This window comes from Laceyella tengchongensis, from assembly GCF_900182735.1.
GTDB classification, from domain to species: domain Bacteria; phylum Bacillota; class Bacilli; order Thermoactinomycetales; family Thermoactinomycetaceae; genus Laceyella; species Laceyella tengchongensis.
This window is the reverse complement of sequence record NZ_FXTU01000002.1, coordinates 287,504-400,249: the sequence shown is the minus strand read 5'-3', so window position 1 is coordinate 400,249 and position 112,746 is coordinate 287,504. Positions and strand designations below refer to the sequence as shown.

At 50.4% G+C, this 112,746-nt stretch carries 118 protein-coding genes, 6 tRNA genes, 1 other RNA gene, 1 pseudogene and 1 riboswitch (1 of these 127 running past the window's edge); of the genes and pseudogenes, 108 read left to right on the top strand and 18 right to left on the bottom strand.

What is annotated here, in order from left to right:
- The first annotated feature begins 65 nt into the window (after positions 1 to 65).
- Positions 66 to 638: a hypothetical protein gene (locus QQZ12_RS05540; RefSeq protein ID WP_102992993.1), complete on the top strand. Its 573-nt coding sequence runs from the start codon at positions 66 to 68 to the stop codon at positions 636 to 638.
- Positions 639 to 816: 178 nt separating this feature from the next.
- On the opposite strand, the gene QQZ12_RS05535 is transcribed toward QQZ12_RS05540, so the two are convergent.
- Positions 817 to 1,125: a hypothetical protein gene (locus QQZ12_RS05535; RefSeq protein WP_102992992.1), complete on the bottom strand. Its 309-nt coding sequence runs from the start codon at positions 1,123 to 1,125 to the stop codon at positions 817 to 819.
- A 435-nt stretch (positions 1,126 to 1,560) separates the two neighbouring features.
- Here QQZ12_RS05535 and QQZ12_RS05530 point away from each other — a divergent pair, with 435 nt between their 5' ends.
- The 16 genes and pseudogenes from QQZ12_RS05530 to deoC all read left to right on the top strand — a co-directional run bounded on the left by QQZ12_RS05530 (position 1,561) and on the right by deoC (position 19,464).
- Entirely contained in the window at positions 1,561 to 3,336 is a 1,776-nt protein-coding gene (locus QQZ12_RS05530) for a recombinase family protein (RefSeq protein WP_102992991.1), read from the top strand.
- Positions 3,305 to 3,697, top strand: a pseudogene (locus QQZ12_RS05525) (GPR endopeptidase); the annotation flags it as partial. The gene QQZ12_RS05530 and the pseudogene QQZ12_RS05525, both read left to right, overlap by 32 nt.
- A 181-nt stretch (positions 3,698 to 3,878) precedes the next feature.
- Entirely contained in the window at positions 3,879 to 5,012 is a 1,134-nt protein-coding gene (spoIIP, locus tag QQZ12_RS05520; protein WP_102992989.1) for a stage II sporulation protein P, read from the top strand.
- Positions 5,013 to 5,022: 10 nt separating this feature from the next.
- A complete protein-coding gene (locus tag QQZ12_RS05515; protein WP_102992988.1) occupies positions 5,023 to 5,364 on the top strand; it encodes a DUF3679 domain-containing protein in 342 nt (113 codons plus the stop codon).
- 130 nt (positions 5,365 to 5,494) lie between these two features.
- Positions 5,495 to 7,312, top strand: coding sequence for a translation elongation factor 4 (gene lepA / locus QQZ12_RS05510; RefSeq protein ID WP_102992987.1), 1,818 nt, complete (start codon positions 5,495 to 5,497; stop codon positions 7,310 to 7,312).
- A gap of 75 nt (positions 7,313 to 7,387) precedes the next feature.
- A complete protein-coding gene (gene hemW / locus QQZ12_RS05505; RefSeq protein ID WP_284724079.1) occupies positions 7,388 to 8,539 on the top strand; it encodes a radical SAM family heme chaperone HemW in 1,152 nt (383 codons plus the stop codon).
- A 93-nt stretch (positions 8,540 to 8,632) separates the two neighbouring features.
- On the top strand, positions 8,633 to 9,664 hold the full coding sequence (gene hrcA, locus QQZ12_RS05500; RefSeq protein WP_102992985.1) for a heat-inducible transcriptional repressor HrcA: 1,032 nt from the start codon (positions 8,633 to 8,635) through the stop codon (positions 9,662 to 9,664).
- An 87-nt stretch (positions 9,665 to 9,751) separates the two neighbouring features.
- Positions 9,752 to 11,290, top strand: coding sequence for a TCP-1/cpn60 chaperonin family protein (locus tag QQZ12_RS05495; protein ID WP_284724078.1), 1,539 nt, complete (start codon positions 9,752 to 9,754; stop codon positions 11,288 to 11,290).
- 15 nt (positions 11,291 to 11,305) lie between these two features.
- On the top strand, positions 11,306 to 11,905 hold the full coding sequence (grpE, locus tag QQZ12_RS05490; protein WP_022736666.1) for a nucleotide exchange factor GrpE: 600 nt from the start codon (positions 11,306 to 11,308) through the stop codon (positions 11,903 to 11,905).
- A gap of 43 nt (positions 11,906 to 11,948) precedes the next feature.
- Positions 11,949 to 13,784: a molecular chaperone DnaK gene (gene dnaK, locus QQZ12_RS05485; RefSeq protein ID WP_102992983.1), complete on the top strand. Its 1,836-nt coding sequence runs from the start codon at positions 11,949 to 11,951 to the stop codon at positions 13,782 to 13,784.
- Between the two features lie 124 nt (positions 13,785 to 13,908).
- A complete protein-coding gene (dnaJ, locus tag QQZ12_RS05480; protein ID WP_102992982.1) occupies positions 13,909 to 15,036 on the top strand; it encodes a molecular chaperone DnaJ in 1,128 nt (375 codons plus the stop codon).
- A 54-nt stretch (positions 15,037 to 15,090) separates the two neighbouring features.
- Positions 15,091 to 16,035 (top strand): 50S ribosomal protein L11 methyltransferase, encoded by a 945-nt coding sequence (gene prmA, locus QQZ12_RS05475; RefSeq protein ID WP_102992981.1) that lies wholly within the window; start codon positions 15,091 to 15,093, stop codon positions 16,033 to 16,035.
- 17 nt (positions 16,036 to 16,052) lie between these two features.
- On the top strand, positions 16,053 to 16,790 hold the full coding sequence (locus QQZ12_RS05470) for a 16S rRNA (uracil(1498)-N(3))-methyltransferase (protein WP_102992980.1): 738 nt from the start codon (positions 16,053 to 16,055) through the stop codon (positions 16,788 to 16,790).
- 1 nt (position 16,791) lies between these two features.
- A complete protein-coding gene (mtaB, locus tag QQZ12_RS05465; protein ID WP_154987947.1) occupies positions 16,792 to 18,141 on the top strand; it encodes a tRNA (N(6)-L-threonylcarbamoyladenosine(37)-C(2))-methylthiotransferase MtaB in 1,350 nt (449 codons plus the stop codon).
- A gap of 212 nt (positions 18,142 to 18,353) precedes the next feature.
- Entirely contained in the window at positions 18,354 to 18,803 is a 450-nt protein-coding gene (locus tag QQZ12_RS05460) for an NUDIX hydrolase (protein WP_154987948.1), read from the top strand.
- Positions 18,793 to 19,464, top strand: a complete 672-nt coding sequence (deoC, locus tag QQZ12_RS05455; RefSeq protein WP_102992977.1) for a deoxyribose-phosphate aldolase — start codon at positions 18,793 to 18,795, stop codon at positions 19,462 to 19,464. Before QQZ12_RS05460 ends, deoC begins: the two co-directional genes overlap by 11 nt.
- On the opposite strand, the gene QQZ12_RS05450 is transcribed toward deoC, so the two are convergent.
- Complete coding sequence (locus QQZ12_RS05450) at positions 19,458 to 20,438, bottom strand: Na/Pi cotransporter family protein (RefSeq protein ID WP_284724077.1); 981 nt, start codon at positions 20,436 to 20,438, stop codon at positions 19,458 to 19,460. The genes deoC and QQZ12_RS05450 overlap by 7 nt on opposite strands.
- A gap of 339 nt (positions 20,439 to 20,777) precedes the next feature.
- Positions 20,778 to 21,122, bottom strand: coding sequence for a hypothetical protein (locus tag QQZ12_RS05445; RefSeq protein ID WP_284724076.1), 345 nt, complete (start codon positions 21,120 to 21,122; stop codon positions 20,778 to 20,780).
- 97 nt (positions 21,123 to 21,219) lie between these two features.
- Here QQZ12_RS05445 and QQZ12_RS05440 point away from each other — a divergent pair, with 97 nt between their 5' ends.
- The 21 genes from QQZ12_RS05440 (at position 21,220) to QQZ12_RS05340 (ending at position 37,785) form a co-directional block, all read left to right on the top strand.
- Positions 21,220 to 21,564 (top strand): histidine triad nucleotide-binding protein, encoded by a 345-nt coding sequence (locus tag QQZ12_RS05440; RefSeq protein WP_022736656.1) that lies wholly within the window; start codon positions 21,220 to 21,222, stop codon positions 21,562 to 21,564.
- 240 nt (positions 21,565 to 21,804) lie between these two features.
- Complete coding sequence (gene rpsU, locus QQZ12_RS05435; protein ID WP_102992974.1) at positions 21,805 to 21,990, top strand: 30S ribosomal protein S21; 186 nt, start codon at positions 21,805 to 21,807, stop codon at positions 21,988 to 21,990.
- A 14-nt stretch (positions 21,991 to 22,004) separates the two neighbouring features.
- Positions 22,005 to 22,451 carry a GatB/YqeY domain-containing protein gene (locus tag QQZ12_RS05430; RefSeq protein WP_022736654.1) on the top strand — a complete coding sequence of 149 codons (447 nt, stop codon included), beginning with the start codon at positions 22,005 to 22,007 and terminating at the stop codon, positions 22,449 to 22,451.
- 56 nt (positions 22,452 to 22,507) lie between these two features.
- Complete coding sequence (locus QQZ12_RS05425; protein WP_284724075.1) at positions 22,508 to 23,149, top strand: NfeD family protein; 642 nt, start codon at positions 22,508 to 22,510, stop codon at positions 23,147 to 23,149.
- 59 nt (positions 23,150 to 23,208) lie between these two features.
- Positions 23,209 to 24,192 (top strand): flotillin-like protein FloA, encoded by a 984-nt coding sequence (gene floA, locus QQZ12_RS05420; RefSeq protein WP_284724074.1) that lies wholly within the window; start codon positions 23,209 to 23,211, stop codon positions 24,190 to 24,192.
- On the top strand, positions 24,189 to 24,368 hold the full coding sequence (locus QQZ12_RS05415; RefSeq protein WP_284724073.1) for a hypothetical protein: 180 nt from the start codon (positions 24,189 to 24,191) through the stop codon (positions 24,366 to 24,368). The genes floA and QQZ12_RS05415 overlap by 4 nt, the downstream gene beginning before the upstream one ends.
- Before the next feature lie 78 nt (positions 24,369 to 24,446).
- Positions 24,447 to 24,638 (top strand): alpha/beta-type small acid-soluble spore protein, encoded by a 192-nt coding sequence (locus QQZ12_RS05410; RefSeq protein WP_102992970.1) that lies wholly within the window; start codon positions 24,447 to 24,449, stop codon positions 24,636 to 24,638.
- 107 nt (positions 24,639 to 24,745) lie between these two features.
- Positions 24,746 to 25,003 (top strand): sporulation protein YqfC, encoded by a 258-nt coding sequence (yqfC, locus tag QQZ12_RS05405; protein ID WP_035951802.1) that lies wholly within the window; start codon positions 24,746 to 24,748, stop codon positions 25,001 to 25,003.
- A gap of 13 nt (positions 25,004 to 25,016) precedes the next feature.
- Positions 25,017 to 26,210, top strand: a complete 1,194-nt coding sequence (yqfD, locus tag QQZ12_RS05400; RefSeq protein ID WP_284724072.1) for a sporulation protein YqfD — start codon at positions 25,017 to 25,019, stop codon at positions 26,208 to 26,210.
- 4 nt (positions 26,211 to 26,214) lie between these two features.
- Complete coding sequence (locus tag QQZ12_RS05395) at positions 26,215 to 27,183, top strand: PhoH family protein (protein WP_284724071.1); 969 nt, start codon at positions 26,215 to 26,217, stop codon at positions 27,181 to 27,183.
- A 22-nt stretch (positions 27,184 to 27,205) separates the two neighbouring features.
- On the top strand, positions 27,206 to 29,362 hold the full coding sequence (locus QQZ12_RS05390; protein WP_284724070.1) for an HD family phosphohydrolase: 2,157 nt from the start codon (positions 27,206 to 27,208) through the stop codon (positions 29,360 to 29,362).
- Positions 29,359 to 29,829: an rRNA maturation RNase YbeY gene (gene ybeY, locus QQZ12_RS05385; RefSeq protein ID WP_102992966.1), complete on the top strand. Its 471-nt coding sequence runs from the start codon at positions 29,359 to 29,361 to the stop codon at positions 29,827 to 29,829. The genes QQZ12_RS05390 and ybeY overlap by 4 nt, the downstream gene beginning before the upstream one ends.
- Before the next feature lie 11 nt (positions 29,830 to 29,840).
- Entirely contained in the window at positions 29,841 to 30,536 is a 696-nt protein-coding gene (locus QQZ12_RS05380) for a diacylglycerol kinase (protein WP_102992965.1), read from the top strand.
- A gap of 69 nt (positions 30,537 to 30,605) precedes the next feature.
- Positions 30,606 to 31,013 carry a cytidine deaminase gene (locus tag QQZ12_RS05375; protein ID WP_102992964.1) on the top strand — a complete coding sequence of 136 codons (408 nt, stop codon included), beginning with the start codon at positions 30,606 to 30,608 and terminating at the stop codon, positions 31,011 to 31,013.
- Positions 31,003 to 31,905 carry a GTPase Era gene (era, locus tag QQZ12_RS05370; RefSeq protein ID WP_029071853.1) on the top strand — a complete coding sequence of 301 codons (903 nt, stop codon included), beginning with the start codon at positions 31,003 to 31,005 and terminating at the stop codon, positions 31,903 to 31,905. Before QQZ12_RS05375 ends, era begins: the two co-directional genes overlap by 11 nt.
- Before the next feature lie 82 nt (positions 31,906 to 31,987).
- Positions 31,988 to 32,119: a YqzL family protein gene (locus QQZ12_RS05365; RefSeq protein ID WP_022736641.1), complete on the top strand. Its 132-nt coding sequence runs from the start codon at positions 31,988 to 31,990 to the stop codon at positions 32,117 to 32,119.
- Positions 32,120 to 32,136: 17 nt separating this feature from the next.
- Positions 32,137 to 32,889, top strand: coding sequence for a DNA repair protein RecO (gene recO / locus QQZ12_RS05360; protein ID WP_284724069.1), 753 nt, complete (start codon positions 32,137 to 32,139; stop codon positions 32,887 to 32,889).
- 342 nt (positions 32,890 to 33,231) lie between these two features.
- Positions 33,232 to 34,119 carry a glycine--tRNA ligase subunit alpha gene (glyQ, locus tag QQZ12_RS05355; RefSeq protein WP_029071852.1) on the top strand — a complete coding sequence of 296 codons (888 nt, stop codon included), beginning with the start codon at positions 33,232 to 33,234 and terminating at the stop codon, positions 34,117 to 34,119.
- Positions 34,116 to 36,197, top strand: a complete 2,082-nt coding sequence (gene glyS / locus QQZ12_RS05350; protein WP_284724068.1) for a glycine--tRNA ligase subunit beta — start codon at positions 34,116 to 34,118, stop codon at positions 36,195 to 36,197. The genes glyQ and glyS overlap by 4 nt, the downstream gene beginning before the upstream one ends.
- Positions 36,198 to 36,285: 88 nt before the next feature.
- Positions 36,286 to 36,864 (top strand): GNAT family N-acetyltransferase, encoded by a 579-nt coding sequence (locus QQZ12_RS05345; protein WP_284724067.1) that lies wholly within the window; start codon positions 36,286 to 36,288, stop codon positions 36,862 to 36,864.
- Between the two features lie 186 nt (positions 36,865 to 37,050).
- A complete protein-coding gene (locus tag QQZ12_RS05340; protein ID WP_284724066.1) occupies positions 37,051 to 37,785 on the top strand; it encodes an Imm26 family immunity protein in 735 nt (244 codons plus the stop codon).
- A 62-nt stretch (positions 37,786 to 37,847) separates the two neighbouring features.
- On the opposite strand, the gene QQZ12_RS05335 is transcribed toward QQZ12_RS05340, so the two are convergent.
- On the bottom strand, positions 37,848 to 38,762 hold the full coding sequence (locus tag QQZ12_RS05335) for an apurinic/apyrimidinic endonuclease family protein (protein WP_284724065.1): 915 nt from the start codon (positions 38,760 to 38,762) through the stop codon (positions 37,848 to 37,850).
- Positions 38,763 to 38,972: 210 nt separating this feature from the next.
- On the opposite strand from QQZ12_RS05335, the gene ccpN reads away from it, so the two are divergent.
- From ccpN to QQZ12_RS05270, 13 genes are all read left to right on the top strand, one after another.
- Entirely contained in the window at positions 38,973 to 39,596 is a 624-nt protein-coding gene (gene ccpN / locus QQZ12_RS05330; protein ID WP_029071851.1) for a transcriptional regulator CcpN, read from the top strand.
- Between the two features lie 27 nt (positions 39,597 to 39,623).
- Positions 39,624 to 40,445: a pyruvate, water dikinase regulatory protein gene (locus tag QQZ12_RS05325; RefSeq protein ID WP_022736633.1), complete on the top strand. Its 822-nt coding sequence runs from the start codon at positions 39,624 to 39,626 to the stop codon at positions 40,443 to 40,445.
- Positions 40,442 to 43,093 carry a pyruvate, phosphate dikinase gene (gene ppdK / locus QQZ12_RS05320; RefSeq protein ID WP_284724064.1) on the top strand — a complete coding sequence of 884 codons (2,652 nt, stop codon included), beginning with the start codon at positions 40,442 to 40,444 and terminating at the stop codon, positions 43,091 to 43,093. Before QQZ12_RS05325 ends, ppdK begins: the two co-directional genes overlap by 4 nt.
- A 404-nt stretch (positions 43,094 to 43,497) precedes the next feature.
- Positions 43,498 to 45,336, top strand: a complete 1,839-nt coding sequence (gene dnaG, locus QQZ12_RS05315) for a DNA primase (protein ID WP_284724063.1) — start codon at positions 43,498 to 43,500, stop codon at positions 45,334 to 45,336.
- Between the two features lie 58 nt (positions 45,337 to 45,394).
- Entirely contained in the window at positions 45,395 to 46,489 is a 1,095-nt protein-coding gene (rpoD, locus tag QQZ12_RS05310; RefSeq protein WP_375163204.1) for an RNA polymerase sigma factor RpoD, read from the top strand.
- 229 nt (positions 46,490 to 46,718) lie between these two features.
- The gene (locus QQZ12_RS05305; protein WP_154986975.1) at positions 46,719 to 47,861 is read left to right on the top strand and encodes an acyl-CoA dehydrogenase; all 1,143 of its coding nucleotides are present in this window, start codon (positions 46,719 to 46,721) and stop codon (positions 47,859 to 47,861) included.
- A gap of 171 nt (positions 47,862 to 48,032) precedes the next feature.
- Positions 48,033 to 48,638, top strand: a complete 606-nt coding sequence (locus QQZ12_RS05300) for a GNAT family N-acetyltransferase (RefSeq protein WP_102993884.1) — start codon at positions 48,033 to 48,035, stop codon at positions 48,636 to 48,638.
- A 70-nt stretch (positions 48,639 to 48,708) separates the two neighbouring features.
- A complete protein-coding gene (hppD, locus tag QQZ12_RS05295) occupies positions 48,709 to 49,824 on the top strand; it encodes a 4-hydroxyphenylpyruvate dioxygenase (RefSeq protein ID WP_284724062.1) in 1,116 nt (371 codons plus the stop codon).
- A gap of 114 nt (positions 49,825 to 49,938) precedes the next feature.
- Positions 49,939 to 51,408 carry a M1 family metallopeptidase gene (locus QQZ12_RS05290; protein WP_284724061.1) on the top strand — a complete coding sequence of 490 codons (1,470 nt, stop codon included), beginning with the start codon at positions 49,939 to 49,941 and terminating at the stop codon, positions 51,406 to 51,408.
- Positions 51,409 to 51,507: 99 nt separating this feature from the next.
- Positions 51,508 to 52,251 carry a tRNA (adenine(22)-N(1))-methyltransferase gene (locus tag QQZ12_RS05285; protein WP_102992951.1) on the top strand — a complete coding sequence of 248 codons (744 nt, stop codon included), beginning with the start codon at positions 51,508 to 51,510 and terminating at the stop codon, positions 52,249 to 52,251.
- The gene (locus QQZ12_RS05280; protein WP_284724060.1) at positions 52,227 to 53,333 is read left to right on the top strand and encodes a Nif3-like dinuclear metal center hexameric protein; all 1,107 of its coding nucleotides are present in this window, start codon (positions 52,227 to 52,229) and stop codon (positions 53,331 to 53,333) included. The genes QQZ12_RS05285 and QQZ12_RS05280 overlap by 25 nt, the downstream gene beginning before the upstream one ends.
- A 67-nt stretch (positions 53,334 to 53,400) precedes the next feature.
- Positions 53,401 to 53,822: RNase P RNA component class A (gene rnpB, locus QQZ12_RS05275), an RNA gene on the top strand.
- Positions 53,823 to 54,031: 209 nt separating this feature from the next.
- A complete protein-coding gene (locus QQZ12_RS05270) occupies positions 54,032 to 54,310 on the top strand; it encodes a hypothetical protein (protein WP_102992949.1) in 279 nt (92 codons plus the stop codon).
- Positions 54,311 to 54,352: 42 nt separating this feature from the next.
- On the opposite strand, the gene QQZ12_RS05265 is transcribed toward QQZ12_RS05270, so the two are convergent.
- Positions 54,353 to 56,014 carry a hypothetical protein gene (locus QQZ12_RS05265; protein ID WP_284724059.1) on the bottom strand — a complete coding sequence of 554 codons (1,662 nt, stop codon included), beginning with the start codon at positions 56,012 to 56,014 and terminating at the stop codon, positions 54,353 to 54,355.
- 156 nt (positions 56,015 to 56,170) lie between these two features.
- Here QQZ12_RS05265 and QQZ12_RS05260 point away from each other — a divergent pair, with 156 nt between their 5' ends.
- The 9 genes from QQZ12_RS05260 to QQZ12_RS05220 all read left to right on the top strand — a co-directional run bounded on the left by QQZ12_RS05260 (position 56,171) and on the right by QQZ12_RS05220 (position 62,460).
- Positions 56,171 to 57,235, top strand: coding sequence for a M42 family metallopeptidase (locus tag QQZ12_RS05260; RefSeq protein WP_284724058.1), 1,065 nt, complete (start codon positions 56,171 to 56,173; stop codon positions 57,233 to 57,235).
- A gap of 75 nt (positions 57,236 to 57,310) precedes the next feature.
- Positions 57,311 to 58,042 (top strand): isochorismatase family protein, encoded by a 732-nt coding sequence (locus QQZ12_RS05255; RefSeq protein ID WP_284724057.1) that lies wholly within the window; start codon positions 57,311 to 57,313, stop codon positions 58,040 to 58,042.
- 86 nt (positions 58,043 to 58,128) lie between these two features.
- Entirely contained in the window at positions 58,129 to 58,746 is a 618-nt protein-coding gene (locus QQZ12_RS05250; protein ID WP_284724056.1) for a DedA family protein, read from the top strand.
- 63 nt (positions 58,747 to 58,809) lie between these two features.
- On the top strand, positions 58,810 to 59,094 hold the full coding sequence (locus QQZ12_RS05245) for a 2Fe-2S iron-sulfur cluster-binding protein (protein WP_284724055.1): 285 nt from the start codon (positions 58,810 to 58,812) through the stop codon (positions 59,092 to 59,094).
- 14 nt (positions 59,095 to 59,108) lie between these two features.
- Positions 59,109 to 59,552, top strand: a complete 444-nt coding sequence (locus QQZ12_RS05240) for a GNAT family N-acetyltransferase (protein WP_284724054.1) — start codon at positions 59,109 to 59,111, stop codon at positions 59,550 to 59,552.
- A gap of 41 nt (positions 59,553 to 59,593) precedes the next feature.
- A riboswitch (TPP riboswitch) is annotated at positions 59,594 to 59,704 on the top strand.
- 60 nt (positions 59,705 to 59,764) lie between these two features.
- Positions 59,765 to 60,367: a thiamine phosphate synthase gene (locus QQZ12_RS05235; RefSeq protein ID WP_284724160.1), complete on the top strand. Its 603-nt coding sequence runs from the start codon at positions 59,765 to 59,767 to the stop codon at positions 60,365 to 60,367.
- Positions 60,354 to 61,484 carry a glycine oxidase ThiO gene (thiO, locus tag QQZ12_RS05230; protein ID WP_102992942.1) on the top strand — a complete coding sequence of 377 codons (1,131 nt, stop codon included), beginning with the start codon at positions 60,354 to 60,356 and terminating at the stop codon, positions 61,482 to 61,484. The genes QQZ12_RS05235 and thiO overlap by 14 nt, the downstream gene beginning before the upstream one ends.
- A gap of 2 nt (positions 61,485 to 61,486) precedes the next feature.
- Entirely contained in the window at positions 61,487 to 61,690 is a 204-nt protein-coding gene (thiS, locus tag QQZ12_RS05225) for a sulfur carrier protein ThiS (RefSeq protein ID WP_223247958.1), read from the top strand.
- A 5-nt stretch (positions 61,691 to 61,695) separates the two neighbouring features.
- On the top strand, positions 61,696 to 62,460 hold the full coding sequence (locus QQZ12_RS05220; RefSeq protein WP_102992941.1) for a thiazole synthase: 765 nt from the start codon (positions 61,696 to 61,698) through the stop codon (positions 62,458 to 62,460).
- Positions 62,461 to 62,508: 48 nt separating this feature from the next.
- Here the strand turns inward: QQZ12_RS05220 and ftsW are convergent, their stop codons facing one another.
- Positions 62,509 to 63,645 carry a putative lipid II flippase FtsW gene (gene ftsW / locus QQZ12_RS05215; RefSeq protein WP_102992940.1) on the bottom strand — a complete coding sequence of 379 codons (1,137 nt, stop codon included), beginning with the start codon at positions 63,643 to 63,645 and terminating at the stop codon, positions 62,509 to 62,511.
- Positions 63,646 to 63,936: 291 nt separating this feature from the next.
- Here ftsW and rodA point away from each other — a divergent pair, with 291 nt between their 5' ends.
- The 9 genes from rodA (at position 63,937) to QQZ12_RS05170 (ending at position 71,086) form a co-directional block, all read left to right on the top strand.
- Positions 63,937 to 65,094, top strand: coding sequence for a rod shape-determining protein RodA (rodA, locus tag QQZ12_RS05210; protein WP_284724053.1), 1,158 nt, complete (start codon positions 63,937 to 63,939; stop codon positions 65,092 to 65,094).
- Positions 65,095 to 65,265: 171 nt separating this feature from the next.
- The gene (locus QQZ12_RS05205; RefSeq protein WP_102992938.1) at positions 65,266 to 65,958 is read left to right on the top strand and encodes a zinc metallopeptidase; all 693 of its coding nucleotides are present in this window, start codon (positions 65,266 to 65,268) and stop codon (positions 65,956 to 65,958) included.
- A 148-nt stretch (positions 65,959 to 66,106) separates the two neighbouring features.
- Positions 66,107 to 66,664: a YhcN/YlaJ family sporulation lipoprotein gene (locus QQZ12_RS05200; RefSeq protein ID WP_102992937.1), complete on the top strand. Its 558-nt coding sequence runs from the start codon at positions 66,107 to 66,109 to the stop codon at positions 66,662 to 66,664.
- A 399-nt stretch (positions 66,665 to 67,063) separates the two neighbouring features.
- Entirely contained in the window at positions 67,064 to 67,360 is a 297-nt protein-coding gene (locus tag QQZ12_RS05195) for a DivIVA domain-containing protein (protein WP_189318860.1), read from the top strand.
- 15 nt (positions 67,361 to 67,375) lie between these two features.
- Positions 67,376 to 67,759 carry a hypothetical protein gene (locus QQZ12_RS05190; RefSeq protein ID WP_284724052.1) on the top strand — a complete coding sequence of 128 codons (384 nt, stop codon included), beginning with the start codon at positions 67,376 to 67,378 and terminating at the stop codon, positions 67,757 to 67,759.
- Positions 67,760 to 67,898: 139 nt separating this feature from the next.
- A complete protein-coding gene (locus QQZ12_RS05185; RefSeq protein WP_106341438.1) occupies positions 67,899 to 69,515 on the top strand; it encodes a peptide ABC transporter substrate-binding protein in 1,617 nt (538 codons plus the stop codon).
- Positions 69,516 to 69,817: 302 nt separating this feature from the next.
- Positions 69,818 to 70,183 (top strand): hypothetical protein, encoded by a 366-nt coding sequence (locus QQZ12_RS05180; RefSeq protein ID WP_102992933.1) that lies wholly within the window; start codon positions 69,818 to 69,820, stop codon positions 70,181 to 70,183.
- A gap of 95 nt (positions 70,184 to 70,278) precedes the next feature.
- Positions 70,279 to 70,352 (top strand) — tRNA-Gly (locus QQZ12_RS05175).
- A 101-nt stretch (positions 70,353 to 70,453) separates the two neighbouring features.
- Positions 70,454 to 71,086, top strand: coding sequence for an O-methyltransferase (locus QQZ12_RS05170; protein ID WP_284724051.1), 633 nt, complete (start codon positions 70,454 to 70,456; stop codon positions 71,084 to 71,086).
- Positions 71,087 to 71,285: 199 nt separating this feature from the next.
- On the opposite strand, the gene QQZ12_RS05165 is transcribed toward QQZ12_RS05170, so the two are convergent.
- On the bottom strand, positions 71,286 to 71,579 hold the full coding sequence (locus tag QQZ12_RS05165) for a PGPGW domain-containing protein (RefSeq protein ID WP_154987892.1): 294 nt from the start codon (positions 71,577 to 71,579) through the stop codon (positions 71,286 to 71,288).
- Between the two features lie 100 nt (positions 71,580 to 71,679).
- Here QQZ12_RS05165 and QQZ12_RS05160 point away from each other — a divergent pair, with 100 nt between their 5' ends.
- The 7 genes from QQZ12_RS05160 to QQZ12_RS05130 all read left to right on the top strand — a co-directional run bounded on the left by QQZ12_RS05160 (position 71,680) and on the right by QQZ12_RS05130 (position 77,918).
- On the top strand, positions 71,680 to 72,240 hold the full coding sequence (locus QQZ12_RS05160) for a beta-class carbonic anhydrase (protein WP_102992931.1): 561 nt from the start codon (positions 71,680 to 71,682) through the stop codon (positions 72,238 to 72,240).
- A 15-nt stretch (positions 72,241 to 72,255) separates the two neighbouring features.
- Positions 72,256 to 72,726: a peptide-methionine (S)-S-oxide reductase MsrA gene (msrA, locus tag QQZ12_RS05155; protein WP_154987893.1), complete on the top strand. Its 471-nt coding sequence runs from the start codon at positions 72,256 to 72,258 to the stop codon at positions 72,724 to 72,726.
- 125 nt (positions 72,727 to 72,851) lie between these two features.
- Entirely contained in the window at positions 72,852 to 73,199 is a 348-nt protein-coding gene (locus QQZ12_RS05150; protein WP_431606297.1) for a CHY zinc finger protein, read from the top strand.
- A gap of 107 nt (positions 73,200 to 73,306) precedes the next feature.
- Positions 73,307 to 74,347 carry a LacI family DNA-binding transcriptional regulator gene (locus tag QQZ12_RS05145; RefSeq protein WP_284724050.1) on the top strand — a complete coding sequence of 347 codons (1,041 nt, stop codon included), beginning with the start codon at positions 73,307 to 73,309 and terminating at the stop codon, positions 74,345 to 74,347.
- 276 nt (positions 74,348 to 74,623) lie between these two features.
- Positions 74,624 to 75,787: a cysteine desulfurase family protein gene (locus QQZ12_RS05140; protein ID WP_102992928.1), complete on the top strand. Its 1,164-nt coding sequence runs from the start codon at positions 74,624 to 74,626 to the stop codon at positions 75,785 to 75,787.
- Positions 75,784 to 76,983, top strand: coding sequence for a tRNA uracil 4-sulfurtransferase ThiI (thiI, locus tag QQZ12_RS05135; RefSeq protein ID WP_106341435.1), 1,200 nt, complete (start codon positions 75,784 to 75,786; stop codon positions 76,981 to 76,983). Before QQZ12_RS05140 ends, thiI begins: the two co-directional genes overlap by 4 nt.
- Positions 76,984 to 77,225: 242 nt before the next feature.
- Complete coding sequence (locus tag QQZ12_RS05130; protein ID WP_223247957.1) at positions 77,226 to 77,918, top strand: TerC family protein; 693 nt, start codon at positions 77,226 to 77,228, stop codon at positions 77,916 to 77,918.
- Positions 77,919 to 78,013: 95 nt separating this feature from the next.
- Here the strand turns inward: QQZ12_RS05130 and QQZ12_RS05125 are convergent.
- Positions 78,014 to 78,088, bottom strand: a tRNA-Gln gene (locus QQZ12_RS05125).
- A 191-nt stretch (positions 78,089 to 78,279) separates the two neighbouring features.
- On the opposite strand from QQZ12_RS05125, the gene QQZ12_RS05120 reads away from it, so the two are divergent.
- The 12 genes from QQZ12_RS05120 to QQZ12_RS05065 all read left to right on the top strand — a co-directional run bounded on the left by QQZ12_RS05120 (position 78,280) and on the right by QQZ12_RS05065 (position 85,756).
- Positions 78,280 to 79,392, top strand: coding sequence for a GspE/PulE family protein (locus QQZ12_RS05120; RefSeq protein WP_181352753.1), 1,113 nt, complete (start codon positions 78,280 to 78,282; stop codon positions 79,390 to 79,392).
- Positions 79,364 to 80,407 (top strand): type II secretion system F family protein, encoded by a 1,044-nt coding sequence (locus QQZ12_RS05115; protein ID WP_123827464.1) that lies wholly within the window; start codon positions 79,364 to 79,366, stop codon positions 80,405 to 80,407. The genes QQZ12_RS05120 and QQZ12_RS05115 overlap by 29 nt, the downstream gene beginning before the upstream one ends.
- 13 nt (positions 80,408 to 80,420) lie before the next feature.
- On the top strand, positions 80,421 to 80,756 hold the full coding sequence (locus QQZ12_RS05110; protein WP_102992924.1) for a competence type IV pilus major pilin ComGC: 336 nt from the start codon (positions 80,421 to 80,423) through the stop codon (positions 80,754 to 80,756).
- Complete coding sequence (locus tag QQZ12_RS05105; protein WP_123827463.1) at positions 80,744 to 81,190, top strand: hypothetical protein; 447 nt, start codon at positions 80,744 to 80,746, stop codon at positions 81,188 to 81,190. Before QQZ12_RS05110 ends, QQZ12_RS05105 begins: the two co-directional genes overlap by 13 nt.
- Complete coding sequence (locus tag QQZ12_RS05100; protein ID WP_284724049.1) at positions 81,187 to 81,564, top strand: type II secretion system protein; 378 nt, start codon at positions 81,187 to 81,189, stop codon at positions 81,562 to 81,564. Before QQZ12_RS05105 ends, QQZ12_RS05100 begins: the two co-directional genes overlap by 4 nt.
- A complete protein-coding gene (locus tag QQZ12_RS05095) occupies positions 81,506 to 82,036 on the top strand; it encodes a hypothetical protein (protein ID WP_181352751.1) in 531 nt (176 codons plus the stop codon). Before QQZ12_RS05100 ends, QQZ12_RS05095 begins: the two co-directional genes overlap by 59 nt.
- Positions 82,020 to 82,397: a hypothetical protein gene (locus QQZ12_RS05090; RefSeq protein ID WP_106341431.1), complete on the top strand. Its 378-nt coding sequence runs from the start codon at positions 82,020 to 82,022 to the stop codon at positions 82,395 to 82,397. The genes QQZ12_RS05095 and QQZ12_RS05090 overlap by 17 nt, the downstream gene beginning before the upstream one ends.
- A gap of 27 nt (positions 82,398 to 82,424) precedes the next feature.
- Positions 82,425 to 82,946, top strand: coding sequence for a shikimate kinase (locus QQZ12_RS05085; RefSeq protein WP_106341430.1), 522 nt, complete (start codon positions 82,425 to 82,427; stop codon positions 82,944 to 82,946).
- Positions 82,947 to 82,988: 42 nt separating this feature from the next.
- Entirely contained in the window at positions 82,989 to 83,210 is a 222-nt protein-coding gene (locus QQZ12_RS05080) for a YqzE family protein (RefSeq protein WP_181352750.1), read from the top strand.
- A gap of 166 nt (positions 83,211 to 83,376) precedes the next feature.
- Positions 83,377 to 84,483, top strand: a complete 1,107-nt coding sequence (ispG, locus tag QQZ12_RS05075) for a flavodoxin-dependent (E)-4-hydroxy-3-methylbut-2-enyl-diphosphate synthase (RefSeq protein WP_154987810.1) — start codon at positions 83,377 to 83,379, stop codon at positions 84,481 to 84,483.
- Positions 84,484 to 84,617: 134 nt separating this feature from the next.
- Positions 84,618 to 84,830 carry a DUF378 domain-containing protein gene (locus QQZ12_RS05070; protein ID WP_102992916.1) on the top strand — a complete coding sequence of 71 codons (213 nt, stop codon included), beginning with the start codon at positions 84,618 to 84,620 and terminating at the stop codon, positions 84,828 to 84,830.
- A gap of 218 nt (positions 84,831 to 85,048) precedes the next feature.
- Complete coding sequence (locus QQZ12_RS05065) at positions 85,049 to 85,756, top strand: gamma-glutamyl-gamma-aminobutyrate hydrolase family protein (protein WP_102992915.1); 708 nt, start codon at positions 85,049 to 85,051, stop codon at positions 85,754 to 85,756.
- Between the two features lie 54 nt (positions 85,757 to 85,810).
- On the opposite strand, the gene QQZ12_RS05060 is transcribed toward QQZ12_RS05065, so the two are convergent.
- Positions 85,811 to 86,824, bottom strand: a complete 1,014-nt coding sequence (locus tag QQZ12_RS05060) for a cytochrome d ubiquinol oxidase subunit II (RefSeq protein ID WP_102992914.1) — start codon at positions 86,822 to 86,824, stop codon at positions 85,811 to 85,813.
- A gap of 14 nt (positions 86,825 to 86,838) precedes the next feature.
- Positions 86,839 to 88,173, bottom strand: coding sequence for a cytochrome ubiquinol oxidase subunit I (locus QQZ12_RS05055; protein ID WP_102992913.1), 1,335 nt, complete (start codon positions 88,171 to 88,173; stop codon positions 86,839 to 86,841).
- A gap of 271 nt (positions 88,174 to 88,444) precedes the next feature.
- On the opposite strand from QQZ12_RS05055, the gene QQZ12_RS05050 reads away from it, so the two are divergent.
- From QQZ12_RS05050 to QQZ12_RS05035, 4 genes are all read left to right on the top strand, one after another.
- Positions 88,445 to 89,419 carry a VanW family protein gene (locus QQZ12_RS05050; protein WP_102992912.1) on the top strand — a complete coding sequence of 325 codons (975 nt, stop codon included), beginning with the start codon at positions 88,445 to 88,447 and terminating at the stop codon, positions 89,417 to 89,419.
- 154 nt (positions 89,420 to 89,573) lie between these two features.
- The gene (locus QQZ12_RS05045) at positions 89,574 to 90,551 is read left to right on the top strand and encodes a 3D domain-containing protein (RefSeq protein ID WP_284724048.1); all 978 of its coding nucleotides are present in this window, start codon (positions 89,574 to 89,576) and stop codon (positions 90,549 to 90,551) included.
- 405 nt (positions 90,552 to 90,956) lie between these two features.
- The gene (locus QQZ12_RS05040) at positions 90,957 to 92,393 is read left to right on the top strand and encodes a YecA family protein (RefSeq protein WP_284724047.1); all 1,437 of its coding nucleotides are present in this window, start codon (positions 90,957 to 90,959) and stop codon (positions 92,391 to 92,393) included.
- Positions 92,394 to 92,497: 104 nt separating this feature from the next.
- On the top strand, positions 92,498 to 92,812 hold the full coding sequence (locus tag QQZ12_RS05035) for a hypothetical protein (protein ID WP_102992910.1): 315 nt from the start codon (positions 92,498 to 92,500) through the stop codon (positions 92,810 to 92,812).
- A gap of 56 nt (positions 92,813 to 92,868) precedes the next feature.
- Here the strand turns inward: QQZ12_RS05035 and QQZ12_RS05030 are convergent, their stop codons facing one another.
- Positions 92,869 to 93,198 carry a hypothetical protein gene (locus QQZ12_RS05030; protein WP_284724046.1) on the bottom strand — a complete coding sequence of 110 codons (330 nt, stop codon included), beginning with the start codon at positions 93,196 to 93,198 and terminating at the stop codon, positions 92,869 to 92,871.
- A 170-nt stretch (positions 93,199 to 93,368) separates the two neighbouring features.
- Here QQZ12_RS05030 and QQZ12_RS05025 point away from each other — a divergent pair, with 170 nt between their 5' ends.
- A complete protein-coding gene (locus QQZ12_RS05025; RefSeq protein WP_102992908.1) occupies positions 93,369 to 94,190 on the top strand; it encodes a PHP domain-containing protein in 822 nt (273 codons plus the stop codon).
- On the opposite strand, the gene QQZ12_RS05020 is transcribed toward QQZ12_RS05025, so the two are convergent.
- The gene (locus QQZ12_RS05020; protein WP_102992907.1) at positions 94,187 to 94,621 is read right to left on the bottom strand and encodes a GNAT family N-acetyltransferase; all 435 of its coding nucleotides are present in this window, start codon (positions 94,619 to 94,621) and stop codon (positions 94,187 to 94,189) included. The two genes, QQZ12_RS05025 and QQZ12_RS05020, sit on opposite strands and share 4 nt — an antisense overlap.
- 24 nt (positions 94,622 to 94,645) lie before the next feature.
- Positions 94,646 to 95,155: a 2'-5' RNA ligase family protein gene (locus QQZ12_RS05015; protein ID WP_102992906.1), complete on the bottom strand. Its 510-nt coding sequence runs from the start codon at positions 95,153 to 95,155 to the stop codon at positions 94,646 to 94,648.
- A 120-nt stretch (positions 95,156 to 95,275) separates the two neighbouring features.
- Here QQZ12_RS05015 and QQZ12_RS05010 point away from each other — a divergent pair, with 120 nt between their 5' ends.
- The 6 genes from QQZ12_RS05010 to QQZ12_RS04985 all read left to right on the top strand — a co-directional run bounded on the left by QQZ12_RS05010 (position 95,276) and on the right by QQZ12_RS04985 (position 96,649).
- A complete protein-coding gene (locus QQZ12_RS05010; RefSeq protein ID WP_102992905.1) occupies positions 95,276 to 95,803 on the top strand; it encodes a phosphatidylglycerophosphatase A family protein in 528 nt (175 codons plus the stop codon).
- 242 nt (positions 95,804 to 96,045) lie between these two features.
- Positions 96,046 to 96,225, top strand: a complete 180-nt coding sequence (locus QQZ12_RS05005) for a hypothetical protein (protein ID WP_132222414.1) — start codon at positions 96,046 to 96,048, stop codon at positions 96,223 to 96,225.
- 74 nt (positions 96,226 to 96,299) lie between these two features.
- Positions 96,300 to 96,376, top strand: a tRNA-Met gene (locus tag QQZ12_RS05000).
- 4 nt (positions 96,377 to 96,380) lie between these two features.
- Positions 96,381 to 96,457, top strand: a tRNA-Asp gene (locus QQZ12_RS04995).
- Positions 96,458 to 96,469: 12 nt separating this feature from the next.
- Positions 96,470 to 96,545: transfer RNA gene (locus QQZ12_RS04990), tRNA-Ile, on the top strand.
- A 29-nt stretch (positions 96,546 to 96,574) separates the two neighbouring features.
- Positions 96,575 to 96,649: transfer RNA gene (locus QQZ12_RS04985), tRNA-Val, on the top strand.
- Between the two features lie 936 nt (positions 96,650 to 97,585).
- Here the strand turns inward: QQZ12_RS04985 and QQZ12_RS04980 are convergent.
- The gene (locus QQZ12_RS04980) at positions 97,586 to 98,704 is read right to left on the bottom strand and encodes an aminotransferase class V-fold PLP-dependent enzyme (protein ID WP_189318857.1); all 1,119 of its coding nucleotides are present in this window, start codon (positions 98,702 to 98,704) and stop codon (positions 97,586 to 97,588) included.
- A gap of 485 nt (positions 98,705 to 99,189) precedes the next feature.
- Between QQZ12_RS04980 and QQZ12_RS04975 the strand changes: the two genes are divergently transcribed.
- Together QQZ12_RS04975 and QQZ12_RS04970 are read left to right on the top strand one after the other, a co-directional pair.
- On the top strand, positions 99,190 to 99,339 hold the full coding sequence (locus tag QQZ12_RS04975; protein ID WP_154987440.1) for a hypothetical protein: 150 nt from the start codon (positions 99,190 to 99,192) through the stop codon (positions 99,337 to 99,339).
- Between the two features lie 476 nt (positions 99,340 to 99,815).
- Positions 99,816 to 101,027, top strand: a complete 1,212-nt coding sequence (locus tag QQZ12_RS04970; protein WP_284724045.1) for an ATP-grasp domain-containing protein — start codon at positions 99,816 to 99,818, stop codon at positions 101,025 to 101,027.
- A gap of 112 nt (positions 101,028 to 101,139) precedes the next feature.
- Here QQZ12_RS04970 and QQZ12_RS04965 read toward each other — a convergent pair whose 3' ends face one another.
- A complete protein-coding gene (locus QQZ12_RS04965) occupies positions 101,140 to 102,462 on the bottom strand; it encodes a DNA recombination protein RmuC (protein WP_102992902.1) in 1,323 nt (440 codons plus the stop codon).
- A gap of 185 nt (positions 102,463 to 102,647) precedes the next feature.
- Here QQZ12_RS04965 and QQZ12_RS04960 point away from each other — a divergent pair, with 185 nt between their 5' ends.
- The 3 genes from QQZ12_RS04960 (at position 102,648) to QQZ12_RS04950 (ending at position 108,471) form a co-directional block, all read left to right on the top strand.
- A complete protein-coding gene (locus QQZ12_RS04960) occupies positions 102,648 to 106,280 on the top strand; it encodes a dynamin family protein (RefSeq protein ID WP_284724044.1) in 3,633 nt (1,210 codons plus the stop codon).
- A gap of 346 nt (positions 106,281 to 106,626) precedes the next feature.
- Positions 106,627 to 107,811 carry a M23 family metallopeptidase gene (locus QQZ12_RS04955; protein WP_181352748.1) on the top strand — a complete coding sequence of 395 codons (1,185 nt, stop codon included), beginning with the start codon at positions 106,627 to 106,629 and terminating at the stop codon, positions 107,809 to 107,811.
- Positions 107,812 to 107,937: 126 nt separating this feature from the next.
- The gene (locus QQZ12_RS04950; RefSeq protein WP_102992899.1) at positions 107,938 to 108,471 is read left to right on the top strand and encodes a phosphatase PAP2 family protein; all 534 of its coding nucleotides are present in this window, start codon (positions 107,938 to 107,940) and stop codon (positions 108,469 to 108,471) included.
- Positions 108,472 to 108,622: 151 nt separating this feature from the next.
- Here the strand turns inward: QQZ12_RS04950 and QQZ12_RS04945 are convergent, their stop codons facing one another.
- Entirely contained in the window at positions 108,623 to 108,790 is a 168-nt protein-coding gene (locus QQZ12_RS04945) for a hypothetical protein (RefSeq protein WP_154987435.1), read from the bottom strand.
- A gap of 331 nt (positions 108,791 to 109,121) precedes the next feature.
- On the opposite strand from QQZ12_RS04945, the gene QQZ12_RS04940 reads away from it, so the two are divergent.
- On the top strand, positions 109,122 to 110,444 hold the full coding sequence (locus QQZ12_RS04940; RefSeq protein WP_106341396.1) for a helix-turn-helix domain-containing protein: 1,323 nt from the start codon (positions 109,122 to 109,124) through the stop codon (positions 110,442 to 110,444).
- 79 nt (positions 110,445 to 110,523) lie between these two features.
- On the opposite strand, the gene QQZ12_RS04935 is transcribed toward QQZ12_RS04940, so the two are convergent.
- On the bottom strand, positions 110,524 to 110,940 hold the full coding sequence (locus tag QQZ12_RS04935) for a DUF1885 family protein (RefSeq protein ID WP_102992896.1): 417 nt from the start codon (positions 110,938 to 110,940) through the stop codon (positions 110,524 to 110,526).
- Between the two features lie 313 nt (positions 110,941 to 111,253).
- Between QQZ12_RS04935 and QQZ12_RS04930 the strand changes: the two genes are divergently transcribed.
- The 3 genes from QQZ12_RS04930 (at position 111,254) to QQZ12_RS04920 (ending at position 112,437) form a co-directional block, all read left to right on the top strand.
- The gene (locus tag QQZ12_RS04930; protein WP_102992895.1) at positions 111,254 to 111,694 is read left to right on the top strand and encodes a GAF domain-containing protein; all 441 of its coding nucleotides are present in this window, start codon (positions 111,254 to 111,256) and stop codon (positions 111,692 to 111,694) included.
- A gap of 140 nt (positions 111,695 to 111,834) precedes the next feature.
- Complete coding sequence (locus QQZ12_RS04925; RefSeq protein WP_022736556.1) at positions 111,835 to 112,137, top strand: DUF3055 domain-containing protein; 303 nt, start codon at positions 111,835 to 111,837, stop codon at positions 112,135 to 112,137.
- Positions 112,138 to 112,305: 168 nt separating this feature from the next.
- Positions 112,306 to 112,437 carry a GapA-binding peptide SR1P gene (locus QQZ12_RS04920; protein WP_022736555.1) on the top strand — a complete coding sequence of 44 codons (132 nt, stop codon included), beginning with the start codon at positions 112,306 to 112,308 and terminating at the stop codon, positions 112,435 to 112,437.
- Positions 112,438 to 112,597: 160 nt separating this feature from the next.
- Here QQZ12_RS04920 and QQZ12_RS04915 read toward each other — a convergent pair whose 3' ends face one another.
- Positions 112,598 to 112,746, bottom strand: partial view of an aminotransferase class I/II-fold pyridoxal phosphate-dependent enzyme gene (locus QQZ12_RS04915; protein ID WP_102992894.1) — the 3' end only. Its footprint extends 1,309 nt past the window's final position; only the last 149 of its 1,458 coding nucleotides appear in the window; its start codon lies beyond the right edge, outside the window; the stop codon is at positions 112,598 to 112,600.

Sequence of the window (112,746 nt, the reverse complement as noted above, 5' to 3'; positions counted from 1 at the left end):
ATTAGAGCGTGTCTGCCCAATAAGTTGGCGGATAGAAGTGGCGGCCGATCAAGGGGATGAGACAAATGGGAGAAAGCCGTATACTTGAAGCTTTAAAGCGTTCGCTTTATAAAGGGATGATTGTTTCTGTTTATTCCGACCGGAATCAGCCGGGAAATTTCTCTGCTGGATTTATAGATGCGATCTCCGATGAGCAGTTTGTTATGAAACATGTAACTCCTGAGGGCACAAATGATGGTTATATCATGAGAAGAATCGAAGATGTCTTCAGAGTAGATGTTCATGGAGAGTATGAACAAAGGCTGAGACTACTGTACACGCTTCAAAAGCAGAGGCATGAGGATTTCTTAAACGGTGCCGTAACGGAACAATCTAATCTATTTGTAGAATCTCTCACCATTGCTCAAGCAAGAAATTTAATCGTAACCATTTGCATTGATGAAACTGAGAGCCAAGATGACATCACTGGATTTGTTAAAGAGATCAATACGGAAGAGGTTACGATTGCTCGCATTTCGTCAAATGGATCAAATGATGGAGAGTCCATTTTTTTAATTGAAGATATAACCAAAATGAATTGTGATACTACAGCGGAAAGATTGATTAAGCAATTGTACAATCATCAACATAAGTGCTGAAAATCAGTCAGGCTTAATGAACCCCTTACAAATCTTATAATGTGGATGTCATGTACAAAAGGGCACAATCAGATGGATTGTGCCCTTTGAAATAGAGTGGATATGGTGGATTATATTTTTGACAAAACATTTAGGGAATTAATCGGCTTTGGGAAGCCGTCTATTTCTCTTCAATGATCTATTTGTAAGGGTGATATTCGATTTTATATGTGTTTGCTAGTTCTTCGCTTAATTTTTTGGCTAATTTTTCCCCATCTGCATTTACCGATTCCGCAAAAGATGGTGTTATCCCATTGTAATGATGGGAGGCTAGATGGTTACCAAACGTGGTATTCCATTCATGTAATTCTGCTTTTAGCTCTTCTGATATGGGTAGTTCATCAAGATCTAAGTTTGCTTTACATGTGTTACACCAAATCGGATCAGCAGACACTTCCGCTTCAACAAGAATGTAAAAGGTTTCATCGCAGAAACATACATTTTTCATTTTAATTGCCTCCAGTGAGTAGATACTTAATTATCCATTAGATTTTACTAGAGCGTTGATGAATAGGCCAGTAGCTTCAAAATCGTTTTTCTTTTTGCTTCACATGTCTATCGGCCCTATGGAATGGCTACCGTCTATATAGGAAATAATGTTGATCAGAAGTGGAAAGGGCTGACATGACCATGACTGATTACAACATTAGAATAGTCCATGCAAAGAACAAGTTGTCATCTGCTGAGATTGAGCGCAGGGTGGATGATTTCCAAAAAATTTTTATCCAGGTCGCTTCCAGGTATTACAGCCAGAAGGCGAAAAATCAGCTGGGAAGGGGAGAGGATTAAATCTCTCCTTTTTTCTTTGTTTGCTTCCGTGTTCTCAATCGATGTATAATACCAGCAATAATATGACAGTAGGATAGAAAAGGAGATAGACAGAATGGGGGAAAAGCTACGAGTTGCTTTGTTCATGAGGGCGAGTACGAACAAGCAAACAAGCCAGGGGAAAAAGAAAGCAGCTTCCAGGACAGGGAAAATGTCCGCCAGACCCATTTCAGATGAGAATGATCTGCCCCTGCAAAAAGAGAAATGCATGGAATATATCGCGAATAAGCCGGATTGGATATTTACAGGGCTGGAGTATGTGGAGGCGGGCGTGTCCGGGTTCCACACGCATGTCAGCAAGAGAACGGGTTTGAATCGGGCGTTTGAGGATGCCAAAAAGGGCTTGTTTGACATTTTGTTGGTGTACAAGCTGGACCGAATCGGCAGACGATCTACCGAAAGTTTGAACCATGCCATCCGGTTTCTGCGGCATTGCCGCATATGGGTCGTGGACAAGGACAGGGAGTTTACCAATAACGGAGATGCGGATGAGATCTTAAACTTCATTGAGTTTTGGTCAGCCAAGAAAGCGTCCATGGACACCAAAGTGCGTGTCACTGACATGATGAAATTGATTCATAAGGAAGGGTTTTGGACTGGGGGCAACCCACCCTATGGATATATCAATCATCCTGAAATGTCCAATATGTTGCAGATTGAGCCCAAAGAGGCGGAAGTGGTGAAAGAAATATACCGGCTTTACACCTCTGAGGGGTATGGCATGTTAAAAATCGCAGGCATTTTAAACGAAAAAGGGTTAAAAACGAGAACCGGTAGAGAGTGGAAAGCAGAAGGGATTCGTAAAATTCTCCGCAACACCATTTACAAGGGGTATTTATCCTATGGAAAAACCAAAAAAGTAGAAGGAGAGTTTGGTTCCTATCAAAAGTACACCAAAGAAGGAGAGGAGCTTGTGTCCGAGCGGTACTGGGCTGAGTATGAGATTGTTCCTGCCGAGGTGTGGGAGAGAGCTCAGAAAATGAAAAAAGCCAGAGTAGATGTCGCGTCACATTTTGGTGGCAACACCCCCGTCAGAAAAGGAACGGGCAAAGGCCTGCTCGTGGGTGTGCTAACTTGTGAATGTGGGAGCAGCATGACTTATGGTAGCCGGAGGGATTGGCTTGACCATAAGAGAACCAAAAGAGGCGAATTGTATGGCATTTACAGGTGCCTGAAAAGGCTTAAAGCAGGGGTTCAGGCATGCGGAGCAAAGAAAGGTTCACACAGGGCGGAGAAGATCGAGTCTGCGGTGATTGAGAAAGTAAAAGAATATCTGAAGGAAATGGTAAACTCCAATGTGTTGGTGGAGATTCAAAAACAGACCTTAAACGCCTCCAAGGAGATTGAAGAGAAGCTAGCACAGGCGAAGCAAGACATGGAGCAATGGCAAAGGGCAAAAGAAAACGCCAATAACCATCTGTTGAAGATTTTGATGGGTGAGGAGTCCCCTTTTTCTGAAGCCCAGCTTAAGGAGTTGTATGAGAAAGCAGTAAAAGAGTTGGAAAACGCGCAAAGGCTGTATGAAGAGATGAAGGCGCTGAAAGATGCCAATGGGCTTTCAGAGATTGATGTGCTCAAGTTGCAAGATCTGTTGTTGGATTGGGGAGCGCTGTTTGACCAAGCCACCACGGAGGAAAAAAGACAAATGTTGGGAAGCATTGTGGATCATGTTACGGTCCGCGAGGAGACGATTGAGGTAGCGATTCACTTTGATGTGGTCAAGTTTTTTGAGGCGGTGAGTTGCGCGCGAGAAACGGTTGCGGCCTTTGATCATGCCGGCACAGATTCATACCGGCAAAATAATAACAGTAGGAGTTCCTACAGTAGTTGATGCAGTGACCATCGCCCATGACACGATCGATTATGTGTTGTCCCATCTGGGACGGGAAATGCACGGGGTGCGCGGCAATCCGCTGGATCCGCATAACCGGCCGAGTGTGCGGGACTTGCAAAATTACCAAGTGCCGCCGGAAACGCAGACGCGCATGATGGGGATGTTTGGGTCGCTCGATCCCGAAGAGAAGCGGCAACTGATCCACGAAGTGTTGTCGCCGCTCGGGCAAAATCTGATCGTCACCCCCAAAGAAGTGGATTCTTTCATTGGTAACATGGCCAAGCTGTTGGCTAACGGATTGAACTGCGCCTTGCACGGGGCGGTGACCATGGATAACGTGGCTTCGCATGTGGGTTGAGCGGGGCATTGTGGAAGATGGGTCATGAACGGCTGTTTTGCGCCGGCAGGGCCCTTTTTCTTTTGCCGAAGGATAAGGTGCTCTCTTTTCTATCAGCCTTTGAAATGAAGCGTGCTAGGTTCTACTTCGATTTCGTCTCTCATAAGTTGTGGAAGAGATGAATTGATAGAAGGTGGACCTGGTGAAAAAACGGTATCACAGCTTTATCACCGTCAACATGTCGCAACCTAGGACGAGACAGACGTTCGTCCTGCTCTGTTTTGCTGTCGCCTTCACTTTCGCTTTGGCGGGGGCGCTCGCCATGGGACAAGCCAAAAGCCGATTGGCTTCTGCAGAATTTAGCCGCATCACCTCCCATATCTCGTCCAAAACGCTGTTGATGGCGATGAGTGAAAATATCCCGTATCTGCAAGAAAAGATGCAGGAAGCCGGAATGGAAGAGATCGCGTCTCGAATGGCTCTGGAATTAGCCACTAGCATTGATCTGAGAGACCCGCGGACGTATTTAGGAAAGGAACTTCCCATGTATGACTTGTTTGACAGTGAAATCGATGTGGCGAGTAGCGATTTTGATTACACATCGATTCCGATTGAATCCCCGCCGCCTCCGGAATTGGAGCAAGAGATCATCAAAGCGATGGAAGACCCCGATGAAGATGTAAATGAACGTCCCACCGGTTCGATCAAAAATAAACAAGTGTTGATTTATAATACGCATTTTTGGGAGTCTTATCTGCCGGAGTTAGGAAAGAAAGACCCCCGCTTGGCTTCCGACGTACGCAAAAATATTACCACTATATCCAAGCATATGGCCAACCAACTGGAGAAGATGGGCGTAGGGGCGGTGACTGTCAAACGAAAATACACATGGAATTCCGGTTCGTATGTCCAATCGCGAAAAATGGTGAAGGCTGCCATGGCGCAACATGAGGATGTCACCTATTTGATTGACTTACATCGTGACGCCCAACGGCGACCCAAGACGACCAAAGTGGTTAATGGTAAAACTTATGCCCGGCTCGCTTTTGTGGTGGGCAGGGAAAGCAAGCATTATGAGGAGAATCTGCGGCTGGCGCGTGAGTTGTACAAACGGCTGAACGAGGTGGTTCCCGGAATTTGCAGCACAGTGATTATTAAAAAGCGCGAAAAAGGGAACAACGGAGAGTATAACCAATCGTTGTCACCCAACAGCCTGCTCGTTGAGGTTGGGGGGGTGGATAATACGTTTGAAGAAGCGAACCGTTCGGTAGAGGTGTTGGCCCGCGTCATCGCGGAACGAATCGGCAAGGCCAAACCTGTCTCGAACGGGCGGTGAGGTGAGTGAAGTGCGCGTCATACTGCAATGTTGTTGTCTCATCATCATGCTCATGGTTGGCATCGGCATCGGCATTAGCCATGCGGAAAAAAATATGCAGGCGATGCAAGGGACGGAGGGAGCGCCGCGTGCGATACAGATCACCCCGACAGCGCAGGGACGGATAGAAATCGCTGTCCTGGGGCAAACGGTAGAGACCGAACACCCCGCATCGGTGGCCAATCAGGAGAAAATGGTTGCGCAAGTGCGGCAGGGCACCAATCTCATGGCCGCCATGGGCAATGAAGTAGGCGCGGGGATTAGGCAATTCACACGCGAATTGGCTGCGTGGATGTTTCGTTGGGCTGATTGACAGCCTTATTTTTTTTGCCCGTTTATGGTTAACTGGTAGGTGAACAGGAAATGCATTGAAGAGCGGGGGGCAGATTGTTATAATTAAGCAATGCAGTCTTGCTATGCACGCAGGAGGGAAATGAACGGGAATGGATAAGAGAGAACGACAAGCAATCATCCGCAATTTTTCGATTATCGCTCATATCGACCATGGCAAGTCCACCTTGGCCGACCGGATCCTCGAGAAGACCGGAGCGCTTAGCGAGCGGGAAATGCAAGATCAGTTCTTGGACAAAATGGATTTGGAACGTGAACGCGGCATCACCATCAAATTGCAATCCGTGCGCCTGCCGTATAAGGCCAAAGATGGGAAAGAATACATTTTGAACCTGATTGACACACCGGGGCACGTGGATTTCACGTATGAAGTGTCCCGCAGTTTGCAGGCGTGCGAAGGGGCGCTCTTAGTGGTGGACGCATCCCAAGGCGTGGAAGCGCAAACGCTGGCCAACGTTTACCTGGCGTTGGAGAACGATCTGGAGATCATTCCCGTCATCAATAAAATCGACCTGCCCAGCGCAGACCCCGAACGGGTGAAGAAAGAAGTGGAAGACGTCATCGGTCTTGATGCCAGCGATGCAGTGCTCGCCTCGGCCAAAGCGGGGATCGGGATTGAGGAGATTTTGGAGCAGGTAGTGGAAAAGGTGCCTGCGCCAGAAGGCGATCCAGACGCTCCGCTCAGAGCCCTGATTTTTGACTCCGTTTACGATCCCTACAAAGGGGTTATCATCTACATGCGGGTGGTGGACGGTACGATCAAAAAAGGCATGCGCATGCGGATGATGGCCACGGAAAAGGAATACGACATCACCGAAGTGGGCGCGTTTGCTCCTCATCCGGTGATCATGAACGAGTTATCGGCGGGCGAGGTTGGCTTTGTGGTGGCTAACATCAAAAACGTTCGCGACACCCGCGTCGGCGATACGATTACAGATGCCAACAATCCTGCCGATGAGCCGTTGCCTGGATACCGGCGGATCAATCCGATGGTATTTTGCGGGCTGTATCCAGTGGAGTCCTCAGAATACGATGATCTGCGGGAGGCGTTAGAAAAGCTGGAGCTAAACGATGCTTCGCTCACCTATGAACCAGAGACGTCAACAGCGCTCGGCTTCGGTTTCCGTTGCGGATTTTTGGGGCTGTTGCACATGGAGATCATCCAGGAGCGGATCGAGCGGGAGTTTGGCATTCCGTTGATTACGACTGCGCCGAGCGTAGTGTACAAAGTATATCAAACGGATGGCAAGGTGCTAGAGATTGAGAATCCGACCCTGATGCCGGAAATGCAGAAGATCGAACGCGTCGAAGAGCCTTATGTGAAAGCATCGATCATGGTGCCTAACGATTATGTCGGCACGGTGATGGAGATTTGCCAGAACAAGCGTGGCAACTACCTCGACATGAATTATCTTGATACTAACCGGGTGACGCTAACCTATGAATTGCCGTTGGCTGAAATCGTCTACGACTTCTTCGATCAATTGAAATCAAGCACCAAGGGATATGCCTCCTTCGATTATGAATTGATCGGTTACAAGGCATCCAACTTGGTGAAGATGGATATTCTCTTAAACGGGGAAGTGGTGGATGCGCTGTCTTTCATCGTCCATCGCGATCGCGCATACCAACGCGGACGCGCGCTGACCGAGAAATTGCGCAAACTGATTCCACGCCAGATGTTCGAAGTGCCGATTCAAGCGGCGATTGGCAACAAAGTCATCGCCAGGGAGACGATCAGCGCGATGCGCAAAAACGTGTTGGCTAAATGTTACGGTGGGGACATCAGCCGAAAACGGAAACTGCTGGAGAAGCAGAAGGAAGGGAAAAAGCGCATGAAAGCGGTTGGAAGTGTGGAAGTCCCACAAGAAGCGTTCATGGCGGTTCTCAAGATCGACGACAGCAAGTGAGGTTAAGCCGCAGGCGGTAAATGAGTCCGCTTGCGGCTTTTTTGAGCAATCATTGCAATAAGGAGGAGAAACTTTATGGCTCCCCAAGCCGTCTATATACATGTCCCGTTTTGCACGCACAAGTGCCATTACTGCGATTTCACAGCCTATGCTGTGGGGGGACAACCTGTGGACGATTATGTGTCCGCACTGGATAAAGAGATGGCTCTGACAGTGGCCGACACCCCTCCGGGAATCATCCGGTCCATCTTCATCGGCGGAGGGACGCCAACGGTGTTGACGCCCAAACAGATGGAGCGCCTTTTGGCCAGTGTGCGGCGCCATTTTCCTAAATGGGACGAAAACATCGAATTCACCATTGAAGCCAATCCGGGAACAACCAGCCCTGAATTGCTTCGGGTGATGAGAGAAGGCGGGATCAACCGGATCAGCTTTGGTGCGCAAACGTTCCGTCCGGATTTGCTGGAACGGATCGGCCGGGTCCATGGGGTGGAAGAGATCAAACGCGGCGTGGAGTTGGCGCGACAGGCCGGCTTTGCTAATCTGTCGCTTGATTTGATGTTTGGTTTGCCAACGCAGACCGTCGATGACATGGAAACAACACTCAAAGAGGCGGTCGCATTGGCGCCGGAACACTTTTCTTGCTACAGCTTAAAAGTGGAAGAAGGAACATTATTTTATCACTTGCAGGAGCGCAAAGAGTTGCCGTTGCCATCGGAGGAAGCGGAGTTGGCCATGTACCAATTAACCCGCTCCTATTTGGCCGAACAAGGGTATGCGCAGTATGAAGTGAGCAACTTTGCCAAACCCGGCCGGGAAAGCCGCCACAATCGGACTTATTGGCTGAATGAAGAGTATTACGGCCTGGGAACAGGCGCGCACGGCTATGTGCGTAAACGGCGCCACGCCAATATCAAAGGTGTCAAAGAATATATTCAACGGTTGCAGGACAACCAACTTCCCATCCAAGAGAGTTATCAAGTGACTCACGAGGAAGAAATGGAGAATTTCATGATCTTGGGCTTGCGGTTGATGGAAGGAGTGAGCCGGGAGAAGTTTTCGTGCTTGTACGGGATGGAGTTGGAGCAGGCGTTTGGCCAGGTTCTGACACCGCTGATGAACAAAGGGTTGCTTGAACGGAGCGGAGATCGCTACCGTTTAACGGAAAAAGGATTGATTTTTGGCAATGAAGTGTTTGCCGACTTTATAGGTGGGATTGAATTATAAACGGATAGATTGACATCATTTCGCCCCTTTGGTAATTTAAAATTAGTATTTTAGCACTCGACCATAAGGAGTGCTAACAAAGGGGGGAGGCAGATGTTATCCGAGCGCCAAAAACGGATTCTCTGGGCTATTATCGATGACTACATTATCTCAGCAGAACCTGTCGGCTCACGTACCGTTTCCAAAAAGAAAGGGGTCAATGTGAGTGCGGCGACCATCCGCAATGAGATGGCCGATTTGGAAGAGATGGGTTTTTTGGAGCAACCACATACATCTGCCGGTCGCATACCTTCGCAGAAAGGGTATCGTTTCTATGTCGATCATCTGTTGAAACCTTATATGTGGTCGAAAGATGATCTGATGGCATTGCATGATTTTTATGCTTATAAAGTGGATCATGTGGAGCAAGCCATTAAGCACATGAATTCCATTCTCGCTTACTTGACCAATTGCATGACATTTATCCTGGGCCCCAACTTGTCAGAGAGTCGGCTTAAGCACCTGCACATCATTCCGCTGTACGACAGGCTGGCTGTGTCCATCTTGGTGACCGATACGGGCCATGTGTATCAACAACGGCTCTTGTTGCCAGAGGACATTCCGTGGTCGACGCTGGAGAAGTTGGTCAATCTACTGAATCACCGCTTAAGCGGTGCCTTGATCTCTCGTTTGGATCAGATCGTGGCGCAAGAGTTGACTGATGAGTTGCAACGGCATGTTGATCACTTTGAAAAGTTGTCCGACCTCACCAATCAACTATTGCACACGGAACAGGAAGACCGGGTTTACACGAGTGGGACGACGCGCATCTTGGAACAGCCAGAGTTTCGCGATGTGGATAAAATGAAGTCGATCTTGGATCTCGTGGAAGCCAACGATGGGCTGGTTCAACTGCTGAAGCATAAGACGGACGGGGTGCAAGTGCGAATTGGTTATGAGAATGATTTGAAAGCTGTGCAAGATTGTAGCGTTATCTCCGCTTCTTATATGATAAACGGCAAACCGGTTGGAACCATCGGGGTGCTCGGCCCGACTCGGATGGATTATGGGCGCGTCATTGGAATTCTTGATTTTTTGGCAAAAGATTTCTCCAGACAGTTGAGCACGCTCTATGAAAAAGAATAAACTAAGCATATTAGGATGCATCACGCGTATAAGGGGTTGCCAAAGTGATGCCCCCTGCGCCATATAGTGAAAGGAAGGCGAAATCCGGTGCCGGATAAAGTCCACTTACACCAAGACGAAGAAAAACCGTTCCTGTCAGCGCTTCAAGCTAATGCCCAAGCTGTAAAATCCGTCGCGCAAGCGGTTGCGCCTACGCTGGGCCCCAAAGGCCTTGACACGATGCTTGTCAACTCCAAAAATGAAGTGGTTGTGACCAATGACGGGGTGACCATCTTAGATCGGATGGCGATTAATCATCCAGCCGCCAAAATGATCGTCAATGTGGCCAAAGCACAACAGGCCGAAGTGGGTGACGGAACCACAACCGCCACCCTGCTTGCGTCCGCGCTTGTTGATGAAGGGCTGAAGCAGGTATTGCGGGGCGTCCCTGTGACTAAAGTGATTACCGGGATCCAGCGCGGAACCCGCTTCGCCCTGATTAAGATGCAGGAACGGGCCCGCATGATTTATGAGATGGATGACGAATGGTTGCAACGGATTGCGTTCACCGCTAGCCGCGAAAATGAGGACATCACTTTGGCCGTCATGGAAGCGGCGCATTTGATGGGACGCGAGAAGTTGTTGGAAAAAGGATTTAAGCTATCTAGTTGCGTGGTCGCCCATCCACGCATCGAAAGTAAGGTGTTCGCTGGGATCGTCGTCAGCAAACCGCGGATGAATTCCCAGATGCCGCGGATACGGCAAAACGCGCGGGTGTTGGTGCTGGCCGACGCCTTGGAGCCGGAGGCATTCTCCGACGATGTGCGGACGGATGAAGCGTTCAGCCGCAAGGAGCGCCTGCGAGAAGAATTTTATGTCATGCTGGAGCACTTGATTCATTTAAATGTAGGCCTTATCGTTACGGAAGGGGCCGTCGATCCCCATGCGGAAGAAGTTCTTGCAGACGCGGGAGTGATTGTGGCGGCCGAGGTGGCGAAAGAAGAGCTAAACAAAGTGTCTGAATATACTGGAGCGCGCCAAATTAAACGGAGCGGCCTGAAGAAAAGCCCGGAAGAGATTGAAGCCCTACTCGGTCTATGTGCCGAAGTGGTAGATGATGAAGCGCTGTCCAGAATCCGGATCAGCGGCGGACAAGGTATTCCGTTCGCCACGATATTGGTCGGGGCAGCGACAGATGAAGTGGTCGAAGAACGCGAACGGATTTGCAAAGATGCAGCTTCCGCGGTGCAAGCGGCCATTCATGGTGGATTTGTCCCGGGCGGCGGCGCCGTGGAATTGGCGATTGCCCGGGATGTTGAACATTTCCGTAACACAGTGCAGGGGATGGAACGGTTTGGCGTGTCGGCGGTATCCGAAGCGTTGCAACGCCCGATGAGCCAGGTCGTCGCCAACGCTGGGTTTAACCCCTTGGAAAAAATCGAGGCAGTCAAAGCGTTGCAATTAAAACGCCAGTCTGATTCCTTGGGAATCGATTGCGATCGGGGGATCGTTGCGGATATGATTGAGATGGGGGTAGTCGACCCTCTTCCGGTCAAAGCGCATGCGCTCAAAACGGCTGGTGAAGTGGCCGTCGCGATTTTGCGCATCCACACGATCGTGCAAATGAAAGAAGACCCTGTTTTCTAACATAGGAGGACCTGAATGATGAAGCATGAAAATGAAGAGCTTCAGCATCCAACTGGAAGCCAGGAACCTTCTAATGAAGGTCCATTCGAGGAGCAGGAAAGTATACATACCGGCGCCGAGGCATCCTCGCCCGAACAATCCCTAGAGCAAGAGCTGGAAGAGGCCAAGTTGCTGGCGGAGAAATGGAAGAGCCAAGCGGAACAACACCGCGAGCTTTATCTTCGCGCTCTTGCCGACTTGGAGAATTTCCGCCGCCGCGCCCGCAAGGATAAGGAAGACGCCGTGAAATATGCGGTGGTTCCTTTCCTAGAAAGTATCTTGCCTGTACTTGACAACTTTGAGCGCGCCTTGGATGCGGCCGATCAAAGTAAAGACGCGAAAATGTTGCAAGAAGGAATTGAGATGGTATATCGTCAATTCTTAAATGTTCTGTCCGAAGCAGGTTTGACGATGATCGAAACCGAAGGAAAGCCTTTCAACCCGCACGAACATAACGCGGTCATGCAAGTCGAGGCGGAGCATTTGGCGCCGGGTATGATTGTAGAGGAGCTGCAAGCGGGTTACCGTTATAAAGACCGTGTGATCCGCCCATCAATGGTTAAAGTGAGCCAATAAAAATACTACTTACGCAAAGGTTGAAGTAGGAGGTTAACAGTCAATGGGTAAAGTGATTGGAATTGACTTAGGGACAACCAACTCATGTGTAGCATTCATGGACGGCAATGAGGCTGTCGTCATCCCGAACGCAGAAGGCGGACGCACCACCCCTTCAGTGGTTGGGTTTTCCAAAACGGGTGAACGGTTGGTAGGGGAAGCCGCCAAGCGCCAAGCTATTACCAATCCAGAGAAAACCATCATTTCTATCAAGCGCTATATCGGTACAAACCACAAAGTGGAAATTGATGATAAATCATACAGCCCACAAGAGATTTCCGCGATGATTTTGCAAAAGCTGAAAGCTGATGCGGAAGCTTACCTGGGCGAACCGGTGACGCAAGCGGTAATCACCGTTCCAGCTTACTTCAACGACAGTCAGCGCCAGGCGACCAAAGATGCAGGTCGGATCGCTGGTTTGGAAGTACTGCGTATCATCAACGAGCCGACCGCGGCGGCGTTGGCATACGGTATGGAAAAAACGGAAGACCAAAAAATCCTTGTCTTCGACTTGGGTGGCGGAACCTTCGACGTATCGATCCTGGAACTGGGTGACGGCGTGTTCGAAGTGTTATCGACCAGCGGGGACAACCAATTGGGTGGTGACGACTTTGACCAAGTCATCATCGACTACCTCGTTCAAGAGTTTAAAAAGGAAAACGGCATTGACATCAGCCATGACAAAATGGCAATGCAACGCTTGAAAGACGCAGCGGAAAAAGCGAAAAAAGACTTGTCCGGTGTGTTGACGACAACCATCTCCCTGCCGTTTTTGACTGCTGACGCGACCGGTCCGAAACACTTGGAAGTTTCATTGACTCGCGCTAAATTCGAAGAATTGAGCGCTGACCTGATTGAACGCACCATGGTTCCAACCCGCCAAGCATTGAGCGATGCCGGACTCACGCCAAACGACATTGACAGAGTCATTCTGGTCGGTGGATCGACTCGGATCCCTGCCGTGCAAGAAGCGATCAAACGCCTGATCGGTAAAGAGCCGAGCAAAGGGGTAAACCCGGATGAGGTCGTAGCGATGGGTGCAGCGATCCAAGGTGGTGTCTTGTCCGGTGACGTGAAAGACATCGTTCTGTTGGACGTAACCCCGCTGTCACTCGGGATCGAAACCTTGGGCGGCGTCTTCACCAAATTGATCGAGCGCAACACGACGATCCCGACCGAGAAATCGCAAATTTTCTCCACCGCGGCTGATAACCAAACTTCCGTGGACATTCACGTTCTGCAAGGTGAACGTCCAATGGCAGCTGACAACAAGCCGCTTGGCCGGTTCCAACTGACTGACATTCCGCCGGCACCACGCGGTGTTCCGCAAATCGAAGTGACCTTCAAAATCGACGCCAACGGGATTGTGCACGTTTCGGCTAAAGACAAAGCAACGGGTAAAAGCCAAGCGATCACGATCCAATCTTCGGGCGGTTTGAGCGATGAAGAAATCGAACGCATGGTGAAAGAAGCGGAATTGCACGCTGAAGAAGACAAAAAACGCCAAGAGGCAGTCGAGCTTCGCAACAAAGCGGATCAACTGATCTTCACCACTGAAAAAACGATCAAAGATCTCGGCGACAAAGTGGGAGCAACTGAACTGGAGCAAGCGAACAAAGCGAAAGATGAGCTGAAAAAAGCTCTTGAAGACAATAATCAGGAAGAAATCAAAAAAGGTATTGAAGTCTTGGAGCAAGCTGTGCAACAATTATCTGTAAAACTGTATGAAAAAATGCAACAAGAAGCAAACCAAGCACAGGGAGCAGAAGCTTCTGCAAGCAAAAAAGACGACAATGTCGTCGACGCCGAGTACGAAGAAGTGAAAGACGAAGAGAAATAAAGAGGAGAAGGGAAGAGTTCTCCTCGACTGGAAAGTCAATGTCGAGGCTCTGCCTTGGCTTGGCTTTCCATTTTTTGTGGATATCGTAGCTTAGATGGGTTGAGATAGAAGAGGAGGTGACCCGGTGAGCAAACGTGACTTTTATGAAGTTCTGGGTGTCGGCCGCAATGCTTCTGATGATGAGATACGCAAGGCCTACCGAAAATTGGCACGCAAGTATCACCCAGACGTGAACAAAGATACGGATGCAGAACAAAAGTTTAAAGAAGTAAAAGAAGCATATGAAGTATTGAGCGATCCGCAGAAAAAAGCAAATTACGATCGCTTCGGTCATGCTGATCCCACCGGTGGTTTCGGCGGCGGCGGTGGCGGTGCCGGATTTGACGCTGACTTTGGGTTTGGGGACATTTTTGATATGTTTTTTGGTGGAGGAAGACGCAATAATCCCAATGCCCCACGTCAAGGCGCAGATCTGGAATACCGCTTGCAGATTGAATTCAAAGATGCCGTTTACGGTAAAACGGTGGATGTCGTCATTCCGCGTACCGAAACATGCGATCAGTGCCACGGTTCGGGAGCCAAGCCGGGAACCAAGCCGGAAACCTGTTCCGTCTGTCAAGGGAGCGGACAAACCGAAGTGGTGCAAAACACGCCATTCGGCCGCGTAGTCAATCGCCGAATCTGCCACGCTTGTAATGGGACGGGCCAATTGATCAGGGAGAAGTGCACCAATTGTTCCGGCCAAGGGCAAGTGAAGAAGAAGAAAAAGATCAACGTCAAAATTCCGGCTGGTATTCATGAAGGGGCGCAATTGCGGGTAAGCGGTGAAGGCGAACCGGGAGTGAACGGTGGACCGCCGGGGGACCTCTACATCACGATTTATGTCAAACCGCATGAGTTTTTCACGCGGGACGGCGATGATCTGACATGCGAACTGCCAATCACCTTCGGCCAAGCCGCTTTGGGCGACGAGGTGATCGTGCCGACCTTGAACGGGCGTGCACGCTTGAAGGTTCCGGCGGGTACGCAGACCGGTACGGAGTTCCGCCTGCAAGGAAAAGGGGTGCCGCGCCTACGCGGATATGGCGAAGGCGATCTGCGTGTCAAAGTGCGCGTAGTCACACCAACCAAGCTGACCGAAGAGCAGAAAGAAGCCCTGCGCAAGTTCAGCCGGCTTTGCGGTGAATACATTAACCAAGAGCAGTCCAACAACTTCTTCGATAAGATGAAACAAGCGTTTCGCGGCGAATAATGAAGGTAAACGGGCATCTTTGCCCGTTTTTCTTTATCATGTGGAGGGATTGAGTTGAATTGGATCGAGATATGTGTCCATACCAGCCAAGAGGCGACGGAGGCGGTTAGCTATATTTTGCAAGACCTCGGCGGCGATGGGGTTTCCATCGAAGACCCTGAAGTGCTTCACCGCGAGTGGGACAATTGGTATGGGGAGATCATCGAATTGTCTCCAGACGATTATCCGCAGGAGGGCGTGCGCGTGAAAGCCTATCTCTCATCGTTGGCGTGCCCGGATGCGGACGCATTTGTCGCGCAGGTGAAACAACGGTTAGAGGATTTGCGCTCTGCTGGATTCGACGTGGGGCCAGCCGCTGTCACGACACAAGAAGTGAATGAATCCGCGTGGGCGGATGAATGGAAAAAATATTACAAGCCAATCCGGGTGACCGACCGCATTGTGATCAAACCTCATTGGGAAACTCATGAACCGGCATCAGCGGATGAGCGTGTCATCGAGCTGGATCCCGGCATGGCTTTCGGCACCGGCACCCACCCGACCACTGTTCTGTCTATCCGTTTGTTGGAGAAATACCTTCAGCCGCAACAGCGAGTTATTGACGTGGGATGCGGAAGTGGGGTGTTGAGTATTGTTGCGGGCAAATTGGGAGCTGGACCGGTTTTGGCCTTGGATTTGGACCCGGTGGCGGTGGAAAAAGCGCAGGAGAACATCGCCATTAACGGATTGTCGGCACAAGTGACGGCCAAAGAGGGGGATCTGCTCAAGGGTGTGGCTGATACGGCCGAAGTGGTAGTAGCCAACATCCTGGCGGAAATCATATTGAAGTTCGTTCATGATTTACCGCGGGTTTTGGTTCCTGGCGGAGTGTTTATCGCTTCCGGTATTATTGAAGAGAAACGGGAACTCGTGGAAGAAGCGCTCACCATGATGGGACTTGAAGTAATGGAAACCATTCACCAAGACGGCTGGGTAGCCATTGCGGCAAAAAAATGGTAGACTGGTAGGAGTGTCAAATGCAAAGATATTTCATTGCTCAAGAACAAATCGTGGAGACATCCATTCGACTGGTCGGAGATGATGTCCATCACATAAAAAACGTGATGCGCAACAAACCGGGTGACCGAATCATCTGTTGCGCTGGACAGGGCTTAGACTATCTGGCGGAGATTGAATCCATCGATGGCGACCAGATCATAGCCCGCATCGTTGAGCGGACGCCTTCGCGGGGAGAGCCCCGGACGAAAGTCCTGATTGCACAATCCTTGCCCAAGGGCGACAAATTGGAGTGGATTTTGCAAAAAGGAACAGAGTTGGGCGCTTCCGCCTTTTTGCCGTTTTCGTCGGAGCGGAGTATTGTGAAAATCGACGCTCGCAAAATCGGCAAGAAACGGGAGCGGTGGGAGCGGATCGTGAAAGAGGCTGCTGAACAAGCCCATCGGGGCAAGCTGCCGACAGTGGCCACCCCAATGTCCTGGAAAGCGCTCTTGCAAGAAATCGGGAAACGGGAATGCGCATGGATTGCGTATGAAAAAGGAGGTCTCCCCTTGGCCGAAGCGATGGCCTCAGCCAAGGATGAGATCTTGTTGATCGTGGGCCCCGAAGGTGGGTTCACGGAGTCGGAGATCGAGGAAGCGAGGGAGGCCGGCGCGGTGCCGATCTCGCTTGGTTCACGTATATTGCGAACAGAGACGGCGCCGCTGATGGCGCTCTCGTGCATCTTGTTCGCAAGGCAAGATTTGGGGGGTGAATAACATGAGAACAGTTGCGTTTCACACGTTGGGATGCAAAGTGAACGCATATGAGACGGAAGCGATCTGGCAACTGTTTATGAAAGCGGGTTATACCCGGGTGGATTTTGAAGACAAGGCGGATGTGTATCTCATCAACACATGCACGGTGACCAACACGGGCGACAAAAAGAGCCGGCAAGTGATTCGCCGTGCGATTCGACGTAACCCAGACGCCGTGATCGCTGTGACCGGTTGTTACGCGCAAACGTCGCCTGCGGAAGTGGCGGCGATCCCAGGGGTGGACATCGTGGTTGGCACCCAGGGGCGCGACAAGCTGACGGAGTATGTAGAGCAGTATTTGGCTCAGCGCCAGCCGATCAATGCGGTTGGCAACATCATGAAACAGCGTGAGTATGAAGAGCTGGATGTGCCAGACTTTGCTGACCGGACCCGCGCATCGCTGAAAATCCAAGAAGGGTGCAACAACTTCTGCACATTCTGCATCATCCCGTGGGCGAAAGGTCTTTCCCGTAGCCGCAAACCGGAAAACGTCTTGAACCAAGCCCGCCAGCTTGTGGCTGCCGGTTATAAGGAAATCGTTTTGACCGGGATTCACACGGGCGGATATGGCGAGGACTTTGAAAACTACAAGTTGGCCGACCTGCTCTGGGATTTGGACAAAATCGAGGGGCTCAATCGGGTGCGGATCAGTTCGATTGAAGCGAGCCAGATCGATGAGCGCGTGATCGAAGTATTGAATGCGTCTGAAAAAATGTGCCGCCACTTGCACATTCCTCTCCAAGCTGGGGATGACGAAGTGTTGAAGCGGATGAGACGCAAATACACGACAGCGGAATTCAAAGAAAAGATCATGCAATTGCATGAGGCGATGCCCAATCTGGCCATCACCACTGACATGATCGTAGGTTTCCCTGGCGAGACCGAAGAGCAGTTTAACAACGGCTATCGTTTCGTCGAAGAGCTGAAACTGTACCAAATGCACGTATTCCCTTACTCCAAACGGACAGGGACGCCTGCCGCGCGCATGCCGGATCAAGTGCCGGAAGAAGTAAAACATGAGCGCGTTCGCAAATTGATCGAGCTTTCGGAACGCTTAACGCTGACATACGCGCAAAAATTTGTCGGCGATGTGCTGGAAGTGATTCCGGAGCGTCCATACAAAGAAGACCCGACGAGTGGGTTGTATATGGGGTATTCCGACAATTACCTGCAAGTGGCATTCCCGGCGACGGAAGAAATGGTGGGGAAAGTATGCCGCGTGCGGATCGATAAGGTTGCGTCGCCCGAATATTGCCTAGGCACATTTGTCCGCGTAGTTGATGATGTGCCGCGGCCAGCGCGTGTCGGTTAATGCCAGTCAAGCATGAACAGCCGTGAAGCTCCTAAGTGTGGGAGTCCGGCTGTTTTTTTGCATCCGGCAAGTCGGCATGCCAAAAGACAACACCGCGTGGTGCTTAATCTTGTGCCGGCTCCTTGACTGTGCTATGATCGCTGATGCATGGTGGCGTCAGCAACTTTGAATTGAGTGACACGCCTTCAACCAGAAGGAAAGGGAGGACGCATATGAAAGAGATTTCAGCAGGCGGCGTGGTCTACCGCGAACGGCCCCACGGGATGGAAGTCCTGATGATTGAAGACCGATTTGGCCGTTGGACCCTGCCCAAAGGCAAAAAAGAAGCCGGTGAGACGGATGAAGAGACCGCTTTGCGGGAAATTCTTGAAGAGACGGGTATCGAAGGGAAGATCGTTTCTTTCTTGCAAACGATTACATATGCATACACACATGAGGAGCATGGCGCCGTGGAAAAAACGGTCCATTACTATCTCGTCCGGGCCATTTCAGGCGAAGAAACCCCGCAATTGGCGGAAATCAACGGCGTTGTTTGGTGCTCGCTCGCGGAGGCATGGGAGAAACAAACGACAATGGGTTACGATAACAATGATGAAGTACTCAAATCGGCTCTGGACAAACTGGAGTCAATGAGAAAGGATGAGAGCAAGGATGAACGCTAAAGAGTTGGCAGCGATGATTGACCATACGTTGCTGAAGGCAGATGCGACCAAAGAGCAAGTGATCCGGTTGTGTCAAGAGGCAAAGGAACACGATTTCGCTTCGGTGTGTGTGAATCCATATTGGGTCAAAGAGGCGGCGTCCCACTTGGCGGGCAGTGATGTGGCTGTTTGTACGGTGGTGGGTTTTCCACTGGGGGCGACTACGCCTGAAACCAAAGCATTTGAAACCAAAAACGCCGTGCAAAATGGGGCGAGCGAAATTGATATGGTCATCAATGTAGGCGCACTCAAATCGGGCGATGTGAAAGCGGTAAGGGAGGATATCCGTGCCGTGGTTGAGGCGGCCGGTGGTGCGTTGGTTAAAGTGATTCTGGAAGCAGGGCTTTTGACAGGTGAAGAGATTGTGGCCGCGTGTGAGCAAGCCAAGGCGGCGGGGGCCCACTTTGTGAAAACGTCCACTGGTTTTGGCAAAGGAGGCGCCACAGTAGAAGCCGTTCGCCTGATGCGGCAAACGGTGGGTTCGGATTTAGGAGTGAAAGCGTCTGGAGGCGTGCGTGATAAAGAAACGGCATTGCAAATGATTCAGGCCGGCGCCAACCGCATCGGCGCCAGCGCCAGTGTCGCTATTGTCAGTGGCGGAAAAGGCGCGGATGCTTATTGACGCCGTGTAGCGGGGCCAGCAGTTGCCTTTTTCCACGCAATAGATTCATCGGGTACTAAGCGGGAAATGAATGACGCGAACTCACGGCAAAACGGCATCACGGCAATGGAGCAAATGATGTTGAACAGGGTTTGAATGTGTGCCACTTGTGTTGCGGGATCTGAGGACAGATAGGGACTGATTTCGCTGATGAACGGAATCAGAGGGGTGAAAATGGCTGCTCCGGCTACATTGAGCAATAAATGGGCGAGCGCGACTTGCTTGGATGCGATATTAGCTCCCACCGATGCGATCATCGCCGTGACGCAAGTCCCGACATTGCTACCGAACACCACCGCGATCGCAAATGGCAGGGTGATGACCCCCGTGGCGTAAAAGCCCATTGCGATCGCGATGCATGCGCTGCTACTATGGATCAGCGCGGTCAAGAGCATCCCGACAAGCAATCCGCTCACGATGGGATTGCCACTGTGTTGGATGAACCACTCCACCCAGCCCATTTCTTTCAAGGGATCGTTAATGGTTTGCATCAAGTGGATGCCCCAGAAGATCGCCCCAAAACCGATCAGGACTTTCCCTATGAGACGGAAGGTTTCACGCTGAAACACGCGCAGGATGAGGCCGATGATCATAAGCGGAACCGCGAAATCCTCAATCTTTAGTGTCAACAGTTGTGTGGTAACGGTCGTGCCGATGTTGCTGCCCAGAATGATGCCGATGGAGTGGGCAAAAGAAAGAATGCCCGCATTCACAAACCCGATCGTGAGCACTGTGACTGCGGTGCTGCTTTGTAGGCAGGCGGTGGTGGCGATCCCGGTGGCAAATCCCCGTATCGGGGTGCGAGTGAAACGGAGCAAGATGTGGTGCAATCGTTCGCGGGCGAGGGCTTCTAACCCCGTTCGCATCCACCCCAAACCGTATAGAAAAATGGTTAAGCCGATAAAAAACGGCAGGATAATCGCAGTCCAAACCATGGCGCACCTCCTTGTCCTTTTCACATGTATATGGTGGACAGGGAGGGGGAATGACCAGTAAAATGAAAATAAGCCCTTAGACCAGGGCAACCAAGCTGTGGACAATTCCCGATGAGCGAGATTTTTGAAAATCAGTGACTGGAAGGACTTAATCAAGTTGTCGCCGTAGAGCGGGTCATTCTGGTGATGGCAAGGACTTTGCCCGTTGCCAGCGTTCGGCGGCCGAGTCACTGACCGCATGATTGGACTCAAAAATCGGTTCCGGGCCACGTTGTCTGCCAGCTTCAAACCCTTGAACCAGGTCGTCATCCCATGTTGCAACTGTGCAGGAAGGAAGATTCACCGCTTAGTGTGCTTCGAGAATTTCGGGAGATAGGGTGGGCTTTCAAGCTCACTGAAATCTGGACGATACAACTCTGGAAATCCGGGCAGGGCACGAGCTTGTTCAGGACGAGCAGAGGAGCGGGGCTCTGTCGCGCCGAAAATGTTCCAAGTTCCAGTGTCCAAATCTTCTGCCAACCGCGGCGCGGTGAATTGGGCGAACAAATCGTCAGCCTCATGCTCGGTCTCTTGATTATTGAGCGGGTTTTCTTTTTTTTTGTACATGGAGGCGAGTTCTTCTTTGACGATTTTGCGAATCATTCGCGTCAGGTGCGATACGCGAGTGGAGGATGGTTGTGACATGACCTACGTCTCCTTCCTGTGCTAGAGTGTTATATCATATGTTCTTGGGAAAAATGGGTGAATGATCAGGTGTGTTTTTCCAGTGGAGGTTAACATGATGGAACAGTGCATTTTTTGTCAAATCGTCGAAGGGAAAATCCCATCCAAAAAAGTGTATGAGGATGAGCATGTGCTGGCGTTTCACGATATTTCGCCAGTCGCGCCAACGCATGTGCTAGTTATTCCTAAGCGCCACATCGCCTCGCTGATGGAGATTGCGCCGGAGGACCATGTCCTGCTGGGGAAAATTTTCTCAGCTATTCAGACGGTTTCCCGTGAATTGGGGCTTGCTGAAAAGGGCTTCCGTGTAGTAAATAATATAGGGGAAGATGGTGGACAAACCGTCCATCACATTCATTTTCATGTGATTGGTGGCAGAACTTTGACTTGGCCGCCAGGCTGATTTTGACAGAAGCCGGCATGCTAAGTTATAATAAAAGTTGACTGCTTACATTCCAACGGTTTTGTCAGGGTTTCTGCTCTGAAGTTGGGCATCGTTGGCAATTTCACATTTGCAGGTGTTGTTGGTGCTGATCCTCCTGAGGGGATGAGGCCGCTAACTGCGTGGAAATGTGTGGGTCTTTTCCTTGAGTTAGGTTGCCCGCCCAAGCGGCCTAACGGACCCGTGGAGGGAGGGAATAGCATGGTTGAAACCCGAGTGCGTAAAAATGAATCGCTGGATGCCGCTTTGCGTCGTTTTAAGCGTGATGTCGCAAGAGCAGGCGTTTTAAGAGATGTGAGAGATCGCGAACGCTATGAAAAGCCCAGCGTGCGCCGTAAGAAAAAAGCGGAAGCCAACGCTCGCAAAAACAGAAAGCGTAGCAGGTAGTGAGGTGTCAACAGTTGAGTCTTTCAACCCAATTGGATCAAGATATGAAGTTGGCTCTCAAAAATAAAGACAAAGGCAAGCTCTCCACAATCCGCATGCTCAAAGCGGCGTTGAAAAAAGTGGAGATCGATAAACGCCGTCCGCTCACCGATGACGAAATCCTTGACGTCATCACGAAACAAGTGAAACAACGGCGGGATTCCATCGCGGAATATGAAAAGGCCGGGCGTGACGAGTTAGCCGCAAAAGAAAAAGAAGAGATGGTTATCCTGGAATCATACTTACCTGAACAATTGAGTGAAGAGGAAGTTCGCGCAATTGTGGCTGAGGCCGTGAAGCAAGTCGGTGCTTCATCCAAAGCGGATATGGGTAAAGTGATGGGTGCCATCATGCCTAAAGTGAAAGGGCGCGCGGATGGCCGTTTGGTCAACCGTTTGGTGTCGGAGGCTTTGGGTTCGTAACAGCGTGTCCATGACACGCTGTTTTTTTATAACAAGCGAAGGGAGTAAGAACATAGATGGCAGAATTCGCTCAGTTGTTGACTCATCCCGTCGTCATGACGTTGCTCTTATCGGTTGGTTTGATCGGTTTGACCGTCGAATTGCTGTCCCCCGGTTTGATTTTCCCCGGACTTGTCGGTGGCATCATGTTCTTTGCCTATTTTTGGGCTGTCTGGATGGCTGAGCCCACGGGCTGGGAGCCGCCAAGCCTATTCGTGCTGGGTATCGTGCTGTTGATCCTAGAGATGCTGTTGCCCACGCTCGGGATTATCGGGGCTGTGGGGAGTATTGCCCTCATCGCCTCCTTGGTAATGACTGCCTCCAGCTTGTGGGTGGTTGTATGGGGCTTTTTGTTGGCCTTGGCTGTCATTTGGATCCTGTTTAAATTCTTCGGTCTGAAGATCGGTTGGAATCAGTTGGTGTTGCGAGACGAGCAGACAAATGAGGCAGGCTATGTGTCCGCGGAAGACCGAAAGTGGCTCTTAGGGCAGGAGGGAATTGCTATCACCCCGCTTCGTCCATCCGGATACGCCCAGTTTGGCGAACGCAAAGAAGATGTTGTGAGTGAAGGTGATATCATTCCCAAGGGAGCCAAAGTGAAAGTGATTGCGGTCGATGGCATGCGAGTAGTCGTCCGAAAAGAGGTTGCAGATGAATGAAAATCGGGTATGTATAAAGTGTTGGATCTCCGTGTTTGAAAGCTAAAAGGAGTGGTTATATGGAAACAAGCATCATTGGGTTTGGATTTATCGTCATCCTCGTCATTATCGGATTGTCTATCCTCTTTTCCTTTGTGCCGGTCATGTTGTGGATCAGCGCAATGGCATCGGGCGTATATGTGGGGCTTACCACGTTGATCGCAATGCGGTTGCGCCGAATTGTCCCTGCCCGCATTGTTAATCCGCTCATTAAAGCGCGCAAGGCGGGGTTGACCGTTGATTTGTCACAGTTGGAAACGCACTATCTGGCAGGGGGGAATGTGGACCGCGTGGTTGATGCCTTGATTGCGGCGCAACGGGCCAACATTGACCTCGTGTTCGAACGGGCTGCGGCAATTGACCTCGCTGGACGGGATGTGTTGGAAGCGGTACAAATGAGCGTGAATCCCAAGGTGATCGAAACACCGGTTGTTTCGGCGGTGTGTAAAGACGGTATCGAGGTGAAAGTCATTGCGCGGGTTACAGTTCGCGCCAATATTGACCGCCTGGTCGGGGGTGCGGGGGAAGAAACCATCATCGCGCGCGTCGGCGAAGGGATTGTTACCACCAACGGTTCGGCAAACAGTCACAAAGAAGTGCTTGAAAATCCTGACATGATTTCCAACATGGTCTTGTCCAAGGGGTTGGATGCAGGCACTGCTTTTGAGATTTTGTCCATTGATATCGCTGATGTCGATATCGGGGAAAATATCGGGGCGAAGTTGCAGATCGACCAAGCGGAAGCAGATAAGCGGATTGCGCAGGCCAAAGCCGAGGAACGCCGTGCCATGGCCGTTGCTCTTGAACAAGAGATGAAAGCCAAGGTGCAAGAGATGCAAGCCAAAGTGATCGAGGCGGAAGCGCAAGTGCCACTGGCGCTGTCAGAGTCGCTCCGGTCGGGCAAAATGGGATTCATGGATTATTATGCGTTGCAAAACATTGAAGCCGACACCAAGATGCGACGTTCCATCAGTCAAGATCAAGCACAGGATGGCGAATCATGAGGGACAAGGAACGTAACGGGCTGACAGTGGATGGAGCGCGGCGAGAGGTAACAACCCCGCCGACGAAGTTGCCTTCATTGGGAGCCCAGTCGTTAAAACAGGCGTTTGTCATCAAAGAAATCCTCGATCGGCCGCGTGCCCTGCGTCCGCATCGGCGATTTGGGTTGTTTCGGTAAGCTTGGAAACAATTATCCCTGTTAGTCCCATCTTCTTCTTTTCATACTAAGTGTACCAACATGAAGGAGGTGGGGAGGATGGCCCGATCCAATCGTAACCGCTTATTGGTGCCGGGTGCGGCTCAGGTGCTCAACCAATTCAAAGAAGAGATTGCGGCTGAGTTTGGGGTGAATCTAGGGTCAGACACGACGTCCCGTGCAAACGGCTCAGTCGGTGGAGAGATCACCAAGCGCTTGATATCTCAAGCGCAACAAGATATGAGAATCTAATACGTTGGTGCAAGCGGCACAACTTTGGTTGTGCCGCTTTTACTTTTCATAAACGAAGCCAACTAGGCATAAGAGTTAGCAAGAAGAAGAAAAGGGTGCAAACACATATGCGGAAATGGGCATCTGATTTTTTCGACTTGCCAGCGGATGTGACGCAAGAACTGCCGCGTGTAGAAATGTTGGGTAGCTCCCAATGCCTGGTGGAGAACATTCGCGATGTGGAGCGGTTTGAGCCCCAGCAATTGACGTTGAAGCTCACACAAGGGCGGCTGTCAATCCGCGGTCAAAGTCTGAACATTAAAACGATAACGCCTGGCATGATCTTGATCGAAGGCCAGATACATTCATTGAGTTATGAGGAGTAAGGGGCGAGCACATGTGCAATCCATCTACGGAAAAGTGGAATTGGTCTGCAAAGGGGAACGGTTACTCGATTGGATAAACCAAGCTGTGCAAGCACAAATCCCATTGGAACACATACGCTGGGAAAGCAGTGGAACTATTCGCCTCACTGTCCCCCTGCCGCATTTTTTTCGCCTGTACGCCTTGGGCCGGCAAACGGGGGTTCGGATGCGTATGGTGCGGAAAGAAGGGGCTCCGTTTCTATGGAAGCGGGCGAAGCGCAGGAAATTCTTCTACATCGGCATTCCTCTTTTTTTCTTGATGCTGGTGACGTTGAGCTCATTTGTCTGGAATGTTCAGATTGAGGGCACTGAACGCATTCAAGCGCAACATGTACAAGCACTCTTGAAACGGGAAGGTGTATATCGCGGCCAGTGGAAAGGAAACCTTCCAGACCGCGAACAGGTGCAACACCAATTGCTCATGCAGTTGCCGCAGGCAGCTTGGATTGGCATGCGCGTGGAAGGGACACGCGTAGTAATTACCGTGGTCGAAAAAAAAGAAGTGGGTCGGCCGGGGGGAGATGAAGCCGGGGCGGGTCCCGTTCATTTGGTATCAACCAAAAATGCGCTCATATACGATATGCAGGTCATCCGTGGAAATCCCCAAGTAGAAGTGAATGATGTGGTCAAAAAGGGGCAAATTTTGGTATCCGGCATCTATGGTAATCAAGGTGACCCCAAATCGGGAAAAATAGTGGGAGCCCAAGGTAAAGTGTGGGGGGAAGTGTGGTACGAATCAGATGTGTCCGTGCCGCTTGAGCGCAAGCGCAAAGTGTATACGGGCGCCAAGGTGAAACGGAAGCGCCCCTACCTGTTTGGCTGGGTGATTCCAAATCCATGGGGGGAACCGGTGGGTTTCGCCAAACACGAGACAAAGGAGCACGCTTACGCCCTGTACGTCGGGAAATGGCCCTTGCCGCTAGGATATAAAGAAGAAGAAATCATGGAAGTCGAATGGGTGGAGGAAAAGTGGGAACCGAAGCAAGCGATTCAGCTTGGACGCGCGAGGGCCAGCGACGAAATGCGGCAAAAATTGGGGCGGGACGGACGGATTCTTGGGGAAAAAGTTTTGCACACTCGCGTGGAGAATGGTAAAGTTTATTTGAAAGTACACTTTGATGTGATTGAGGATATCGTTAAAAAACAACCGATTCTGCAAGGAGAATGAGCCATTGCAAAATCATGAAACCACAGTGAAAATCAGAGTGCGGGATACCGCGGAAGCGCTTAGCCTGTTTGGGCCACAAGATGCGCATTTGAAGCAGATTGAAGCCAACACCAACGCAAAGATCCATTCACGCGGTGAAGAGATTGTGATCCAAGGGCCGAAGGAAGAAACGGACGTCTTGGAGCCGTTGTTCAACGTTTTGTTGAGGCTGATCCGCAAAGGAATGACTTTGACCGACCGGGATGTCATTTATGCCCACCGCTTGGCCAAGCAAGGCATGGTTGACGACTTGTTGGATCTGTTTCAAGAAGAAGTCGGCGTCACGCAAAAAGGGAAAGCGGTGCGTGTCAAATCCATCGGACAGCGCCATTATGTTTCCGCGATCAAAAAGTCGGACATCGTGTTTGGTGTTGGACCTGCGGGGACAGGTAAAACCTTTTTGGCTGTCGTGATGGCGGTGTCGGCATTGAAGTCACATATGGTGAAGAAAATCGTCCTCACCCGCCCGGCGGTGGAAGCAGGTGAAAACTTAGGTTTTTTGCCCGGTGATTTGCAAGAGAAAGTGGATCCGTACCTCCGTCCGCTTTATGATAGCTTATACACCATGTTGGGTACCGAACAAGTGAGCAAGATGATGGAACGGGGTCTGATCGAGGTTGCTCCGCTGGCGTATATGCGGGGAAGAACCCTTGAGGATTCGTTTGTCATTCTGGATGAAGCGCAGAACACCACGCCGGAACAGATGAAGATGTTTTTGACCCGGCTGGGCTTCGGTTCCAAAATGGTGGTGACGGGGGATGTGACCCAAGTCGATCTGCCCAGAGGAAAGAAGTCGGGCCTGAAAGAAGCCGAGCGCATTTTGGCTAGGGTGCCCGAAATTCGGTTCATCCATCTGGGACAGGAAGATGTTGTGCGCCACACGTTGGTGCAGAAGATTATTGACGCTTACGAGCTTGATGAAAATCAGGAATAAGAGATAAGGAGTCGGTTCAACGATGAAAGAGAAAAAGGAACCGTCATCCACAGGTGCGCTGTCATGGTTCACTGACAGATGGAAAACGAGCATACGCATGCATTTGTTGTTATACGCGATCTTTGGGATCGCGTTCTATTTATTGCTCATAAAACATATTTTACCTGAGCGGGTAGAGATTCAAACGGGCATGGTGAGTCCGGAAACCATCGTCTCTCCAGTGACTAAGATTGACCTGACGGCTACCGAAGAAGCCAAGAAACAGGCGGCAGAGAAGGTGGACCGGGTTTATGCCAAGGATGATCGGTTAACCAATCAACAGATAGACAAGATTGACCGTTTTTTCGCGGATATCCGCAAAATCCTTTCCGATGACGGCCTGTCCCAAGCTGAAAAGGAAAAACAAGTGAAGACGGTGTTGAATGAAACGATCTCGGATGATTTTCCAGAGTCCTTTTACCACACGCTGTCCACCTTGTCTCCTGAAGCGTTGACGGATGTACGTTTGAAAGCGCGTGAAATCGTTCATGACATTTTGGAAAAAGGCGTTCGCCAATCTGAATTGAAGGAGAAGCGCGAATCCGTCGACGACAAGATTTTGGCTACGATGATTGAAAATTCATTGGACTCCAAGGCGCGGATCGTCCTTAGGGAGATTGCCAAAAAAAGCATTGTGGCCAACGAATTTTACGATGTGAAGCAGACGGAACAACTGCGCGATGCGGCCAGAGAGGCTGTTCGGCCGATCCCGATCAACAAGGGACAAATTATCGTCGCGTTGGGCGAAGTGGTCACAGAAGACCAATACCGCAAGCTGGAGGAGTTGGGGTTGCTACGAAAGGACAGTAATTTCTTGCCCCACCTGGGCTTAGGCTTGCTGGTGATTTCCATGTTAAGTGCACTGTTCTTCTATATTCGCCGTTTTCACCGCTCCGTATTCCGCAACAACGCTAGGCTACTCCTGTTGTTCAGTGTGTTGTTGTTAACCCTAGTGGGGATGAAGTTTATCGCCTTTGGGCAAAATTTGGAATGGAGTATGATCGGTTATTTGGCTCCGGTCGGTTTAGGGACCATGCTGATCACCCTGCTTTTGAATATGGAGCTGGCCATTGTCTGCGCCATGTTGTTGGCCGTGGCCGCAAGCATGTTATTTAATGGGGAGAACCATTTGCTGTTCGATTTCCGATATGGATTGGTCTCTTTGATCAGCGGTACCGCCGCGGCGTTCGCTTTAACAGATGTGCGCAAGCGTGGCGCCATATTGCAGGCCGGGGCGGTTGCAGCGGTGGCGAGCATGTTTCCGATTACCGCTTTGCATTTCATGTTGCCTTCAGAAGGGACCTGGACGGTGTTACTCCAATCGCTGGCGTTCGGCGCGCTCTCTGGGTTGTTTTCTGCGGTGTTGACAATGGGCTTTTTGCCCTACTTTGAAACGGTATTCGGCATCTTGTCCCCTATGCGTTTGATCGAGCTCAGCAATCCAAACCATCCGTTGCTACGGCAGTTGTTGATCAAAACACCGGGTACCTATCATCATTCGATCATGGTTGGTAATTTGTCTGAGGCGGCGGCGGAAGCGATCGGCGCGGATGGGTTGTTGGCCCGCGTGGGTTCGTATTACCATGACATCGGGAAAACGAAGCGGCCGCAGTTTTTCATTGAAAATCAACTGAAACGCTTGAATCCCCATGACAAGATTTCACCTAACTTGTCCAAAACGATCATCATCTCCCATGCGCGGGATGGTGTAGAGATTTTGAAGCAACATAAAATTCCCAAGCAGATCCAGGATATCGCGGCACAGCACCATGGGACGACCTTGATCAAATACTTCTACTACAAAGCATTGCAACAGGAAAGAGACGGCGATCAGGTGCGACAAGAAGATTACCGCTATCCAGGGCCGAAAGCACAGTTTAAAGAAGCGGCGATCGTGGGGATTTGCGATTGTGTCGAAGCGGCGGTTCGTTCGTTGTCGCGGCCGACGCCGTCGCGCATTCAAAACATGGTTAACAAGATCATCCGGGATCGCTTGGAAGATGGACAATTCAACGAATGTGATTTAACCTTGAAAGAGTTAGAAATCATTGCTAACTCGATTTGTGAGACCCTGCAAGGCATTTTCCATTCACGAATCGAATATCCGGAAGAACCCGTCAAAGGAGCAAAACAAGGATGAAGTGTAAGATCGAGCTAAATGTGGAAATAACATTGACACCAGATGAACAACATGCGATCAACTGGGTGGAAGCCGCGCTCAATCGAGCGGCAGAGGTGGAAGAGCTACCGCCCGTCGAAGTCTCGGTAACCATTGTGGATAATGAACGGATTCATCAATTAAACAAAGAATATCGCGATGTGGACAGACCGACGGATGTCCTCTCCTTTCCGTTGTGGGAGCCGGATGAGGAATGGGTGATCGATGAGGAAGAAGAGCGAGTGGCACTCGGGGATATCGTGATCTCCCTTCCCAAAGCCAAGGAGCAGGCTGAAGCGTATGGCCACACCCTTGACCGTGAAGTAGGTTTTTTGGCTGTCCATGGCTTTTTACATCTGCTTGGCTATGACCATGAGACCAAAGAAGAAGAGGAAGAAATGTTTGCGAAACAGGAGGAGATTTTAAGCCTGGTTGGTCTCCATAGATAGGAGGCAAGCTTGTGTGGGTGACAAAACTGATTAAAAGCTTCATTTTTGCGTTGGAGGGATTAAAATATACGATCGGTACCCAGCGCAACATGCGGATTCATTATGTCGCGGCTTTAATCGTCTTATTACTCGCCATGTACCTCCCGATGAGCAAAGTGGAAGTCTTGGTTTTGTTTGTTACGATCATCTTGGTGCTGTTCGCCGAATTGATCAATACGGCGATTGAAGCGTTGGTTGATCTGGTGACCGAAGAGTACCACCCCTTGGCTAAAGTGGCCAAGGATGTGGCGGCCGGCGCTGTTTTGCTAACGGCGGGCCTGGCTGTGATCGTGGGCTTTAGCGTGTTTTATCCCTATCTTCAGTCATTGTTTTTTTCACTCAAGACGTCGGAAACGGCGTCCTATCCCGCCAATATGGGATTAGCAGTTATCATTGTGTTTAATTTCTTTTTGACGATGTTTCTCAAAGGGTGGTTGCACCGTGTGGATCTGGCTGGTTGGGAACCCAGCATGATCACGTCGCTCTCTTTTTGCGTGGCCGCTTTGATCATTGCGGTAACAGGGAACCTCTACATCGGGTTGTTGGCCCTGTTGCTTTTGGGTATGGTCATGGGCGTCCGTTTGCGGGATCAAGTGAACCGCAAGCCCATCCTGCTCGGCGCGGCCCTGGGAACCATCGTGGCCGGAATCGGGGTGCAATTCTTGTAATGCCCCCCTTTTTTTTTCTATAATAATGGAACCCTGTTAAGCATGTGATTGTCGTTTAAGGAGAAGAGGATGGAAATGGAAAAGTTGATCGAAGCTGCAAAATCGGCAAGGCAGCGGGCGTATGTGCCCTATTCCCAGTTTCCCGTCGGTGCGGCTTTACTGACGGCGGATGGGAAGATCATCGCCGGCTGCAACATAGAAAATGCGTCTTACGGATTGAGTAACTGCGCGGAGCGGACAGCGCTGTTCAAGGCCGTGTCGGAGGGGCACCGGGCGTTGGAGGGGATTGCGATTGTCGCCGACACCCCGGGGCCGGTTTCCCCTTGTGGAGCTTGTCGCCAAGTCATGGCGGAGCTGTGCCCGCCTGATATGAAAGTGTGGCTTGCCAACATGAAGGGAGAAACCACGGTGACGACAGTGGGTGAGTTGTTGCCGGGAGCGTTTGGAAAGGAAGATTTAGATGGCCATGGACAATAATTACCGCTCGGGATTTGTGGCATTGATCGGTCGCCCAAATGTGGGTAAATCTACTCTTATGAACCATGTGGTGGGGCAAAAGATCGCCATCATGTCAGATAAACCGCAGACGACCCGCAACAAAATTCGTGGGGTGTATACCGATGAGAGAGGGCAGGTCGTCTTTTTAGACACGCCGGGGATTCACAAGCCACATTCCAAATTAGGGGAGTTTTTGGTCAAGACAGCCCGGGATGCCCTCGATGAAGTGGATTTGGTGCTGTTTTTGATTGATGCCGCGGAAGGGTATGGGCCAGGGGATCGCTATATCATGGAAAATCTGCGCAATGTAAAAACCCCTGTGTTTCTGGTCGTCAACAAGATTGACCAAGTCCATCCGGACGAGTTGTTGCCGCTGATCGACCGTTATCGTAAGGAATTTTCGTTCAACGAGGTCGTGCCGATTTCGGCGTTGCAGGGCAACAATACCTCCACGCTGATGGATTTGCTGATAAGCCATTTGCCGGAGGGCCCACAATATTATCCCGCTGACCAGGTGACGGATCACCCAGAGCGGTTCATTGTCGGGGAATTGATTCGTGAAAAAGTGTTGGAGATGACCCGCGAGGAAATCCCTCATTCGGTGGCGGTTGTGATTGAGGAGATGAAGCGGCGTGAAGACAAAGACATCGTCGACGTCCGCGCGGTCATTTATACCGAGCGCCCCTCCCAAAAGGGGATTTTGATCGGAAAGAAAGGCTCATTGCTCAAGGAAGTGGGGAAGCGGGCCCGCGAAGAGATGGAGCGGTTGCTTGGAACCCGTATCTTCCTCGATCTGTGGGTGAAAGTGAAGAAGGATTGGCGCAATGAGGAGATGATGTTGCGGCAATTCGGATACCGCGAAGAAGAGTAATACCAATTTTTCCATCTAATACTCCTCGCCTTTCTAGTTCATCCTAAGTTTGTGTATCGCACAGCCGAAAGGATGATGCTAGTTGCAAAATCTGGCCTGGAATATCTTTCAGCGAACGGGGAGCGTTGACGCTTACCTGTTGTACAGAGATTTGGCAGTGCCCCAGCAAACGGATGGGAATGAACGCCCGGAAGAGGACGAGGAGGACGGTTAGGAGAAAGGGCGATTCGCTTGTTGAACAAATTTGAAGGGATTGTCCTGAAGGCTCGGGATTATGGGGAAAGCCATCAGATTGTGACGGTGTTCACTGAGTTTTTGGGCAAAGTGGCCTTGATGGCCCGCGGGTCCAAAAAAACGAAGAGCCGTTTCAGCGCCGTGACCGAGCCTTTCACCGTCGCCCATTTCGTCAGCTTCGGCGGCGGTGGCATCGTTTCCTTGTCTCAAGCGGATCTGTTGGATTCGCATCATGGGATCCGTTCTGATTTATTGCTTACTTCATACGGAGCATATTGGTTTGAATTGATTGATAAAAGCTTGGCGGAGAAAGAACCGCATCCCGCTTTTTACCGCCTTCTGAAAACATTGCTGTCCCGGCTGGAACAAGGGACTGACCCCGAAATTTTGACCAGGGTGATCGAGTTGAGAATACTTTCTCTAGCCGGAAGCGCACCCGTGTTGGATCATTGTGCGCATTGCCGTCAAGATTCGCGCCCGGTTCGGTTTAGTGTGACCCAGGGTGGCTTTTTGTGCGAAGCATGTGCCCACCTTGATCCACGCGGGCTTTCGGTATCGCCAGCAGTAGCCCGCATCTTACCGCTGTTGGGCCGCCTTGCCCCTGAGCGGATGGGCGAAGTGACGGTCAAAGCAGAAACAAATGAACAGTTGGAGGCGTTGCTCCGCGCGTTTATGCAAGAGCATCTGCCTTGGGAGTGCAAATCGCACGCTTTGCTTGACAGCATACGCAAAACTTGGGCTGGCGGATGATTGACAACGGCTTTTGATTTTGTTATATTTTTTGCCATGAAACGCTTGCTTGTGATATAGAAGCAAGCCGTAGGCTAGATCAATGCGAGCGTGCGCGAAGAAGGAAAAGGAGTAGCCAAGACGGCCGTGCAAAGCGAACCGGGGAGGGTGGAAGCCTGGTGACGGTGCTTGGTGAAGGGCAGTTCCGGAGCGCACCATACTGAGAGCGGGCTGGCGATACGTTGTCAGCCAAATAGGGTGGAACCGCGGGAAATAACCTCTCGTCCCTATGGCAAACACTTCTTTTGTCATGGGGCGAGAGGTTTTTTAGTGTTTAAAAAGACGTGGGGGGTTGTGTATTTCATGAATATGCAACAAATGATCAAACAGTTGCAGGAATTCTGGTCGTCGCAAGGTTGCGTCCTCGTGCAACCATACGACACGGAAAAAGGGGCTGGCACGCTGAATCCGATGACGTTTTTGCGCGCGCTCGGCCCGGAGCCATGGAAAGCGGCGTATGTGGAGCCTTCGCGCCGTCCAGCTGACGGGCGCTATGGCGAAAATCCGAACCGGTTGTATCAACACCATCAATTTCAAGTCATTTTAAAGCCGGTGCCTGAGAATATCCAAGAAATTTATTTAGACAGCTTGAAGGCGCTGGGGCTTGATCCGCTTCAGCATGACATCCGCTTTGTGGAAGATAACTGGGAAAATCCCACTTTTGGCGCTGCGGGATTGGGCTGGGAAGTATGGGTTGATGGAATGGAAGCAACCCAGTTCACCTATTTCCAACAAGTGGGGAGCATGGATGTAGAGCCGGTGTCGGTGGAGTTGACCTACGGGCTGGAGCGGCTGGCGCTCTACATACAAGACAAAGAGAATGTGTATGAGCTTGAATGGGTGGATGGCGTGAAGTATGGCGATGTTTTCCAGCAACCCGAATACGAGCATTCCAAATACACGTTTGAAATCTCTGATAAAGAATGGCTGTTCCAATTGTTTGACCAGTATGAGCGTGAGGCGAAGAGAGCGTTGGAGGAGAATTTGGTTTTCCCGGCATATGATTATGCGCTGAAATGTTCCCATACCTTTAACCTGCTCGATGCACGGGGAGCGATCAGTGTGACCGAACGCACCGGTTACATTGGCCGGGTACGCAACCTATCACGCCGCATCGCCCGCGCGTACATTGAAGAACGTGAAAAATTGGGCTTCCCATTATTGAAAGACAAGGGAGGGGAATCGAAATGAGCGAACGGGATTTGCTATTGGAAATTGGTTGCGAAGAGGTGCCGGCGCGGTTTATTGACGGGGCGGTACAGCAACTAGGGGATAAGTTGTCCGCTTGGTTGACAGAAAATCGCATTCAGCATGGAGCAGTGAAAACCTATGCGACACCGCGGCGCTTGACGGTGCTCATCAACGCTGTGGCTGAGAAGCAAGCCGACAAGGAAGAGGAAGTGAGAGGCCCAGCGGCGCGGATCGCTAAGACTCCGGACGGAGGCTGGAGCAAAGCAGCCGAAGGATTTGCGCGCAAAAACGGGCTGACCGTCGACCAGCTCACTTTGAAAGAAGTGAAGGGTGAGACCTATGTGTTCGCCCAGTTGCATCAGCCAGGTGAAGAGACGGTTGCCCAGCTGTTGAAGGGACTGCCGGAAGTGATCTCCAGTTTGCACTTCCCCAAAACCATGCGGTGGAATGACCGCACCCGATTCATCCGCCCGGTGCGCTGGTTGGTCTGCTTGTTCGGAGAAGAAGTGGTGCCAGTGGAATGGGCGGGGTTGAAGGCTGGCAATCTCACTCGAGGCCATCGCTTCTTAGGACAGGAAATCGCGCTGACAACGCCAGAACGCTATGTAGAGGACTTGCGCGGCCAATATGTGCTCGCCGACGTCGAAGAACGCCGCAACTTGATTTTGAGCCAATTGCGGCAGCTGGAGGAGACGCACAACTGGAAAATCCCCGTTGATGAGGGGCTGTTGGACGAAGTGACGCATCTGGTGGAATACCCGACTGCGTTTTACGGCACATTCTCCGCAGAGTACTTAGCAGTGCCCCGCGAAGTGCTGATTACTACCATGCGCGAACATCAGCGGTATTTCCCAGTGGAAGACCGATCCGGCCAATTGCTTCCTTTCTTCGTGGCTGTTCGCAACGGTGACAGCAACGGGTTGGAGAATGTGGCCAAAGGGAATGAAAAAGTGCTGCGCGCGCGGCTGGCCGACGCCCGTTTCTTCTACGATGAAGACTTGAAATTGCCGATTGAAGAGGCCAATGCGAAGCTAGCCAACATCGTCTACCAAGAAGAGTTGGGGAGCGTCGGTGACCGGATCGGACGGATTGGAGAGGTGGCTCGGATTTTAGCCGAACAAGGGGGCTTGCCCGTCGACCGATCCAAACTGAACCGCGCTGCCGCGATTTGCAAATTTGACCTGGCCACGCAAATGGTCGGGGAATTCCCGGAATTGGAAGGCATCATGGGCAGCCATTATGCGTTGGCGCATGGAGAAGACGCGGAAGTGGCAGAAGCGATTCATGAACACTACCTGCCCCGTTTCGCAGGAGATGACGTGCCGCAACATCTGCTCGGCGGATTGATCGGTTTGGCAGACAAAATGGATGCCATCGCCGCTAGCTTTGGTATCGGCATCCAGCCGACAGGTTCGCAAGACCCCTATGGCCTTCGTAGAAAAGCGGCCGGCATCGTGCAGATTCTGCTGAGCCCCTCCTTCCAGTCGCTTTCGCTCACTGCGTTGATCAAAGCGGCGGTGGATCAGTTGGCGCAGGCTGGTCTTCTCAAAGTGGAACGCCTTGAGGTCGAACGGGACTTGCTCCAATTCTTCGCTTTGCGCCTGAAAGCCGTCATGCAAGAGATGGAGATTCGCTATGATGTGATCGAGGCGGTGTTAGGAGGAGAACTGTCGTACCCAGCGTTTATCATCCGTAAAGCGCAAGTACTGATGGATCAGTTGGATCGAGATGCGTTCAAATTGGAAGTGGAAGGCTTCACCCGCGTGGCCAATTTGGCAGCCAAAGCAGACGATACAGCTGTGACGGCCGATTTGTTCGCTGATCCGGCTGAACACAGCCTATATGAAGCCCTTAACCGCGCCAAAACGGAGTGGGAGCGGGCAAAAGAGAACGATGATCCCGGCGCTCTCTATCACGCCCTGATGATCATGGTGCCGGAAATCCATCAATATTTCGATCAGGTCATGGTCATGGTTGATGATGAAACGGTGAGAAAAAACCGCTTGGCCCTGTTACGGGAAATCACGTCGTTGACAAGCGCATTTGCCGCGTTTGAACATGTGGTCTTCCCTGCCTGATTTGTATCCAAAACGCAAGCTTTCACTCGCTTGCGTTTTCTTTACAATGTCGGATTCCCATCACTCGCTGTGAAGGAGGAAGAGACCGGTGTTTTATTTTCCGGTGAATGAACAGCTTTCATTAAAGTTGCCCACGCAAGCAGATCGGGAAGAGTTATACGCGGTCGTCGATCAAAATCGCTGCCATTTGCGTCCTTGGTTGCCTTGGGTGGATGATATGAAATCACCCGACGACTATGAATCCATCATAAAAAAATGGTTGAACCAGTACGCTGACAATCAAGGATTCCAAGCGGCGATGGTGCTGGAAGGCAACATTGTCGGCATGATTGGTTTCCATCAGTTAAACTGGCTCAACCGCCAGGGAGAGATCGGCTACTGGCTTGCTGCCGATCAGCAAGGTAAAGGGCTGGCAAGTGCAGCGGTCCGCGCGCTTCTTGCTATCGGCTTTGAGCATTACGGCCTCATTCGCATCGAGATTCGGGTGGCAGCCCCCAACCATCGAAGCAGGGCGATCCCAGAACGATTGGGATTTCGGAAGGAAGGGATACTGAAGGAAGCCGCCCATCTGTATGGGCGATTTGAGGACATCGTCGTATACGGGATGACGGCGACGGAGTATCATCAGGGGATTGGAAGGGAAGGCGCAGGTTGTAACATAAAATAAAAGATTTAAAATAAGATGTGGAACCCTTATGTATGCTGATCAGCCATGGAATAGGAGGCAGTGATGGAAGCGGAAAGGGCTTTGCGCGCTATTCGCTTCCGTCTGCATCTATTAAAGGCGACAATCGGCATCGCTTTTGAAACCATTAGATACATGCTAAACGCTGGGAGAGTGTGATACCCGATCATGCCAAGAAAAAAAGAGACAACACCAAAGAAACCGCATCCGCATGAGCAGCTGTTGAGCCAAATCCTAAGTGAGACTTGGATCAATCTCGCCCGCACCAGTGTCGAGCAAATCGGACGCACACCGACATTGGAAGAATGGCAGGGCATCATGCAAGCCTCCCTCGCCATCGCGGGAGAACGCGCCAGTGACGAACTGGCTGGTAAGCAAGTGACCGATTGCAAAATTAAAGTGAAAAAAGCGCCCAAATCGGCCAAATCCGACCAAATTCAACCGGGTGATATCGTGGCTATACCGCTGTTGGACGGTAAGCTGACCGGATACGCCATGATTGTCCGCGGTGGGAAGCCAGATGAGCCTTGGTACCTCGAATATTATGACCTGTTCAGCAAAAGAGCGATGACCTTGGCCACCTTCAAGAAGAAAGAGAAAAAACAAATATTTACTTTGTGTACGGAGGCGGCGCCGATTCTGACTGGCGCTTGGAAACGGATCGGCAAGATGCCGTTTGATGAGGCAGCCTATCAACTGCCTGATTTTTATGGGTACGATATCACGTTTTTTGGGAACAGCCGTTTATATTATATCAGCCGTGGGGCGGCCAATTCGCCGGATGCCAGGGAATACGGCGTCTCCAAAGAGGAGGCAGAAGCAGTGCGTAATCCAGACGGCATCCATTCACGACAGCAAGTGGAAACCTGGTTGTATGAGGTATTCGTAAGCGCCAATCAATGAAGCGACCGAGGCCATGGGGAAAACGATCTTTCCCAATGGCCTCGGTGTAAAGATCATACCTATTATGTCCGTTTTAATTCATGAAGTGTGGCCAACGATTGCTGTAGCGCCTCTTTTCCGCCGACTGCCAGCACAATGGGGAGAGAGGGGTCGACTTGTTCAGCGAAGTCGATCAATTCATCGTAGGTAGATTCGGGAAACGGGATGTGACGGGTGGACGGGGTGTCCCCCCAACTGAGGGCATAACCCAACCGTACCAGTCCGATGCGTTCTTTGCACAGTTCGTGGAAGCGTAGCCAATGGTTTGGAGCGTGCAAAATCTCTTGCTCTGTGGCTCCGGCAAATAGGCTCCGAGAACGGTGCATATAAGTGAGCGCATTGGACGTAATCCGGGCATGAGCCGTGTCAAAACAGATCTGCACGGGGGCTTGCTCGGTTAATTGCAAGAGATGGCGGGGGGTTCGCAGAACTGGATAAAGCATGGAATGGCCCGGTTCGAAATATGCATCTCCGCCCATCGGCGCATTTTCGATGAACAACTCAATGTTGGCCGCTTTGCCGAGTTCGTGCAGTTGGTTGAGTTGTGCGGCGATGCGCTTTACCAACTCGCTTTTCATCTCTTGCAAGGAATGGAAATCGGTGGGGTGGTCATCCATGTATTCAAAGATCGCACCGAGTGGCACCGGAGCGGCGTGGCATACCAAACGGGGTCTTTCCAAGTTTAGCTGGGCGATGAGCGCAAGCCAATGTTTCCATTCTTCCAATGGAAAAGGGGATGTGCCCAATCCCAGGGAAACAGGGGCTCGGAAGGCGACCGGTGTGAGCTTTGACAGTTGCAGTAGCTCCGATAGCTCGGTGGCCGAATAGGGATCGTTAGGGAGTTGCAATTCAATCTGCGGGCAGCCGGCGTCCGCCGTTTGGCGCAACGCGTGAAAGTGAATGGGACAATATGCGGCAATCGGATTGGTGAACAGCATGTTATTCATCTCCTATGATTAATTAGAATCCATGTCCAATACTTAATCAGATTTTTGAAATCTAGTTGCTTATAGCGTAACCCGTGAGCCAAAAAATTGCAGTGGTAAAAACAGAATGATTTAGTATATACTATATCTAGATTATCATAAAATAGTATGTCATATTAAAATGAGATATTTTGCTCCACCAGGGGGTGTAAGCGTATCGAACTGACGAAGCGCCAAGAAAAAATCCTTGAGATCGTGAAGGCGGAAGGCCCGATCACAGGTGAACAAATCGCGGAAAAGCTGAAGTTGACTCGAGCGACACTAAGGCCTGACTTGGCCATCCTAACCATGGCTGGTCTGTTGGACGCCCGGCCTCGCGTTGGCTATTTCTATTCCGGAAAAACGACGAATCAACTGCTGGGTGAACATATCCGCAATTTATCTGTGCGAGATTACAAGTCTCTGCCTGTCGTGGTTCGGGAGGAAACATCCATTTACGACGCGATTTGCACGATGTTTTTGGAGGATGTGGGTTCCCTGATTGTGACCAAAAATGAGGGGCAATTGGTTGGCGTCGTTTCCCGCAAAGACCTGTTGCAGGCTGCAATGGGTAAACAAGAACTGCGTTCGATGCCTGTTGGCGTCATCATGACGCGCATGCCGAATATCGTCACGTGCACGCCCGATGACACGCTCTATTATGCGGCGGTGCAAATGATGCGGCATGAGGTTGATTCACTTCCTGTCGTGCGCCCGTTCCAAGATCGTCCCCAAGAGATGGAAGTGGTCGGTCGGATCAGTAAAACTACCTTAGTGAAAGCATTTGTCGAACTAGGACAACCGTAACCCGGTTGAAGGAGGGAAGCCCAATTCATGATTGAACATCAACCTGTCGTTTATGTGGTGTCTGACTCTGTAGGTGAGACGGCGGAGTTTGTGGTGCGGGCGGCATCCATCCAATTCAATGGAGCGTCCCTGGACATCCGTCGCATCCCTTACGTCACCGATAAAGAGACCATCAAAGAAACGGTGCAAGCCGCCAAAGAGGAAAATGCTCTGATCGCGTTTACATTAGTGTTGCCTGAATTGCAACAGCTATTGATTGAGGAGGCTGAACGGAAAGATGTGCCGTATGTGGACATCATGGGGCCGATGATCCGCGGCATGTCTCGCCTGTACCAAATGCAACCGCGCCAGGAGCCGGGCTTGATCCACAAGCTGGATGAAGATTATTTCCGCAAAGTGGAAGCGATCGAATTCGCCGTCAAATATGATGACGGCAAAGACCCGCGCGGCGTGCTGGGGGCGGATGTGGTGCTAATCGGTGTGTCGCGCACTTCCAAAACCCCATTATCCATGTATTTGGCGCACAAGCGGTTGAAAGTGGCCAATGTGCCCCTTGTGCCTGAAGTAGAACCGCCTGAAGAATTGTTTGAAATCCCGGTGAACCGATGCATCGGTTTGACGATTGATCCACAACAATTGAATAATATCCGCCAAGAACGATTAAAGTCACTGGGCTTGGCCACAGGTGCCAACTATGCGAGCATGGAACGGATCATTTATGAGCTGGAATACGCGGATCGCGTGATTCGGCGTCTCGGATGTCCAGTGATTGACGTTTCCAACAAAGCGGTAGAAGAAACAGCGAACATGATTTTGGATATGCTCAAAAAGGGGGGCACTCCGGCATGACTGTGAAAACCATTTATTCATTTGCAGAAGGGAAGGCCGAGTGGAAAGAGCTACTAGGGGGAAAGGGAGCCAATCTTGCGGAGATGACGCGGGTGGGGCTCCCTGTGCCACCCGGATTCACGATTACCACAGAAGCTTGCCGCCGTTTTTTTGCTGAAGGCGAACGGTTGCCGGAGCAAGTTGCGCGTGAACTGCGGGAAGCCTTGGACGCTTTGCAAGAACAGACAGGGAAGGTGCTGGGTAACCCCGACGCCCCTCTGCTGCTGTCTGTGCGGTCGGGCGCGGTGCATTCGATGCCAGGCATGATGGACACGATCTTGAATCTGGGCTTGAATGATGATACGGTGGAAGGATTGGCCAAGCAGACCGGCAATCCCCGTTTTGCGTATGATTGTTACCGCCGTTTGATCCAGATGTTCGGCAACGTGGTGTTGGGGCTTGATCACTTCCACTTTGAACAGATCATGGAGCGGCACAAGCAGGCGGCGGGTTTGCGCTTGGATACCGAGCTTTCCGCCAAGCATCTGCAAGCGATCATCGAAGAGTATCAAGGGTTTATCTTGGAAAAGTCAAAACGGCCATTTCCGCAAAATCCGCTGGAACAATTGCGGCAGGCGGTGGAAGCCGTATTCCTCTCTTGGAACAACGCTCGCGCCCGCGTTTATCGCAAGATTCACCGCATCCCGGATGATTTGGGCACGGCGGTCAATGTGCAGGCGATGGTGTTCGGCAATCGCGGCAACGATTCCGGAACTGGGGTGGCCTTTACGCGCAATCCCGCGACGGGAGAACAAAAATTGTATGGGGAGTTTCTCTTGAACGCCCAAGGCGAAGATGTGGTGGCGGGTATCCGTACGCCGAGGCCGATTGGGGAGCTGGCTGAGAGCATGCCGGAAGTGTATGAGGAACTCATGATGTTTGCAAAACGGTTGGAACTGCATTATAAAGACATGCAGGACATCGAGTTCACGATTGAACAAGGCAAGCTGTACATCTTGCAAACGAGAAACGGCAAACGAACCGCCCAAGCCGCGGTCAAAATCGCTGTCGACTTGGTAAATGAAAACGTTATCACCCGGGAAGAGGCCTTGACGCGTATTGAACCGGAAATGATTGAACGGTTGCTTCATCGCCAATTTGCGGAACTGGGCGAACGCAAACCCTGGGTTAAAGGTTTGCCGGCTTCGCCTGGAGCGGCGACGGGCCGCATTGTTTTCAGCGCTGACGATGCCGAGCGTTGGGCGAAAGCGGGTGAAGCGGTGATTCTGGTGCGGCCGGAAACGACACCGGACGACATCCACGGCATTCTAGCCGCCAAAGGCATTCTCACCAGCCGGGGCGGCATGACCAGCCATGCCGCCGTTGTCGCTAGGGGCATGGGCAAGGCGTGCATCTGCGGATGTGAGGAGTTGCGCATCGACGGTAAGCGAAAACAGGTAAGCGCGGCTGGACAAACCTTGCATGAAGGGGATCGCATCTCCATCGACGGTGGCACGGGGATGGTCTACCTGGGTGAGTTGCCGCTGATCGAACCGATGTTGTCAGCCGAATGCGAGGAATTGCTCGCATGGGCGGATGAAGTGAGACGCTTGCAGGTACGCACCAATGCTGATACACCGGAAGATGCCAAGAAAGCACGTGCGTTTGGTGCTGAAGGCATTGGCTTGTGCCGTACCGAACATATGTTCATGGATGCAGGCCGTTTGCCCGTTATGCAAAAGATGATTATGGCTGAGACGCTTGCGGAGCGCAAGGAGGCCCTAGAAGAGCTTTTACCGATGCAGAAGGAAGATTTCGTCGGGTTGTTCCGCGCGATGGAAGGATTGCCCGTCACCATCCGATTGTTGGACCCTCCGTTGCATGAGTTTGTGCCAGACCTGGAAGAGCTAGTGGTATCGCAGGCCAAGCGTGAAAGCATGGGTGACATGGACCCGCAACAGCGGAAACAACAGGAGCAGTGGATCAAAAAAGTGCGGGCATTAAGTGAAGCCAATCCGATGCTGGGACACCGCGGTTGCCGTTTGGCTTTGACTTACCCGGAAATCGCTGAGATGCAGGTGGAAGCGATTGGTCTGGCAGCAGCTGAATGCCTGTCCCAAGGCATTCGGGTGCAGGTGGAGATCATGGTTCCGTTGGTCGGCCATGTGAATGAGCTGAAGCGATTGCGCCAGATCATTGAAGGGGTGCTGGCACGGTATGAGGCGCCAAATGGTTCATCCATCGCTTTTCGGGTGGGAACGATGATCGAGGTGCCGCGGGCGGCGTTGACTGCTGATGAGATTGCCGCTGAAGCCGACTTTTTCTCCTTCGGTACCAACGATTTAACCCAGATGACTTTCGGTTACAGCCGTGATGACGCGGAAGGGAAATTCCTGCATGCTTATGTGGAAGAAAAAATCCTGCCAGAGAATCCATTTATGGTGCTGGATCGCGACGGGGTAGGCAAGCTGATCCGTTGGGCAGCCGAGCAAGGGCGGAAAACCAATCCGCAATTGAAGTTGGGTATTTGTGGAGAGCATGGTGGCGAACAAAAGTCGATTCAGTTTTGCCATGAGGTGGGGCTCGACTATGTGAGTTGTTCTCCTTACCGCGTTCCTTTGGCTCGTCTCGCCGCCGCGCAAGCAGAGATTGCACGACGCAGCCAGTAGGGGATCGTCGGCTTTAAGGACAGATAGATTGGGACAAGGCATCGGCAACGCCAGGCATTTTGCGATGTCCAAGATTTACCCGGAAAATTCCGGGTATTTTTTGTTGAAATGGTTCTATGATAGAAGTAAGATAAAAAGTTAAGGGGTAGGAAATGACATAACTCGACAACAAATTACAAAATCCGTCAATTGTAAAAAAAGGTTAACAGAAGGAGAACCTATATTTATGTAGAATAGGAGGATAGGATAAGTAAGTGCCAAGGATTGATCAGTAAATATTACCAATTGAATTTGAGGATGACTGAGAAGGACTTTGACGAATGTTGGCGAATAGATAACATTCGTTCCGCACATCACACTCCTATTTACATCTATCGGAAATGTACAGAAAGCAGTGATTCTGTATGGGGGGACGAATCCCTGACGAAGTGATTGACCAAGTACGGCGGCATTTTGATATAGTAGACATTGTTCAACAGTATGTATCTCTTAAGAAAAGTGGCCGCAATTATTTCGGATTATGTCCATTTCACTCTGAGAAATCGCCCTCATTTTCTGTAGCGCCCGATAAACAGATTTATTATTGTTTTGGTTGCGGCGCCGGCGGAGACGCAATTAAGTTTGTCATGGATGTCGAACAGCTCACCTTCGCAGAAGCGATACGCCATTTGGCTGACCAGGCGGGCATCCACGTTCCCGAAACGGGACCATCCGAGACGGACCCCGCTGAAATCGAGCGGATGGAGATGCGCAAGGCCATGGACTTGGCAGCGAAGCTCTACCATCATGTGCTGATGAAGACGCGCTATGGTGCAGATGCGCGCAATTATTTGGCAAAGCGCGGCGTTTCGCAGGAAGCGATGGAAGAGTTCCAGCTTGGTTATGCGCCCGCGTCGTTTGATTTTCTCCTGTCGTTTTTGAAGGGAAGGGGTTTCAACGAAGCGCTGTTAGAAAAAGCGGGGCTTTTATCCTTGCGTGAAGACAAAGGTATGAAGAGGTACTTTGACCGCTTTCGCGACCGCATCATGTTTCCGATCATGGATTCACAAGGCCGGGTCATCGCGTTTGGCGGGCGGCTGTTGGGCGAAGGGCGCCCCAAGTACATGAATAGCCCAGAGACGCCTATCTATTCAAAAGGGAATCATTTATTTAACCTCCATCGCGCACGTTCGCACATTCGCAAGGAACAACAAGCGATCTTGTTTGAAGGTTACATGGATGTGATATCCGCTTGGCAAGCGGGCTTTCCAGGTTGCGTGGCCACGTTGGGTACTTCGCTCACTGATGATCAAGCGCGGATTTTGAAACGCAATACTGAAACGGTCATCCTTTGCTACGATTCCGATCAAGCGGGTCAAAATGCGGCGGCCCGGGGGATGGAGCTATTGAGGAAGCAGGAGTGCACAGTCAAAATTGCACAAATGCCCCACGGTATGGATCCCGATGATTACATTCTCCGTTTTGGGGGAACAGCATTTAAGGAAGAAGTCCTGTCAGCGGCTTTGACATTAACCGCATTTAAACTGGAAAACCTAAAGAGAAACCACAATCTTCATGATGAAGACGACCGGATGAAATATTTGGCGGAAGCGATTGGCACGATTGCGGAATTGCCGCTGGTCGTTGAACAGGATCATTACCTGCGGCGATTGGCCGAAGAGTTTGGGCTTTCGCTTGACGCGCTGAAGGAAGACCTCAGGCGCGCAAAAAAACGGAAAAAGGGCGAAACCAGAAGGGATAAAGAGGGCTTCAGGTGGAATAATGGGTATCGAGAGCCTAGCAAACATTTGCTCGCTGGGACCCAAGTTCATTCCGTTGCGGAAAAATCGGAAATGTGCCTCGTCGCCCACATGATGAGGAGCCGCACGGTTACGGAATGGGTGAAAGAAAAGATCGGCGCAGATTTTAATACGGAGATATACGCAGCGCTTGCTGCCTATCTATATGTCTATTATGATCAGGGGAATCCCGAAGACATGGGTCGATTCATCAGTTCTCTCCCCGATCAGGCGCTTATTTCCAAAGCAAGTGAATGTGCGATGCTTGATGTACCTGAATATTTACCGGAAGAAGCGCTGTTGGATTATGTCCGGCATATAAAGAACGTCCCCATATTGAGAGATATTGAAGAAAAAGAAAAAATGGTTGAACGATTATCGCGTGCTGATGAACCCGTCAAGGCCGCGCAGTTGATGCAAGAGATCGCGCAGCTGAGGAAACAGCTTCAAACACGGATGAAGTAGGAGTTCATCAGAAAGGAGGAAATCGATCTTGGCGAAAGAACAAAATGTGGATACTGAGATGGAATTGACGCTCGACCAAGTGAAGGAGCAGCTTGTTGAGGGCGGTAAAAAGCAGGGTGTGGTCACCTATAAGACGATTATGGAGAGATTGGCTCCGTTTGACCAAGATTCCCAGCAGATCGATGACTTCTTTGAGCAATTGAGTGAGCAGGGAATTGAAGTAATCAACGAAGAGAACGACGATGAGTTTGAAAGCCCAGACGACGTGGAAATGGAAGAGGACGACTCTTATCTTGACGAAGATCTGAGTGTGCCTCCAGGGGTGAAAATCAACGATCCGGTGCGCATGTATCTAAAGGAGATTGGACGCGTGCCCCTGTTGACCGCTGAAGAGGAAGTGGAATTGGCAAAACGGATCGAGCATGGAGATGAAGAGGCCAAGCGCAGGCTTGCCGAAGCGAACTTGCGTCTGGTAGTCAGCATTGCCAAACGGTATGTTGGGCGCGGTATGCTCTTTCTCGATTTGATCCAAGAAGGAAACATGGGTTTAATCAAAGCTGTAGAAAAGTTTGATTTCCGCAAAGGATTTAAGTTTAGTACTTATGCCACTTGGTGGATTCGCCAAGCGATCACCCGGGCGATTGCCGACCAAGCGCGCACGATCCGGATCCCCGTGCATATGGTGGAAACGATTAACAAACTGATTCGGGTGTCTAGACAATTGTTACAAGAGTTAGGGCGCGAACCCTCCCCTGAAGAGATTGCTAAAGAAATGGGCCTAAGTCCGGAAAAAGTACGTGAAATCATGAAAATCGCCCAAGAACCCGTATCGTTGGAGACACCGATCGGTGAAGAGGACGATTCCCATTTGGGTGACTTCATTCCAGATGATGATGCGCAAGCGCCCGCGGATGCTGCGGCCTACGAATTGTTAAAAGAACAATTGAAAGAAGTTCTTGATACGCTGTCCGAACGGGAAGAGAATGTTCTGCGACTGCGTTTTGGTTTGGATGATGGACGCACCCGCACCTTGGAGGAAGTGGGCAAAGTGTTTGGTGTTACCCGTGAGCGCATTCGCCAGATTGAAGCGAAAGCGTTGCGCAAGTTGCGCCATCCCAGCCGCAGCAAACGCTTGAAGGACTTCTTGGAATAAAACCAAAACCCATCCATTCTGCTTCTTTTCACACCCTGCCTACAGGGTGTGTTTTTGTTTCGTTTGTTGATTCAATTTTAATCCTTTTCCCAGTCCAATGCAAATAAGTTTCGGACAATTCTCGGCTGAGTGTTGTTGCATTTTTGAAAATTATTGAATTACTCCAACAAATGAACCTATAATAGAAATGGAAACGCTTGCAACAAGTCAGCGAAGAGGAGTGGGGTTCATGAATTATGATTTAACAGCAGAACAAAAAATGATTCGCAAACTGTTACGTGATTTTGCAGAAGGAGAAGTGGCCCCGGGAGCGGATGAGCGAGATCGAAGCAAACGCTTTCCAATTGAAATATTTGAAAAAATGGCCGACCTCAATTTGATGGGTCTGCCTTTTCCGGAAGAAGTGGGCGGTGCTGGAGCGGATACGGTGAGTTTCGCGATCGCAGTGGAAGAGTTGAGCCGCGTGTGTGCTTCCACTGGCATCACCTATTCGGCACACATTTCGTTGGGTTGCGCCCCCATTTACCTGTTTGGAACGGAAGAGCAAAAGCAACGCTACCTCGTTCCGTTGTGTCAAGGAAAAACGCTGGGGGCGTTCGGCCTGACGGAACCAGGGGCGGGTTCAGACGCAGGAGGCACGAGAACCCGAGCGGTCAAAGACGAAAATGGCTGGGTGATCAACGGGAGTAAGTGCTTTATCACCAATGCGAGTTATGCCAAGTTTCTGGCGCTGACGGCGGTGACAGGCCAGTCGGACGAGGGCCGGCGGGAAATCACCGCATTTATCGTGCCCACAGATGCACCTGGTTTTCAGGTGTTGGATAATCTGAATAAGCTGGGCCTGCACAGTTCCAACACCACCGAGCTGGTGTTGGAGGGCGTTCGTGTCCCTGAAGACAGCGTGCTGGGGGAAATTGGGCAAGGTTTCAAGCAATTCTTGATTACGCTTGACGGAGGGAGAATCGGCATTGGGGCGATGGCAGTGGGAATCGCTCAGGGCGCTTATGAATTGGCGTTAAATTATGCGCGGCAACGCACGCAATTCGGGCGATCCCTGTCCAAATTCCAAGCGATTCAACATAAGCTTGCAGACATGCACATGTTGATCGAATTGGCCCGCACGTATGTGTACAAAGCGGCTTGGCTGAAGGATCAAGGGCGCAAATTTACCAAAGAGGCTTCAATGTGTAAGTTGTTTGCCTCAGAAATCGCGATGAAAGTGTGCAACCAAGCGGTACAAATCCATGGCGGCTGGGGGTACATTCATGATTATAAAGTGGAACGTTTCTTCCGTGATGTCAAATTGACAGAGATTGGTGAGGGAACATCGGAAATTCAGCGAAACATTATCGCGAGGGAAATCGGTTGTTAATGTAAAGATGGTTGTTTGAAGAAAATGCGAACTTATTTTTGCAAAAAGAGTAAAATGACGAAATGTTTAGCCGAATCCTGCGCGGATTCGGTTTTTTTAAAAAAAACGATTCTGTAAAATTTGGTTAGAGTCATATCAATGGAAATGGGGGAGTCTGTTTCGATGAAGCCGATGCCACCGATACTCAAAGATTTTCCCCATTCGTTTGAGACAGAACGGTTGCTGATCCGCCTTCCCCTTCCCGGTGATGGGAAGTTGGTGTATGAAGCGGCGATGGAGTCGCTGGATAGCTTGCGGCAATGGATGATTTGGGCCAACAAACCACTGTCGGAAGCAGAGATGGAAGCGAATGCAAGGCAAGCGCATTGCCACTTTTTGGAGCGGGTCGACCTGCGGTTTCATTTGTTTGACAAAGAAAATCAGATGTTCGTGGGGAGCAGTGGATTGCATCGGATTGACTGGAGCATTCCCAAATTTGAGATCGGGTATTGGTGCCGCACACAGTGTCAGGGAAAAGGGTATATTTCCGAAGCTGTTCGTGGGCTGACCGTGTTTGCGTTTGAGATTTTGGGAGCGAATCGGGTTGAGATCCGCATCGACCAGCGCAATGTACGCTCGCGTAAAGTAGCCGAGCGATTGGGGTACACGCTGGAAGGGGTGTTGCGCAATCATCAGTCCGCGGTTGATGGACGCTTGGAAAATACATGTGTCTACGCGATGGTGCCCGAAGAATTTCGGAGCCTTTCATTGCGTAAAAGCGCAGGCGCATCGCTGTGAATGCTTGCGCCTTTTTTTTGTGCGCGTTAATCTGAATATAAAGAAATATTTTTCATCGGGAGGGGTTAGCATGAGTAAGGAACAGATGATGCCTGAACTAAAAAATGAATTCTTCCCAATTCAGGATATTGATTATTTGGAATTATACACGGGCAATGCCAAGCAAGCAGCCTATTATTTTTGCCAAACCTATGGCTTCCGGTTAACCGCTTATTCCGGACTTGAAACAGGGCAAAGAGAAAAAGCCTCTTATCTGCTGGAACAAGGAAATTTCCGGTTGGTAGTCAGCGGCGCCTACTCCCCAGAACATGAAATTACCGCATTCGTCAACTTACACGGTGATGGGATTAAAGATATTGCCCTCCGTGTGGACGATGTGGAGCGCGCATTTTCGGAAGCGGTTTCAAGAGGAGCCAAAGTGGTGAAAGAGCCACATGTCGTCAAAGATGAGCAGGGCGAATTGAAAAAAGCTGTCATCGGAACATACGGCGATACGGTACACACATTGGTGGAGCGGAAACAATATCAAGGTGTGTTCCATCCGGGGTTTGTCGCCGTGGATAGCCACATTCCCTCCCAGTCGACCGGCGTATTGGGCATTGACCATATAGTGGGCAACGTGGAGCGAATGGAAGAATGGGTGGAATATTATGAGCGGGTGATGGGCTTTAAGCAGCTGATTCATTTTGATGACGAGGACATTAGCACAGAATACTCTGCACTCATGTCCAAGGTGATGCAAAACGGAACCGGACGCATCAAATTCCCGATCAATGAGCCGGCCGAAGGCAAACGTAAATCGCAGATTGAGGAGTATTTGGATTTTTACCGCGGTCCAGGGGTGCAACACGTAGCGCTGATCACCGAAGACATCGTGGCAACGGTGGAAGCGATGCGCAAGAACGGTGTAGAATTTTTGGACACCCCAGACACGTATTACGAGGAGCTGACCGAACGCGTAGGTAAAATCGACGAGAGCATAGAGGACCTCAAGCGGCTTAAAATATTGGTTGATCGCGACGATGAGGGGTATTTGCTACAGATCTTCACCAAGCCGATTGTGGACCGCCCCACCCTGTTTTTCGAGATTATCCAGCGCAAAGGTGCGAGAGGCTTCGGTGAAGGCAATTTCAAAGCGCTGTTCGAAGCGATTGAACGGGAACAGGCGCGCCGTGGCAACCTGTAAACACTAAATACGGCTGTGCCGTGAGCGAAGTTAAAAAATGCAAATGGGTCATACTTTAACCAAGAGTGGGCATCCTGATAAGAGCCCACTTTTTTGGTTTGAGGTGACTTGTTAATGAAGCATAGATTATTTTCTTTCGGCATAAGCTTGGTGATGGTTGCGATGGCGTTTGCCTCAACTTACAACCATATTGAGCAAGAGAAGCCAGCCACTTCGGCTCCTGCGATACATAAACCAAAAGCAACCGAAACACCCGAATCGGGGAGCCGGCCCTCCTACCGAATCGACGCCACCTATCACCCCGAAAGGGACGAAGTGACGGCCAAGATGGAAGTGACGGTTCCAAACAGGCAAAGCGAAACATGGCGAGAAATCTATTTTCATCTTTATCCCAATGTGTTTCGCAAATGGAAGTATGGAGAAGAAAGCAAACCGAGTAAGCCGGGTCATATCCAGGTGCATCAAGTCAAAGTGAACGGACAACCGGTGAAGGAGAAGCTGGTGCGCGATGAAATCATGAAGGTTCCTTTGCGCGAACCGCTCACTCAAAGCCGCACGGCACGGATCACCATGGATTTTACCCTGCGATTGCCGCACGGGGGAACGCGATTAAACACGTTCAAACAGACCGCCTTTTTGGCACAATGGTATCCTATGATGGCCGTTAAAGATCAGGGCGGGTGGCAAGTCGAGCCGTATACGACAGTGGGTGATCCGTTTTATACCGAGATATCCGACTTCACCGTTACGTTTCGCATGCCCAAGGGGTACCGCTTGATCTCGACAGGCAGAAACGCAGATACTACTAGTTCCGTTGTGACCGTGAAGCAAGACCGGGTGCGGGACTTCGTCGCCGTCTTGACCAAAGATTATCGCAAGCGGAGCGCCAAATCAGGCCGAATCGACGTCAATCTTTGGTATTTGCCGGACATGGAGCGATCAGTAAAACCCCTTCTTGAAGCGGCGGTGCAAAGTATGGATTTCTTTGGGGAGATCTATGGCGCCTATCCGTATGACGAAGTGGATGTGGTGTTGGGAGAAACCGGATTTGGCATTGCGGGCATGGAATATCCCGGATTAATCACTTCCATTCCGACCATGGCGACAGAAAAAGGCATTCAACCGGCGGTCAGCGTGGTTGCACACGAATTGGCTCACCAATGGTGGTATGGGGTGGTGGGCAATAACCAGGCTAAAGAACCGTGGCTGGATGAAGGATTGACCACGTTCTCTGAATTCCTGTTCATGAAGGAGAAGATGAAATCCGATGAGCAAGAATTCTTGCGCCGGGCTACCCAGAAAACAAACGAGATTCACCAGGCGGCGGGCATCACTTGCGTGGACACCCTTTATTCTTATCCCGACATGGTTTATGGACTCATGGTGTATATTCGGCCGGCAGCCATGATGTTTGAGTTGATGGATGAAATTGGGCGGGAGAATGTGTTGAAAATCATGCGCGCATATTATGAGCAATATCAATTTAAAACCGCGACGACGCAAGACTTTATTCGAGTGGCCAATCGCACCGCGGGCAAAGAGTTGACTCCGTTTTTCCACAAATGGTTGTATTTCGGGAAATAATGCGGAAAAAGCCGGGACAATCCCGGCTTTTTCTTGTGGATGGAGATGATGTTATAATGAGAGAGGCGAAGGACTGTTAAAAAGGAGAGACATGAGCGGATGGAATCGAGTATCAAGCTATGGCAATTGTCGGAGCGCTTAAAGACGATTGCTTCTTTTATTCCCGATCATAAGCGGGTCGCCGACATTGGAGGGGACCATGCTTTGCTCCTCACACAAGTGGCTAAAGAGAACCGCTTGCAAAAAGGCATCGTCGGGGAAATAAACCGTGGCCCCCATCAAAACGCCAGTGAGCGGGTGAAGCTGGCGGGCCTGGCCGATTTGATCGATGTGCGTTTGGGAGATGGGCTCGCCGTTGTTCAACCCGGAGAAGTGGATGTCGTGGTTATTGCTGGCATGGGCGGGGCGTTGATCGCTTCCATCCTGGAGCAAGGTAAGGACAAACTGGCAGGGGTTGAGCGCCTGATCCTGCAACCCAATATCGGGGAAAGCCGGGTGCGATTGTGGTTGGAGGAAAACGGGTTTCGCTTAGTGGAGGAAACGATTGTGGAAGAAGTGGGGATTTATTATGAAATCCTAGTGGCCGAACCAGGAAAGCCGGGCTATGTGGCAGATTCAATATTGGGCCGGGACATGGCCAGAGAAGTGGGGCCGCTCTTGTGGGAGAGGCGACATCCGCTGTTACATAAAAAATTGCAGGAGGTTGTGGCTGGCAAACGGAAGATCCATCGCCAACTGAACCTTGGGAAAACAGAGCAAGCTATCGCGCGCAAACGGGAACTGGAGCGGGAGATTGAAGCTTGGGAGAGGGTGATTCAATGCCTATCAAAGGAAAACAATTGATACAAGTGCTGGAGGCGTTTGCTCCGCCGAGCCTTGCTGTGGAAAAAGACCGCATCGGCCTACAGGTGGGAAATCCGGACAGCGAGGTTACCGGTGTGCTCGTTACATTGGATGTGAATGAAGACGTGGTCGAAGAAGCGATCCGTCAAAAAGCCAACTGGATCATCGCCCACCATGCAGTGATTTTTCAGCCACTGAAGGCGTTGCGCTCAGATCAGCCAGCGGGGCGGTTGTTTCACAAATTGTTGAAGCATGACATGAATGTCTACATCGCTCACACCAATCTGGATGCGGCGGCTGGCGGCGTCAATGATGTGATGGCAGAGAAGTTGGGTCTGGGTGCGGTAGACGTGCTGATCGGCTACCGTGAAGACAAACTAAAGAAACTGGTCGTATTCGTGCCGGAATCGCATCATGAGGCGGTGCTTGATGCGATATGCGAAGCAGGGGCAGGTTGGATCGGCAACTACAGCCATTGCAGTTTTCAGGTGGAAGGCACAGGTACATTTATGCCCCGTGAAGGCACGAATCCTTATATTGGCCAGCGGGGTACGCTGGAGTGGGTCAATGAACGCCGGATCGAGACCGTTGTGCCGGAAAGTAAGCTGGCACAAGTTCTTGCGGCCATGTTGGACGCCCATCCATATGAAGAGGTTGCCTACGATGTCTACCCGCTTGAGCTCCAAGGTAAGAAACAGGGGTATGGACGGATCGGAGAGTTGCCTGCTACGCTGACCCTCCGCGACTTTGCCGTACAAGTGAAGCAGGCGTATGGCGTGGAAGGATTGCGTGTAGTTGGAGATCTTGACCACAAGGTGAAGCGGGTAGCGCTGGTAGGCGGTTCGGGAAGTCGCCACATCGAAGATGCCAAACGCGCAGGTGCGGATGTTTATATTACCGGAGACGTCGATTTTCACACGGCGCAGGATGCTTTGGCAATGGGCTTGAGCATCATCGATCCGGGTCATCATGTCGAGCATCATGTGGTTCCGCGCGTATGCGATGTTCTGAAGCGGGGACTGGGAGAACAGGTGCCGATCATGGCTTCAACCGTCAATACGAATCCCTTTCGCTTCCTCTAATGTTTCCAGTGTTCACCAGTTGCTTTGCCTGTGAGTATTTGATACAATGAATTTTGCTTGAGACGGGAAAGTAAACAAGGCAATCGCCGGTGGAGTGCCGCAAGGCCCCACGGGAGGAAAGTCCGAGCTCCATAGGGCAGGGTGCCGGCTAACGGCCGGTGGGGGCAACCCTAAGGCTAGTGCCACAGAAATGTAGACCGCCGATGGAGGTGTCTCACCTCACAGGCAAGGATGCAACGGTGCGGTAAGAGCGCACCAGCAGCATGGAGACATGCTGGCTAGGTAAACCCCACCTGGAGCAAGACCTGATAGGAGATCGGCGCGCGTAAGCGCGCAACTGTTGCCCGCAGTGATCTCGGGTTGGTCGCTTGAGCCTTGCAGCAATGCATGGCCTAGATAGATGATTGCCACTCCAATGGGTGGAAGACGTCCACAAGCCGTCGTTATACCACTCGGAGAACAGAACTCGGCTTATTGTTTGCTTTCCACAGGTAGCTTGTGACACCAAGACGCTAAGGCGTCTTTTTTATTTTCTCATTTTGACCGAATATTCTATCGTTTAAAATCTGTAGCGGATCAGCCATGCTGGGGATGGATCACCCCAATTTGGTGGAGATGAGGAAAACCGCCTGATTTGCATAGGGTGGCTCGCATAATGACATGCTAAAGACAAATCCCTTAGTGAAGGTTGGTCGTCTATGCATGATGATTTCGCTTCTTATGAAGCTTATCTAGAACGGTACAAGATGTTTTATGACGAGGAGGGGGATGGCCGTCCTCCCATCGTGTCGCGCGAGCAGTTTGCGGAGACTTTCCGCTTGCTCAAGGAAAGCTACCAAGCGTATGAGGATATGCTCCGCATGGGGCACATGGATCAAGCGGCCAATTATTACACCCAAGTGATCAATAAATTGGAGAACACCTTGGCTATCGCCGATGCTTCGGACAATTTCCACAAACAAATCCTCAATGATTAAGCCGTGTCCCAGTTGGGCACGGCTTTTTTTGCGTTGCCTACCTTACTCTTCATCTAGCAGATGATGTAATTGATGGGCGTCGCGAATCAACGCTTCTTTGCGGTGATAAGGAATCTGACGGTCAAACAGAACCAGACCGGGCAACTCCTCTAACAGATGGAGGGCGAAAGGGAGACGATCTAATAAGATGCAAGTGAGCAAGCGGTCTGCTTTGCGGATTAACAGGGGGTGTTCGGCCCACTGTGTCAAATCTTCATGCAGGCGAAATGTTCGGTACATCCGGCGCACCGCTTGAAATGTTCGGAAACGGCGGCTTGGGTCGTAGCGCAAGACTTCCCCCATCAAGTTTCTAGTGCTGGAAATCAGTTCCCATTCATTCCCCTGATATTCAAAATCGCCGTTTTGCAATGAAATACCTGAAGCAGATAAACAGTCAAAACCGCTGTAAGTCCAAGGGGCTGGCCCTTTTTTCATTTTGGTGAGGCGAAGGGACAAAACGGCTTGCCTTTTGCCCCGCAATACCCGCGTCAGATCTAATGTGACGGGCACCCACGACTCAGAAGCATGACTGGTGATGTTGCTTTGCCAAACGACGCGATTGTCGATCAGCACTTGCTTTGTATACGTTCCCGCCGCGGTGTTGGGGGGATAAACGCTCATATGCCAAAAAGACAGTTTGGCCTGTGTGCGCGGGTCCAAATAAATACGTTGGCGCCATTCCACATAGTGGCCAAGCGCATCATCGTGGGACGAAACGGCCGGCGCGAAAAGATTGGCATAACTAGCTCCTGATTTGGCGACAGCATCGCCCTCTTCCTGAAGAAACTCTTTGTGTAGCACATAGGTGACCACCCCATCCAACCGCTGCAATTTCAACCGGCTCAAGGCTAGTTTCAGGGCGTTAGCCACATACTGCGCACTCGGATTGGCCGGGGTGGCAGAAAGGCGGCTGGCGTAAATCATCAGGATGAAGGGGAGACGGGCTCGCTCCAGACGGGCTTGCACTTCATCCAATTGTTCAATCATGCGATCGGTTTTTTGCGTGTTGCGGTAATGATCATCACGAAAGGACATGACCACCCCGTCAAAGAGATGCCGGTAGTGTGTGAGCAAGGCGGTGTCGAGGGCTGGGTAATAAATTTGCGGATAAAACAGAAACCCTGGATTTTCTCTACGTCCCGCTTCCTTCGCTTTGGCTAAATAAGTCGGGGTGAAGAAGGTCAAATTGTCGTTGAAATCATCCATCACGATGCCTTTGAGATTGGGGAAATGCCGCCCGAGCCGGCCGACGGCACGGAACCAAGCGACATAATCCGTGCCAAATGGCTCCGACCGTTTCAATTGTGCTTCGGAAGGGGGCACCAGATAGACCCATACATTGATACCGGCTTGGCGGGCGGCCGGCAAAAACTCTTTGCGCAAATCGTCCCAATCCGACTTTTCATGCCAGATCAGGTAGAAGTACGTATTGGCATGCAACTCTTTCAACCGCTGGATGGTCCGGGGGGTGTCCACGTGAACCAATCCGTCGGCCCGCGGCTTTTTTTCCCTGATTTCGCCGCCGTAATCCCCAAGGATAGGATAAGGGGAAGGGGGAGCGGCTGTGACGGAGACGGGCTGAATGAGAGTGAAGATCAATGCATAACACAAACTGACGAGCCAACACCGACACTTCCAGTTTCGTTTGAACAGCCAACTCACCATGGTTACTTTCTCCTAAAGTAAGGACATTCTTCTGCTTAGTGTGAAAGCATCACCGAAAGAATATGTATGAACATAGAAAGAGGATCGAAAGGAAACACTGAGAAACAACCGGGGAGTTTTCCCATAAGAAGATTTTTATGAGGAAGAGGTGTGTCAATGCGTTTGCTACAAGAGTTGACGGAAGCCAAAGGTGTTCCGGGATATGAACAGGAAGTGCGCGCCATCATGGAGCGTGAATTAAAAAAGCAAGATGTGAACTTGATCACGGATGGATTGGGTGGCATCTTCGGCGAAAAAAAGGGGACAGGCGACCAACCCCGGATTTTGTTGGCCGGGCACTTGGATGAAGTCGGGTTTATGGTGACAGAGGTGACCAAAAGCGGTTATTTGCGGTTTGCGCCATTGGGTGGATGGTGGAGTCAAGTGTTATTGTCGCAGCGGGTGTCGATTGTGACAGAGAAACGGGTGTTTACTGGGGTAATCGGTTCCCGCCCGCCGCATGTATTGACATTAGAGGAACGCAACAAATTGGTGCCCATCCGCGAGATGTTTATCGATGTGGGGGCTCACAGTGACGAACAAGTAAAGGAATGGGGAATCCGGGTGGGTGACCCGATTGTGCCCATTTGTCCTTTTGAAATTATGCCTGATCACGACACTATCCTAGCCAAGGCGTTGGACAACCGGATAGGTTGCTATTTGTCTATCGAAGTGTTGAAACGCTTGCAAATGGAGAGCCATCCCAATACAGTGATTGCCGGTGCGACCGTACAAGAGGAAGTAGGGTTGCGGGGGGCGGCCACCGCACCGTATGTAGTGGAACCAGACATCGCGTTCGCTTTAGATGTGGGAGTGGCAGAGGATTCCCCGGGCAATGAGGGGAGCGGCAAGGCCAAGCTGGGCAAAGGGCCGTTGATCACGTTTTTGGATGCTTCGATGATTCCCAACATCCAGTTGCGCAACTTGGTGATCGATATCGCTGAACAAAAGCAAATCCCCTATCAAGTGGACACGATGACGGGAGGTGGCACTGACGCCGGCAAGTTTCATCTGCACAAAAAAGGGGTTCCCTCTTTGGTGATCGGGGTGGCAGCCCGTTATATCCACAGTCATGTTTCTATGATCAGCAAGTCCGATTTGGAACACGCCGCCGAATTGTTGGTGGAAGTGATCAAAACACTGGACGCTGCCAAAATGAAGGAGATGACCCGTTTTATCTGACCCATTCCTTCTTTTAAAACAAGCTTGTCTTTGTTAAGATGAGAGCGAATCATCTTAAAAGCGGAGGCGATCCAGTTGCAACATCATGTTGAAGCCATTGGTCATATGGAGCGGGTCGTGGCTGAAGCGCCCGTCTGGTCCATCACTCAGATTAAGGACCAATTGGGGGCCTGGGAACGGGTGTATCTTGTTTTTGTCGATGTGTTGAAAGGGTTTTGCGATGTGGGGCCTTTAGCCAGTCCGCGCGTGCGCGAAATGGTGAAGCCGGTGTCAGAGCTAGCCCAAACGCTAATAGCGCAAGGCTTGCCGACGGAAAATATCATTTTCCTCAATGACGACCATCCGGCTGACGCAATTGAATTCACCGCATTTGCTCCCCATTGCGTGCAAGGCACAGTGGAGGCGGAAGTGGTGGATGAATTGAAGCCAGTCTTTGACGCGCCGGGTGTCCAATTGTTCCGCAAAAACGCCACCAACGGGTTGTTTGGAGTAAATCGAGAAGGCGTCCGGTTTTGCGACTGGTTGGACCAGGTTTTCGCCGCCGGCCCCAGCTCTTTTATCGTGGTAGGAGATTGCACCGATTTATGCATTTACCAAAATGCGATGGGCATTCGGTTGCTAGCCAATCAAGTTAACGCCCAAACGCAAGTGATTGTCCCTGTTTCCCATGTGCGGACATACGATTTGCCGGTGGAGACGGCCGAGCAAATTGGGGCGATGGCCCATCATGCGGACCTAATGAACACCGTTTTTCTTTATCACATGCAGTTGAACGGGATTAAGCTTATCTCCGGCTTCACCGACTGACCATGGGCGGGATCGCATCTTTTGCTGGACGGGAAAGTATGATATTCTTAAGTTGTTTGTACGTATTGGGTAAACGGGGTTAGACCATGGAACAAACATTACTGGAGCTGTTACAACAATACGGGTATATCGGGATTTTTTTCTTTTTAGTGTTGGGGATCGCGGGATTGCCGTTGCCTGATGAGATCATGATGACGTTTCTCGGTTATCTCACCTCAACGGGTCAACTTAATCTCTACCTCGCTTTCCTCAGTTCGTTCTTGGGATCGGCTTGCGGAATCAGCATCAGCTATTATTTGGGGGTGCGCTTGGGGTATCCGTTCCTCAAGAAATACGGTGGCAAGATTTTTATTACGCGCCGCCGCTTGCGTATCACACAACTCTTGTTCCGCAAGTATGGAAACTGGTTGCTATTTGTTGGATATTTCATTCCTGGCGTACGCCATGTCACCGCTTACCTCGCCGGTATTTCCAAGATATCGTTAGCCCGGTTTTCCCTGTTCGCCTATACGGGGGCGTTTTTTTGGTGCGCCACCTTTATCGGTCTGGGGCATGTGCTTGGCGCGAATTGGGAAATGGTTTTCGGTGTGATGCACAAATACGGCGCCCGATTGTTATGGATTGTGCTTCCCGTTGTGGTGATCTGGTTGGGTTGGTACTTATGGAACCAAAACAACAACAACTCCTATCACACGAAGCAATAAATAGCAAAGCAACACACCATCACATGTTGACGTGATGGTTTTTTCATGGGGGAGGGCTAAACAATGGCTAAAGTGAGTATCCACATCGCCGGACAGACGAAAGAAATGGAAGTGGCTGAAGGAGCCAACCTTTTGCTGGAAGCGGCGTCGCGGTCGATTCCGATTCCGTTCAAGTGCACGACGGGTCGGTGCGGGACGTGCCGCGTGCGTGTGATCGAGGGTAGCAGTCAATGCAGTGATTACACAGAGCCGGAATTGCACCATTTGAATGAAACGGATTTGGCGTCCGGCCGGCGTCTGGCATGCCAAACGTTTATTCATGGCGATGTCGCCATAGAAATCCCTTAAGGAGCGAGTAGCCGATGATGCGCATACTGGACATGAAAGATCCGGTTACATTAAGTCGGATCGTGGAGATCCAACAACGAGCCTACCGTATTGAGGCCGAGATCATCGGTTGTGATCAATTGCCGCCGCTAAACGATACAGAAGATTCGCTGAAATGCTCGCCGGAAACCTTTATTGGTTATTATGAGCAGGATGTGCTGGTCGGCGTCCTTTCATATGAACAGAATGGGCAGCTGGTAGACATTTGCCGGTTGGCGATTCACCCGGCGTACTTTCGGCGGGGAATTGCTTCGCGCTTGCTATCGCACGCCTTGGAACTGGATGGTGCCGCCATCTGGGAGGTGCAAACGGGACAAGCCAACCGCCCTGCAATCAACTGTTACTTAAAGCATGGATTTACGATCGTGGAATCATTTGCTACGCCAGAAGGGATACAATTAGTGAAGTTGAGAAAATAATCGTTTTGATTTAAAATGAGATTGGACAAATGAATAAGTTGTCGTACCACTAGGGGTGCACAGGTTGTGCTGTGCTGAGAGGAACAAGTCGGTTCCAACCCTTTGAACTTGAACTGGGTAATGCCAGCGAAAGGAAGTGGGGAAGATCGTGAACCCTTTTTTGATCAGTAGCCCGATATCCCCATGGATATCGGGTTTTTTATGTTGTGGTGATGAAATTGGAATTGCACGTGATTTCAAGTTCTAAGCAGACCGTGCAGGAGTTGGCGCGATGTTGGCTTCGACTCGTGCCGGAGGTGGATTGGTTTCATTTGCGGTACAAGCAGCTGTCGGATGACGAGTTGATGCAAAGAGCCAAAGCGCTGTTGTCTGCTGGCATTCCGGCGAAATCGTTGATCGTCAACAGTTCCGTGACCGTGGCGGAAGCGCTGGGACTGGGGGGGATTCATCTTCCTGAGCGGATGCCGTTTCCGCCCGCTATGTCCCCGGCGATTCGGGTGGGAAAGTCGGTTCATTCATTGGCGGCGGCGGAGCGGGCCGCGGACGAAGGTGCCGACTATCTGATGGTCGGCCATATCTTTCCTTCTGCTTCCAAACCGGGATTGCCGCCGTTGGGAAGCGGCCAGCTGCGGGTGTGGGTGGAACAGGTTAAGATCCCGATGATTGCCGTCGGAGGCATCGGCACGGGCAACGTGGCAGAGATCAAGCGTGCCGGTTGCCATGGCATCGCTGTCATCTCTGCGGTGGTCGATCATGAACAGCCGGAGCGTGTGGCCAGAGAGCTGAGAAGAAGGTGGGAAAATGCAGACTGCTGAGGTGTTGATTATTGGGGGAGGCGTGATGGGATGCTCCATCGCCTTTCATTTGGCCCGACGGGGGATCAAAAGCGTGGTCGTCGAGCGAGACGCAATTGGGAGCCACGCTTCATCCGCGGCGGCGGGCATGCTGGGAGCGCAGGTGGAGATGGATGAACCCGGGCCCTTGACCGAGTTTTGTTTACAGAGCCGCTCGATGTTCCCGGCGTTGCAAGCGGAGTTGCTAGAACGGACCGGGGTGGACATTGAGTTGAACCGGGCCGGGTTGCTGAAGGTGGCCCGGTTTGAAGAGGATGTGAAGCGTTTGCGGGAGCGTCAGGCATGGCAAACCGCTTATGGGCAGACTGCGCGTTGGCTGGAGCCGGAGGAATGTTTGGCGCTCGAACCGAGTCTCCACCCGGAAGTGAGGGGAGGATTGTACCTACCAGAGGATTGGCAGGTATCCGCTCCCAAGTTGACACAGGCATTGGCGTCAGCGGCGAAACGGCTGGGGGCCAATCTGGTGGAAGGCACCGAGGTACGGGCGATTGAGCATAGCCCCGACGGGACGTGGCACGTTGATACCGCGCAGGGGCATTGGATTGCGGACTGGATTGTTATCACCGCAGGGGTATGGAGCCAGTCCATCGCCCAGAAATTGGGTTGGCATTTGCCGATGACGCCGGTCAAGGGGGAGTCATTGGCATTGCGACCAAAACAGCCGCTGTTCAGCCGGACGCTGTATGGCCCGGAGTGTTACCTTGTGCCCAAGGCCAATGGTGAAATCATTGTGGGTGCGACGGAACGGGATGGGGCATGGGACGAAGAGGTGACCGCCGAAGCTGTGCAGAGATTGTTGCAATCTGCTTTTAATTTGGTGCCTAGATTGCGGGATAGTCTGCACACCCGTAGTTGGGCCGGATTGCGGCCCGGTACGCCAAACCGTTTTCCCTATGTCGGGCAGTTGGGCGATGAGAACCGGGCAGTGATTGCGACTGGTCATTACCGGAACGGCATTTTGCTCAGCGCTGCCACAGGCGATGCCGTTGCTCGACTGCTTCTGGGAGAGCCAGTACCCGAATTGGCCGCGTTTGCCCCGATGAACCAGGCGGATGTACAGAAGTGGGAGGAGGGATAAATGTGATCATTCAGTTGAATGGAAAGTCATTCACTGTGGCTGAAGGCACCGAGACGGTGGCTGATTTGGTCGCCGCCTTAAATTTGGCGTCGCGCATTATCGTCGTGGAACACAATCGGACGGTATTGACGCGGGACGATTATCCGCGTGTGGGATTGCAAGATGGAGATCAAGTAGAGATTGTTCAATTTGTAGGGGGAGGATGAGCCACATGCTCAAAATAGGAAATCATACATTTCATTCTCGTCTGTTTTTGGGAACTGGCAAATTCCCATCGTTTGAGGTGCAAAAAAAGGCGGTGGACGCATCAGGAACGGAGGTGCTGACATTTGCGGTGCGTCGCATGAACATTTATCAACAAGATCAGCCTAATTTTTTGGAGATGCTGGATTTGACGAGATATAAGCTCTTGCCGAACACAGCGGGCGCACAAACGGTGGACGAGGCGGTGCGGATCGCGCATTTGGCCCGGGCTTCCGGTTTGTGCGACATGATCAAGGTTGAAGTGATCGCTGACACGAAGACGCTGCTGCCTGATCCCATCGCCACGCTGGAAGCGACGAAGATTTTGGTCGAAGAGGGGTTCACGGTACTTCCGTATACTTCTGACGATCCGATCTTGGCACGCAAATTGTGGGAAGCAGGTGCCCACGCGATTATGCCGGGGGGATCTCCTATCGGGTCGGGGCAAGGCTTGTTAAATCCGTTGTACCTCCGTTATATCATTGAAGATTCCCCTGTGCCTGTCATCATCGATGCGGGCATCGGTTCTCCGGCCGATGTGGCACAAGCGATGGAATTGGGGGCCGACGGGGTGTTGTTAAACACGGCTGTGTCGGGAGCGAAAGATCCGGTCAAAATGGCACAGGCGATGAAATGGGCCGTTGAAGCTGGACGGCTGGGCTGGGAGGCTGGCCGTATTCCCAAAAAGGTTGTGGCCACGGCCAGCAGTCCAAAAGAGGGCATGTTGGACTAAGTGCATGAAAAAGGCCAAATCGGATGACGCATCCGATCTGGCCTGGTTTCACATATGGACAGGTCGAGCGACGGTGGGGCGCTTGCCTGTCTTTTCTTTTTTGGTGCGATAGCGAGAGATGTTAAGCAACATGCCTAAACCGATCATTTTGATGATCAGAGCCGTCCCCCCATAGCTGATCAGCGGCAGAGGAACGCCGGTCACGGGGAGCAGAGCGGTGACAACACCTAAGTTAAAGATCGATTCGATGCCCATCAAGGTGACGATCCCGATCCCGAGCAGTGTGCCGAATTGGTCAGGCGCCTGCAATGCGATCAACACCCCGCGCACGATGAATAGGATGAACAACAAAATCACTAACGATCCCCCGACAAAGCCTAATTCTTCCGAGATGATGGAGAAGATGAAGTCGGTGTGGGCTTCAGGCAGATAAGCGAGCTTTTGGATGCTTTCGCCCAATCCTACTCCTGTCAAGCCACCAGGGCCGATAGCGATGAGCGATTGAATGATCTGGTACCCTTCATCATTGGGATTGCTAAGCGGGTTTAATAACGTGTGCAAGCGCTCGATCCGGTAATCGCTAGTCAGCATGATTAAAATCATGGCTGGGATGCCGGAAAAGAGCAACAAGGCTAGGTGCTTGATGCGCGCGCCGGAGCAAAAAATGATCACAAAGCAGGTGGCGACGATGATAACAGTCGCGCTGAAGTGGGGCTCCAATACCAACAAGGAAGAAACCAAGCCAATAACGATCAGCGGCGGCAACAAGGCCCGCTTGAAATTATCCAACAGGGGTTGCTTTTTTACCATGATCGAAGCGGTATAGATGATCATGCCGAGCTTCACGAGTTCCGACGGCTGAAAATCGATGAAGCCCAAGTCGATCCAGCGGCGCGCGCCGTTGCGCACTTCGCCGAACAAAAGCACGGCCAATAGGAAGAAGAGTGAAAGGAACAAGATGATCCCTACGTATTTGCGGTAAAATTGGTAGGGGATGTTGGAGACCGCAAAAAACAGCACCAGTCCCAACAAACCGTAGACCAATTGCTTTTTGAAAAAATAGTATGAGTCCTGCAAATCCACATAGCCTTTAAAATAACTGGCGCTAAACACCATGATCAGGCCGATACCTAATAGGGTAAAAGTGATCAAAATCAGCCAAAAGTCAGGTTTGCCGCGTTTCATAACTACAATCTCCTTTTAGCGAAGAGTTATCCTTTATCATGAATTGCGTGATGGTAAACTGCTCCGCCTCCTACGATGGCGGGGACATCAGGAAAATAGGTTTACCAACGCATGTTCGTTTGTTAAGCTGTGATTAGTTGTGGCGGGACTGATGACAAGCGTGTCCGCGGATGCAGGGGTTGTACCTGCCAAGCCGCGCACGGGGCGAATCGGCGTATTCCCGCGCGCTGTCGTCAGGAAGTGTCACATGTGATGGTCAGACTCTGATTGTAAAAAAAGGGGCAAGGGATCATGAGAACAGTCCAAAAAAAGAGGTTCTTAATTCTTAACATTGATCCATTTATCATCATGATGGTATTGGTGTTGGCAACTATCAGCATTGTAGCCATATCGAGCGCAACTTACACCGATGACCCCACTTATGTAAATAAGCAGATTGTATGGTATGTAGTGGGTTTTCTATGTATGTCTATTTTTCTCCTGTTGGATTATAAAATTTTGTCACAAGGGAGATTTCTGTACATTTTGTTTGGTTTCAGCGTGTTGCTGAACTTGTTGGTGATGGTGCCCGGTTTGGGGGTCGAGGTGAACGGCGCCCAGCTGTGGTTTCGTATCGGTGGTTTTCAGTTTCAACCTTCGGAAATGATGAAGCTGGTCCTGATTTTGATTTTAGCGAAAGTGTTGGCGGAGAAAAAGGGTCACCCTTGGTCCGACCTATCTTCTCTAGGACGCATTTGCTGGTTGTTTGGGGTGCCGTTTCTCATTATTTTAGCACAGCCTGACTTGGGGACGGCACTTATCCTCTTTGGCATTCTGCTCAGCATGTTGCTGGTGAGTGGACTGGATTGGAAATGGTTTGTGAGCGGGCTTTTGGTAATTGGTTCAATCGCGGGCAGCGTTCTTCTTCTGTATGTTACAGACTCTCCGCTGTTGCACGTCATTCTTCAGCCGCACCAGGTCAAACGGATTCAAATTTTCATCGATCCGGCTTCTGATCCGTCGGGAGCGGGCTACCAATCAACACAGGCAAAGATCGCGATTGGCTCCGGTATGTTACATGGCAAGGGCTTCCATCAAGGGACGCAGGCGCAAGGGAATTGGATACCGGAACCGCACAATGACTTTATTTTCGCCGTCTACGCCGAGGAATTCGGGTTTATTGGCGCCAGCATCCTCATTTGCGCCTATCTGCTATTGATATACCGCATGTTGGTGGTCGCCTTGCGCTCGGATCACCTATTTGGAACCTATATTGTGGCGGGAGTCATGGGGATGTTTGTGTTTCAAATCTACCAAAATATCGGGATGACGATCGGCTTGATGCCCATCACGGGGATTCCCCTGCCTTTGATCAGCTATGGCGGCAGTTCGCTTTTGACCCAAATGCTGGCGATTGGATTTGTGGTCAATGTGGGCATGCGTACCCAGACGGATGCACTGTCCTTTTGAGATCCTATATCACTTTCACGGCACCTGCGGCTTGGAAGCCCGGGTGTGATTTATTTTGTTTTGGAATTGGAAAAACAAGCCTATATTTTTACAAATTCTTGATTTCTATCAAATCGCTGTCATGTTTTTGGATGAAACGGGGTAAGGTTATGATAGGGGGGAAGGACAGAGATGATCAATGCATTGTTTGGTTTCACATTTGTTGTCGGTTTGGCGTTGACCTTATGGGCTCAGTGGAGAGTGAAAGGCAATTTCAACCGCTGGTCGCAGGTCGCAGCCAGATCGGGAATGACCGGGGCTGAAGTCGCCCGGCGCATTCTTGACGACAATGGATTACACCATGTACCTGTTCAAGTGGTGCCAGGACGTTTGTCGGACCATTATGACCCGACCGCGCCTGCTGTCCGCTTGTCCGAAGATGTCTATTATTCAAACTCGATCGCGGCCATTTCAGTGGCGGCGCATGAGTGCGGCCATGCCTTGCAACATAAAGAGTCCTACGGGGCATTGGTATTTCGCCACCGCATGGTTCCGGTACTGAACTTCACATCCGGCGCAGCGCCGTTCCTGCTGTTTGCTGGCGTGGCTTTCCGCATGACCGGCCTTCTGGTGTTGGGTCTCATTTTCTTTTCCACAGTGGTTCTTTTCCACTTGGTGACTCTGCCAGTGGAGTTTAACGCCAGCGCCAGAGCCAAACAAATCATGGCGCGGCAAGGGTTCATCAACGGTGTTGAGGAAGAGCGGGGAGTGAACCGGGTGTTGGGTTCAGCTGCATTCACCTATGTTGCCGGAGCGTTGGTCGCTTTGATGGAGTTGTTACGATATATTGTACTTTTATTTTTGCAAAATAGCAGTGATGATTGATACGGGAAAGCAAATGGGCTTTCCCGTTTTTTTTGCCATTAACCTCCTTGGTTTCCTGATTCTCGGCTAGCGATTAGACACATAATCGCCGGAGTGAAATCCATACTAACCCTGAGCGGAACCAGTTGAACCAAGGGAGGCAGATCGCGTGAACAGTAGAAAATGGATGACGGGCGTAGTCGCCGCCGGGCTGTTGGTAGCGACGTTGACCGGTTGCGCTACCAATAACAAAGAAGCGGTGGAAAAACGGCAGGATCAGGGGATGCGGACAACGAGAGTGACCGACCGGACTTACAGACAAATTAATCGTCCGGAGTATCCCAATGTGGCCAGAGACCGCTATGACACCTTAGATGACAACATGGCGAGGGGGATTCGGTTGGCAGACAATGTGGCACACGAAGTGGCCCGCATGCCTCAAGTGGACACCGCCTCGGCGATCATCATGGGCCGAACCGCTTACCTTGGCGTGATGCTGAAAAAAAGGGTTGGGGACGGGCAAATGTCCCAAGACCTGAACCGACAGATTTCCGCTCGGGTGCGGGCCGTTGATCCTAGCATCCGCCGCGTGTATGTGTCGCAAAACCCCGATTTCGTCAAGCAAATGAACAACTATGCCCAGGATTTGCGGCAAGGTCGCCCAGTGCAAGGTTTTTTCAAAAACTTGATGGATATCATTCGGCGGACTTTTCCAGAAGCCAGATAATGGATTTTAGGGCGGGAGAATTTCAACCGCCCTTTTATTGTTTCTATAAAAATCACTGGGACTTTCGCCATTCGGTCGTTGGTTGGAACAGCTGGCGTTGCGGGGCCGAGGCGGAAGCCGGATGGGTTCGCTGTGGGCATGATGAAAGGGGCTTCATTGGTGTGACGGGTTTTGTAGGGAGTTATTATCGAAAAATTGACTAGAACCGTGTCATTCCAAAAGGAAAAATGAACTTTTAATAAATTTCACTCTTCCTTAGAAACGGAATCTTGGTTATTCTATAAAATAAGATGGGATATATTCATCAACGCATCTGAATCTTCATACAAAGAAGATGTTTCATCGAAAATGTTTTTATATAATGAATGTAAATGGAATGTGAAGGGGAGCGTGTTGTCAATGAAAAGAATCACTCCGATGGAGATCTTTAATAAAGATTTCAAGCATGCCATAAGAGGGTACGATATCGAGGAAGTGAATGAATTTTTGGATTTGATCATAAAAAGCTATGAAGATGTATTGCAGGAAAACGAATATTTGAAGGAACAGCTTAAAAAGGCCAAAAGTGCCTCCAGTCGGCGCACGGGTAATACAGCGCCACATTCGACTGTCGGTAAGAGCGGTGGGGAATATGATGAAGTAATCAAAAACATCCTTAACCGGTTGGAACATCTCGAATCATTGGTGCTCAGATAAAAGGGGGATGGTGATGTGTCCAAGCTACAGCGCTTTTTCACCGGCGTGGTGGAAACCAGTGACAATGCCAAGGAGAACGAGTTGCGAACGAGGTATTACTGCGACCGTTTGTCAAACGCCGTGGCCGCGCTCAAACAGATTCCTGCTCAATCCCCTCGCTTTCGGCTGATTCATGTCGATGGCACCAGGGGAGAGGTTATGCTGGAATACGCCAATGGATTGGGGTTGAAGCATGATTTGGTGGTCACTGTGATTGAGGTGTCGCCAATGCGACTGGCGGTAGATGTGCATGCGGCTTTGCGGGCTCGTTTTGTCGATATGGGATGGAATGTGCAGGCGATCAGCGTCATCTATGCCATGCTGGATCGGCAGTTGGCTAAAGACGAGCGGTTGCATTGAAGGCGGCATGAGGAGTGCGCCTGCGCACTTCTTTTTTCGCAACAATATTCAGTTTATTCTATTTATATAATATAATGTGGTTATTCCGGTATTTATTGCGAAAAGTGAAGGGATTGGCGAGGGAAAAGGGGGAATCGATGTGAAACGTATTGGATTTATATCGTTGCTTATCCTTTTAGTGGCAAGCGCATGTCTTTCCGGTTGCACCTCTGGGGCCGGTCAAGGCACGGCGGACGACAAGACATTGCAATTAATTTTGAGCGGTGAACCAACTTCGCTTGACCCGGCTGATGCGTTTGACTCTGATACTTTGGACGTGACGCATAATTTGTTTGAAGGGCTGATGCGCTTGGACAAGACGCACAAGCCGCAACCGGCCGTCGCGGAAAAAGCGGAGTTGAGCGCAGATGGCCTTTCCTACACATTCAAGTTGAAAAAAACCTATTGGTCCAATGGCGATCCATTGACAGCCCATGACTTTGAGTACGCTTGGAAACGTGCGCTCAACCCGAAACGAGCTTACCAGACCGCTTTTTTGTTTTACTTTATCGAAGGGGCGGAGGAGTATAACACAGGCAAAGGTACGGAAGATCAGGTTGCCGTGAAAGCGGTTGATGATACGACGCTAGAGGTGAAATTGAAACAACCCACTCCGTCTTTTTTGGAATTGGTGTCTTACCCCGCTTTCTCACCGGTTAACCGGAAAGTGGACGCGCAAAATGCAAATTGGCATGCCGAAGCGAAAACATATGTGAGCAACGGCGCCTTCAAATTGACCGAATGGAAGCACGACGCTGAACTGAAGGCGGAGAAAAACGAAAAATATCACAACCAAGACAAGGTGAAGCTGGCCACCCTCCATTATTCCATCATTAACGATAACAAGACCGCCTACACGATGTTCAAAACGGGTAAGTTGGACGTTGTGTCTAAGTCGCAGGTTCCAGCCGACTTGGTTCCTTCCCTGATAGAGAGTGGGAAGCTAAAACCTTCTGATGGAAACGGACTCGCTTTTTTCCGGTTCAATGTTGAAAAAGAGCCGTTTACCAATCAAAAAGTGCGCAAAGCGTTCGCCCTTGCCATTGACCGTAAAACGATTGCCGAACAGATTATCGCTGGGGGAGAGCAACCCGCCTACGGCTATGTGCATCCATCGGCGCCTAACGATTTTCGCCAAATCGGTGGCAATATGATCCAGGATAATCAGACCGCCGAAGCGAAGCGGCTGTTGGCCGAAGGGATGAAAGAAGAGGGCTGGGACAAGTTGCCGGAAGTCACTTTGCTGTACAGCAATTCCAACGAAAAGAATAAGAAAGTGGCGGAAGCTGTCCAGGAGATGATTCGCAAAGGCTTGGGTGTAAACATCCGGTTGCAGGCCAAGGAGCGAAAAGTGTTCTTCGCCGATGAGCGGTCGCAAAATTACAAGATGTCCTTGGCCAGTTTCTTGGCGGATTATAACGATGTGTACAACTATCTGGAAAGCTTCCAAACGGGACATTCCATGAACCGAACCAATTGGAGCAATGCTAAATATGACGAGCTGTTGAAGGAAGCGGCCAATACGGCAGATATCAAAGAGCGAGACCGGTTGCTCCATGAAGCGGAAAAAATCCTGATCGAGGAAGCGCCGTTAACGCCTTTGTATTTCTATACGAATGCGGTAGTGGAGCAACGGGGGATTACCGGCATCCTTCGCCATCCGGTAGGTCCGTCAGATTATACGCAAGCCGACAAGGTGAATGAAGGCAACGATTAATATGTGTGGGAATAGAGACGGATTCCCATCTGTTTCATGCGCGTCGGGGGCGCTCTCTTTTACCACTCATGCGCCAGCTCGGATGCGCCGGGTGCACGTTAACCTGTGTTGAGGGTTGCAGCCACCGTAAGCAATCAAAAAACAACTTGCAAATAAGCCTGTTCCGGGTTTCCCTGGAAAATAAAAAGCCCGCGTGGTATTCCCGCGGGCTTTTTGCTTTTTTCGAATGGGGTTTATTAACAGGTAGAGCCCGAGGAAAACGGAGCATACTAACTGCAGGAAAGCGAGAAAGGAGGGGTAAGATGGCTGACAGACCAAATCATCATACAGACGAGGAAGAACGAGTGTCCAAATTGGATCATGATGAGGAAGTGGCGGCAGAGTTTTCACCGACTCCTGCGGGCATTCCCATTCGTACCAAAAACAAGGAACGTAATGAGGGAGAAGATGCGGATACAGAGAACAGCGGGGTGGGACTGGGAATTACCGCGCTTATTTTAGCAGTGCTCTCCTTTTTTATGTTGCCGTTCCTTCTCGCACCAGCGGGAATTATCATCGGTGCGATCGCGGCACGCCGTGGGAGCAGTTGGGGAATCTGGGCGGTTGCGGTCGGCATCATCGCGGTGATTGTTTCCTTGATCGTTTTGCCATTTCGGCTGATATTTTAAGCTCCCCCAAAAAGCTCCCGTTTTGGGGGCTTTTTGTGCTTGCCAACAGATTGGTTCTCTGTTAAAATATAAATTGTCAGCGAACATATTAACACGCGGATGTAGTTCAATGGTAGAACTCTAGCTTCCCAAGCTAGCAGCGCGGGTTCGATTCCCGTCATCCGCTCCACATTTTTTAGGAGAAGAGATGCCTGCAAAGGTATCTTTTCTTTTTATTTAACGCTAAAATTAATTTGTAGGATCACCAATTCAATAAAGGGGAGAAGTTGCTTGCGGGAACAAGAATATGTTCGTTCGCTATTCGCCCAAGAAGATGAAGTGCTTAAAAGCATCGCACCCGGTTTGGATGAGCGGGGTATGCCGCAAATATCGGTGCCGCCGGAAGTAGGCAAAACCCTATATCTGTTGGCCAGTTTATCGGGAGCCAAACGTGTGTTGGAAATTGGAGCGCTGGGCGGATACAGTACGATCTGGCTGGCGCGTGCACTGCCTGCGGACGGGCAAGTGGTTTCGCTGGAATTGAAGGAGGAGCATGCGGCATTCGCGAGGGAGAATGTGACCAAAGCGGGGTTGGCAGATCGCGTCACGATTATGGTGGGTGATGCCACAGAGAGTTTGGCCACGCTGGTTGACAAGCAAGAGAAATTTGATTTTTTCTTTCTCGATGCTGATAAGCCTAACTATCCGCACTACCTGGAACAAGCGATTACATTGGCTTCGCCCGGCGCGGTGATTGCTGCCGATAATCTTTTCCAAAATGGCCGGATCTTTGATGAATCCTACCAAGGGCCTTCTCCAGTGACGATTCGTCGGTTCAACCGACAACTTGCCGAAGATCCGCGGTTGGAATCCATCATCCTGACCATCGGGGACGGCTTAGGCGTGTGCCGCGTCAAAAAATAAAAACTTCCCTGTGATGGGAAGTTGCCTTTGGTGATGCGGAAGTGTAGACGATCATCACTAAACCGGCGCCTACTCTGCGAATTGCGCAGGATGGGATGCGCCGGCGCCCAGCAAAACATTTCAAAAATCGGCTAGCAGAAACGTTCTTCTCAAGGAGCGCTGTCGCGCGTGAAGTGGGAAAAGGGGATGGCAACAGCTTTCATTCTTGGTCGGGGGAATTTGCACCCCAATTGCGTTTTTTCTTGTTGGGAGGAATGATCCAGCCTTCCACTCGATGAATCCAAGAGTCGAATGTGGCCGACAGCTTGGGGTAACGCGATTTCAAGCGTTCCAGCCATCGCTTGGCCCAAGGGGAGCTTTTTGACAAGAGATAAAGCCCAATCAAAAGGAAGAGGATACCCTGCAAAAACGGAAGGAATAATCCAAGCACGCCGAGAATGAGAAAAAACCAGCCAAAAATGTTATAGAGCAACATGCGTTTCGTCGAATTCATGCAACGAATCGAACTCCTTTGTGCGTGTTTTTTAACAGTATACCCGAGCCGCGCATGGATGAATATGAAGGATTTTTGGCAATGAACTGGGGGGATTCTGATGAGCCAATTGGAAAACATTTTGCAACACAATCGTGAATTTGTGGAGAATAAAGCCTATGATCCATATAAAGCAAACCGTTATCCCCTCAAGAAGCTGTTGGTCGTCACTTGCATGGACACGCGGTTGGTGGAATTGCTTCCTCGGGCGCTCAATCTCAAAAACGGGGATGCCAAAGTGTTGAAAACCGCCGGTGCGCTGATTTGTCAGCCATATGGTAGCATCATGCGTAGCGTGTTGGTGGCTGTCACGAAGTTAGAGGCTCAGGAGATCATGGTTGTCGGCCATCATGATTGCGGCATGGTCGGTCTGACTGCGGAAACGGTGTTGGAGGAACTGACCGAACGCGGAATCACGGACGCCGATCTTACCCGCTTGAGCGAAGCTGGGGTGGATGTAGGCACATGGCTGTGCGGGTGCAAAGATGTGGAGACAGGCGTGATGGAAAGTGTTAAAATGATCCAAAACCATCCTCTGTTGCCCAAAGATGTGCTTGTGCACGGATTGGTGATCCATCCGGAAACCGGAGAATTAACCTTGCTTCACGATGGAAGAAAATGAGTGGAGGGTATGGATATGGCATTGGCGACATTTGGTGCAGGATGTTTCTGGGGAGTAGAAGAAACGTTCCGCAAACTACCGGGAGTTTTGAACACCGCCGTCGGTTATATGGGCGGAACGAAAGAAAACCCCACTTATGAAGAAGTGTGCACAGACAAAACAGGACACGCAGAAGTGGTGCAAGTCGAGTTTGATCCGGAACAAATCACGTATGCAGATCTGCTGGACGTGTTCTGGAACAACCACAACCCAACCACTCTCAACCGCCAAGGCCCCGATGTGGGCACTCAGTACCGATCTGTCATTTTTTATCATGATGAAACGCAAAAGAAACTCGCGGAGGCTTCCAAGCAAGAGTTGGATCGCTCGGGCCGCTTTAAAAACCCGATCGTCACCCAAGTGGAGCCGGCTACAACTTTTTGGCGGGCTGAAGAATACCATCAGCGCTATCTGCAAAAGCGTGGCATGGATTCTTGCCATCTGTGACGCTACACCCAGCGCGATGGGTTGCCTCTTTGGGCCGGACCGCGGGCTGAAAGCCATTTTATATCTTGGAGTTGGGCCGCCCTGTTGGGCTGGCCCTTTTTCGTTCTCAGAAGGGAGATGATCTAGTGGGCGGGGTGTTTATTCACGGAGCCGTTGTCGACGAAGAAACCCGATGCGTCCACTATCGCAGCGAGCGGGATATCATCGCGATCCGTTTCGCGTGTTGCGGTCGTTATTATCCGTGCATCAAATGCCATCAAGAGGCGGAAAGCCATTTGGTCAGAACCTGGAAACCGGATGAGTGGGATCAAAAAGCGGTTTTTTGTGGCAGTTGCAAACAAGAGCTGTCCATACGGGACTACCTTTCAGCCGCAGGGGCTTGTCCGTCGTGTGGTCGACCGTTTAATCCGGGTTGCCAAAAGCATTGGCACCTGTATTTTGAGATCGGGCAGCAGCCTGGATGCCCACGGTAAAAACCTTTTCGATCGCTTGCAAGCTGGTTTATCGCTGTTTAACCAGAAAATGTGCGGGTAACTGGAGTATAATGAAGGTGAACAATGATGGGTGAAGGAGCGCTTTTATGGTTACAATCAAAGATGTTGCAAGACGGGCGGCTGTTTCCCCTTCAACCGTTTCCCGTGTGATCGCGGGAAGCAACCGGATCAGCCTTCAAACGAAGCTGCGTGTGCAACAGGCGATGGAGGAGTTGAATTATGTTCCCAATGCTATTGCTAGAAGTTTGGCCAGAAGCCATACGCGTACCATCGGTTTTACGGTTGCCAGGCAAGCGGATGAAGCTTTTGCCAACCCTTTTTTTTCAGAAGTGATGAGAGGGATGTCTACGGTTGCCCAAGCGCTTGACTACAATATTTTGCTGTCGATTAATCCTTCCGCGGAGGAGGAACGGGAAAAATGTATGCGCTTGATCAAAGAGCGGCGTGTCGATGGGTTAATTGTTTCTACCTCCCGGATGAAAGACCGCTTGATTGACGCCTTGGCAGAAGAACAGATTCCGTTTGTGCTCATCGGACGAAGTGCGGAAAAGCCGGTGCTGTCGGTCAACAATGACAATGTACAAGCGGCACGAACGGCGACGGCCCACCTGTTTGAACAAGGCTATGAACGGGTCTTGTTTCTTGGCGGAGACCGCCGCCTTGTGGTGACGCAAGATCGCCTGGCCGGTTACAAGCAAGCATGTTACGAATGGCAACGCGCATATGATGAATCCCATGCGCTTGAAGCAGAGTTTTCGATCGAAGGTGGGTACCGGGCGCTTTTGGAAGCAAAAGAAAGAGGGATTGCCTTTGACGCTGTGCTAGCGGCGGACGATTTGTTGGCGCTGGGCGCGCTCAAATACGCTGAGACAAGCCATTACCGGGTACCTGAACAATTGGGTGTGGTTGGTTTCAACGACTCTCCGCTCCTTTCGTTTGTACGCCCCCCGATGACCAGCGTCAGAATATTGGCATACGAATTGGGGATTGAGGCGATGGAGCTGTTAATCGACACGTTGGAAAATCCGGCCAAGGCGGGGATGAAAAAAGAAATTCTGCTCCCTTCTGAACTGATCGTGCGCGCGTCAAGTGTTCGAAGCGGAGGAGAGAACACCGCCGGAAGGTAAGGAAGGTATGCTAGGGTGCGTCTGGCAAATCAAGTTGGTGGGGAAGAAGCACCGGAAAACCCTTTTCTCGAGGAGCGCTGATAAACAAGTGTAGCGAATGAGAAAAGGGTTTTGGAGCCCCTGGCCTATTGATCAGAAACGCCCTAGTGGGAAGAAAACCGTCAACATGAGACTGATTTGTCAATAAGCTCACACCTGACTGTCATGTCAGGTGTTTTGTTTTATGTTAGAATGGTGAAGTTATAGAAGTGAGGAGAATGAAAGGAGGGTTGTGCGATGATCTATTTGGACAACAGTGCGACGACGCAAACGGACGCCGACGTGATCAAGGTGATGGCAGATGTGATGGCCAATGTGTACGGAAATCCGTCTTCTCTGCATGGGCTGGGGGTCAAAGCGGAACGGTTGATGGAGCAAGCCCGTAAAATCATAGCTCAAGAGCTCGCTGCCAGTCCGCAGGAAATCATTTTCACCTCGGGCGGAACCGAAGCAAATAATATGGCGATCAAGGGAGTGGCCGAAGCGTATCAGCACCGGGGCAAGCACATCATCACCACCGAGTTGGAGCACCCTTCAGTCTATGATACATGCAAACAGCTGGAACAGCGGGGATGGCGGATCAGCATGCTCCCTGTTGACCATTTGGGCCGCGTCAGCCCTGAGTTGGTGGAACAATCCATAACAGAAGACACTGTGCTTGTTTCTGTCATGCACGTCAACAACGAAATCGGAACCGTCCAGCCAATCAGTGAGATTGGGAAACGGTTGAGGCGTTATCCCAAAGTTTTGTTTCATGTGGATGCTGTCCAATCGTTTGCCAAGTTTCCCATTTATCCTGAACAATGGGGGATTGATCTATTATCGGTGTCAGGGCATAAATTTCACGGGCCGAAAGGGATCGGCTGTTTATATAAGCGGAAAAATCTACAATTGACTCCCCTTCTTGCCGGCGGTGGACAAGAGCAAGCCTTGCGATCGGGCACGCAAAATCTGCCCGGCATCGTCGGTTTGGCTAAAGCGACTGCGCTCGCAGGCAAACAAAGGGATGCCTTTATGGAAAGGTGCCGTGCATGGAAGGAGTGGCTGATTCAGCGCATAACCGCTGAAATCAAGGGGGTTCGCGTCAATGGTGATGTGACCGGTAACGGTGGGGCTCCCTACATATTGAGTCTCTCTTTCCCCGGACTGAAATCAGAGGTCATCGTGCATGCATTGGAGCAAGAGGGAGTGGTCGTTTCCAGCAAATCGGCGTGTTCATCCAAAAAAGAGGTGCCCAGTCGGGTGCTCAAAGCGATTGGCTTGGAGGATGAAGCAGCGGTGGGCTCCATACGCATCAGCATGGGCTTGATGACGACGGAGGAAGAGGTGCGCCATGCGGCGGATGCCTTGCTAAAAGTGATTCCATCATTACAACAAGTGATAAAGGTGCGTAAGAGATGAAAAGAAACTGCATTTTGGTGCGATATGGTGAGCTGGCCTTAAAAGGCAAAAACAAAGCGGAATTTGAAGACCGCCTGGTAAAAAATATCCGTGACAAAGTGAGACGGTTTCCAGGCGTTCAAGTGAACAAAACCCATGGGCGCATTTTTATTGAGTTTGGGGAACAAGCTGTCGAGCCTATTTTGGAAGAAGTGTCTCAAGTGTTTGGCTTGGTAGGCATCAGCCCGGCGATTCGTGTCGCCTCTGATTGGGAAGAAATTAAAGGGGCCGTGCGGGAGTTGGTTGAGTCACAACGCGATGCCGTCCGCACGTTCAAAGTGAACAGCAAACGGGCCAACAAAACGTTCCCCATCGGCTCGCAAGAGATGAATCATCGGTTGGGTGGCTATCTGTTGGGGATGTTTCCGCAGCTCAAAGTAGATGTGCACAATCCGGAGCTGACCGTTCATGTCGAAGTACGTGGTAAATATTCTTACGTTTACGGCAATGACATCAACGGGCCAGGAGGCTTGCCTGTCGGTGTGAGTGGGCGCGTGATGTTGCTCTTATCCGGCGGGATTGACAGCCCTGTCGCAGGCTACTTGGCGCTGAAACGCGGCGCTGAATTGCATGCGATCCATTTTCACAGTTATCCGTTTACCAGCGAACGGGCCAAACAAAAAGTGATTGACTTGGCGCAGACGCTTACGCGTTACGGCGGCCGCATCAAGTTACATGTGGTGCCTTTTACCGAAATCCAAACGGAAATCAACAAACACTGTTTTGAGTCGTACTCGATCACCGTCATGCGGCGCATCATGCTACGGATATCCGAAGAGGTGGCTAAGCGCAATGGGGCGTTGGCGCTGGTGACTGGGGAGAGCTTGGGCCAAGTGGCCAGTCAGACGCTTGAGAGCATGAATGCAATTAATGATGTAACCCGGATGCCGATTTTGCGCCCGGTGATCGGAATGGACAAACATGAGATCATGAATATCGCCAAGCGCATCGGCACTTATGAAACATCGATTTTGCCTTATGAAGACTGTTGTACCGTCTTCTTGCCCAAAGCGCCCAAAACCAAACCGGATAAAGAAGTGGCCCGTGCGCAAGAAGCGAAGTTGGACTTGGAGCGGTTGATCCAAGAAGCGGTTGATGGCGTCGAAGTGATTGATTTAGTTCCGGAACAGCCGGATGAGGAACTCTCTTATTTCTGAACGATCGCAGGCTAAAGTGCTGGGAAGCAGGCTACTTACGGTTGTACGCCTTCCTGTCATCGCGCGACCCTTTTTATCATAAGGATAGGGTGACAAGCCTCCCGGCGCCCTTTGACCGGGGCAAGTGCCGGCCTGCCGGTGTGAATCGTTCATTTGTGAGTATCCGTGTTTCGTCCCGGGTTGGGGGATGAGGATTCGGGGTGGATGGATTTGCAGATTACTGCTAGATGAGGGGCTGAACAATGGAAGCGATTGGGTTTATGGATTTGAAATTTTGGGTTGGTTTTTTCAACATCATTATCTTGGACCTTATTTTAAGCGGCGACAATGCGGTAGTCATCGGCATGGCTGCGCGGAATCTGCCAGAGCAGCAACGGAAGAAAGCGATTCTCTTTGGGGCGGGGGCGGCGATTCTGTTGCGGGCAACCTTGACCGCCGTTGCCACATATCTGTTGGAAATCCCGTTGTTGATGACGATTGGCGGGTTGTTGCTGTTGTGGATCGCCCTCAAGCTATTGCTGGAAGAAGATGAAGGCCCTCATGTTTCCGTGGGTACCACCTTGGCTTCGGCTATCAAAACGATCATCATTGCCGATGTAGTGATGAGCCTTGACAATGTGGTCGCCGTAGCCGCCAGCGCGCATGGGAACGTATTCTTGGTGCTGTTTGGACTGGCTCTTAGCATACCAATCATCATGTGGGGTAGCGGATTGGTGGCAAAGGTGATGAACCGCATTCCATGGTTGATGTATGTCGGATCAGCCATACTGGGTTATACAGCTGGTAGTTTGATCGTGGAAGACCCTTATGTTTCCAAAACATTGCTGGAAGGGCAGGAAGGCTGGAGCATCGGGATTCCGATCGTGCTGGCGGTTTTGGTCGTCTTGATCGGGTATACGCTCAAAAAAAACATGGGCAAACATAAAACGGCATAGTCTGTGAAGAATGGCTTCCATCTTGGGGAGCCATTCTTTATTTGTAAGTGTAGAATGAAAAAAGTGGTTGTCCCATATGGGTCAACCACTTTTTTTGGCTGGGGAAGTAGGATTCGAACCTACGCATCACGGAGTCAAAGTCCGTTGCCTTACCACTTGGCTATTCCCCATCGCCGGCATCATTATTGTATGCCGAAGGGGCCGATGTCATGCACCATCCATGAATTTTTTTATTCTTATTTTTTGAAATGGAACGAATAGACGTTCTGTTGTTGGTGAAAAAAGGCAGGATTTTTCATATTAAGGGAGAAAATGTCAAATTGACTCCAAATTTGCCTGGATGAAATGGAGAGATGGGATGGTGGGGAAGAAACACGATGTCATGCAGTTCATCAATCAGTTATTGACTAAAGCGAGCAAACAACGGGCGAGTGACATTCATATTGAGCCGCAGGCAACGCATGTGCGGATTCGACAACGCATCGATGGATTTTTGCTTGAGACGGATCAGATAGCCAAAGCATTTGCCAATGCCCTTATCTCCCACATTAAAATCACCAGCCAACTGGACATCGGAGAGAAGCGGATGCCCCAGGATGGAGCGATGCGGTGGGAGGAACAGGACGTTCGCCTAGATGTCCGTGTGTCTACTTTGCCGACGGCCCATGGCGAAAAAGTGGTGTTACGATTGCTCAAAACCGAGCAACAAGCCTATCAGCTGGATGATTTGGGAATGCCACCCGCAGAACGGGACAGAACGGAGCTTCTCTTGCGGCGGGGAAGCGGACTCGTCATTGTGTCGGGGCCAACTGGATCAGGCAAAACGACCACCTTGTACGCCATGATTCAAGCATTAAACCGGACAGAGGCCAATATCGTCACATTGGAGGACCCCATTGAATTGAAGCTACAAGGAGTTAATCAAGTCCAAATCCGCCCTAAAGCAGGTTTGACCTTTGCTCGGGGGTTGCGGTCGGTGTTGCGCCAAGACCCTGACATCATCATGATCGGGGAGATCCGGGATGAAGAAACGGCCAATATTGCGATAGGCGCGGCGCTATCAGGTCATCTGGTGCTCTCTTCGCTACACACATCTGACGCCATTCGGGCGGTCACCCGCCTGGTTGACATGGGCATCGCACCGTACCGGGTCGCAGCTGCGTTGTCGGGGGTGATCGCGCAACGGTTGGTGCGCCTGGTTTGTGACCAATGCGGTGGCAAGCGGTGTTCTGTCTGCCAACACACGGGATATCATGGGCGAACAGGTGCGTTTGAAGTGATGGGAATGGATGAGGATCTGGAACAGCTGATTGCTAAGGGCGCCTCGTTGGCCGACATGCGGGCCCTTTTGCGGGAACAAGGGGTGAGGGGGCTCAAAGAAGCGGTGAAAGCGTTGGTAGATCAGAATCGAACCACTTATGAAGAATGGATGCGGGTGATCGAAGGTGTGGAGAAAGAACAAATGGAGTGCTGAACAGTACATGTTATACAGCCAGCAGATGGCCCATTTGCTGGACAGTGGAATCCCGTTGTTGACCAGCCTGGATGTGCTCAAAGAACAACGGTTGATCTCCAAGCGGTTTTACAAGCGGCTGATCCATCTGTTGAATCAGGGATTCAGCTTGTCCATCGCTTTGGAAAAGTTGGCTTTCCCAGCTCTTTTCATCTCATTCATCCGGGCGGCCGAAGAACATGGGGATTACGCACATGGTTTTAAACAATGCGAGTCTTACTATGAGACGAGAGCCCGCTGGACCCGCGAGCTCGGCAAGTCGCTCATCTATCCGCTATTGGTGCTGGCGATTGCTAGTTTGGCCTTATTGTTCCTGTTGGGGGTCGTGTTGCCCCGGTTCACCGAACTGTACCAGATGATGGACGTGTCGCTTCCGGGACTGACCGCATGGCTGTTTTCCGTGCATGCTTCCGCAGGGGCTTGGATGCCCGAGGTAGCGGTGTGGGCCGGGGGCGGATTGACTGCTTGTGTGGGGACACGTATCGCTCCCAGACCGATTCGAGCGTGGTTGGCTAGAGGCTTGTTTTGCTTGCCACTGGTGGGAAGCATGCTGAAACATCGGCTGACCCATTTTTTCGCCATCCAATTGGGTTCGCTTTTAAAGGCAGGGGTTCCGTTGCTTGATGCGCTTCAGGCTTTACGCAAGATGACGCCGTGGCCGGTGCTCGATAGGGTTCTCGACGCCATCGTGGACAGTGTGATGGGCGGTGCTTCACTGTCGGAAGCGATTAGCAAAAGCGGTCGCGGTTTGTTTTTACCGTCGCTCGTGAAAATGGTGGCGTTGGGTGAGGAAAGTGGGAAGCTCGACCAAATCCTGCTCCATTTGTCTCATGGAACGGGGATGGTCATTAAAAACCGGTTGGAGCGGTTCACCCGCAGTGCTGAGCCATTGTTCATTTTTATCATCGGCTTGTTTATTGCCGTAATCATCATAGCGATGTTTTTGCCATTATTGCACCTGGTGCGGGCGATTTAAAGGAGGTGGAAGGATGAAAGGCAGGGGCTTTTTCGATGAGAGGGGTTTCACTTTGATGGAGATGCTAATCGTCGTGTTCATCATCGGCGTCATCTTGACCATTGCGTCTCCCAACTTGCTGGTGGCGGGGGAGAAGGCTAAACGGCAGGCGGACCGGGCCAACCGGCAGATGATCGCCGCCCAAGCCGACAATTATTATCTGGAGTATGGAGAATATCCAGGTGATGTGAAGGAGTTGGTACGCCGCGGATACTTACGTTCCGCTCCAAAATGTCCCTTCGGTGGCGAATATCAGATACGACGCTCTTTAAACATTACGGCGGAGCAGAGGGTGGTATGCGCCAAATGAAGGCCGGGGAACGGGGATGGACGCTGATTGAGTTGGTTATGGTTATCATCGTGTTAGGATGGATGTTTTCTATCACTTATCCCGCTTTCGCAACCATGGGGGAACGAACAGAACGGCAATTTTTCCTTGGGGCGTTGGCCAGTGAGCTGTCTTTAGCGCAGACGGAAGCCGAGAGCAGGGAGAGGGAAGTGACGGTAATACTTGATAACGCTCGCAAGCGAATCACGGTTAGCCAAGGTACTAAGCGCCAAAGAATGTTGCTTATTCCGCCTAAATATGCTGTCACCAGCAATTATCCGAGCAATCAGATTATTTTTCGCGATACCGGACAAGTGCGTGGGGGGACGATCTGGTTAAAGCGCGAAGGGAAACCGATTGGCAAAGTCGTGGTCCATGTGGCTTCGGGCCATCCGAAGGTGGAGTTGGGGCCATGAATTGGCGGGAACGTGGCTTCACCTTGGTCGAGACGATGATGGCTTTTTTGGTGTTTGGGGTTTTAACTGCTTTTGCCGTTCCCTTGTGCCGGGAATTAAATCTGCAACTTCATGAACAACAAATGGAGATGGAGATGGTTCGCATCTTGGAACATAAAATGGAAAGTCTGGCGAGCGACGTGGGATTGGCGGGTTCGGGTGCGGAATGGCTTCCTGGTCGGACAGAGGGAAGTGGACCCTACCACGTTCATTGGCGGACGGTTGAGATTGAACCACGTCTGTATGAAGTGTGGGTGGAGGTGAAGGGAAAGGATCGTGGCGGGAAAATCCATAAAAAACGCTGGGTTACGCACCGGTTTGTCGAAGCGCGGTGACGACGCCGGCTTCACCTATGTGGAACTCATGATCGCCTTCATGCTTTTGTTGCTGTTGTTGCCGGCCCTGTTCTTCATCGCCCATGCGTTTGAAACCAACCTGAAGACGTTCGTCGGGCAGCAGGAATTACAACTTGAGTACATGGCTTTCCGGCCCTTGGTCGAGCGAGACATTGCCCAAGCGATACATATTGCCACCATGGAAGGCGGAGTGCTGGAGCTGATCCATCCCGATGGGAAAGCTGTTCGATACCAGACGAGCAATCGGCAAGTGATCAGGCGAGTCAAAGAGGCCGGTGCGAACCGGTTTTCAGGGGCGACGGTCGTGCTTCGGCACGTGTATTACATGGGGTTTCATCCCGAGCGGCGGGGCGTTCGATTGGATATGGGATTGCAGAATTGGCTGGCAGATTTGGATATAAAGATCTTCATTGCGGGAAGGATGGGCGTTCACCATGCGGCAGACCGATGAGCGGGGCATGGCGTTGCCAGCAGTGACGGCCGTGACCACTCTACTGTTCACCTTTGCAGCTCTTGTGGCCACCATGGCTGTGCGCGCTGATAAGGCAGCAACGCTGTACGAAGAGCGGATGAGGGTCAAATACGCGACCGAAACAGGGATTGCCAAAGTCCAACAGGAGCGGTCATTGGGAAAGCGCCAGGCGGAGACGCTACTCAATGTGGGGGGCGTGATGGTGGTCGTTCAGACCGAAGAAAAAGAAGACGGCACCTTGCGGGTGGTAGCGACCGGTCACGGCGAACAGGGAGTGCGGCAAACTATTGCCGTTTTGCTGGATCAAAAGACGCTGGCGATTATCAAATGGATTGGGTAACATGGTTAATAAAAAACGGAGGCAACCATGCAACACAACAAACGGCATTTGGCACTGATCGGGATGATGGGGACGGGGAAGACCACGGTTGGACGGGCGGTTTCAGAGCTACTTGACATGACGTGGAGAGACACGGATCAGGAATTGGTGGCTAAATGGGGATGTTCCGTTGCCGAATTTTTCGCCCGTTATGGGGAAGAGCGGTTTCGAGAGGAGGAAACGGCGATGCTACGCGCCTGCTTGGAAGAACAAAGGCTCCTGTTGACGACGGGTGGAGGGATCGTCTTGCGCGAGCAAAATCGTCAACTCTTGTCCCAATGGGCTTATGTTGTTCATCTAGACGCTGAACCTCATGAAATCATTGAGCGACTGCGACGCACAGAGGAGGAGCGTCCCTTACTCCGCGGTGATCTGTCTGCACGGGTACACGCTATTTACCAAGCCCGACGCGACTTTTATCGCTTCGCCGATTTGCGGGTGGACACGACGGGCCGCGCGATCAGCGATATTGCAGAGGAGATCGCCCGTGCATGGCGGGAGCATGTTTAAAGGCGGACGGCATCGGCTATGCTAGTGGTGAGGTGGGGCGATATGTCTTTCAAGGATTGGGTCTGTTATCTGCTGGAACGCTGGCTTTGGTACGTTGAGACACCCAAGCACGAACGGAAAGAATTAAAACAGATGAGCAGGGTGCCATGGACGGTCAGATGGTTTGGATTGATTCCTTTTTCTATGAAGATGGCCGTTGACAAACAACGGTCGCGGCTAAGAAGTCGCACCATGGCTAAGCGTTCCATCAGAGAAGCCGAATGAGTTGGCGCACCGCAAATGAAGTTGAAAATGAAAGATTATGTGAAGGAGCAGTTGATGCTCCTTTTCTTTATATATGTGTGGTATACTTTGTAATTGAAGTTTCCAAGTCCTAATTGATAATCATGAAACATGACGCCATGTTGTTGTAAAAAGGAGAGAATCCTTTATGTATCATCGTACGGAAACAAGAGTGGTTAAGGTCGGAAACATACAAATCGGTGGAAACGACCAAGTGGTCATCCAAAGCATGACCACAACCAAGACACATGATGTAAAAGCCACTGTCGCGGAAATCAAGCGTTTGGAAGAAGCGGGTTGTCAAATCGTGCGTGTCGCTTGTCCGGACATGCGTGCCGCGGAAGCGATTGCGGATATCAAAAAAGAGATAAACATTCCGCTTGTTGCTGACATTCATTTTGATTATAAGCTGGCCTTGAAAGCGATTGAAGGCGGCATTGATAAAATCCGCATCAACCCGGGGAACATTGGGCGCCGCGAAAAAGTGGAAGCGGTAGTGAAAGCGGCCAAAGAACGGGGTATTCCGATTCGGATTGGAGTTAACGCCGGCTCATTGGAAAAGCGGATTTTGGATAAATACGGTTATCCCACCGCAGATGGCATGATTGAAAGTGCCAAGCATCATGTGGGCATTCTGGAAGATCTCGATTTTAAAGACATCATTATTTCCATGAAGGCGTCGGATGTGCGTTTGGCGATTGAAGCGTACCGAAAAGCGGCGGAAACGTTCCCTTACCCATTGCATTTGGGAATTACCGAATCAGGTACGCTTTTCTCCGGCACGATCAAAAGTTCTGCCGGATTGGGTGCCTTATTGGCAATGGGCATCGGTAACACGGTTCGTATCAGCCTGAGCGCCGACCCTGTGGAAGAAGTGAAAGTGGCGCGCGAGTTGTTGAAATCGTTTGGTTTGGCTGCCAATGTTGCTACGTTGATTTCTTGCCCCACGTGCGGCCGGATCGAAATTGACCTCATTAGCATTGCCAATGAGATTGAAGAATACATTTCGACCGTCAAAGCGCCGATCAAAGTGTCCGTGCTGGGATGCGCAGTCAATGGACCCGGCGAGGCGAAAGAAGCGGACATCGGGATCGCCGGTGCACGGGGAGAAGGGCTATTGTTTAGACACGGCCAGATTGTGCGCAAAATCCCTGAAAAAGACATGGTTTCCGAACTGAAGAAAGAAATTGACAAACTCGCTGAAGAGTATTACCGCAAGCAAGCGGCCGACGCCAAAGAGAAAGTGGAGGCGTGAGGGTCGTCTCATGCGCCCCTGTCAGGGCATCTCGTCCTGGCGGGGGCGTTTTTGCGTCATGGCGGGATGGTTATAAACTCCATGGCTTTAAGCCATACTATGAGTAGACCTCGCCATGGAAAGGAGGACAGGGAATGAGAAGTTTTGCCCTAACCTTGGTTATTATCGGAGCGTTGAATTGGCTGTTGATTGGATTATTTCAGTGGGACTTGGTAGCGGCGATATTTGGCGGCGACACGATTCGGGAATCTTCCGCATTCAGTCGGGTGATTTACAGCTTAGTTGGATTGGCGGGGATTTACGCTATTCGTTTCTTCTTTGATGAACGGGCGACAGTAAACGATTGAGTGACATGCGATATATGGAGCCTCAGGTAGATGCCTGGGGCTTTTTTGAATAACATGAACTTTCTCTTGAAGGGGAGTTAAATATCTAACTTAACATATGGAAGAACTCTTTTATAATGGAGGTGAATACACTGCATGCAAATGATTCAGACAGATGGAAATATTCGGTTCAACATGCGTCCGCAAACATGATGAATCCAGACTGGGGAGTGTGGAGAATGAAACCGATCATTGGGATAACGATGTCTCGGGAACACGAACAGCAACAGATCCTGTCAAGAGCATACAGCGACGCAGTCATCCAAGCGGGCGGTGTGCCCCTGTTAATCCCGTATACCACTTCGGACAAGGTGATTAAAGAGATGAGCCGGGTACTGGACGGTCTGTTGTTGTCGGGAGGAGGTGACATCGACCCCACATTGTTTGACGAAGAGCCTTTGCCAGGATTGGGGAGGATCGATCCCGACCGGGACGAGATGGAGATCGCGCTCATTGAACAATTCATTTCTCAAGATAAACCGATCTTGGGCATTTGCCGTGGGTGCCAAATCCTGAATGTTGCTCTGGGCGGCGGGATGTTCCAAGATCTTCCCTCACAAAAGAGCGACTTGTTGCAACACGCTCAGCAAGCTCCGCGATACCACGCCTCCCACACCATCCACATCGAAGAAGGCACCCTTCTCCACCGAATTTATCGCAAATCGGTGGCTAAGGTTAACAGCTTCCATCATCAAGCGGTCAGGGAAGTGCTTGCTCCCTTGCGGGTAAGTGCGGTGTCCCGGGATGGCGTGGTGGAAGCGTTTGAAAGCGAACAGCATCGATTTGTGATGGCCGTTCAATGGCATCCAGAAGAGATGGTGCGCATCGATTCTGATGCTGCCAACTTGTTTTCGGCGTTTGTGGAAGCGTGTCGACAACAACCATAATCTTCGATGTGCATGCGAAAAGCCCCCCCGGTGAGTGGCCAGGGGGCTTTGGAATTATTTTTCGCCGCGCACATATTTGGCGTTAAACAAGAACAGCCACATCAACAGTGCGATGGAAGGGATGAGCAAGAATAGACCGGCGATAAAGGCGCCTACCAAGGCCCAACCCATGGTGCTGTTTGTTAGCGCACTCGAAATGGTGACGTAATCATATAACAGGTAAGGCATATGTGACATTCCGTAACCGAAGAAAGCGTAAGCAAATTGGAACATGACAAAGATAAATTGAATTCCTAAGTTCTGGCGCTTCCACATCAGATAGACTGCGACACAGAAACAGAGGAAGGAAGCGCCAAACATCCAGCCAATGGAGAGGGCATTCTCGAAATGAACCGGATTATGTTTGGACAAGCTCCAAAATACCAGCAGACTGGCGAGAATGGTAGGGCCGCTCCAGAATAAAGTGTATTTGCGCAACAGCTCGCGAGCAGCCGTGTCTCCAGCCCGATCAGCATAAAATGTGAGAAAGCTGGCGCTGATATACAAAATGCTCACCAGAGCTAAGAACACCACGCTCCAAGAATAGGGGCTGGTCAATAGGCGATCTGCGTGGAAAACCACTTCCGTGCCGACTTTTTCAATAAATCCACCTTCCGAAATGGTTAAGACGGTGGACAACGAAGCGGGAATGAACAAGCCGGTCATGCCATACAAGAACATATACACGCGGCTCTGGCGGGCGCCGTAATTGGCAAAAGCGTAAAAGGAGCCGCGGATCGTCAACAGGATCAACGCGATGGAACCGGGGATTAACAAAGCCGTGCCATAATAATAAGCGGTGTCTGGGAAGAAGCCGACGCATCCGACGACAAAAAAGATGAGAAAAACGTTGGTAACTTCCCAGACCGGCGACAAATAACGGCTGATAATGTTATTGATGATATGGTCTTTTTTGGTCAACATGCTGTAGTACGAAAAGAACCCTGCTCCAAAATCGATCGATGCCACAATTAGATACCCGTACAGAAAAACCCATAGGACCGTAATCCCGATGATTTCTAGTTTCATGATCTTTCACCCCTTTAGTTCCCCTGCGAAGGCATGTTCTCAAGCTCCGCTTCAGCGGGTTGGTTTTTGAAGAGGCGATTGAGAACGACCAATGCGACAATGGTCAGGATGAGGTACAGGATAGAGAACAAAATAGTCATCAGCGCGACACTGTCAGAGGTGGTCGCAGCTTTGTCCACGCGCATGATGCCGGTGATAATCCAAGGCAATCGACCGACCTCGGCGAATATCCAGCCACATTCAATGGCGATAAATGAAAGCGGACCCCCGAGGATAATTGCGCGCAACAGCCATTTGTTCCATTCGCTCCCTTTTTTTCTCCACCAACAGTACAGGAAGACGGCGGAGACTAGTGCCAGGTATACGCCGATCGCCACCATGATGTCGAAGAGATAATGGATGTACAGCGGTGGATGGTTCTCCTTTGGAATATCGTTTAAACCAATCACTTCCGTTTTGGTTGAATTGCCTGCCAGGATGCTTAAGGCATTCGGAATTTTGATGGCGTAGCGAACTTCGTTCGTTTCCTTATCCAGCACGCCTCCAAAGTAGAGGGGCGCTTCTGATTGCGTCTCAAAATGCCATTCGGCGGCGGCCAGTTTGGCGGGTTGGTGTTTGGCCAAGAACTTGCCGGAAATGTCTCCGGCCACAAATGTGAGCAAGGAGAAGATGAGACCGGCGATCATGGTTAACCGCAATGCTTTTTTATAATAGACGTGTTTATTGCCGCGCAAGATATGGTATGCCGCGATGGCAGCCAACAAGAAGCCGCTGGTCAGATAAGCAGATGAGACGACATGGGCCACTTTAGACGGTGTGGCTGGGTTTAACATGGCCGCGATGGGATCGATATCCATCAGTTTGCCATCGGCAGCGATGGTGAATCCGGTTGGCGTGTTCATGAAAGCGTTTACCATCGTGATAAACACGGCGGACATGGTTGAGCCGATGATGATGGGAATGGAAGTCAGCCAGTGGTAAATCGGCTTTTTAAACGTATCCCATGTGTACAGATAGATGCCCAAGAAAATCGCTTCAAAGAAAAAGGCGAACGTTTCCATAAAGAGTGGCAAGCTGATGATGTTTCCAGCTAATTGCATGAATTTGGGCCACAGCAGGGAAAGCATGATCCCGATGCACGTTCCCGTCACCACACCGACAGCCACCGTGATGACAAAGCCGCGGGTCCATCTTCGGGCAAGCAGGATATAGTGGGGATCTTTGGTGCGGATTCCCCAATATTCGGCAAGGGAGATGAAAACAGGTACACCCACCCCGATGGTCGCCCAGATGATATGGAACGCTAATGTCGTTTCCGTAAGTACGCGACTCCAGAATACTGAATCCATCCAATCACTTCCTACCTGTTCATTTTCTTTTTCATTATACGTTCACATAACTACTTTGTACACTGTTTCACTAATTTTGACAACAAAATTCAACAATTAAACATACAATTACATCTTAAATGTTCAATAATGAACATGAATACGCCAGAATACCGCGCGTCCAATTCGCCGGCTCTCTAGCACACCTATTGATCCGTCATCACTGCTTGATTGCGAAGGTCATAGCCTGGGTCGGTTTGATGCACACTAAGCGAAAAAAGGGAGTGCGGCGATGAACAAGAAAACGCATGTCATTTTGCTAATTCTCTTGGTGCCCTTGTTGATCTCGATGCCGTCTGTGCCTGTTGTGGCCGCGTCTTCTCCTGAGCCGGCGGCAGTGGATGCCGATTTATCTTTTGTTCCCACCTTGGTGTTGGAACATAGGGGCCAACGCTGGGTTTTCCCTTTGCGCGACATTGGGTTTGATGGGATTGATCCCACCACATTGAACCGCACGTTGGCGTTGGAGTGGATTGCCGGCGTTCTCGAACGAGACTTGAACCGTCCTGCGCGCTCCGCTTACTATCACGAGCGGCGGATTGTTCCAGAACAAGCGGGGTTGAAAGTGGATCGCCAACGCATCGAAGCGTGGTTTGATCGCATCCATGAAGTCATGGGCCAACCGCTCGCGGTTCCGGTCAACATAGTCAAACCAAGGCTGACTGCGGCGAAACTGCGGCGGTTGAAAGAGAAACAAATCGGGAGTTATCTTACTTATTACAATGAATGGAACAGAAACCGTGCGCACAATATTCATCTGGCGACAGAAGCGATTGATCATAAAGTGTTGATGCCCGGTGAGGTGTTTTCGTTTAATAAGACAGTCGGGCCGCGCTCGCAGGCCAGGGGTTACCGTCTCGCCCGCATCATCGTCAAAGGAGAATACAGTGAAGGGGTCGGCGGTGGGATTTGCCAAACCTCGTCCACTTTGTACAACAGCGTGGACAAGGCCGGGCTCAAGATCGTGGAGCGGCAAAGGCATAGCAAACAGGTGGCGTATGTGCCGAGGGGCCGGGATGCTACAGTGTCTTGGGGAGGGCCGGATTTTAAGTTTCAAAACCAGCTGAATGAACCGATTTTGATTGTGGCTAAAGCCAGCAACGGCCGATTGCTCATTTCTATTTATGGACCGGAAGAAATTCATGCCAAACCGCGAAAGGTTCCGGTTGCGCCCAAACAGGCGGCTCTACTAGAAGAAGTGGAATAAATTGCCGCGAGCGGTCATAAGCCGGGCTCCGTGGGCATAAATCTCAATTAAAATGGATGAATCTATGACAATCCTGCTAGAGTCATAGATAAGGAAGAAAACATCTGCTATAATGGCTTCATTGTTTAGGCTTTACTGCAGAAGGAGGATGTCGATGAAAAAGTTCCTTCTACCCAGCCTCGCGATGTTTTTCATCCTGCTCACGGGCTGTTCCGGTTCCTCACAAACAGTGAAAATTACTTTCAGCGATCAAGATAAAGCACTGCAATTTGAACGCTCAAGCGATACGTTGGCAGAAGCGCTGGAAGGCCAAGGCCATAAGATTGACGAATTGAAACAGCGCTACCAGCCAAGCATCGGTTGGGATCAAAAAATCGAAGGACACAGCGAGATCACATTGAAGTGCAAGTGCAAAGTCTCTTTGCGTGTGGCGGGCAAAGACCTCGGCACCTTTGAAACCTTGCAATCCACAGTAAAAGGGGTTTTGCAGGAGAAAAAGGTGGTTCTGACCGAGTGGGATGAGCTAAACATGCCGCTGGATAAGAAGATCATGAACGGTACCAATATCGTGGTCGATCGCATCGAGCAAAGGCTGCAGAAAAGAGTGGAAGAAATCCCTTATAACACGAAAGAAGTAAAAACAGATAAATTAGCAGAAGGAAAAAAAGAAGTGAAAAAAGAAGGGGAGGAAGGGAAGAAGATTTATGAAGTCCTCCTCGTCTACAAAAACGGCATGCCAGTCACGGAAGACGGTAAGCCTAAAGCGACGGAAAGACTTGTCCAAACAATCAAACCCGTCGACAAAATCGTGAGCATTGGCACGAATAAAGAGATGACGAAAAAAGACGATGTGGATCTGACTTCAGCCAAGACATTAACAGTGGAGGCGACGGGTTACACCCATACCGGAAGCCGCACGGCGACCGGCACCTACCCCAAGCGGGGCACCATCGCGGTGGATCCCAGCGTGATTCCGCTCGGAACCAAGATGTATATACCGGGCTACGGCTACGGTGTTGCTGAAGATACGGGTGGCGCGGTCAACGGGCACATCATTGACCTGTTCTTTGAAACGCGGGCTGAGGCACTCAAATGGGGTCGCCGGACAGTAACCATCAAGATTTTAAAATGAGTGAAAAAAAACCTTGCGATGAGCAATTCATTGCAGGGTTTTTTATTTTGACATGGAATCATTAAATAAGAATCTTCCGTGGCTCCCTTTATCTCTCAATCATCCCTTTATCCAACTATCCATTTCTTCCATCCCTCGGAAAAAATTTCTTCAAAAGCGCGTTTTAAATCGTTAAAATAAAGGTATAGTTACTCAAGAATACAAAGCATTGGGAAAATGGCGTTTAGGATAAGCAGAAGCATGAATCGACTCCGGGGTCATGTTGCCGCCCCGATAGTGTGATTGTCCAGCGAATGGACAGGTGAGAAGGATATGTAAGATGGGTTTTAATGGAAAAACTCTTTGTCATATCCTAACCTTTCATATATACTTAATGGCAAGGAAACTAGCATCCGAGGTGTGAGTATGGTAGGCCGGAATGAACCTTGCCCCTGCGGCAGTGGGAAGAAGTATAAGAAATGTTGTGAGAGAGTTGTAGCGCTTGATTCAGTGGAGAAGGCCAGAGCTGAAAGAGAGAACCGCTTAAAACACGACCTCTTGGTCGATCTGCAACATTGGTTTACAGGGCGGATCTCACCTGAGATGCAGAAAGAATGGGCACAACGCTTTAAAAAACTCATGCAGTTGCCTTTGGACCAGCCGATTTCCCAAGAATATGCCACTTACTTTCGCTTTTGGCTCCTGTTTGACGCACCTTGTTTAAACCGCCGGCGACCGGTAGAAGTGTGGCGCTCTACCATTCGCAATGCCCCGCACAAGGAACGTATGGCCCGCAACATGAGCGAGTCAACCTTTACCTGCTACGAAATTTCACAGACCGACGAACACACCCTGACATTGACATCCTTGACAACGAAAGAGCAAGTCCAGATTCAAAAAGGGGAATCGATTCCCAGGGAAAAGCTTGTTTTTACTCGATTGCTTCGTGTTGGTCAACGATATGAATTCTTTGGCCCTTATACATCTTTCGCGCATGAGATGAGAGGGGAGATACTCGTGCAGCTTGAGAAATACAATCATCCAGAAGAAGAACGTCAAGAATACACCACCTGGGAAAACGGTTGGAAGGTTTTCGGTTGGTCTATCAAACGAACAGAAGAGGTTGAGCAAGGGATGTTATCTGCGCCTGTTGTGACTGAGCACATGGTGGAGGAGACGGCTTTTTGGCCGGACGTAGAGCCGAAGGAAGAGGAATTGCCTTTGCGAGTGATGCAACATTTGGAACAGTTTTATTTCAACCATGTGGCCACATTGCAAAAAGGAACGCAAACTTTGTATAGCCGTTCATTGGAATTGTTGTACAAGTATTTGTCTATGCGTTTTGGTCAATCGTTCGACTGGTCGATGCTGGATGAGGAAGTCCTGTGCCATTTTTTGAGCGTATGGTATTTGGATCAAGGCAAAGTAACTGCTCCCGGTTCAAAAATCTTCCTCAACACCCTGAAGCATCTGTTCCGCTGGTTGAAAGAGGAAGGCATCAGTGATGCGTACCTGTCATTCAGAAAGGTATATGCCTCGTTGATCCGTGCGTTGCCTGTCGCGGTTGAAGCTAAAAAATGGATGGAAGAGAATGGTGTCAAGCCAGACTATCGCAACAACGAGCAAACTGGTTCCACACAGATGGTGATGTTGGCTTTCTCTTCAACAGGTCCGGCGCTATTGATCGAAGACAAATGGCTGCCAGTGAATCTGCTTGGCGTGCCCACCATGTGGAGTGAGCATCGCTTCTGGGTTCACGGAACTGTGCAAATGGAACCGTCCGGCTGTTATTTCACACGGATCGATGGGCTTTATCCAATCATTTCATTGGACAACCAATTAAAAGTGTTAGGCCACAAGTGATAAGGTAGCCGTGCTGAACCAATGCATGGGCTACCTTATTTTTGCATGAACCTCTCCATCTGTTGAGATACTAACAGTACACTCAGCAAAGGGGGACTCTTCGCATGTTCGGCTTTTTGCGTTCAAAAAACAAGTTCAAAGAGATGATAAATGAAATGGCAAAAGAACTGGGGATCAAACAAGACGCGCGCGGCAAAAACGGCCAAGACGTGACCCAGCTCGCCGAAGAGTTCGGCAAGGAATTGGGTTTGAAACAGAAGCGCACCCCAGCGGGCCAAAAGGACTTGGTAAAAGAAGTCATGACCGAAGCGGGAAAAGAGTTGGGGATTACGGAGAATACGACTTCCACCAACATGAGTTCCGACCAGTTGGCCCAGCGGATCAATGAAGAGATTCAAAAACGGAAGAAATCACGCTGAGTGAAGCGAGCACCCAAAAGGTTCGGGTGCTCGTTTACATTACATTCACGATTTGTCTATTTTAGATAAGAAGCGATTTCTTCTAATTTCTCTTGAGCCGCCATAATTACCTCATTCGGAATCGACAGGTTGCGCTGATGCCGCCGTAAATGGGACGCCGACTCTAATGTCGGTTGCTCGAGGCTGAGTGTGGTTTCATGGCGGGTTTTCATTTGTCGGGTAGGAAGGGAAAGGCGATAGACTTGTCCGGAGGCCAGGTCTCTCATATGCAAGCGATAAATGGGTGCATGAGAGCGAAAACGGCAGAAACCTTGCATTCGCATTATTTTGTCCACTTGCTCATAGGCCGCACACACATTTGTCAGCGCTTTGGCGCGCAATTGCATAAAAATCCCTCCTTGCCGTTGTAACCGCTTTATTACCCTCGTCAAGAGATATGTAATCCTCTTTTTTTGGGAAATTTCCGCATGGTGCGGTACAATGAAATGGGTAAGGTGGCGCATCAGCCCAACAAGTCGGAAAGAATGAACACATTGTTTGACAGGAGGAATGAAGCGTGGGACGTGTAGATTTGCATGTACATTCGACGGGATCGGACGGATTATTTTCTCCCTCCGAAGTGGTGAAATTGGCTAAGGAAGTGGGGCTTGCCGGCTTGGCGATCACTGACCACGACTCGGTCAGCGGAATAGAAGAGGCGTTATCTGCAGGACGCGAATGGGGTGTCCATGTAGTCCCGGGAGTTGAAATCAGCACGTTGTGGCAAGGGAAAGAGATTCATATGTTGGGATTACATATCGATTATCGCGACCCGTCTTTACTTGAAAAGTTGAAGCGGCAACGTGAGGTGCGACAGACGCGCAATCGCATGATGATCGAAAAATTAAATGAGTTGGGGATTGAAGTGACCATGGAGGAAGTCATGGCCAAGAAGAAAGGGGAGGGCCAAGCTGACAATGTGGGGCGGCCGCATATTGCTGAGGTGTTGATTGACAAAGGGATTGTACAATCAATGGATGAAGCGTTTGACCGATATTTAGGGCGGGATGGGCAAGCTTATGTAACGCCGCCGCGCATCAGCCCGATCGAAGCGATCCAATTGATCCACCAAAGCAAAGGGAAGGCCGTCATCGCTCATCCCGGATTGTATGAGCAAGACGACTTAATTCCTTTGTTGGTGGAAAATGGATTGGACGGCATTGAAGTGAACCATCCAGATCACACGGATGAAGCCAAACAGCGGTATGCCGAAATGGCAAAAACATTTGGGCTTTTCGAGACGGCCGGATCGGATTTTCATGGGGAACGGCACGGCTCGATGTACCATGCGATGCTTGGCACATGCACGGTGGATGAAGGGATTTTGACCAAGCTTTAAATCAGCTTCTTCTTCATCGACACGTGCGGGATACCCGCATCAACAAACGGCTCATCCATGACGTGATAGCCCAGCTTCTCATAAAACGGGATCACCGGCATTTGGGCGTGGAGGACGATCGCGTGGGCCTGTTCTTGGCGGGCTTGGGCTTCTAACGCTTCCATCAAGAGGCGCCCGGCGCCGCTGTGGCGTTTGGATGGTAGCACAGCGACCCGTTCAGCTTTGGCCACGTTAGGGTTAACCCACCGCATCCGGCAAGCACCCACCGGTTGCCCGTCCTCAAGCGCCACAAAATGCAACGATCGCTCATCATATTCATCTGATTCCCGCGTTTCAGGTACTTTTTGCTCTAGCACGAACACCTGGCGGCGAATGGCAAAAGCCCATTCCCTTTCCGTCGGTGTTTGAGCGATGATGACGGTGACGGCCATAGGACGACATCCTTTCGGATCAGATCATTTTTTCAACAGGAATGTTTGATGAATGCTCCAAGAGCCGTTTTCCAGCTGGTACATAAGGTGGAAACGGTCGATTTTCGATTCCAATTCAAATTGTCTCAACCGTAGGGTGCCATACACATCATGTAGCTCTTCTTCCGACATTTTCTGCCCAATGGTGAGATGTGGGATGTAATCATAAGGCATTGGAATGGGATCCAGCGAAGCACTGATCTGGTTGTGCAACGTTTCCAAAGGTTTGCTGTCTTTGATCGCCAGATAGATGGTATGGCTGGTAGGATAGAAATGGCTCACTTTGTGGAACTGGATGGTGAAGGGCTTGTTTTGCTTGGCGATTTCTTCTAATCTCTGGACCGCGTCTTCCACTTTTTCATCAGGCAGTTCGAACTTTTCCCGCAACGTGATATGGGGTGGAATGAGGCTGTAATGCGGGTCGTACCGCTTTCTATAGGAATTGACAAGGTCTTGTACGTGTTTTTGTGGAAAAACAGCAATGCCGAAAAACATAACACATTCCCTCCTTGAACAGAAAAATGGCGCATTTCTTATATTATATCTTTAAATTTTGGTTCACGCATCTTTTGTGGGCAATTGATTATGGTAAGATGGCTTATGGGAGGGAAACAAATGAGAAGAGTACACAGCAGTGAAGTGAAACGTACAGTGATGAAAAGCCTGGAAGACCGCGGAGTCAGTATCGAAGCAATTGCTGAAATTGTTCACGAAATGCAGAGCCCTTATAACCCGAATCTAACCATGGAGCAGTGCGTCGACAGCGTGCTGGCCGTGCTGAATAAAAGGGAATTGCAACACGCCATTCTAGTAGGAGTCGAGTTGGACCGCTTGGCGGAGCAGAATATATTGTCTGAACCGCTCTTATCCCTTGTCAAAGGGGATGAAGGGCTGTTTGGTTGTGATGAAACATTGGCCTTGGGCTCCGTTTTGGGCTATGGGAGCATTGCCGTCACTACCTTCGGTCACTTGGACAAGCATAAAATTGGGCTCATTCGCGAGTTGGACACCAAAAAAGGTGGGCGGGTGCAGACGTTTATGGATGATTTGGTCGCCAGCGTCGCGGCTGCAGCTTCAGGGCGTTTGGCTCACCGTCTGCGCGATGAGGAAGAGCGGGCTTCAGCCCAACAGCTGGATGGCTAAAGCAAGTAGCAGGCCTATAGATGCAAATAAGCCGTTGTCACAATCGACAACGGCTTTACCATTTGGCCGTGAGGAGGGAATATTGGTCGGCTCGTGAACAGTTAAGCCCGACAAGGTTGCTTGGGTTAATATAGCATATGCGGAAAGGGGCTGCCCGCTCTGGACGAAACGGAAAATGTGCATGCGCCCTTAGGCATGAAAAATGGAAAACAGTGAAAAATAAGAGATGAAAGGAGGAAAGCATGATGCAATGGGTATATTGGGCCAAATTATATGACAGCCGCTTTCAAGCGCGGTGTTTGGCAGCACGAATGCAAGAGGACTGGTGGCTGTACGGTTATGATAGCCCGGAGCGAGTGGAGGTGTTTCGCTCCAAAAAAGGGCGTTATGGAGTTCGTTATATTTGGGATAAAAAATCTTAAAAAAGGCCTTGCACTTTTGAAGAAATTGATGTACATTAATAAATGTCGCTGATGGTGATTAAAACAATTGATATCGCGGGGTGGAGCAGTCTGGTAGCTCGTCGGGCTCATAACCCGAAGGTCGCAGGTTCAAATCCTGTCCCCGCAACCAACTTGGAGCTGTGGTGTAGAGGCCTAACATGCCTGCCTGTCACGCAGGAGATCGCGGGTTCGAATCCCGTCAGCTCCGCCACTTCACCATCATGGGCCTATAGCTCAGTTGGTAGAGCAGTCGGCTCATAACCGATCGGTCACAGGTTCGAGTCCTGTTGGGCCCACCAACTTATCTAAAAACTACATATTTTCACTTGGGCAGTTAGCTCAGAGGGAGAGCGCTTCCTTGACACGGAAGAGGTCGTAGGTTCGATTCCTATACTGCCCACCAACCAAAACCCTTGCATATGTGCAAGGGTTTTTTGTTTGGTAGAGGAGTAAATCGCGTTTCTTTATGGTGACTTCGTTGAAGAGAGAGTTAATAAATATTGGATGAATTTATTATCCATATAAAACAATGAATTATAGAAAAGGATGTATGTAGTTATTGGAGGGATATGGAGTTCGACAATCTCTGATTGCATCCTGTATTGTGCATATATAAATCATACTCCTTAGTATATGCTGATTATAATAACTGCTTTGCAAAATAGGAGGTGCCAAAATGCTAAATGGAGATCCGAAGGTTGTTTATTTAACACTAGCGGCTGTCTTTTTCTTAATGATAGGCTAGGGATTAGAGCCTTATGTTCAATATTCGATTACAGTAGGTGTGTTGATTTCTTTTATCTTGATTGTTATCGCAACCATCCTTGCATTTAAAAACGCGCGCGGGAATAAGATTTGAACAGATACTGAAATAAAGGTATATATCTTTTCTAGGCTACTGCGCACTTTTGATAAAAATACTCAAATTCTGTTTTGAAGTGATGAAGTGAAAGAAGAGATAAAGACGACAGTAAGCATATGTATGGTGTGGGCTAAAGGCACAAAAAAGGTCTCCGCCGAGGGGGTGCGCTAGAATGGATCGACGGAGACGAGGAAGAGTTAAGTAAACCATTCATTGTGGGGATTCGAAGATAAGCGAGACAGTGCTATCCTCGAACGCTATTAAGTATAACATATTTATTCAATATGTTACAGTTTTTAATTGAGGAATGCATAAATTATTGATACTTATTTGCTCATAAATAGGAAATAAATACATGATGGCATCATCCATGCCCAGCACCCCTGAGGGCGAATGAAAGTAAAGGTGATTGGAAAGTTGGCGTTTTCGCTGATATGCATGCAGATGCGCTGGTGTTTGTGATGGTGGACGCTCTTCTTATTCACGGTGCGAGGCGACGAGGGTGGAGGTGGAATGTCTTCCCTGCTTGCGGGCGTGGTGAATCGCAGCTTCAAGGATCACGAGGGCGCGGATCAATTCTGTGTGGGAATGGAAGGCATGGATGGAAAAGCGGATGCCTTCCGGGCGCGGCAGATGGCGAATGTATAGATGGTGCCGCAGACAGTAGTCCACGATTTCCTCGTGGGCAAGGCCTTCTATACGGAAGCATACCAAACCGGAAGCGGGAAAGGCGAGGTCGGTGAACAGAGTGACACCCGGCAGAAGCAGAAGCTGCTGTTTGAACCAGGCGGCCAAATGATGGATCCGCGAGGTGATCGCGGGAAGCTGGTATTGCTCCAAGAGTTCTAAGCCGCGGGTGAGTCCGGCTACCAAGGCAATGTTTTTTGTAGAGCCTTCCATTTTTTGTGAATCCATCTTCCAGTCTATCTGCCCGTTAAGGGAAAAGCCGGTGATGGATTGATAGCCTGCTGCAAGGGGCCATAGTTGCTCAATGAGCTTGGCGGTGATATAGCAAGCCCCGGTGCCGGTGGGACCCAGCAACCACTTGTGGCCGGAGAGAGCATACGCATCGCAACCGATGGCTTTGACATCGACATTTACGTTTCCGGCGCTTTGCGCTCCGTCGATAAGGGTGAGCATGCGGTGGTCCCGGGCTAGTCGGCAAATGTCAGCGACAGGCAGGATGCGACCCGTGTTCCAGGTGACGTGGCTTGCGACGATCAGGCGTGTGCGTTGATCGATGGCATTTGCTAATGCGTCGATCAGCTCTTCATCTGTTTTGCCTTCGGGATCGACAAGGGTGACAAAGAGACCGTACCGTTTTGCGATGTTGAAGCATGGCACGAGACTGCTGACATGTTCGTGTGCGGTGACGATCATTCCATCTCCCTCTTGCCAAGGGATGCCGGCGATGATGGCATTCATGCTGAACGTGCCGTTTTCCGTCAGCGAGATTTCGCTAGGGTGGGCCCCTAACAGAGATGCCAGTTTCCGGCGGGCTTCCATAGAGACTGATTCGGTAACCAACCATGGCTTGGGAGATGGGGATTGAAGGGAATGGTTAGCTTGGGTGATCGCTTCATGTATCGGTTCCAAAAGCGGTACGCATGTTCCTATGTTAAAGTAGAGGCTGTCACCCAAAGGGGGGCATAGGTCTTGGAAGTGTGGCCAACGGGTTGGCATTCGGGCATCATCCTTTTTATATAACTTGAAATTCGTTGTTTATATTATATAAATTTGCAAATAGAAGAACAATTCGCTTTTTATATGAGTTGGTAAAGTGGTCGAAAAATGGTTAAAACATTAATAAAATCGTGAGAATTCATCATGTCTGATCTGATTCTGGAGATGCCACGCACAAAGCGTCCTTCTCCTGCAAGGGGAAGCAAACTAGAACGACTAGAATTCTAGCTGTTTTGCTGGGGATTCACCAAAAATTTTTCCATGTGATGGAGCGGACGCGTAGCCTCACCTTGGTGAAGCGGAGCTAAGGCATGTAGAGACAACCTCCTTTTTAAATGGTCATTTCCGGCGTAATGAGCGGGGAGGAGGGGCATACTGAAGCAAAAAAGGAGGTTGCCATGAACAACAATCAACAGCAAAGCAGATTGGAAGGACAGATTGAGGAACAGGCGAAATGCTCGCCGCGGATGGAAGAAGAGTGTCAGGATATTCGCATTCCCGCGCATCTGGTGGCGGAAGTGCAGGATGAGGAGCCGACGTCATCATGATTGACCGCTCCTGCCGTTACGGGGGAGCGGATAGCTAAGTTAATAAATGGATTGACAAAATATTATGTTTTCTCTAATATTAAAAAGAACCCCTGCTGATTGGACATGATGTGCCAACGGTTTAACCTATTCTTCTTAAGGTTAGACCAACGTCTTCAGATTTCCGCCAGAGGTATGCCCACCCTACGGGAAATAGCGTGCGTCCGTCGTGTCATCTCCAGCAATTATGATGTGAATACTCGGTTCAGCGATGAGTCTGTTTTGCGGTGAGGAAGAGCTAGCTTGTCAGCCAGCTCAGTGTAGACGAGCCCCTGCAGGAGCGAGATTTTTGAAAGCGGAGTCGCTTGTCGCTTAAGCAAACCACGGAACGCAGGCTCAAAAATCAGCTCCGGGCCACTTTGTCAACAAGTTCGAGCTTGCTCGCTGGGCAAGCTCGGTGTGTTCACACATCTTGGATTGAAAGGGGAACGTTTGGGTTGAGCATCTTAATTTTCAATCGCTTGCCTTATTATGATGTACCCTATGACAAATGGCTGGAGGACTTGAACGAACCGTTGGTGATCCTGACGGAACAAAAATTGGCGCCGGCGTTTCAGGCGAAAGCGCGCGCCTTATCTTTTGAAAATTATGACTATAACAATGCGGTTGAATTTGTCGCTTTACAGATGGCGAAAAAGAACCCATTTCGCCGGATTGTTGCTACTGCTGAGCGGGATATTTTGCGCGCGGCAAGACTTAGGGAGCATTTGGGGATCGAAGGCCAGTCGTTAGAGAGCGCGATCGCTTTTCGTGACAAGGTGAAGATGAAGACGTTACTCAAAGCGGCCAATGTAAAGGTTCCCCCGTTTGCTGAAATTACTTCGGTGATCGATTTGGTTCGTTTTATCGAAGCAGAGGGATATCCCGTCGTGGTGAAGCCAGTCGATGGCATGGGCTCTCGAAATACAACGATTTTGCATGACGACGAAGACACCATCGCCTATTTAACAGAGGGATTAACCCCTCATTTGGAAGTGGAGAAGTTTATCGAAGGTGAAATGTACCACATTGATGGTGTTGTGCTTGATGGAGTGATTGAGCTCTGTTGGCCTTCCAAATACTTGAACAACTGTCTCGCATTTCAGGAAGGGAAATATCTCGGTAGCTATCTGCTGGAGCCAGAAAATCCGCTTACGCCCCGTTTGCAGCGTTATGTTACGAACGTGCTTCATATCTTGCCCACGCCGCAATACACCACGTTTCACGCGGAGGTGTTCCACACCCCCGAGGATGAGTTGATATTATGTGAAATCGCTTGCCGGACCGGAGGTTCCCGCATTTGTGAAGAATACCGCCAAGCGTTTGATTTGGATCTGACCAAACTGGCGGTGCAAGCCCAATGCGGATTGGCCGTGACTGTGCCCGAGCAAGTGCGGAGCGGGCGGGGACCTAAGACGCAGATTGGTTTTATCGGCATCCCGCCGAAGCAAGGGGTTTTTCTCTCCGCCCCCAAAGCGGACGAGCTTCCTGATTGGGTGACGGAATACCGTTTGCTGGCGGAGCCGGGCCAATATTTTGATGGGCCGCATACCAGTGTGGATTATACGGTGACGTTGGTGGTGACCGGGGAGACCGAAGGGAAAGTGTTGGCGAGGTTAGAAGAGGTGGCTGACCTGTTTGAACGGAACACGGTCTGGCAATCAAAGTGACGTGAACAGCGTGATCTAACTGCAACAAAGATGCCTGAGCAGTTGAAAAAGGAGCCGGGCCCTTTTTCAACTGCTTAGGCTTTTTTATGGGCGGTGAATGCGGTTTTAGGTTTCATTCCCGCTCGTCATTGGCCGCGAGTGGCAAGGCTTCTGAGCTACCGAGCTCGGGAAGGTTTTCCACCCGGTTCAGTTTCTTTTTCATCGTCTCCGTTTGCTTGGTCGCTTGGCCGATCGTTTTGCTGGCCTCGTCCAACTTGCGCTGGGCCTTGGCCAAGGTGTCGCCAAACTTAAACAATTCTGTTTTTAACAGGCTCAACCATTTCCACGCTTCATTGGTGTGCTTTTGGATTGCCAGCGTGCGGAAGCCCATGTGCAGGCTGGTCAAAAAGGCGGACAATGTGGTGGGGCCGGTAATCGCGACTTTGTATTGGCGCTGGATATGCTCCCACAGTCCGGGCCGCCGTAAGATCTCGGCGTATAAGCCTTCAATCGGCAGGAAGAGGATGGCGAAGTCGGTGGTTGTCGGGGGATTGATGTATTTATCCGCTATTTTTTTGGCTTCTTGCTTAATCCGTGCTTCCAAGCTTTTCAATGCTTCTTGGGCCTGATCGGCTTGTCCCCGCTCTTGTGCTTCAGTGAGGCGCTGGTAATCGTCCAATGGAAACTTGGAATCGATCGGGAGCAACAGATGTGAGCGTTCCGCGTCTTTGGCGGGCAATTTGATTGCGAATTCGACATTCTCTTTGCTATTTTCTTTGACCGTGGCGTTTTTGCTGTATTGATCCGGCGTTAGCAATTGTTCCAAAATGTTTTCCAGCTGGATTTCCCCCAAGACTCCACGGTTCTTCACATTGGACAAGACTTTGCGGAGATCGTCGACGCCAGTGGCCAGATGGTGCATTTCCCCCAAGCTTTTATGAACCCGTTCCAATCGCTCACTGACCAATTGAAAAGATTCACCCAGCCTTTGTTCCAACGTTTGGTGCAATTTTTCGTCAACCGTCTGCCGCATCTGCTCCAGCTTTTGCTGGTTGGCTTCCTGAAGCTGGTTCAATTTTTCTTCCACTTTGTCTCGTAGCAGTTCCTGTTTGCGTTCGGTCATGATGGTCATTTCGTTGAGTTGCTTGGCAAAACTGTCCAGCAGGTCTTTTTGTTGACGTGAGCTTTCACGAATGGTGGTGATGGTGGATTGGGTGAGATTGCTGAAGGAGTTGCTCAGATCGCGCCGGTTTTCAATGATCGAGCGGTTCCATTCCAACCGGTTGGCGGCGAATTCTTCGCGCATCAATTTTTCCAATCGCTCTTGGTTTAGTTCCAATCGTTCCACTTGTTTGCGCAAGGATGAACCACTCCCTTCGCGATCCGCCCGCCGGAAGATGAGATACAGAATAACCGCGTTCAAAAGGAGGGAGATGATCCCGATGATTGTCGACATGTCGAACACCTTCTTTTATGGAATCGAGCACCTTCCATTATAACTGATTTGGAAAATATTGTTCAGGTTCTTTGGCTGGCGCGCTGGTTCTTGTTTTCCCAAGGAGGCGCTTTCTTGCGCGAATATGGTAAGATAATGAACGTATGCAGAGTCTAGACTGAGTTCAAAAGGAGAAGCGCACTTTCATGATTGACGTGAAATTCCAACCGGTTTTGCACCGCTTGGCGGCGGTGGAACAAGCCATGGGTGAGCGCCATGATGAAGAGCATCGGGAAAAAATGGCGGATTTGATGCGGAAAGTGGCCAAAGGGGAATGGACCATCGCATTTTGCGGGCATTTTTCGGCTGGCAAATCTTCTATGCTCAATGAGTTGTACGGTGAGTCGATCTTGCCGACCAGCCCGATTCCGACCAGTGCCAATGTGGTGAAAATCATGGCTGGCAAGGATGAGGTTACGCTATTGTTGAGCACCGGAGAAATCCATCGTTTTGCTGGGGTCTACACTGAGCAAGAGTTGAAGGCCTTGTGCAAAAATGGGGAAGAGGTGCTGGCAGTTCACATCAAGCGCGAGACGGAAGCTTTGCCTGAAGGTGTCGCGCTGTTGGACACCCCGGGAGTGGATTCCGCCGATGACGCGCATCAGGCGGTTACCCTTTCTGCCTTGCATCTGGCGGATGTCATCTTTTACATGATGGATTACAACCATGTGCAGTCAGAAGGAAATCTTTCATTTATTAAGCAGCTGATCGCACGAAAAGAGGAAGTTTATCTGATCATCAACCAGATTGACAAACATCGCGACGCAGAGCTTCCGTTTGCCACGTATCAAGCGAATGTGGAGAAAACGTTTGCCGAATGGGGAATTCAGCCGGCTGGCGTATATTATACTTCGCTTGCTGATCGGTCGCATCCGGCCAATCAATTGGCGGAATGCAAGGAACTGATCCGGCGACTGATGCGTAAGAGAGATCGTATGGAAGAGAGCGCGCGCAAAGAAGCCGAGTATCTGATCGGTGAACATCTGGACGCGCTTAGGGTGCGAGAGCGTGAAGAACGGGCGAAGCTAGAGAAAATGTTGCACGCGGTTACGCCGCCTGCTGGCCGTAGCATGAGCGAGTGGCTGGCTGATTGCGAAAATGAGTTGAGCCAGCTTGCCGGGCAAAGCGAACGGGAACGGGAGGCGTGGGTTCACGGCTTGAACCGTTTGTTACAAAACGCCTACCTGATGCCGGCAGATCTGCGCGAGGCCGCCCGCGCCTACTTGGAAACGGTGTTGACGCTGTTCAAAGTGGGTTTTCTGTTTAGCGCCAAAAAAACGGAACAAGAGAAAGAACGGCGTCGCCTTGCTTTTTATGAACAATTGCGCCAGACGGTGGAAGCGCAACTGGAAGTTCATCTCAAGGCGCATCTCATGCAGTTCGCCAAAGAGCGGCAATTGGACACGGACCCCATCAGTGAAGCGATTTACCAGCCTGTCTCATGGGTGACCCCGGAATTGCCGGCCCAAGTGATCAAACCGGGAGCGGAGTGGTCAGGCGCCTATGTGTTGACTTACGCCGAAGATTTGGCGCAAGCGATCAAGAAACGGGCGCGCGAATGGGCGGAAACCATCTATGACCGTATGGCGGGAGAACAGGCTGATCGGATGCAAGCGCAACAAATGCAATTGACTGCCCAAATCAACAACATCAAGCAAGCGTTGGCAGCGGAACAGCAGTTGGCGGCGAAAGATCGAGAGCTGGCCGAATATGAAGCATATCTCCTTCAGGTAGTGCGTGGCGACATTGACGTCGCCGAGTCTGATCTTGCTTACCTGCTTCATGAAGAGATCCCAGGTGCTCGGCAACGCTATGAAGTGAAGCTGGCCGAAGAGACGGTTGCACCAGAGCAGCCGACTATCGCGCGGGTGGCCGATGCGCCGCAAGCACCTAAAGCGGCGATGCGGACGAATTGGGTGCTACAATTGGTGAAACAAGCGGAACAAAGCTTGCAAGAGTTGCCAAACTTCGCTCAGTTGCGAGAGGAGTGGGCGGAAAAACGGGCTCGCATCGAGGGAAAACAATATACGGTGGCGTTGTTTGGCGCGTTTAGTGCCGGGAAATCCTCCTTTGCCAATGCGTTGTTAGGTGAGCGCGTATTGCCGGTGTCTCCGCATCCTACGACGGCTACGATTCACCGTATCTGCCCGCCGACAGAGAGATATGCCCATGGGGAGGCAGTCATTCGTTTCAAATCGCGGGAAGCCCTTTATCAAGACCTTAAGCAAGTAGCTGCCTTATTTCAGCGTGAAGTGGAATCCCTAGAGGCGGCGGTGGCGGGGATCGAGGAGCTGTTGCGCGAACCGACCACTTTCACCAAGCAGAAGCTAGCGCTTCCCTTCTTGCGGGCTATTCAACAAGGATACGGGGAGTTAGCGGGCGAGCTGGGTGGCGAAAAAGTGGTTTCGCAAGCAGAGTGTGAAGCCTTCGTAGCTAACGAAGCGAAATCGGCGTTTGTGGAATCCGTCACTTTGTATTATGATGCGCCGTTGACCCGCCAGGGGGTTACCATCGTGGATACGCCCGGAGCGGATTCGATCCATGCGCGTCATACGGAAGTGGCCTTTCAATACATTAAAAATAGCGACGCCATCATTTATGTCACTTATTACAACCATCCTTTTTCCCGCGCCGACCGTGAATTTCTCATTCAGTTGGGCCGGGTGAAAGATGTCTTTTCCCTGGATAAGATGTTTTTTGTGATCAATGCCGCCGACCTGGCTTCGTCCGAAGAGGAGCTGGCCATGGTGCGTCAATATATCGAAAGCCAGTTGCAACAATACGGCATTCGTCATCCGCGCTTGTTTGCTCTGTCCAGCTTACAGGCTTTGGCCGATTCCGAAGACGAGCGTATGGCACAGTTTAAGCAAGCGTTTCTGTCGTTTATTCTGTACGACCTGACAGAGGTTTCATTGAAACAGTTGGGGAGTGAAGTGCAACGGACCGAGCACATGCTGGAACAGATGGGGCAAGCTCTAACGCAGAGCAAAGCGGAAAAGGAAGCGAGCAGGCAGGCGCTGATTGCCGAGCGGGAAGCGATGGAACGCATCATCAGTACCAGTGGTGGGAAAGCAGAAGAGCAGGCCTTAGAAAAAGAATTGAATGAGTTGTTCTATTATGTGAAACAACGGATGTTTTATCGCTACCATGATGTGTTCACTGAGATATTTAACCCGTCGGCGCTGAAGGAAGATGGACAGGTCAAAGAGAAATTACAAGGTTGCGTCTGTGAATTGGTTGAATTCATCAAACACGACCTGTCTCAGGAAATGCGGGCGACGGCACTTCGGATGGAAAAATGGATTGTACGGACGGAAAGTGCTTTGGCGCAGACCATCGCCAAGCGTTTGGAAGCCGTACGCCCTGACTTTCAAACCACTTTCCACAGTGAGGAGGGCATTGCTTCCCCCGTGCTGAAAGAACCGATGACCAATCTATCGCCCGCCTCGTTTAAAAAAGCGCTCAGCTTGTTCAAAAGCGCCAAAGCCTTTTTTGAAAAAGGGGAAAAAGCGCGGATGGAAAGCGAATTGAAGAGCGTGCTGGAACAGGAAGTGGCCGCCTATCTGGAACAGTGCAAGGCGGAGTGGGGCCGGCACTATGCCATGGCGTGGCAAGCGGCGGTGGACCGGGTAAAACAAACATTGCGCGATCAAGTGATTCATGAATATGAATGGCTGTTACAAGGATTTGACGAAACCCTCCCACTCGATGTGTTCATGGCAGCCCAACGGCGATTCGTCGAAGTGAGCGCGGAGTTGAACAAGGTATTGACTGAATAAGGCTATATGCGGCGAAAATGCCTGCTTGCGAAGAAGCGGCGCTTGGCTGCTCCGGTTACGAAAACCCTTCGCTCATGAGGTGCGAAGGGTTTTTACGGTTGAACGCAGGGCAACGCAATTTCATTGAATCGAAATATTTACGCTACAGAGAGCGGTTGACCCTCCATTTCGACTCAGCTTACAATGGTTAGGCAAAAGGGTAAATGGCTTGCATACGTCAAGCTTGCCTATCGGTTATTCCAAAAGCCGCCGTTTAAGAGAAAAAGCCATTTTCCTTTCTCAAGATGTTGAAATAGCTTTTTTGTTCCTGACTGATGAGAAAAACGGCATGATCAAGGAGATGACCATGAACAAGGCATCTTTATTCATAACGATGGTAAGCTTGTTCGGACTGATTGTCTTTATGCCTCCAAGCAATAAAGCGTGGTTGCAAATGATGGAGGAATGGGTCAAAGCTGATTTGACGTCAACGGAATCCCCACTCTCGTCTGGGGAAAGACCCAAACCGATTGCGAAGCCCAAGACGCCTCCTGTCACGGCTAAACCTGATCCCAAGCCCGACGATGAGCAACCGAACCCTGGCAAACAGCAGGGCGTCGCTTTGACGGTGATCCACAAAAACGGGTCCGCCTACATCAAACTGGCTGAGGTCAAACGGCACCTGCCGATCAAGGGACGGGTTGATTTGCGGTCGGGCAAGATGACGCTCACCTACCGCGAGGCCCGGCTTGAGTTGGTTCGCAACATTGCGGTCATGAATCTGAACGGCATTTACGCGCCACTCAAGGAGCCGCCGCTCATCGAGGAGTCGGAGGTTTTCATTCCCGTGTCTATCCTGCAAGAGGTGTTCGGGCAATCACTCAATATCGAAGGTGGCAAGACGATATGGATTGCGGATGAGGATGCTGTACCGGCGTTCGCCCAGCAACCGGACTTGCCAAACTTCTCTGTCAAGGGCATGATCCGATATCTGTCTTTTGTCGAAAAGCCGCTTAAGGGCGCGCATGTCAGCACCAGAGCTTCCCATTTGCCTGGCGCTCCCCGGACATATCGCAATGGGGTGCATGAAGGGCTTGATTGGTATAGTTATGGCACCGGTACTCGGATCGACCGCAACACGCCCGTTTATTCCATCGCTGATGGAGTGGTTGTGCGGGCAGATCATGATTATCGGGAAATGACGACGCCGGAGAGGGAAGCGTTGTTGGCGAAAGGGGCCGAAAATGATGGACAAACCCCTGAGGACATTCTTGACCGCATGCGGGGCCGCTCGGTTTGGATTCAACATGACAAAGGGTTGATGGCTCGCTATGTGCATTTAGATCGGATTGATCCCCACGTGCGGGTAGGGCAAAAAATCAAAGCTGGTGACATCATCGGTTATGTGGGGAATTCCGGAACGAGTGACGGAGCGAAGGGCAACGACGAGGGATTGCATTTGCACTTAGATCTGTTTCTCTATGGTGAATGGTTCTGGAAACAATATAGTTTAAAAGAGCGCAGGATGATTTTGGAAGGTGTTTTCAATTGATAAACATAGACATGGGTGTTGATCTTCCGGCAAAGATTAACACCCCATTTACCTTCTCTTCAACTAATTTGATTACCATGGCAATGTATGGGAATTTTACGCTGAAGCGGGCGGAGGTGAGGCGGTTTGAAAGGGATTGCTTCGTGGGTGACCCGATATGACCATTCATTGATTCAACTGGTCAATTGTCATTGGAAATGCCGTTGGTTGGATTGGTTGATGCCGCGGATTACTCATCTGGGTGGCCCCACAGCTACGATCGGTTTTCTGCTTGTGTGGTATCTGTTTATGCCCGAAGAGTTTAAAACATGGGCGGTTGAAGGTGTGATCGCCCTCGCGGGTAGCCATTTGATCGTGCGCGTGCTGAAGATGTTGATGCCTCGAATCCGTCCTTATCTGCGGTTGGAGCATTTGCATACGTTCCCCAACCCGCTGACGGACTATTCTTTCCCGTCGGGGCATACGACGGCGGCGTTCTCCGTCGCGATAACGTTTATCCTGCATTCGACGGCATTCATGGCTATCTTACTGCCGTATGCCATCATTGTCGGATTTTCTCGCATGTACCTGGCTTTGCATTACCCCACAGATGTGTTGATTGGAACTTGCTTGGGTAGTGCGTTTGCTGCGGGTTCAGTTTACTTGTTTCAAGTGATATGAACCCCCTTCAGCCCCTTTCCTGGACAAGCTGCCTAGGAAAGGGGCTGAATCCTTAGCATTGACACTTACCATACACCGGTAATTATGCTACAATATAGAATAGACCAACTTTTCTTCATGCCCCTACCAGCCGAGTTGATGGGGCTTTTTTCTATCCAAATATGTCATAAACTTTCCCACTGATAAAAGTGATTGTTTCATCCATTTTGACCATGTGTCCATCGACAAAGTGGATGTGAATCTCCTCACCTGTGTCTGTGATCAACGTGATATGCAGTGGATTGCGATGGGTTGGTACAAACTGAAGCTGTGCTTCCACCTTTGCTTCTCCCGTTGGGGAGGGGGATTGTTCAATAGTGTGCAATTGCATATGATATTGTGGTTGTGTGGCAAGGTCAAACAGGAAGGGGTGTAGTTCTGAAGGTTTTCCGGAGATGAGCAATTTCAGCATCACTTCAATCCTTTCGTTTTATTTTACTGAAAATTTATTATTGTGATACGAAGAGTATACATCCTGGAAAAATTTATGTCAAACCGCCCTTCCATTTGAAACTCTAATAATCTTTCTATCAAATGGTTAGAATGCGGTAAAATTTCAATTAATTTGTTGGGGTTGCGATGCAATCCTTGATGAAGAGGTGAATGAGCGAATGGAGTATATTCATCCCAGCCAAATTGGTGAATTGTTGCGCAAACGGAGGAAAGAACTGGGTCTGAGGTTAGAGGATCTGGCCGATGACTTTATTTCCCCTTCCACGATCAGCAATATTGAGCGGGGCATCACCTATGTAAACGAGGAAAAGGTTCGGTACATCGCTGACAAACTGGGAGTGAACCTAGAGCAGATTCATGAATTGTGGGCAAAAGAAAAGCAGGAAGAAGAGCAAATGGAATTAAAGCTGGCAGCGGTGGAAAGTATTGTTGACTTGATGAATCCCGACAAAGGCTTGGAGAAATTGCGCAAATTGGCAGTGCCTAACAATCACTTGTCCACAGCCTATGTACATTTTTTGCGAGGGAAAATCTATTTGCAGAAGAAAAATTGGGTTAAATCACAAAATCATTTTCTAGAAGCGATTCGGATCGTCGACCAGAAGGGGGAGTGGCAGAAAAGCAACATAAAAGCGGCTAGTTATCATGAACTGGGGCGCATTGCGATGGAAGTGCATGATGCGGACCAAGCCTTGAAGTATGTAGAAGAAGGCATAGAGCATTTCCAAGAGGCGGGTGAGCGCAGCGATTATAAAAGCATGTTGTTAGCGGCGAAGGTGAAAGTGTTGGAAAAGCTGGATCGGATCGAGGAGGGACTGCGGCTGATTGAAGATTTGTGGCAACAGATCGATGAGATCAAAAATGTGGAAGTGGCGCTAAATTTGTCGCAGTCACGGGTTTCCATGCTGACCAAGCTCAAATTGTATGATGAAGCGGTTAGCCACGCTACCGCAGGGATCGAACTGGCCCGTATCAACAAAAAGCCAGAACATGCATCCGAGCTGTGGATGATGCTGGGCGGTATCCATTTGCGCAAGGGCCAATGGGATGAGGCGGAGGATTGTTTCCGCACGGCACTCTGCTTGCAAGAAAAAATTAAAGCGGATGAATTAAAAATAAAAACGCATACATATTTGGGGATGGTGTTGCTGGAACAAGGCAAAAGCGACGAAGCCAAACAAGTGTTGGAAGAGGCTGTGGCTATTTGTGAACGAAATCACCAAACCATGCCGCATCGGGAAACGTACATTGTTTTGGGGGACTGTCACGCTAAGCAAGGCGCTTACAGTGATGCGATTCAAGTGTATGAGAAAGTGTGGAAGATGGCGCGCAAAAAAGGGGACAAGCCACAAGAGCACAAGGTGATTCTCAAGTTGGCACGCTGTTACGAGCAACAGGACAAAGAGAAATTTGCCGAGTTTTTGCAAGAGTTGTACCGCGTGGAAAATGAGCTTGATCTGGAGTTGGATGTTCTGTATTGACAGTGAAGCTGATTCGGCAGGTCAACCGCTTTGAGCGCAAGTGAAATGAAGGCGCCCTGGGAGATTCCCAGGGTGCTTTTCATTTGCGCGGATTGTAATAAATGATGCGGCCGTTGAACAAGTGGAGTTCGCCTTTAAGCTGTTTGGCTATGTACTTGGAGAATTCGTTTCCTTTGGCGAGGTCGCCGTGCGTTGCTTGTTCCGGCAAAACCAATTGGACGTAGGGGATGCCGGAATCTTCTTCCTGGCTGACGCCAATCACTAAGCCGCGGTACAAGTGGGTTTCCGTTCCTTTCAGTACCAGATAGGGGACGCCGTCTTGTTCCTGTTCTTCGATGGTGTAAGGGAAGGCGGCCGCTTGATAATCCCAGTCCAGCTGTTGGCCGGTCAGCGAAGTCATATGTTGGTAGCGAACCAAGAGTTCCTTCACATCGGCCAGAGTAACGTCAGTTTGCGCAGAACCTTTCACCAGCTTGATGTATGCGCTTTTATTCAATGAAAACTCGCTCCTCATCCATGGCTAATGTTTTTTTACTTCCATCTTAGCACGGGGCGAAATGGTTGCGCAAATCAATCAAATCTCATTATTTGGACACTGATCGCATTGCGATGGTTTGAAGAGTGCTTTGCCGCAACATGTTTGAGGTTCGTTTTTTTCGGAAATAGGAAGGTAACGGAAAAATCGCGCGATTTTTGCAAGCTTCATGATGGATTCATCACGTTTTTAAAAAAATTGAAATATAATGACTTGTCCCGTGTATGCGGTCATGTTAAAATTCTTTCTATTCTACGGATTTGGAGGCTTTCTGATGCGTAAAGTGGATTTGCTCGACGAGTTACGCTCAGAGATCGGCGTCGTTTCAGATAAATGCGCGGATCAAGTGAACGATCTTTACCAATTTGTGTGTGAGTCATTGCAAAAAAAGATGCCCGGTTACCAATGGGTAAGCATATATTTGGTTCAGGATTATGCTTTTGTGTTACGTCACGATGAAGGGGAGCGACTTCTGCCACAGCGCATTCCTTTCGGGGAAGGGTTGATCAGTGTAGCTGCAGCTAGGGGGAGCATGGTTCGCGAACGATTGTCCGGAAGGGTCGAAGTGTATATGCCATTCTATCGAGGGCATCATTTGATCGGCGTGCTTGTTGTGATCGCCAGACGTGCTAATGTGATTGATGAAGAAGATGTTTCTCTGTTTATGGAGTTGGCGTCTCTTTTTGAAACGAAAGTAGAAAAATATAATTCATGAAAAAAAGGTTTCATTGATACGCGGGTGGGGAAATAGATAATAGCCCTGTCCCACGGGCTTCTGTGGAAAACTACTTGACCGAGGACATTGCTTGTTGCAATGTCTTTCCCATTCTTCAAAGAAAGTGAGGAGGAGATTAGATGAGTCTTTATGAACGACTGTATGACGAGTCCGAAAAAGCGAAAGTGCGCTTCGTCGGTTTCATTTCCGAGCACGGCCGATACGATTTCGGAATCGTGTACACCCACATGTTTTTTGGTAAACCGCTTGTTGTTTGCATGCAAACCGGACGCTCCTCTCTGCTTTCAATGGAGGATACTGAGAATTTGGAATATCTGCAGAAGATTTTCAATCTTCGTTCACGGGAAGAAGCGGAGGAGATTGCGTTGTTTTTCAGAAGCAACCTTCCCGCGATTACAATGGAAATAGAAGCGGAGCATTGACAGTGAGAGCAAGTCTTCGGATTTGCTCTTTTTTTTGTGCGCTTTTATTGGGAAATGGGCAAAATAAATCACCCTTTGACATAAATAGTATGTCATAATATAATATAAGTGACATCATAATAAGAGCGCTTACAAAAAGCTTGCAAATCAGTTCGGGAGGGAACTTCAATGGAAGCGATTGTGTGCCAAACATGTGAAGAAGTGATTACTTATGTGCCGGCAGAGAAGGTGGGCACGTTGTATGGCAAATGCCCGGGCTGCGAAAATACGGAAACAGCTGCCACCGCGAAAAGCGAATAAGTGAGCGAATGGTCAGCTGGATCATGGCGGCCAATTGGCGCTGTGAACGTCTGTCACGATTTGCTAACGGGAAGATTGATCAAATAAAAAGCCCGCCGTTGAAACAGCGGTGTGGTTCACATAAACGATGAAAGAAAGCCACCGTCAATTAGACGGTGGCTTATTTGATTACCCGAATCATGCGCATAGTGGGGTCTTCCGGCCCTTGGACGGGGAGCCCCGCTTGGAGATGTTCTTCGATATAGTAGATGTTTTCTTCGGTGATCTCTTCGCCTGGCGCCAAGATGGGAATGCCGGGAGGGTAGATCA

What these genes read in the sequence shown, in the direction of transcription:
- QQZ12_RS05375 (WP_102992964.1), top strand. Translation starts at nt 30,606, where the DNA reads ATGGAAATGGAAAAGTTGATCGAAGCTGCAAAATCGGCAAGGCAGCGG.
- dnaK (WP_102992983.1), top strand. Translation starts at nt 11,949, where the DNA reads ATGGGTAAAGTGATTGGAATTGACTTAGGGACAACCAACTCATGTGTA.
- QQZ12_RS05245 (WP_284724055.1), top strand. Translation starts at nt 58,810, where the DNA reads ATGGCTAAAGTGAGTATCCACATCGCCGGACAGACGAAAGAAATGGAA.
- QQZ12_RS05220 (WP_102992941.1), top strand. Translation starts at nt 61,696, where the DNA reads ATGCTCAAAATAGGAAATCATACATTTCATTCTCGTCTGTTTTTGGGA.
- hrcA (WP_102992985.1), top strand. Translation starts at nt 8,633, where the DNA reads ATGTTATCCGAGCGCCAAAAACGGATTCTCTGGGCTATTATCGATGAC.
- QQZ12_RS05060 (WP_102992914.1), bottom strand. Translation starts at nt 86,824, where the DNA reads ATGAAACTAGAAATCATCGGGATTACGGTCCTATGGGTTTTTCTGTAC.
- QQZ12_RS05265 (WP_284724059.1), bottom strand. Translation starts at nt 56,014, where the DNA reads ATGGTGAGTTGGCTGTTCAAACGAAACTGGAAGTGTCGGTGTTGGCTC.
- QQZ12_RS05165 (WP_154987892.1), bottom strand. Translation starts at nt 71,579, where the DNA reads ATGAATTCGACGAAACGCATGTTGCTCTATAACATTTTTGGCTGGTTT.
- rpoD (WP_375163204.1), top strand. Translation starts at nt 45,395, where the DNA reads ATGGAATTGACGCTCGACCAAGTGAAGGAGCAGCTTGTTGAGGGCGGT.
- QQZ12_RS05030 (WP_284724046.1), bottom strand. Translation starts at nt 93,198, where the DNA reads ATGCAATTGCGCGCCAAAGCGCTGACAAATGTGTGTGCGGCCTATGAG.
- lepA (WP_102992987.1), top strand. Translation starts at nt 5,495, where the DNA reads ATGGATAAGAGAGAACGACAAGCAATCATCCGCAATTTTTCGATTATC.
- QQZ12_RS05160 (WP_102992931.1), top strand. Translation starts at nt 71,680, where the DNA reads ATGAGCCAATTGGAAAACATTTTGCAACACAATCGTGAATTTGTGGAG.
- QQZ12_RS05535 (WP_102992992.1), bottom strand. Translation starts at nt 1,125, where the DNA reads ATGAAAAATGTATGTTTCTGCGATGAAACCTTTTACATTCTTGTTGAA.
- QQZ12_RS05145 (WP_284724050.1), top strand. Translation starts at nt 73,307, where the DNA reads ATGGTTACAATCAAAGATGTTGCAAGACGGGCGGCTGTTTCCCCTTCA.
- QQZ12_RS05100 (WP_284724049.1), top strand. Translation starts at nt 81,187, where the DNA reads ATGAATTGGCGGGAACGTGGCTTCACCTTGGTCGAGACGATGATGGCT.
- QQZ12_RS05290 (WP_284724061.1), top strand. Translation starts at nt 49,939, where the DNA reads ATGAAGCATAGATTATTTTCTTTCGGCATAAGCTTGGTGATGGTTGCG.
- QQZ12_RS05105 (WP_123827463.1), top strand. Translation starts at nt 80,744, where the DNA reads ATGCGCCAAATGAAGGCCGGGGAACGGGGATGGACGCTGATTGAGTTG.
- QQZ12_RS05020 (WP_102992907.1), bottom strand. Translation starts at nt 94,621, where the DNA reads ATGGCCGTCACCGTCATCATCGCTCAAACACCGACGGAAAGGGAATGG.
- QQZ12_RS05450 (WP_284724077.1), bottom strand. Translation starts at nt 20,438, where the DNA reads ATGGTTTGGACTGCGATTATCCTGCCGTTTTTTATCGGCTTAACCATT.
- QQZ12_RS05325 (WP_022736633.1), top strand. Translation starts at nt 39,624, where the DNA reads ATGATTGAACATCAACCTGTCGTTTATGTGGTGTCTGACTCTGTAGGT.
- QQZ12_RS05065 (WP_102992915.1), top strand. Translation starts at nt 85,049, where the DNA reads ATGAAACCGATCATTGGGATAACGATGTCTCGGGAACACGAACAGCAA.
- QQZ12_RS05045 (WP_284724048.1), top strand. Translation starts at nt 89,574, where the DNA reads ATGAAAAAGTTCCTTCTACCCAGCCTCGCGATGTTTTTCATCCTGCTC.
- QQZ12_RS05005 (WP_132222414.1), top strand. Translation starts at nt 96,046, where the DNA reads ATGATGCAATGGGTATATTGGGCCAAATTATATGACAGCCGCTTTCAA.
- QQZ12_RS04975 (WP_154987440.1), top strand. Translation starts at nt 99,190, where the DNA reads ATGAACAACAATCAACAGCAAAGCAGATTGGAAGGACAGATTGAGGAA.
- yqfC (WP_035951802.1), top strand. Translation starts at nt 24,746, where the DNA reads ATGCGGAAATGGGCATCTGATTTTTTCGACTTGCCAGCGGATGTGACG.
- QQZ12_RS05040 (WP_284724047.1), top strand. Translation starts at nt 90,957, where the DNA reads ATGGTAGGCCGGAATGAACCTTGCCCCTGCGGCAGTGGGAAGAAGTAT.
- QQZ12_RS05460 (WP_154987948.1), top strand. Translation starts at nt 18,354, where the DNA reads ATGAAAGAGATTTCAGCAGGCGGCGTGGTCTACCGCGAACGGCCCCAC.
- QQZ12_RS05270 (WP_102992949.1), top strand. Translation starts at nt 54,032, where the DNA reads ATGCATGATGATTTCGCTTCTTATGAAGCTTATCTAGAACGGTACAAG.
- glyS (WP_284724068.1), top strand. Translation starts at nt 34,116, where the DNA reads ATGAGCGAACGGGATTTGCTATTGGAAATTGGTTGCGAAGAGGTGCCG.
- QQZ12_RS05250 (WP_284724056.1), top strand. Translation starts at nt 58,129, where the DNA reads ATGGAACAAACATTACTGGAGCTGTTACAACAATACGGGTATATCGGG.
- QQZ12_RS05470 (WP_102992980.1), top strand. Translation starts at nt 16,053, where the DNA reads ATGCAAAGATATTTCATTGCTCAAGAACAAATCGTGGAGACATCCATT.
- QQZ12_RS05285 (WP_102992951.1), top strand. Translation starts at nt 51,508, where the DNA reads ATGGAATCGAGTATCAAGCTATGGCAATTGTCGGAGCGCTTAAAGACG.
- msrA (WP_154987893.1), top strand. Translation starts at nt 72,256, where the DNA reads ATGGCATTGGCGACATTTGGTGCAGGATGTTTCTGGGGAGTAGAAGAA.
- mtaB (WP_154987947.1), top strand. Translation starts at nt 16,792, where the DNA reads ATGAGAACAGTTGCGTTTCACACGTTGGGATGCAAAGTGAACGCATAT.
- glyQ (WP_029071852.1), top strand. Translation starts at nt 33,232, where the DNA reads ATGAATATGCAACAAATGATCAAACAGTTGCAGGAATTCTGGTCGTCG.
- rodA (WP_284724053.1), top strand. Translation starts at nt 63,937, where the DNA reads ATGAGAACAGTCCAAAAAAAGAGGTTCTTAATTCTTAACATTGATCCA.
- QQZ12_RS05410 (WP_102992970.1), top strand. Translation starts at nt 24,447, where the DNA reads ATGGCCCGATCCAATCGTAACCGCTTATTGGTGCCGGGTGCGGCTCAG.
- grpE (WP_022736666.1), top strand. Translation starts at nt 11,306, where the DNA reads ATGATGAAGCATGAAAATGAAGAGCTTCAGCATCCAACTGGAAGCCAG.
- QQZ12_RS05390 (WP_284724070.1), top strand. Translation starts at nt 27,206, where the DNA reads ATGAAAGAGAAAAAGGAACCGTCATCCACAGGTGCGCTGTCATGGTTC.
- QQZ12_RS04940 (WP_106341396.1), top strand. Translation starts at nt 109,122, where the DNA reads ATGGAGTATATTCATCCCAGCCAAATTGGTGAATTGTTGCGCAAACGG.
- QQZ12_RS05445 (WP_284724076.1), bottom strand. Translation starts at nt 21,122, where the DNA reads ATGTCACAACCATCCTCCACTCGCGTATCGCACCTGACGCGAATGATT.
- ispG (WP_154987810.1), top strand. Translation starts at nt 83,377, where the DNA reads ATGTATCATCGTACGGAAACAAGAGTGGTTAAGGTCGGAAACATACAA.
- ftsW (WP_102992940.1), bottom strand. Translation starts at nt 63,645, where the DNA reads ATGAAACGCGGCAAACCTGACTTTTGGCTGATTTTGATCACTTTTACC.
- QQZ12_RS05280 (WP_284724060.1), top strand. Translation starts at nt 52,227, where the DNA reads ATGCCTATCAAAGGAAAACAATTGATACAAGTGCTGGAGGCGTTTGCT.
- QQZ12_RS05300 (WP_102993884.1), top strand. Translation starts at nt 48,033, where the DNA reads ATGCCACCGATACTCAAAGATTTTCCCCATTCGTTTGAGACAGAACGG.
- thiO (WP_102992942.1), top strand. Translation starts at nt 60,354, where the DNA reads ATGCAGACTGCTGAGGTGTTGATTATTGGGGGAGGCGTGATGGGATGC.
- QQZ12_RS05070 (WP_102992916.1), top strand. Translation starts at nt 84,618, where the DNA reads ATGAGAAGTTTTGCCCTAACCTTGGTTATTATCGGAGCGTTGAATTGG.
- QQZ12_RS05415 (WP_284724073.1), top strand. Translation starts at nt 24,189, where the DNA reads ATGAGGGACAAGGAACGTAACGGGCTGACAGTGGATGGAGCGCGGCGA.
- QQZ12_RS05195 (WP_189318860.1), top strand. Translation starts at nt 67,064, where the DNA reads ATGAAAAGAATCACTCCGATGGAGATCTTTAATAAAGATTTCAAGCAT.
- QQZ12_RS05540 (WP_102992993.1), top strand. Translation starts at nt 66, where the DNA reads ATGGGAGAAAGCCGTATACTTGAAGCTTTAAAGCGTTCGCTTTATAAA.
- QQZ12_RS05530 (WP_102992991.1), top strand. Translation starts at nt 1,561, where the DNA reads ATGGGGGAAAAGCTACGAGTTGCTTTGTTCATGAGGGCGAGTACGAAC.
- hppD (WP_284724062.1), top strand. Translation starts at nt 48,709, where the DNA reads ATGAGTAAGGAACAGATGATGCCTGAACTAAAAAATGAATTCTTCCCA.
- QQZ12_RS05305 (WP_154986975.1), top strand. Translation starts at nt 46,719, where the DNA reads ATGAATTATGATTTAACAGCAGAACAAAAAATGATTCGCAAACTGTTA.
- rpsU (WP_102992974.1), top strand. Translation starts at nt 21,805, where the DNA reads ATGGTTGAAACCCGAGTGCGTAAAAATGAATCGCTGGATGCCGCTTTG.
- QQZ12_RS04925 (WP_022736556.1), top strand. Translation starts at nt 111,835, where the DNA reads ATGAGTCTTTATGAACGACTGTATGACGAGTCCGAAAAAGCGAAAGTG.
- QQZ12_RS05180 (WP_102992933.1), top strand. Translation starts at nt 69,818, where the DNA reads ATGGCTGACAGACCAAATCATCATACAGACGAGGAAGAACGAGTGTCC.
- QQZ12_RS05340 (WP_284724066.1), top strand. Translation starts at nt 37,051, where the DNA reads ATGCCAAGAAAAAAAGAGACAACACCAAAGAAACCGCATCCGCATGAG.
- QQZ12_RS04965 (WP_102992902.1), bottom strand. Translation starts at nt 102,462, where the DNA reads ATGTCGACAATCATCGGGATCATCTCCCTCCTTTTGAACGCGGTTATT.
- QQZ12_RS04955 (WP_181352748.1), top strand. Translation starts at nt 106,627, where the DNA reads ATGAACAAGGCATCTTTATTCATAACGATGGTAAGCTTGTTCGGACTG.
- hemW (WP_284724079.1), top strand. Translation starts at nt 7,388, where the DNA reads ATGGCTCCCCAAGCCGTCTATATACATGTCCCGTTTTGCACGCACAAG.
- QQZ12_RS05050 (WP_102992912.1), top strand. Translation starts at nt 88,445, where the DNA reads ATGAACAAGAAAACGCATGTCATTTTGCTAATTCTCTTGGTGCCCTTG.
- QQZ12_RS04920 (WP_022736555.1), top strand. Translation starts at nt 112,306, where the DNA reads ATGGAAGCGATTGTGTGCCAAACATGTGAAGAAGTGATTACTTATGTG.
- QQZ12_RS05205 (WP_102992938.1), top strand. Translation starts at nt 65,266, where the DNA reads ATGATCAATGCATTGTTTGGTTTCACATTTGTTGTCGGTTTGGCGTTG.
- QQZ12_RS04930 (WP_102992895.1), top strand. Translation starts at nt 111,254, where the DNA reads ATGCGTAAAGTGGATTTGCTCGACGAGTTACGCTCAGAGATCGGCGTC.
- QQZ12_RS05260 (WP_284724058.1), top strand. Translation starts at nt 56,171, where the DNA reads ATGCGTTTGCTACAAGAGTTGACGGAAGCCAAAGGTGTTCCGGGATAT.
- QQZ12_RS05090 (WP_106341431.1), top strand. Translation starts at nt 82,020, where the DNA reads ATGCGGCAGACCGATGAGCGGGGCATGGCGTTGCCAGCAGTGACGGCC.
- QQZ12_RS05010 (WP_102992905.1), top strand. Translation starts at nt 95,276, where the DNA reads ATGAGAAGAGTACACAGCAGTGAAGTGAAACGTACAGTGATGAAAAGC.
- QQZ12_RS05425 (WP_284724075.1), top strand. Translation starts at nt 22,508, where the DNA reads ATGGCAGAATTCGCTCAGTTGTTGACTCATCCCGTCGTCATGACGTTG.
- QQZ12_RS05335 (WP_284724065.1), bottom strand. Translation starts at nt 38,762, where the DNA reads ATGCTGTTCACCAATCCGATTGCCGCATATTGTCCCATTCACTTTCAC.
- dnaG (WP_284724063.1), top strand. Translation starts at nt 43,498, where the DNA reads ATGGGGGGACGAATCCCTGACGAAGTGATTGACCAAGTACGGCGGCAT.
- QQZ12_RS05035 (WP_102992910.1), top strand. Translation starts at nt 92,498, where the DNA reads ATGTTCGGCTTTTTGCGTTCAAAAAACAAGTTCAAAGAGATGATAAAT.
- era (WP_029071853.1), top strand. Translation starts at nt 31,003, where the DNA reads ATGGACAATAATTACCGCTCGGGATTTGTGGCATTGATCGGTCGCCCA.
- QQZ12_RS05055 (WP_102992913.1), bottom strand. Translation starts at nt 88,173, where the DNA reads ATGGATTCAGTATTCTGGAGTCGCGTACTTACGGAAACGACATTAGCG.
- QQZ12_RS05015 (WP_102992906.1), bottom strand. Translation starts at nt 95,155, where the DNA reads ATGTTTTTCGGCATTGCTGTTTTTCCACAAAAACACGTACAAGACCTT.
- floA (WP_284724074.1), top strand. Translation starts at nt 23,209, where the DNA reads ATGGAAACAAGCATCATTGGGTTTGGATTTATCGTCATCCTCGTCATT.
- ppdK (WP_284724064.1), top strand. Translation starts at nt 40,442, where the DNA reads ATGACTGTGAAAACCATTTATTCATTTGCAGAAGGGAAGGCCGAGTGG.
- deoC (WP_102992977.1), top strand. Translation starts at nt 18,793, where the DNA reads ATGAACGCTAAAGAGTTGGCAGCGATGATTGACCATACGTTGCTGAAG.
- QQZ12_RS05130 (WP_223247957.1), top strand. Translation starts at nt 77,226, where the DNA reads ATGGAAGCGATTGGGTTTATGGATTTGAAATTTTGGGTTGGTTTTTTC.
- ybeY (WP_102992966.1), top strand. Translation starts at nt 29,359, where the DNA reads ATGAAGTGTAAGATCGAGCTAAATGTGGAAATAACATTGACACCAGAT.
- thiI (WP_106341435.1), top strand. Translation starts at nt 75,784, where the DNA reads ATGAAAAGAAACTGCATTTTGGTGCGATATGGTGAGCTGGCCTTAAAA.
- QQZ12_RS05080 (WP_181352750.1), top strand. Translation starts at nt 82,989, where the DNA reads ATGTCTTTCAAGGATTGGGTCTGTTATCTGCTGGAACGCTGGCTTTGG.
- QQZ12_RS05140 (WP_102992928.1), top strand. Translation starts at nt 74,624, where the DNA reads ATGATCTATTTGGACAACAGTGCGACGACGCAAACGGACGCCGACGTG.
- QQZ12_RS05110 (WP_102992924.1), top strand. Translation starts at nt 80,421, where the DNA reads ATGAAAGGCAGGGGCTTTTTCGATGAGAGGGGTTTCACTTTGATGGAG.
- QQZ12_RS05440 (WP_022736656.1), top strand. Translation starts at nt 21,220, where the DNA reads ATGGAACAGTGCATTTTTTGTCAAATCGTCGAAGGGAAAATCCCATCC.
- QQZ12_RS04960 (WP_284724044.1), top strand. Translation starts at nt 102,648, where the DNA reads ATGATTGACGTGAAATTCCAACCGGTTTTGCACCGCTTGGCGGCGGTG.
- QQZ12_RS05240 (WP_284724054.1), top strand. Translation starts at nt 59,109, where the DNA reads ATGATGCGCATACTGGACATGAAAGATCCGGTTACATTAAGTCGGATC.
- QQZ12_RS05235 (WP_284724160.1), top strand. Translation starts at nt 59,765, where the DNA reads ATGAAATTGGAATTGCACGTGATTTCAAGTTCTAAGCAGACCGTGCAG.
- QQZ12_RS05085 (WP_106341430.1), top strand. Translation starts at nt 82,425, where the DNA reads ATGCAACACAACAAACGGCATTTGGCACTGATCGGGATGATGGGGACG.